The sequence below is a fragment of the Williamsia sp. D3 genome, assembly GCF_000506245.1.
Taxonomy (GTDB): domain Bacteria; phylum Actinomycetota; class Actinomycetes; order Mycobacteriales; family Mycobacteriaceae; genus Williamsia; species Williamsia muralis.
Map to the genome: position 1 here is coordinate 171,423 of NZ_AYTE01000014.1, position 81,423 is coordinate 252,845.

The 81,423-nt window shown below is 62.8% G+C and carries 75 protein-coding genes and 2 pseudogenes (1 of these 77 cut by a window edge); 33 read left to right on the forward strand and 44 right to left on the reverse strand.

Annotated features, from left to right (window positions below; translation table 11 throughout):
* The 9 genes from W823_RS39725 to W823_RS39765 form a co-directional block, all read left to right on the forward strand.
* On the forward strand, positions 1-623 hold the 3' portion of the coding sequence (locus W823_RS39725; protein WP_023956919.1) for a creatininase family protein. Its footprint begins 235 nt before the window's first position; the window shows 623 of its 858 coding nt (coding positions 236-858); the start codon falls outside the window, past its left edge; its stop codon occupies positions 621-623.
* A gap of 230 nt (positions 624-853) precedes the next feature.
* Positions 854-1,474 carry a helix-turn-helix domain-containing protein gene (locus W823_RS39730; protein ID WP_023956922.1) on the forward strand — a complete coding sequence of 207 codons (621 nt, stop codon included), beginning with the start codon at positions 854-856 and terminating at the stop codon, positions 1,472-1,474.
* A 41-nt stretch (positions 1,475-1,515) separates the two neighbouring features.
* Complete coding sequence (locus tag W823_RS39735; protein ID WP_023956924.1) at positions 1,516-2,346, forward strand: mycofactocin-coupled SDR family oxidoreductase; 831 nt, start codon at positions 1,516-1,518, stop codon at positions 2,344-2,346.
* A 323-nt stretch (positions 2,347-2,669) separates the two neighbouring features.
* On the forward strand, positions 2,670-3,335 hold the full coding sequence (locus tag W823_RS39740; RefSeq protein WP_031331910.1) for a hypothetical protein: 666 nt from the start codon (positions 2,670-2,672) through the stop codon (positions 3,333-3,335).
* Between the two features lie 123 nt (positions 3,336-3,458).
* On the forward strand, positions 3,459-3,749 hold the full coding sequence (locus W823_RS39745; protein ID WP_023956928.1) for a Dabb family protein: 291 nt from the start codon (positions 3,459-3,461) through the stop codon (positions 3,747-3,749).
* 214 nt (positions 3,750-3,963) lie between these two features.
* A complete protein-coding gene (locus tag W823_RS39750) occupies positions 3,964-4,350 on the forward strand; it encodes a RidA family protein (RefSeq protein ID WP_023956932.1) in 387 nt (128 codons plus the stop codon).
* A 208-nt stretch (positions 4,351-4,558) separates the two neighbouring features.
* On the forward strand, positions 4,559-6,028 hold the full coding sequence (locus W823_RS39755) for a wax ester/triacylglycerol synthase domain-containing protein (RefSeq protein ID WP_023956934.1): 1,470 nt from the start codon (positions 4,559-4,561) through the stop codon (positions 6,026-6,028).
* A gap of 191 nt (positions 6,029-6,219) precedes the next feature.
* A complete protein-coding gene (locus tag W823_RS39760; protein ID WP_023956936.1) occupies positions 6,220-7,419 on the forward strand; it encodes a CoA transferase in 1,200 nt (399 codons plus the stop codon).
* Entirely contained in the window at positions 7,413-8,750 is a 1,338-nt protein-coding gene (locus W823_RS39765) for an amidohydrolase family protein (RefSeq protein WP_023956938.1), read from the forward strand. Before W823_RS39760 ends, W823_RS39765 begins: the two co-directional genes overlap by 7 nt.
* A gap of 18 nt (positions 8,751-8,768) precedes the next feature.
* Here the strand turns inward: W823_RS39765 and W823_RS39770 are convergent, their stop codons facing one another.
* On the reverse strand, positions 8,769-9,719 hold the full coding sequence (locus tag W823_RS39770; RefSeq protein ID WP_023956940.1) for an enoyl-CoA hydratase/isomerase family protein: 951 nt from the start codon (positions 9,717-9,719) through the stop codon (positions 8,769-8,771).
* A 198-nt stretch (positions 9,720-9,917) separates the two neighbouring features.
* Here W823_RS39770 and W823_RS39775 point away from each other — a divergent pair, with 198 nt between their 5' ends.
* The 3 genes from W823_RS39775 to W823_RS39785 all read left to right on the forward strand — a co-directional run bounded on the left by W823_RS39775 (position 9,918) and on the right by W823_RS39785 (position 12,824).
* Positions 9,918-10,424, forward strand: coding sequence for a DoxX family protein (locus W823_RS39775; RefSeq protein ID WP_031331915.1), 507 nt, complete (start codon positions 9,918-9,920; stop codon positions 10,422-10,424).
* Positions 10,425-10,631: 207 nt separating this feature from the next.
* Positions 10,632-11,792, forward strand: a complete 1,161-nt coding sequence (gene ribB, locus W823_RS39780) for a 3,4-dihydroxy-2-butanone-4-phosphate synthase (RefSeq protein WP_152538030.1) — start codon at positions 10,632-10,634, stop codon at positions 11,790-11,792.
* A gap of 33 nt (positions 11,793-11,825) precedes the next feature.
* Positions 11,826-12,824 (forward strand): D-glycerate dehydrogenase, encoded by a 999-nt coding sequence (locus W823_RS39785; protein ID WP_023956947.1) that lies wholly within the window; start codon positions 11,826-11,828, stop codon positions 12,822-12,824.
* A gap of 18 nt (positions 12,825-12,842) precedes the next feature.
* Here W823_RS39785 and W823_RS59555 read toward each other — a convergent pair whose 3' ends face one another.
* The 5 genes from W823_RS59555 to W823_RS39805 form a co-directional block, all read right to left on the reverse strand.
* Entirely contained in the window at positions 12,843-13,391 is a 549-nt protein-coding gene (locus tag W823_RS59555; protein ID WP_369792598.1) for an MFS transporter, read from the reverse strand.
* Positions 13,391-14,317, reverse strand: coding sequence for an MFS transporter (locus W823_RS59560; protein ID WP_369792599.1), 927 nt, complete (start codon positions 14,315-14,317; stop codon positions 13,391-13,393). The genes W823_RS59555 and W823_RS59560 overlap by 1 nt, the downstream gene beginning before the upstream one ends.
* Before the next feature lie 190 nt (positions 14,318-14,507).
* Positions 14,508-15,839, reverse strand: a complete 1,332-nt coding sequence (locus W823_RS39795) for an NtaA/DmoA family FMN-dependent monooxygenase (RefSeq protein WP_023956949.1) — start codon at positions 15,837-15,839, stop codon at positions 14,508-14,510.
* 131 nt (positions 15,840-15,970) lie between these two features.
* Complete coding sequence (locus W823_RS39800) at positions 15,971-17,308, reverse strand: NtaA/DmoA family FMN-dependent monooxygenase (protein ID WP_023956951.1); 1,338 nt, start codon at positions 17,306-17,308, stop codon at positions 15,971-15,973.
* A gap of 23 nt (positions 17,309-17,331) precedes the next feature.
* Positions 17,332-17,829, reverse strand: a complete 498-nt coding sequence (locus tag W823_RS39805; protein WP_023956953.1) for a flavin reductase family protein — start codon at positions 17,827-17,829, stop codon at positions 17,332-17,334.
* A 52-nt stretch (positions 17,830-17,881) separates the two neighbouring features.
* Between W823_RS39805 and W823_RS39810 the strand changes: the two genes are divergently transcribed.
* A complete protein-coding gene (locus W823_RS39810; RefSeq protein ID WP_023956955.1) occupies positions 17,882-18,256 on the forward strand; it encodes a MerR family transcriptional regulator in 375 nt (124 codons plus the stop codon).
* Positions 18,257-18,282: 26 nt separating this feature from the next.
* Here W823_RS39810 and W823_RS39815 read toward each other — a convergent pair whose 3' ends face one another.
* From W823_RS39815 to W823_RS39850, 8 genes are all read right to left on the reverse strand, one after another.
* The gene (locus W823_RS39815; protein ID WP_023956957.1) at positions 18,283-19,749 is read right to left on the reverse strand and encodes a DHA2 family efflux MFS transporter permease subunit; all 1,467 of its coding nucleotides are present in this window, start codon (positions 19,747-19,749) and stop codon (positions 18,283-18,285) included.
* Positions 19,750-19,944: 195 nt separating this feature from the next.
* Complete coding sequence (locus W823_RS39820) at positions 19,945-20,706, reverse strand: SDR family NAD(P)-dependent oxidoreductase (RefSeq protein ID WP_023956958.1); 762 nt, start codon at positions 20,704-20,706, stop codon at positions 19,945-19,947.
* 99 nt (positions 20,707-20,805) lie between these two features.
* Positions 20,806-24,189 carry a pyruvate carboxylase gene (locus W823_RS39825; protein WP_023956960.1) on the reverse strand — a complete coding sequence of 1,128 codons (3,384 nt, stop codon included), beginning with the start codon at positions 24,187-24,189 and terminating at the stop codon, positions 20,806-20,808.
* 288 nt (positions 24,190-24,477) lie between these two features.
* A complete protein-coding gene (locus W823_RS39830) occupies positions 24,478-25,257 on the reverse strand; it encodes an SDR family NAD(P)-dependent oxidoreductase (RefSeq protein WP_023956962.1) in 780 nt (259 codons plus the stop codon).
* Between the two features lie 147 nt (positions 25,258-25,404).
* A complete protein-coding gene (locus tag W823_RS39835; protein ID WP_023956964.1) occupies positions 25,405-26,184 on the reverse strand; it encodes an SDR family NAD(P)-dependent oxidoreductase in 780 nt (259 codons plus the stop codon).
* A 160-nt stretch (positions 26,185-26,344) separates the two neighbouring features.
* A complete protein-coding gene (locus W823_RS39840; protein ID WP_023956966.1) occupies positions 26,345-27,199 on the reverse strand; it encodes an oxaloacetate decarboxylase in 855 nt (284 codons plus the stop codon).
* Positions 27,200-27,663: 464 nt separating this feature from the next.
* Entirely contained in the window at positions 27,664-28,635 is a 972-nt protein-coding gene (locus W823_RS39845; protein ID WP_023956968.1) for an amidohydrolase, read from the reverse strand.
* 156 nt (positions 28,636-28,791) lie between these two features.
* Positions 28,792-29,646: a mycofactocin-coupled SDR family oxidoreductase gene (locus W823_RS39850; RefSeq protein WP_023956970.1), complete on the reverse strand. Its 855-nt coding sequence runs from the start codon at positions 29,644-29,646 to the stop codon at positions 28,792-28,794.
* Between the two features lie 336 nt (positions 29,647-29,982).
* Between W823_RS39850 and W823_RS39855 the strand changes: the two genes are divergently transcribed.
* From W823_RS39855 to W823_RS39860, 3 genes are all read left to right on the forward strand, one after another.
* The gene (locus W823_RS39855; protein WP_023956972.1) at positions 29,983-30,759 is read left to right on the forward strand and encodes an SDR family NAD(P)-dependent oxidoreductase; all 777 of its coding nucleotides are present in this window, start codon (positions 29,983-29,985) and stop codon (positions 30,757-30,759) included.
* A gap of 131 nt (positions 30,760-30,890) precedes the next feature.
* A complete protein-coding gene (locus W823_RS56465; RefSeq protein ID WP_023956974.1) occupies positions 30,891-32,093 on the forward strand; it encodes a flavin reductase family protein in 1,203 nt (400 codons plus the stop codon).
* A gap of 125 nt (positions 32,094-32,218) precedes the next feature.
* Positions 32,219-32,818 (forward strand): TetR/AcrR family transcriptional regulator, encoded by a 600-nt coding sequence (locus W823_RS39860; protein WP_023956976.1) that lies wholly within the window; start codon positions 32,219-32,221, stop codon positions 32,816-32,818.
* Here W823_RS39860 and W823_RS39865 read toward each other — a convergent pair.
* The 15 genes from W823_RS39865 to W823_RS39925 all read right to left on the reverse strand — a co-directional run bounded on the left by W823_RS39865 (position 32,809) and on the right by W823_RS39925 (position 47,719).
* Positions 32,809-33,687, reverse strand: coding sequence for an LLM class F420-dependent oxidoreductase (locus W823_RS39865; RefSeq protein ID WP_023956978.1), 879 nt, complete (start codon positions 33,685-33,687; stop codon positions 32,809-32,811). The genes W823_RS39860 and W823_RS39865 overlap by 10 nt on opposite strands.
* 219 nt (positions 33,688-33,906) lie before the next feature.
* Positions 33,907-34,167, reverse strand: a complete 261-nt coding sequence (locus W823_RS58380) for a hypothetical protein (protein WP_200866363.1) — start codon at positions 34,165-34,167, stop codon at positions 33,907-33,909.
* Positions 34,149-34,826, reverse strand: a complete 678-nt coding sequence (locus W823_RS39870) for an NAD(P)-dependent oxidoreductase (RefSeq protein WP_200866364.1) — start codon at positions 34,824-34,826, stop codon at positions 34,149-34,151. Before W823_RS39870 ends, W823_RS58380 begins: the two co-directional genes overlap by 19 nt.
* Positions 34,827-34,986: 160 nt before the next feature.
* Positions 34,987-35,889: an LLM class F420-dependent oxidoreductase gene (locus W823_RS39875; protein WP_235189487.1), complete on the reverse strand. Its 903-nt coding sequence runs from the start codon at positions 35,887-35,889 to the stop codon at positions 34,987-34,989.
* Positions 35,890-36,010: 121 nt separating this feature from the next.
* Positions 36,011-36,520 carry a nuclear transport factor 2 family protein gene (locus W823_RS39880; protein WP_081729699.1) on the reverse strand — a complete coding sequence of 170 codons (510 nt, stop codon included), beginning with the start codon at positions 36,518-36,520 and terminating at the stop codon, positions 36,011-36,013.
* A 91-nt stretch (positions 36,521-36,611) separates the two neighbouring features.
* A complete protein-coding gene (locus W823_RS39885) occupies positions 36,612-37,346 on the reverse strand; it encodes an NADPH-dependent F420 reductase (protein WP_369792602.1) in 735 nt (244 codons plus the stop codon).
* 21 nt (positions 37,347-37,367) lie between these two features.
* On the reverse strand, positions 37,368-38,543 hold the full coding sequence (locus tag W823_RS39890; RefSeq protein WP_023956986.1) for an LLM class flavin-dependent oxidoreductase: 1,176 nt from the start codon (positions 38,541-38,543) through the stop codon (positions 37,368-37,370).
* Positions 38,544-38,901: 358 nt separating this feature from the next.
* Positions 38,902-39,882, reverse strand: a complete 981-nt coding sequence (locus W823_RS39895; RefSeq protein ID WP_161633991.1) for a substrate-binding domain-containing protein — start codon at positions 39,880-39,882, stop codon at positions 38,902-38,904.
* A gap of 355 nt (positions 39,883-40,237) precedes the next feature.
* Positions 40,238-40,789, reverse strand: a complete 552-nt coding sequence (locus W823_RS39900) for a pyridoxamine 5'-phosphate oxidase family protein (protein WP_161633992.1) — start codon at positions 40,787-40,789, stop codon at positions 40,238-40,240.
* Positions 40,790-41,569: 780 nt separating this feature from the next.
* Entirely contained in the window at positions 41,570-43,297 is a 1,728-nt protein-coding gene (locus W823_RS39905; protein WP_051406451.1) for a CocE/NonD family hydrolase, read from the reverse strand.
* 65 nt (positions 43,298-43,362) lie between these two features.
* Positions 43,363-44,856: a class I adenylate-forming enzyme family protein gene (locus W823_RS39910; protein ID WP_023956994.1), complete on the reverse strand. Its 1,494-nt coding sequence runs from the start codon at positions 44,854-44,856 to the stop codon at positions 43,363-43,365.
* 7 nt (positions 44,857-44,863) lie between these two features.
* Positions 44,864-45,154 (reverse strand): hypothetical protein, encoded by a 291-nt coding sequence (locus W823_RS39915; RefSeq protein WP_023956996.1) that lies wholly within the window; start codon positions 45,152-45,154, stop codon positions 44,864-44,866.
* 95 nt (positions 45,155-45,249) lie between these two features.
* Positions 45,250-45,510 carry a hypothetical protein gene (locus W823_RS0128695; protein ID WP_023956998.1) on the reverse strand — a complete coding sequence of 87 codons (261 nt, stop codon included), beginning with the start codon at positions 45,508-45,510 and terminating at the stop codon, positions 45,250-45,252.
* A complete protein-coding gene (locus W823_RS39920) occupies positions 45,507-46,682 on the reverse strand; it encodes an amidohydrolase family protein (protein ID WP_023957000.1) in 1,176 nt (391 codons plus the stop codon). Before W823_RS39920 ends, W823_RS0128695 begins: the two co-directional genes overlap by 4 nt.
* Before the next feature lie 467 nt (positions 46,683-47,149).
* Positions 47,150-47,719 carry a nuclear transport factor 2 family protein gene (locus W823_RS39925; protein ID WP_023957002.1) on the reverse strand — a complete coding sequence of 190 codons (570 nt, stop codon included), beginning with the start codon at positions 47,717-47,719 and terminating at the stop codon, positions 47,150-47,152.
* Between the two features lie 470 nt (positions 47,720-48,189).
* Between W823_RS39925 and W823_RS39930 the strand changes: the two genes are divergently transcribed.
* The 5 genes from W823_RS39930 to fdxA all read left to right on the forward strand — a co-directional run bounded on the left by W823_RS39930 (position 48,190) and on the right by fdxA (position 54,625).
* Entirely contained in the window at positions 48,190-49,653 is a 1,464-nt protein-coding gene (locus W823_RS39930) for an aldehyde dehydrogenase (RefSeq protein WP_031331934.1), read from the forward strand.
* Between the two features lie 190 nt (positions 49,654-49,843).
* Positions 49,844-50,989, forward strand: a complete 1,146-nt coding sequence (locus tag W823_RS39935) for an acyl-CoA dehydrogenase family protein (RefSeq protein ID WP_031331936.1) — start codon at positions 49,844-49,846, stop codon at positions 50,987-50,989.
* Between the two features lie 266 nt (positions 50,990-51,255).
* A complete protein-coding gene (locus tag W823_RS39940) occupies positions 51,256-53,178 on the forward strand; it encodes a 2-oxoacid:acceptor oxidoreductase subunit alpha (RefSeq protein ID WP_023957008.1) in 1,923 nt (640 codons plus the stop codon).
* Positions 53,175-54,260, forward strand: a complete 1,086-nt coding sequence (locus W823_RS39945) for a 2-oxoacid:ferredoxin oxidoreductase subunit beta (RefSeq protein ID WP_023957010.1) — start codon at positions 53,175-53,177, stop codon at positions 54,258-54,260. The genes W823_RS39940 and W823_RS39945 overlap by 4 nt, the downstream gene beginning before the upstream one ends.
* 44 nt (positions 54,261-54,304) lie before the next feature.
* Positions 54,305-54,625, forward strand: a complete 321-nt coding sequence (gene fdxA, locus W823_RS39950; RefSeq protein ID WP_023957012.1) for a ferredoxin — start codon at positions 54,305-54,307, stop codon at positions 54,623-54,625.
* A gap of 454 nt (positions 54,626-55,079) precedes the next feature.
* On the opposite strand, the gene W823_RS39955 is transcribed toward fdxA, so the two are convergent.
* From W823_RS39955 to W823_RS39985, 9 genes and pseudogenes are all read right to left on the reverse strand, one after another.
* Positions 55,080-55,316: a hypothetical protein gene (locus W823_RS39955; RefSeq protein ID WP_023957014.1), complete on the reverse strand. Its 237-nt coding sequence runs from the start codon at positions 55,314-55,316 to the stop codon at positions 55,080-55,082.
* Positions 55,317-55,718: 402 nt separating this feature from the next.
* The gene (locus tag W823_RS39960) at positions 55,719-56,048 is read right to left on the reverse strand and encodes a hypothetical protein (protein WP_161633993.1); all 330 of its coding nucleotides are present in this window, start codon (positions 56,046-56,048) and stop codon (positions 55,719-55,721) included.
* A 523-nt stretch (positions 56,049-56,571) separates the two neighbouring features.
* Positions 56,572-57,141, reverse strand: coding sequence for a hypothetical protein (locus W823_RS39965; protein ID WP_023957018.1), 570 nt, complete (start codon positions 57,139-57,141; stop codon positions 56,572-56,574).
* 70 nt (positions 57,142-57,211) lie between these two features.
* Positions 57,212-57,727: a hypothetical protein gene (locus W823_RS39970; RefSeq protein WP_152538032.1), complete on the reverse strand. Its 516-nt coding sequence runs from the start codon at positions 57,725-57,727 to the stop codon at positions 57,212-57,214.
* Between the two features lie 159 nt (positions 57,728-57,886).
* Entirely contained in the window at positions 57,887-58,930 is a 1,044-nt protein-coding gene (locus W823_RS39975; RefSeq protein ID WP_023957022.1) for an ABC transporter permease, read from the reverse strand.
* Positions 58,923-59,219: a hypothetical protein gene (locus W823_RS58385; RefSeq protein ID WP_200866365.1), complete on the reverse strand. Its 297-nt coding sequence runs from the start codon at positions 59,217-59,219 to the stop codon at positions 58,923-58,925. Before W823_RS58385 ends, W823_RS39975 begins: the two co-directional genes overlap by 8 nt.
* Before the next feature lie 39 nt (positions 59,220-59,258).
* Positions 59,259-59,429 (reverse strand): annotated as a pseudogene (locus W823_RS59565) (sugar ABC transporter ATP-binding protein); the annotation flags it as partial.
* Between the two features lie 551 nt (positions 59,430-59,980).
* A pseudogene (locus W823_RS59570) lies at positions 59,981-60,508 on the reverse strand (ATP-binding cassette domain-containing protein); the annotation flags it as partial.
* An 834-nt stretch (positions 60,509-61,342) separates the two neighbouring features.
* The gene (locus W823_RS39985) at positions 61,343-62,209 is read right to left on the reverse strand and encodes an enoyl-CoA hydratase/isomerase family protein (protein WP_023957032.1); all 867 of its coding nucleotides are present in this window, start codon (positions 62,207-62,209) and stop codon (positions 61,343-61,345) included.
* Positions 62,210-62,410: 201 nt separating this feature from the next.
* Here W823_RS39985 and W823_RS39990 point away from each other — a divergent pair, with 201 nt between their 5' ends.
* The 4 genes from W823_RS39990 (at position 62,411) to W823_RS40005 (ending at position 66,656) form a co-directional block, all read left to right on the forward strand.
* A complete protein-coding gene (locus W823_RS39990; RefSeq protein WP_023957034.1) occupies positions 62,411-63,724 on the forward strand; it encodes a CaiB/BaiF CoA-transferase family protein in 1,314 nt (437 codons plus the stop codon).
* Position 63,725: 1 nt separating this feature from the next.
* Complete coding sequence (locus W823_RS39995) at positions 63,726-64,937, forward strand: CaiB/BaiF CoA-transferase family protein (RefSeq protein ID WP_023957036.1); 1,212 nt, start codon at positions 63,726-63,728, stop codon at positions 64,935-64,937.
* 76 nt (positions 64,938-65,013) lie between these two features.
* Complete coding sequence (locus W823_RS40000; RefSeq protein ID WP_023957038.1) at positions 65,014-65,475, forward strand: Zn-ribbon domain-containing OB-fold protein; 462 nt, start codon at positions 65,014-65,016, stop codon at positions 65,473-65,475.
* Positions 65,475-66,656 (forward strand): DitF protein, encoded by a 1,182-nt coding sequence (locus W823_RS40005; RefSeq protein ID WP_023957040.1) that lies wholly within the window; start codon positions 65,475-65,477, stop codon positions 66,654-66,656. The genes W823_RS40000 and W823_RS40005 overlap by 1 nt, the downstream gene beginning before the upstream one ends.
* 90 nt (positions 66,657-66,746) lie before the next feature.
* Here W823_RS40005 and W823_RS40010 read toward each other — a convergent pair whose 3' ends face one another.
* Positions 66,747-67,544, reverse strand: a complete 798-nt coding sequence (locus W823_RS40010; RefSeq protein WP_023957042.1) for a FadR/GntR family transcriptional regulator — start codon at positions 67,542-67,544, stop codon at positions 66,747-66,749.
* A gap of 367 nt (positions 67,545-67,911) precedes the next feature.
* Entirely contained in the window at positions 67,912-68,106 is a 195-nt protein-coding gene (locus tag W823_RS40015; RefSeq protein ID WP_023957044.1) for a ferredoxin, read from the reverse strand.
* A gap of 287 nt (positions 68,107-68,393) precedes the next feature.
* Between W823_RS40015 and W823_RS40020 the strand changes: the two genes are divergently transcribed.
* Positions 68,394-69,659, forward strand: a complete 1,266-nt coding sequence (locus W823_RS40020; protein WP_023957047.1) for a cytochrome P450 — start codon at positions 68,394-68,396, stop codon at positions 69,657-69,659.
* A gap of 42 nt (positions 69,660-69,701) precedes the next feature.
* Entirely contained in the window at positions 69,702-70,595 is an 894-nt protein-coding gene (locus W823_RS40025) for a 3,4-dihydroxy-2-butanone-4-phosphate synthase (RefSeq protein WP_023957049.1), read from the forward strand.
* Between the two features lie 956 nt (positions 70,596-71,551).
* On the opposite strand, the gene W823_RS58075 is transcribed toward W823_RS40025, so the two are convergent.
* From W823_RS58075 to W823_RS40045, 4 genes are all read right to left on the reverse strand, one after another.
* The gene (locus tag W823_RS58075) at positions 71,552-71,713 is read right to left on the reverse strand and encodes a hypothetical protein (protein WP_161633994.1); all 162 of its coding nucleotides are present in this window, start codon (positions 71,711-71,713) and stop codon (positions 71,552-71,554) included.
* Between the two features lie 90 nt (positions 71,714-71,803).
* Positions 71,804-72,004 carry a hypothetical protein gene (locus tag W823_RS40035; protein WP_023957053.1) on the reverse strand — a complete coding sequence of 67 codons (201 nt, stop codon included), beginning with the start codon at positions 72,002-72,004 and terminating at the stop codon, positions 71,804-71,806.
* Positions 72,001-72,399 carry a hypothetical protein gene (locus W823_RS40040; RefSeq protein ID WP_023957055.1) on the reverse strand — a complete coding sequence of 133 codons (399 nt, stop codon included), beginning with the start codon at positions 72,397-72,399 and terminating at the stop codon, positions 72,001-72,003. Before W823_RS40040 ends, W823_RS40035 begins: the two co-directional genes overlap by 4 nt.
* Positions 72,400-72,412: 13 nt before the next feature.
* Positions 72,413-73,678, reverse strand: coding sequence for a hypothetical protein (locus tag W823_RS40045; protein ID WP_023957057.1), 1,266 nt, complete (start codon positions 73,676-73,678; stop codon positions 72,413-72,415).
* Between the two features lie 324 nt (positions 73,679-74,002).
* Here W823_RS40045 and W823_RS40050 point away from each other — a divergent pair, with 324 nt between their 5' ends.
* The 6 genes from W823_RS40050 to W823_RS40075 form a co-directional block, all read left to right on the forward strand.
* Positions 74,003-75,802: a dynamin family protein gene (locus W823_RS40050; RefSeq protein ID WP_023957059.1), complete on the forward strand. Its 1,800-nt coding sequence runs from the start codon at positions 74,003-74,005 to the stop codon at positions 75,800-75,802.
* A complete protein-coding gene (locus W823_RS40055) occupies positions 75,799-77,214 on the forward strand; it encodes a GTPase (RefSeq protein ID WP_023957061.1) in 1,416 nt (471 codons plus the stop codon). The genes W823_RS40050 and W823_RS40055 overlap by 4 nt, the downstream gene beginning before the upstream one ends.
* A 113-nt stretch (positions 77,215-77,327) precedes the next feature.
* Positions 77,328-79,082 carry an Hsp70 family protein gene (locus tag W823_RS40060; protein ID WP_023957063.1) on the forward strand — a complete coding sequence of 585 codons (1,755 nt, stop codon included), beginning with the start codon at positions 77,328-77,330 and terminating at the stop codon, positions 79,080-79,082.
* A gap of 634 nt (positions 79,083-79,716) precedes the next feature.
* Positions 79,717-80,478 (forward strand): hypothetical protein, encoded by a 762-nt coding sequence (locus W823_RS57725; RefSeq protein ID WP_023957065.1) that lies wholly within the window; start codon positions 79,717-79,719, stop codon positions 80,476-80,478.
* A 131-nt stretch (positions 80,479-80,609) separates the two neighbouring features.
* Positions 80,610-80,984, forward strand: a complete 375-nt coding sequence (locus tag W823_RS40070; protein ID WP_051406454.1) for a hypothetical protein — start codon at positions 80,610-80,612, stop codon at positions 80,982-80,984.
* An 82-nt stretch (positions 80,985-81,066) separates the two neighbouring features.
* Positions 81,067-81,423 (forward strand): RNA polymerase sigma factor (locus W823_RS40075; RefSeq protein ID WP_023957069.1); only part of this gene is annotated, 357 nt, incomplete at its 3' end.

Genomic DNA, 81,423 nt, shown 5'->3' on the forward strand with positions numbered 1-81,423 from the left:
GCGAGCCCGAGAACGGCATGGGAACCATTACCTTCCGCGGCGACACCGTCCGCGCGGTCATCTACGACACCGCACGATCGCTGATCCATCACGGCTTCAACCGGCTGATCTTCGTGAACGGTCACACCTCCAACACCAAGGTCACCGACCAGGTCTTCCGGACCCTGCGCTACGAGACCGGCGCTCTGCTGGGAATGTTCAAGCCATACGGCGAGCGCTATCTCGGGATCATCGAGGACCTCATGGAGAACAGCGAGGAAGAGACGGCCGGCTGGCACGCCAGTGAGCAAGAAACCTCGATCATGATGGCCCTCAAGCCGGAGAACGTGAAGCTCGACCGCGGCCTCGATACACGAGCCCAGGCTCCGGAATGGCTGCCCGAGTCCTTCAAGAAGGTCGACGCCAGCCCCGATGTCGAGTTCCAGGGCTACGAGTACTTCTACTTCCCCATGGAGCACCAAGAGATGGCGCCGCACGGCGTGATCGGCAACCCCTTCCGCGCCACCGCCGAGAAGGGCGAGCAGATCTTCGATCGCTTCTCCAGCCACCTCGCCGATGCCCTCGAGGAACTCAAGAAGGTGAAGGTCGACATCACCTCTCGCGAGTTCGTACTCAAGGCCTGACAGACCGTCGAAAATGCTTGCGGGGCACCGAGGTGGCCGCCTCTCTTACCCTCGGTGCCTCGCATCCCACCAGTCGCTACCAGGAGCGCGCCCACGTCAGAAGTCTTGACTTCTGCACCGAGGCCGGCAGCGGTGCAGACGTCAGTAAGCTCAGCTGTCAGTGGGAATATCTACCACCAGACGGTAGACGGCCTACGCAGGCACAACGACAGTGGGAAGTAGGGGAATCAATGACTCTCGGGCCGAGGACAGACAGCAGCGACACCATCTCGATCGGCGATCGTCTCAAGCAATTGAGAAACGATCACGGATACTCGATCCGCGCCCTGGCGGAACGAGCAGAGATGTCCTCGTCGGTCATCAGTGAGGTGGAGAGAGGCAAGACCGAGCCGTCGATCTCCACGCTCAAGCGGCTGGCGGCAGCGCTGGGCACCAGCATCACGTACTTCTTCACCGAACCGAGTCAGCGCAACGGGCACGTCATCCGCGCAAGCGACCGTCAGATCGTGGGCGAGGATCTGTCCTCACACCCCGGCGCGGATTCTCGTTCATCGATCGCCGCTCAGGGCGTCCATTTTGAGCTCGCATCTCCTGCCGAATCGGAAGTCTTGGAAGCGCTGTATGGGCGCTACGAGGTGGGCGCAAGTACCGGCGACGAGCCTTACACCCATGAGGGCGAGGAGTGGGCGATGGTCCTGAAAGGACGCTTCAAGGTCACGCTCGCCGACGAGGTCTATTTCCTCGACCCGGGAGATTCCATCTGGTTCCACAGCACCATTCCGCACAAGATCGAAAACGTGGCCAAAGAGGTCAGCGAATACATCTGGATCGATACGCCTAAGTCCTTCTAGGCTTGGCGCAGTCGACCCGACACATCGAAAGGTCGATAATTATGGGAAAGTTTGACGGAAAAGTCGCATTCATCACCGGTGCGGCTCGCGGCCAGGGCCGCGCGCACGCCATCAAGTTCGCCAGCGAAGGCGCGAACATCATCGCGGTGGACATCTGTGCACCGGTCGAATCCGCGCCCTATGACATGGGTAGCAAAGCCGAGTTCGACGAGACCGCGGAACTCGTCGAAAAGGCCGGGGGCAAGATCGTCAGCAGAGTCGCCGATGTGCGCGACCTCGAAGCTATGACCGACGTGGTCAACGAGGGCGTCGGACAGTTCGGTCGACTCGACTTCATCATCGGCAACGCCGGAGTCTGCACCTACGGCATGCTGGCCGACATGTCCGAGGCGCAATGGAACGAGATGATGGACATCGACCTCACGGGTGTGTGGAAGACCGTCCGCGCCGGGGTGAAGCACATGATCGACGCCGGAAACGGCGGATCAATCGTACTCACCAGTTCCACTGCAGGACTGCGCAACCTCAATGAAATCGGACACTACGTCGCGGCGAAACACGGGGTCACCGGGTTGGCCAAGGCCCTCGCCAACGAGCTCGCCCCACACAACATCAGGGTCAATTCGATTCATCCGAGCAATTGCAAAACACCGATGATGACCAATTCCGGTGTCATCAAAATGTTCCGGCCCGATCTCGAGCAACCCACCCTGGACGACGCTCTTGAAGGATTCGCGAGCATCCACCTGCTCGACACACCGTGGGTGTTGCCAGAAGACGTGAGTAACACTGTCGCGCACCTGTGTTCCGACGAAGCCCGCTACACAACCGGCGCGGCCATCCCGGTCGACGCCGGAATGCTGGCAAAGTAGCCCCCACCACCGCCTCAGAACCCAACCCACGTCTGGCCAAACGCCACTCCTAGCGCGGACGCTGCCGGACACAGATCACCACACACCACACCACCATCAATCGTCGAAACGTCACACCGTTTCGATCAGGGCTTCGTCTCGGACGAGCCCTTCGTTGGGCTGCCTCGCTGCGGACGAATCGCGTGATTACGCGGTCAACCCGCTGACTCATTCGACTGTAGGCAGCCAACTTTCGAGAAACCGACCTGTGTGATCCACACCAGGCCCTCCATCGTTGCGACGTCCGGATTTCACGGACGTACCCCACAGACAAGGCCCATCAGATGACCGAACTAATCGCAATGCTCACGCACAACGACGAGACCATCTCCAACGCGCGGGAAGTCTTCGCGGAATCGATCGACGCCCCGACGCGGCACTGGGGATTCAAAGACACCGGCCCTTCCACTTCCGAGTTGGCGCTACTGGCGCGGGACATGAAAGACGCCGGGAAAACAGTGCATTTCGAGTCACTCAAAGAGGAAGAGTCGCAATGTCTGGCCGCCGCCCACTTCGCGATCGACAACGGACTGGACTACCTCATCGGTATGGCATTCCACCCGTCGGTCGCAGCTCTGCTCGCAAAGGAGAAAGTGGGCTATCTTCCGACATGCGGAGGGCGCAGCGGCATTCCCCGGATGCTCCACGGATCAGTCGAAGAAATCGTGGCTGATGCCAAACGCATACGCCCCCAAGCAGATGGAGTCGCTCTGTCGCTGTACCGGTGGACCGACGGCGACCCCGGTGTGCTCGGCAAGGGCTTCATCGAGGGCGTGGACGGACCCGTCGTCGTCACCGGTTCTATCAACAGCACTGCCCGGATGGACGAGATCGCCCAGCTGTCCCCATGGGGAATCACCGTTGGCTCAGCACTGTTCGACGATGTGTTCGGCGCCGGCAGCTTCCGCGCAGGCCTCGAATACATGCGCAATTACCTCGACCGCGCTTGACTGTCACTACGGACGAAAAAAGCTGTCCGCCTATGTGATTCATATACATCGTCTCGACGTCGACACTCGCTCGACGCCGTCGCACAGAGCGGATAGATCCTTCTGAGACCGAGGAGTAAGACCGTGTCCTTCACGCATGTCGTTACATTCAAGTGGGATGAGCAAGGGGTGGACGAATCCGCTGTCACGACGACATTGATGACCCTCGTCCGTAGCCTGACGGGCGTCGACTTCTACCAGTGCGGTCCAGACGCGGACCTCGCACAGGGGAACTGGGACTACGCCGTGATCGGAGTATTCGCCACGCGCGACGACTTCATCGCCTATCGTGACCATCCAGAGCATCGGCGGATCCTTGCCGACCTCATCGTCCCGTACCTGGCAGACAAGACCGTCGTGCAGATAGCGACATGAGCGATGAACAATGAAGAGCAGTACCTACTCTCGCACGCGGAGCGGTGGCTGCCATTCGGCGGCCCAGACGAAGAAGAGGCAATGGTCGAGTTCGGCATCACGCGGTCGGCATACCTCCGTCGCGTCTGCGAAGTCTCGCAGCGATCCGACGACATAGCGTGGATGGACGTTCGCAGCCAAATAGTCAGTCTGCACCACGAGGAGAATCGCCCCGATGGACGACCGAATACAGCTGTACACCGACAGTAAATGGGAACCCGTCGTGGGTTACTGCCGGGCGTTGCGCGTGGGTAACCGTGTACTCGTGTCCGGTACAACGGCTTCCACACCTTCAGGGGTGATCGGTGGCGATGACATCGGCGCCCAGACCACCGAGATCCTGCGCCGGATCGATGAGGTGCTCCAGCGCGCCGGCGCACATCTGGAGCACGTCATCAGCACCCGAATCTACGTGACCGACATTTCCCGTTGGGAGGAGGTCGGCCGGGCCCACGGCGATGTTTTCGGACACATCCGACCCACCACGACCATGGTGGAGGTGTCGGGTCTTGTCGATCCCGCACTCCTTGTCGAGATCGAAGCCGAAGCGCTTGTGCCCTAAGAAAGTCGGAAGCGAGCGCGTCCCGACGCCATACCCGGTTCAGCTCGTATGCGCACTTCCGGGGTTGTGATCGTCACGGTCATTTGAATCCATCGCTGTGTCAACCCTTTTCGATTCCGCCATACTTCACAGATGCGGTGGTGGATTGATACAAGAGTCGCGGCGTCAGGGCCGGAACCGTCGAGTCCGTCGACCCGGACGGGTCGTCATGGTTGACAACACGTGGGGTGAACTGTCCGCCCATGACGCCGCGTACATCTATTTCACCGGTGCTGCCACCGAGTCGACAGTGTTGTCGTGCATGGTCATCGCCGCCACCGACGGCCGACCGCTGGCCGTCACTGCCGATGAGGTCCGTGACTACATCACGCCCCGACTGAAGGCATCGGACATGTTCGTTGCCCGGCTGGTCCGGCTGCCCGGCGATATCGGGACGCCCTACTGGACCCGACAAGCCCAACTGAACCTCGACGACCACATCACCGTCCACAACGCTGGGATGACCTGGTCCTCGGCACAGCAGACGCTGTCATCGATAGCCGATGCACCCGTGCTGACCGACCGCCCCCTGTGGTCGCTGGACGTACTTCCCGACGTCGTCGACCATCCCGACAACAGTGGTGTGGTCACCGTCGTTGCCGTGCGTCTGCATCACGCCGCGATCGACGGGATGTCGATGGCGGCCGTGATGTCCGCGATATGCAACGAGAAGATCCCCACCAAGACCATTCACCACCTTTTTCCTGCCCGTGAACGCCCTTGGATCACCCACCTCGTACGTGCCGGTGTGCGTCTACCACTAACTTGGATACGGTTTCTGTTCGCACTCGGCCACACCGTCGTCTCACGTCCACGCGCACACTCGGTAGCCCTCAAACACTGGCCCGCAACGCGTTTCAACACCGGATTCACCGGACCCCGCGCGACCACGATGTACGAGATGAAACTCGACGAAGTTCGCGCCATGAAGCGCCGCGTGCCCGGCGCCACAGTCAACACGGTGCTGCTATCGGTAATCGGTGACGCCGCCACCCGGTACCTCGCCGAGCACGATGAACGCCCCCAGACACTCTCAGCCCTGGCACCGATGTCCACCCGAGCGATCAACAACGGACGCGAGGCACCCACCAGTGGGTCGAATCAGTTCACTCCCCTGGTCATCGACCTGTCCATCAACGAACCAGATCCCGTTCGCCGACTGCGGCTCATCACCGAGTCCAGCAACCAGGAAAAGAACAGGGCCGCTCAACTGACGGCGAGTGACACCGCTCCACTCCTCGAAGTAGCGCCCGCCGCCCTGCTACGAATGCTCGGGTGGCTCACCCGCCGCCAAGCCTCCAGCCACGCCCGCAGGCCCCCACCCACTCGGGCCACCGCCAACATCATCGTGTCCAACGTCTACAACCCGAACCCGTCACAAACCATCTTCGGGCACCCCATCATCAAAGGCTTCGGCATCCAACCACTCACCCCGCTCTCGACCCTGGCCCACGCAGCGTCCAACCGAGACGACACCATCTCGATCTCCATCACCGCAGACCGTTCGGTCATGCCCGACCTCGACCGATACCGACAACTCCTCCACGCCACCTACACCGACCACCGAGCCGCCCTACAAGGCGTGGACGACCACCACACCGCCACGCAACCAGAACCCGCCCACAACACGTCGGCCTGAGCCGACGAACCCGGCATCGTTCAGCCGACTGCGGGTACCGCAAGCCCACGCGCAGGAAGCATCGTCCACTCCCCTTGATGACGGTGCTGCGACAGTGGCAGATTCTCGGGCCGGTTCCACCCGACACGAGGGTTACCCTCCGTCCTGGTCAGGCTACTGTCGGGCGAGACAGTGTCTGAGTTGATCGGGGCATGATGGGCGATGCGATGGATGTGGCCCGGCGTTGGGCCGGCAGTGGAATGGCCTTTCTGACAGGCGATCCCGATATAGCGCCGGATTTCACCCGGGCGCCGGTTCTGGACGCCGCCGCGCAGACGGCGGCACCTTTTGGCGTCGAAGCGGGCGTTCTGATCGCCGGTCGAGCGGGCCTGGCGGGCTATACCCGCGCCGGTCGCACCTCGGCCGGCGGCGGCACCCGAATGATTCGTTGCCGGGACGGCTGGTGTGCGTTCACGCTTGCGCGGCCCACCGACGTCGACATGCTGGGCGCATTGCTCGAGACCGACGAGTCGATCGTCGACCCCTGGCGGATGCTCATCGATGTGGCCGGCGATCGAACTGCGGAGGGCTTGGTGGAACGCGGCCGACTACTGGGGTTGCCGTGTTCCGTACTTGCCTCACATGCCGGAGAAGCGGTTGTCAGACAACAACTGTGGCCCACCTGTGCACCGCGTCCGGTTGGTGCCGATCTGTTGGTGGTCGACCTGTCCGCGATGTGGGCCGGGCCGCTATGCGGGCAGCTTCTGCGTGGTCTCGGCGCCACTGTCATCAAGGTTGAAAGCCCCGACCGCCCCGACGGGGCCCGGTACGGCAACCCCGACTTCTTCAAGTGGATGAACGGCGGCAAACTGTTCTTCTCATCGCCACTGACCGACCAGTCGGCGGCGTTGGCGGGGTTGCTCGACGTCGCCGATGTCGTCATCGAAGCATCCCGCCCGCGCGCGCTCGAACAAGCCGGGCTGAACGCATCCACCAGAGTCCCCCGGCCTGGACGGGTATGGGTGAAAATCACCGGTTACGGCTCTGGCCCGGACACCGGGGGCCGTGTCGCGTTCGGTGACGACGCCGCTGTCGCCGGCGGATTGGTCGGCGCCAGCCCTGGTGGCCCGGTGTTCTGCGCAGACGCCATCGCCGACCCACTGACCGGGCTCGAGGCCGCCCGCGCCGTCCTCGAGGCACTGAGCCGCGGCGGCGGCGAAATACTCGACATCGCCATGGCCGGGGTCGCGGCCCGCTACGCAGCTATACCGCCGCTACCACCTGACACAGACCTCACAGACATTGCAGTTCAACCGCCACCCACACCACAGATCAGCCGGATCGCGCGCGATGTCGTTGACACGCACTGGATCACTCAGCTCATCGACAACCGCCGGGGCAACCCGTGCTGATCATCGGCGCCCACGCGATCACGGGGAAACCACTGACCGTTCGCACCGACGCCGCGCTCATCACCGAGGTCGACGACCACCTCACCCCCCGCCCCGGCGAGGAGGTGATCGATATCGCCGGCGGCACGGTGATTCCGGCGTTACACGATCATCACCTGCACCTGCGGGCGGCGATCGCCGCGGCTACCTCACTTCAGGTCGGTCCGCCGAAGGTCAACGACCGCGACGCGTTGGCTCGCGTACTACGTGCGGCCACCCCCGGTGCCGACGGCTGGATCCGCGCTGTCGGCTACCACGACAGCGTCGCCGGCCACCTCGACCGCTACCAACTCGACGCGCTGCTACCGTCGGTGCCGCTGAGGGTGCAACATCGCAGCGGCGCCCTGTGGATCATCAACTCGGCCGGGCTTGCCGCCCTCAAAAGGCCCGACCATCCGACCGGCCGGTTGTTCAGACAAGACACCGATGTGGCCGCGGCACTAGTCTCCACACCGGTAGATTTTGGTCTCATCAGCGCACAACTGACGTCGTACGGGGTGGCCGGGGTAACCGAAGCGACCCCGGACCTCACGGCCGCCGAGCTCGACGCGTTCGACCAGGCCCGCCGCAGCGGCCGATTGCGCCAACGGGTTCTGGTTCTCTCCGCCGACAGCGGCCACGACACACTGCAATTCGGCCCCCGCAAACGCATTCTCGACGACGACACCCTCGACCTCGACGCCCTCATCCACTGGATCACCGACGTCCACGCCGGCCGAACACCGGTGGCGATGCATTGCGTCACTGTGGCGCAACTGGTGGTTGCTGTCGCGGCGCTTCGCACGGCCGGACCGACCAAAGGCGACCGGATCGAACACGCCGCCATGGTGCCCGACGACATGATCAGTGAGTTGGTCGACCTGGGAGTCACCGTCGTGACTCAGCCGAACTTCATCGCCGAACGCGCAGAACAGTATCTGCAGGACATCCCCGCCGCAGACCTGCCGCAGCTCTGGCGATTGGCCAGTCTGCAAGGCGCCGGAGTAGCAGTGGCCGGCAGCACCGATGCCCCCTTCGGCGACCTCGATCCCTGGGCCTGCATGCGCGCGGCCCGCGACCGCGCCACGATCTCGGGCACCACACTTGGCCCCACCGAACGTGTACCGGCGCGCACTGCACTCGAGTTGTTTCTCGGCGAACCCCACTCCCCCGCCACACTCCGAACGCTGTCCCCGGGCGCCCGTGCCGACATCACCATGTTGTCTGCGTCGCCCGACGTCGTACTCGCCGAACTCACCGCAGAACTCGTCTGTGCCACCATGATCGGCGGAATCGTCTACCAGCGCAGCTGACGCGGGACCCACAGGGGTTCAAGTGATGATGGTGTCGATCACGCCCCAGTCCAATGCCGTGGGCGCGTCAATCTTTCGACCGCTCAGCACCAGAAATGCGGTGCGCCACCGACCGATTCGGCGGGGAAGGCTCACCGTCCCACCGGCGCCCGGGATCAACCCCAGCGTCAACTCCGGCAAACCGAACACGGAATCGGGGTAAGCATCGACTGCACTGCTGAACGCTGCCATCTCCAAACCGCTCCCCAACACGGCCCCTTGCGCACGGACACCGAATCTCGCGCCAAACTTGCCGGCCACCAAGTCCAGGAGCAGCCCGGGGCTGTGACGGGTCCTGGCCAGGTGCGAGTGTGCGGGATCGCCGAACGTCCCAAACTCCGCGAGATCGCCTCCGCTACAGAAGGATCGACCACTACCCGCCAACGTCACCGCGTCAATCGTCGGATCAGCCAACGCGACGGTCAACCCTTTGATCAGGCCTGCTCGCAACGCGTTACTGAACGCGTTGTGGCGAGTCGGGCGGTTGAACGTGATCGTCAGCGACGACCCCTCCCGATCGAGGAGAACCGCATCGTCCTGCGAATGCGTCACGCGCGGACCCTGATCGGCCAACCAACCCCTGAACTCCGGGCCGGCCTGCAACGTTGAATAGGCCAGCGACTCCGTCACCAACCCCGCCACAGTGCTCTCCCGACCTGCCGCAGCCCGCAACACGTCATCGCACACCGCCGCCGCCACCGGATGGCGCGTCACATTCGCCGTGATCTCCGCGAGCACTGAATCGATGGACTCGACCCGCACCAAACGCCGATCGGCGGTCTCATGTTCGGTCAGCGTCACCGTTGCGTGATCGAGCCACCCCTCACTCGCATCAGGCCAGGCTGACGCGCGACACACACCGATGACCACCCCAGGCAACGCACCATGGGGGGCCGACTCGTCGGCACAGAGCACATCGACAACTTCCACACCTACACATGTACCGCTTCAACCGTGGCCGGCGCGAACCCATCAACAGCAGCCGTCAATCACCGACAGCCCTCGACCCCAAGCTCACCCGACGCCCTGGCTACACTGTGAACGTCCACCCTCTGACCGTGGTGACTGCGAATTCCTCTCGGACCGAACATCATTGGTTTCAAGTTCCATCTTGGAAGGCTCAAAGACATGGCACTCATAACTAACTCGCCGAAGGCCGATTGCACTGCAGTGCGGTTGCTGCTGCGCGCTGCAGTTGGCGGAACGATGATCGCCCACGGCCTCAAACACGGCCGCAGCATCGAGGGCACCGCCGGGTGGTTCGGGAGCATCGGATTCAAACAACCCAAGCTTCAAGCTCGCGCAAGTGCCGTGGTCGAGGTGGGTGCGGGTGTCGCCATCGTCGCCGGGGCCGGAACTCCGCTTGCTTCGGCGGCTGTAGTGGGCACGATGGCTGTCGCAGCACGTTCGGTGCACCTGCCGAACGGCTTCTTCATCACCTCCGAGGGCTGGGAATATGTTGCGAACCTCTCGGTGGCCGCCTTGGCCCTCGCCGCACTCGGACCGGGACGCTGGAGCATCGACCGCTCCCTGGGACTGGACACGAAACTCTCCCCGAACCAGGCCGCCGCTCTTGCCGCGGGCGTAGGCCTGGGCGCTGCCGGCGTCCAACTTGCCGCTTTTCACCGCCCGTAGCGGTTTGCCCGCCAGACCTCCGGTAGCGCCCTTTCTCCCCTTGAGAGCTGTTGTACCGAGGTACGCCGCCCTTGCGCTCGTACAGCACGCGACGCCGGCTGCCGAACCGGGCCTTGCCTGCGACGCACATCACCTTTAACCTCATGAGGAATACCCTTCGCCTTAAGAAGGCGTATGTGCGCTCAAGTGCGGGAAGTCGAGACAGCCATGTTCAGATTCGACGAGATCGACAAAGCGATCGCCGATCTAGCGGCGGGACGTCCCGTCATAGTGGTCGACGACGTTGGTCGCAAGAACGAAGGCGATATTGTATTCGCAGCCGAGTCAGCAACGACGCATCTCATGGCCTTCGCGGTTCGGCACTCGAGTGGCGTCATCTGTGTACCCATGGAGGGGCACGATCTGGACCGGCTGCAGATACCAACGATGGTCCACGACAACCGAGACTCCATGGGGACGGCATTCACCGTTTCGGTCGACGCCACAGACGGAGTGACGACGGGCATCTCGGCCGCGGATCGGGCTCGAACCGCGAGAGTCCTTGCGAATCCAGAATCGGTGGCAGCTGATCTGCGACGGCCAGGACATGTCTTCGCGTTGCGAAGTCGTCCTGGCGGCGTACTGACGCGCCGCGGCCATACCGAAGCCACCGTTGATCTCATGAAGTTGGCAGGATTGGCTCCGGTGGGCGTGCTCGTCGAGTTGGTCAACGACGACGGAACGATGAAGCGAGGTGCCGAACTGCGAGTCTTCGCAGACGCACACGGGCTATGCCTTGTTTCCATTGATTCGTTGGTGCGGTACCGGCGCCGTCACGAAACTCTCGTCAAACGCGGCGCGGTCACCCGATTGCCGACGCCACATGGAATATTCACTGCTGTCGGGTTTTTCGACAGTGTCAACAAGACTGATCACATGGCTGTCGTGAGAGGGGATGTGGGGGGCCAGAGCGCAGTTCCGACATGGGTTCACTCCGAATGTGTCATCGGTGACGTGTTCGGTTCGAGCGAGTGTTCCTGCAGGACAGCGTTGACAACCGCCCTCGAAAGACTGGGTGCCGGAGATCTGGGTGTGGTTATCTACGTGCGGCGAAAACCCGACACTCATCCATTGGACGCCGACCGCGAGCCGTCGAGAGCGAGCGGGAACGAAGGGTGCGAACCAAATATCAGCCGAGCTCAGTCAGCGGACGTTGCCGCTCTGATGCTACGGGGGCTCGGCGTGGTGTCAGTGCGGCTTATGACAGACAACAGCGACCTGACTGGGGCTTTGCGCGATGGGGCTGTCGATGTCGTCGACGGTGCGGGCGGCGGTCAACATTTCGCTCAACGAACCCATTCACAAGTCCTTGACACAGTTCCTCTGTGACAAGAGTCGGCCAACAACTACGGAAGTGAGCTTGTGAGTACTCCGCGCTTTCTCGTCACAACCCCGCTACCGGATCCCGCCAAGGACCTACTCGCCGCTGCGGGATCGGTCACGGTATGGGAACACGATCACACCCCGGACGAGCTTGCGGCCGCATGCGAGTCGGGAACGTACTCGGTTTTGCTGTCGCAGCTCACCGATCGCCTCGGCGCCGAGCAGCTCGCACACGCACGAATCGACGGAATCTCAAACTACGCTGTGGGATTCGACAACATCGACATCGCCGCCGCCACCGCTCGGGGAATCATGGTCGGAAACACCCCCGGGGTGCTGACCGCGCCCACGGCGGATATCACGATGCTGCTTATCCTGGCTACCGCTCGACGTTGTGTCGAGGCCGACGGATTCCTCCGCCGAGGGGAATTCTCCGGCTGGTCGCCGAATCTTTTGCTCGGCAACGATGTAACAGGTGCGACACTCGGCCTGATCGGATCAGGTCGCATAGCTGCCGCCACGGCGCGCCGTGCCCGGGGGTTCGACATGACGATCCGGCACTGCTCGGCCAGGGGCCGGCACGACGAGATTCAACCCGGGGTCGACGTGGATCCCGTGCTCGGCCTCCGGATGTCTTTCGATGAGTTGATCGAAACGTCCGACTTCGTGTCTATACACGTCCCGTCGGCGGCGTCGACACACCACCTGATCGATCGAGAAGTGCTGGCGCGAATGAAGCCGAACGCGATTCTGGTGAACACCGCTCGGGGTCCAGTCGTTGACGAGAACGCATTAGTGGGTGCTTTGCGCGACGGTGTTATCTCGGGTGCCGGACTCGACGTTTACGAAGACGAGCCTTCGCTGGCACCGGGGCTCGTCGACCAGGCCAACACGGTTCTGCTTCCGCATCTGGGGAGCGCCACCGTGGCCGTGCGAGCGAAGATGGCCGAACTGTGCGCGCTGAACGCGATCGCGATGGCACGTCGAGATGTTCCGCCGCACCCGGTGAACCCAGAGGCGTGGGTGGAACGACGGTAACCAGGACGGCGGTGGATTTCATTGTGCTTGACCACCCGAGTGGCTGTGTGGGGCGACCACGGGGGGTTCGCGCTTCGGGATGCCCGCAAGGTCGTTCCCACGCGAGGTCGTTTCCCGTTTGACAGCAGGAACGAACAACGCCGCGATCGCGGCCAACACGGCTGCAGCGCCCAGCATGGCGAACCCATAGGTGTACCCCGACTCGACAGGCACAGCCGATGACGACGTTCCGATGGCGACGACACTGGCCATGCAGGCCGCGCCGAACGAGCCCCCGATGGTTCGGATGTTGGCATTCATACCGGCGGCGACGCCAGTCTGCTCTGGCATCACCGAAGCCACCACAACGTTGGCCATCGCGCTGAACACCAACCCGAAGCCGAGTCCTGATACCGCGGTGGCCAAATAGATGTCGATGTCCGACGAATGCAGAAAGGCCATCATGAAGTGACTCGCCGCCGCGGTCAGGGACCCGATCACCAAGAGGTTCTTAGAACCCCATCGCGCGGCAAGGCGGCCGGAAAACACTCCGACAACGAACATCGCCACCGCGTTCGGTAGGAGCATCAGCCTGACTCCGTTACGGTGACGCCGAATCCGTATCCGGAGGCGACCGGTGTCTGCAGAAACTGCGGGATGAACCCGAAGCTCGCAAAAATGCCGAAGCCCATCAAAAGCGCAATGAGGTTGGCCGCCCACACACCACGAATGCGCATCATCTTCATGTCGATCAGGGGATTGGCCGATCGAGCTTCTACGACCATCCACACCCCCGCGACGACCACCGCGACCACCAGCAGGCTGACTACCTTCGCCGAACCCCAGCCCCAGCTAGGGGACTGACTGACCGCAAGCAGCAGCGCAACGAGCCACGACGACAGCAGGAAGGCGTTCAGCCAGTTGATTTTTCCGTACGTTTTTGTCGGAGACTCGGGGATGAGTACGAATGCGGCTACGCCCGCGAGGCTGGTGATGATCAGGGGGATCCAAAACAGCCAGTGATAACCGAGGATCTCGACGATCGGACCGGCCAACACGATGCCGGCTCCGGAGCCGACCGAGAGCAAAGCGGCGGTCAAACCGATTGCGCCAGAGACCTTGGTCTTCGGGAACTCGTCGCGGATTATCCCGAATGTCAGTGGCAGCATCCCGCCGCTGATTCCCTGAACGACCCGAGCGAGGATCATGATCGCCAAGGTCGACGCCAGCGCCGCAAGCAGTGAACCGACAGCAAGCGCGACGAGCGCGACCACCACCATGCGCTTTTTGCCGTACATGTCTCCGAGTCGTCCCACGATCGGCGTGAAGATGGAGGCCGACAGTAGATACGCGGTCAGAACCCACGTCACGTTGGTCTGGTTGGTACTCAGCTCCACCTCAATGGTGGGCAGTACGGGCACCACCATGGACTGCAGCATCGCAAAGGCCGCAACGGCGACCGCGAGAACGAAGAACGTGATCAGGTGGTGCGTCCGGCCGCGCACGGATGACATTGAGGCCCCCTGACTCCAGCCGGAGCGAACACTCCACATCGCGCCACCCTACATGTTTCTCATGAGGATTACCTCCGCGATCACCGATAGATCTTCGGTGACGCAATTGCATGGCGGCGGGCAAACCTCAACCGCGATCACATATCGGCAGAGCCTGCCGTCGTGGTGTTGAACACGCTCTGCGTAGACACTAGTGGTCCTGGATCAATCGCTGGTTGACGCCGTATTGGGCAGGGAGGCCAAGGTTCTCGCGTAGCGTGGTGCCTTCGAAGCCCGTCGGGAACCGTCCCCGCTCTTGCAGGATCGGTACGACCTCGTTCACAAAGGCAGCGATCCCGTCGCGATAGTTGTCGATCAAGATGATGAAGCCATCGACCGCGTCTGCATCAAACCACTCCTCGAGGAAATCGGCGGCTTGCACTGGTGTGCCAACCACGCCAGGCGAGGGGTCCAACACCCCGTGCGCGATGAGGTCGCGCGGAGACCATCCTTGCCTGGCCAATTTGAGGGTGCGAGCTGAACGTGGATCGAGACGATTCGAGCGGGCGGCGCTCAGCTGCTCCTCGGTGAGAGGATCGTCAGATCGCTGGGGATCGAGTCGCATCCCGAGAACGGCGCCGAGGTGCGCCAGCCGCTCACCCTGGTCCACTTTGCCGTCCATTGCGCGCCGCCTGTCGAGGGCATCACGGACTGTCGCGCCCAGGCCGAACATTGCAAAGGGAACGTATTTCACATCGTCAGGGTTGCGCCCGGCGTCCGCAGCAGCCTGCCGAATGGTTTCACGTTGGGCGCGACTGTCTTTGATGGTCATAGGCATCCCTACGACCGCGTCCGCGTACATGCCCGCCGCCTGCAGGCCATACCCCGAGCTGGCAGGCTGGAAGATCACAGGTTGACCCTGTTGTGATGGCGGGATGGGTAGGGGTCCGCGAGCACCGACGTGCCGACCTTGCATGTTGATGGGGCGCACGTGGGCAGGGTTCGCGAACATGCCGGCCTGATCCGGTTCGCCGGCCTCGTGTCCCCAACTGCCCCACAGTGCTTGGACGATCTGAATGACTTCATGGAGGCGTTCGTACTTGTGCTCCCGCGGGGGTAATTGCTTGCCGAAGTTGGCGAATGCTTCTGGTTCGTAGGTCGGAATGGCGTTCCACCCAGCGCGCCCTCTGCTGATGACATCCAGCGCTTTGAGCTGACGGGCCAGGTTATATGGCTCGTTCAATGAAGTGGACGCCGATCCGACGAGCCCGAGCCGCGTGGTCCCGCGGGCCAGGGCTGTCAGCGCGAGGATCGGATCAATGGAAAACCCCGGCGGGCCGGCAGACAAGTCGGACCGTAGGAAGACCCGGTCGGGCAGAAAGGCGAACTGAAAGCCGCCGCCTTCGGCGATCTGGGCGTACTCCACCTGCAAGTCGAAGTTCGTGTGCGCGGTGACGTCGACGCCGGGCATTCGCCACGCCCCAGGATGCACACCATAGCTATCACCCAGCATGACACCGAGCAGCATTTGCTTGTTGTTCACGAAGAATCCTTTGTGAGAATCAGCGGGCGCTTTCGTCCGCTTCGAATGCGGCGCGAAGTAGCGCCTTCAAGAACCTGCCCGTAGTCGGTCTTCGACTGACGTCTCGGTTCAGTGTGAGCGACTTGACGCTGCTAGTTCTCGTCTCGCGCGAGGACCCGAGGGTCGAGACCGTACTGCCCCGGGACGCCGAGATTCTCGCGCAAAGTGTTGCCCTCATAGTCGCGTGGATAAATGCCGCGCTGCTGCAGCAGGGGAACCACCTCATCGACGATGGCGTCCAGGCCATCCTCGAAGATGTCGGGTTGTAGCCAGAAACCATCCGCTGCTCCCGCTTCGAACCACTCCTGCATGTGATCGGCGTGCGAGGTGGCCGGACCCACCGCGGTGGGGTGGAAGTCAATGACTCCATGGGCGAGGATGTCGCGAACGGTCCAGCCCTGACGGGCGACATCCAGAGCGATGCCGGCGCGCGGGTCCTGCGACGGATGAGCTCGGGACAGCTGCTCGGACGTGAGTGGCTGATCGAACCGTCCGCGGTCGATACGAACACCGAGCATGTTCGCCAGATGGGGAACCTGTGCTTCGAGTGCTTCCCCCACGATCGCGATGCGACGGTCGAGACCCTCGCGCACGGTGGGCGCAATGGTGGTCATCAGACCCGCGAAATACTTGATCTCATCGGGATCGCGGCCAGCCTCTTCAGCGGCATCCCTGACCATCTGACGCTGTGCCTGGGCCTGCTCGATAGTCCAGACTTCGGCGATGAACCCGCTGGCGTAGCGACCCGCGAGGGACAGCAGGTGAGGACTAGGCCCCCCCGAGGAGAAGATCACGGGCTGACCCTGCTCGGAGGGAGGGATGGCAAGTGGGCCGCGTGAAGCGACATAGGTGCCTTGCATGTTGATGGGTCGCAGTTTGGAGCCGTCCACGTACTCACCCGACGCCTGATTCTTGATCCAGGCGTCTTTCTCCCAGCTGCCCCAGAGCGCCTGAACGATTTGGATGGACTCGTGCGCACGCTGATAGCGTTCCGAGCGGTCAGCGACCGGCTTTCCATAATTGGCAGCAACGGCCGGGTCGCTCGTGGTGACGGCATTCCAACCCGTGCGGCCATGGCTGAGGACATCCAACGCTTTGAATTGGCGTGCGTGGTTGAACGGCTCCTGGAACGTGGTGGAACCGGTGGCCACGAACCCGATGCGCGACGTGGCCTGCGCTATGGCGGTCAGGGAGATCATCGGGTCGATGATGTTACGCACGCCCGCGTACTCGATGTCCGGCCTGACCGCAGGAAAGTCCGGGATGAAGAGGAAGGCGAACTTACCGCGTTCGGCCGCTTGCGCGTAACGGATGCTTGCTTCGATGTCGGCGTAGTTCCCGGGGGCGACTTGCGGAGCCCGCCAAGCGTTGGCCAACGCCCCGGATCCGTCATGCAGTGCCGTACTGAGGATGAGCTTCTTTTCTGTCATGGTGGTGGTCCTTTCGTCGTGCGTCAGCGGGCGAGGCGGTGCACGCCGCTGCCAAAAAAGATGAGGGGATGCTGCTCGGCGTCGCGATCAAGCTCGAGAACCCGCAACAGCGTCAAGGCGTGGTCGCCCGCGTCGACCTCGGTGTCGAGCTCCACCGTGAGTCGCGCCAGAGCGCCTGCCACGAACGCAGCACCGGACTCGACGTGCATATCGAGCCGGCTGAAGCGTTCCTGGGCCGGCAGGCGTAACTCCTGCAGTACATGTGACTGCTGCTCACCCAGAACGCTCACCCCCCAACGAGGGTTTTCTCGCAACACAGGCCAACTCGTTGACGTGTGCGCGAACGAGATCGACACCAGAGGTGGGTCAAGTGAGACCGAGGTGAAGGAATTGGCGGAGAGTCCAACCACTGCGCCCTCGACCTCGGCCGCAACAACGACGACGCCGGTGGCGAAACCGGCTAGCACGCCACGCATCTCGTGCGCGGTGACAGGCTCGGATGACAAGAAATTGTTGTGCATTGCCCCATCTTGAAACCTTCACATAGTGTCAATGTCAAGCTAGGCTGAGGTCATGAAGATCGGTGAACTCTCGGCAAAGACCGGCGTGGCAACCCGCATGTTGCGCTACTACGAGGAGCAGGGGCTTATCACCCCTCAGCGCTTGGCGAACGGGTATAGGGACTACGACGGTTACCTTGTCGACCGGGTCACGAAAATCAGCGGCCTAGTCGACTCCGGGGTACCCACCCGCATCATCGGTGACATCCTCCCCTGCCTCAACCAGCCGCAGGAAATCATCGTGCGAGATCCCGACCCCCATCTTCGCGAAATGCTGGTCAACCAGCGCGACGCAATGACCGAGCGTGTCGCTCTTCTCGAGCAGAACCGCGACGCCCTCACCCGATACATCGCCGCCATGGACCAAGCGATGCACCCGGCGTCATGACCGGTCGGCCCGCCTGCGGGCAGTGATCACGAGTTGAGGCGGACGGTTCGAGGTTTGCTGACGAAGAGGGTGCCGACAACTGCGCCACAGGCAAGAACCCCGGCCACGGTAAAGGCGGCTTGTCCTGCGCCGGTGCTCTGAGCGGCGTCGAGAACGCCGGCATCCGAGGTGCTCGCTCCAATGGTGAAGGCGGAGATCAGGACTGCGCCACCTGCAGCGCCGGCGAGTTGTTGGACGGTCGAGAACGCGGCGGCTCCGTCGGTGTAGAGTTCGCCCGGGAGTGAGCTCAGGGCGGTGGTGGTCATGGGCCCCCACATCAGGGCCTGCGTGCCGCTCAAGACCAGATATACGGCAAGGACTCGCCACACGCTGGTGTCTTGGTCGACGGTGGTGAGAAGCCAGATGCTGGCCGCCCAGACGATCGAACCAGGAATGGCAAGGGGTTTGGGCCCGATCCTGTCGTAGACGGGCCCGCCCAATGCAGAGACGATTGCGAGCATGGCCCCGCCGGGGACCAGAAACAGACCCATCTGCAAGGTGTCCATTCCAAGAACGGAGGTGAGTACGAGGGGTAGGACGAGCACAATACCGAAACCGTTCATGGCGACAAAAACCATCACGATTGCAGGCAGGCAAAAGGACCGGAACGAAAAAACTCGTATATCGAGAAAAGCGTCCCGATACTTCTGCAACCGAATTTGCCGGTACACAAATGCGCCTACGCCGATCAGTCCGATCAGGATTGGGACATAGGGGACGACGGGTGCGTGTCCCGCGACCGATTCACCGATCGACGCCAGGCCGAAGACAAGACCACCGAAACCGACTGCAGATAGCAAGAGAGACAACACGTCCAGGCTCACGCGCTCCGGCACGGTGAGGTTTCGCAACTTCATTGCACCGAGGGCCAGAACGGCCAGGACGATCGGAAGCATGAGTATGAAGAGCCACCGCCAACTCAACTGTGACAGCACCACGCCGGAAATCGCAGGACCGATGGCTGGCGGTACGGCGGTAACAGCCGTCACGAGAGCCATCAACCGCCCGCGGCGAGACGCCGGAACAAGACGCATGGTCGTCGTGATGAGCAGAGGCACGAAGACAGCGGTACCCACCGCCTGAATGATCCGAGCGGTGAGGAGTACTTCGAAATGCGGAGCAACAGCAGCTACGACCGTACCGAGAAGGAACAGAGACATCGAGGCCAGGAAGATCAACCGTATCGTGAATCTACGCATCACGAACCCGGTCGCGGGAATGAGTACCGCCAGGGTCAACAGGTAACCCGTCGTCAGCCACTGCCCCGCCGTAGGCGTGATACCCAGATCTTCCATCAATGTCGGTAGGGCCACGCCCAGGAGCAATTCGTTGACAAGGACCACAAACGCCGAGACCATCAACAACCCGATGATCATCGCGCCACCAGGCGCCATCTGATCGCCAGTGGCGACCGGACCGTCAGCCATGGCGCCGTCGGCTGTTACTTCATCCACAGGCGCAGCTGACGAGTCGTTCACAACTGTACATAGCCCTACTCACGAACCTTCACATAATGTCGACTTCAACTGAACTCGGCGGGCGCCTCGACTCCCAGGTCGCCAGTCGCGAGGTGCTCCTATGTCAGCACGAGGCACCCAGGTCGCCGAGCGGAAATGCTCGTGAACCCGCATGTCGGCGCCCACAATTTCCTAGGCGACGGTGATGCCGCCGTCGACGACGATGGTCTGTCCGGTGACGTATCCGGCTGCCGGCGATGCCAACCAGATCGCAGTGGCGGCAAGCTCTTCCGGATCGCCGGTACGACCCAGGATGAGCCTGGGACCTATGGCTGGTGGATACCCCTCGGGATACTGTTCCGTCATCTCTGTCGCGAAGTATCCTGGCGCAATTGCGTTGACCCGTATGCCTTTTCGGATGCCCCATTGCTGGGCGAGGTCGCGGGTGAGGCCCCCGATGGCGGCCTTACTGGCGGAATAGGCGGCCTGCGGGAGTCCGGCTGTAGTCATGCCCAAGATGCTCGAGATGTTGATGATCGAGCTGCCCGGTTGCATCACCCGGCCGGCTGCCTGTGCAGCCCAGTATGATCCGTTGAGATTGATGTCGACCACGGACCGAAATTGTTCGGGTGTCTCGCGGATGGAAGGTACCGCAGTGCCGATTCCTGCGTTGTTGATCAGGACGTCGATCTGACCGAACTCGGCAATCGCGGAGTCCACCAAGGCGTTCACCTGGTCTGGGTCGGAGATGTCGGTAACAACACTCAATGCGGTTCCACCGACCGAGTCGATCAAGGCGGCGGTCTCCTCGAGCTTGTCGGCGCGGCGAGCCGCGAGCACCACGCGGGCTCCGGCCTCGGCGAAGCCTTTTGCGAACGCGACGCCGAGCCCTGATGATGCGCCGGCGACGATCACCACCTTGGTGTCAACTGAAAAGCGTTCGAGCACGGTCATATACAGCTCCTCGTCCTGCAGTTTTCTTGTGCAGCGTTGTCGTCGAAGTCTTATCACGTGAAGATTGTTCGCCCGAAAGGACAGGCGGTGCACTCGAAGCTATTCGAGTTCGACGAGGAGGTCTCCGCCTTCAACGCTTGAAACCGTGGCGATGGCAACCCGTTTGACGGTTCCGCCCTGGGGGGTGGTGATGGTCGCTTCCATCTTCATCGCTTCAATCGAGCCGATCGCGGCGCCGGCGGCGAGGGTTTCGCCTGGCTCGACGACGATCGTGACCACGCCACCAAAGGGTGCGGCGATGTGCTTGGGATTGCCCGTCGTTGCCTTTTCGGCGGTGGTTTCGGCGACATCGAGGGAGCGGTCACGGACCTGTACCGGACGGAGCTGCCCGTTGAGAATGCACATCACCGTGCGCATCCCCCGTTTGTCGGGTTCACTGATCGCCTCAAGACCAATCAACAGTTCCACGCCGGGTTCGAGTTCGACACGATGCTCGTCGCCGTAGCGCAAGCCGTAGAGAAACTGGTTCGCCGACAACCGCGAGGTGTCGCCGTAGGCCTTTTGGTGCTCCTCGTAGTCCTTCGTAGGGCCCGGGAACAGCAACCGATTGAGCGTGGCGCGCCGCACCTTGGCCTCGACCGATCCGAGCTGGGCTGTGTCCGCATCAGTGAGCGCAACAACGGGTTTGGGCTCTGCTCTGCCGTGCAGTGCGCGGCCACGTAAGGGTTCGGGCCAGCCACCGGCCGGGTCCCCGAGCTCCCCGCGCAGAAAACCGATCACCGAATCGGGGATGTCGTAGGCCGTTGGGTTCTCGGCGAACTCAGCGGCCGAGATTCCTTGCCCGACCAAGGTCAGTGCCAGGTCACCGACCACCTTCGAGGAGGGGGTGACCTTGATCAGCCGGCCGAGCATGTGGTCGGCGTCGGCATAGGCGCCTTCGACGTCTTCGAACCGGTCCCCCAACCCCAGGCCGATGGCTTGCTGGCGAAGGTTGGACAACTGCCCACCGGGGATCTCGTGGGTGTATACCCGGCCCGTCGGTGCCGGGAGCCCGGACTCGAACGGGGCGTACACCTTTCGCAACGCCTCCCAATAGGGCTCCAGGTCGCACAGAGCCGCCAGGTCCAGGCCGGTGTCGTACTCGGTGTGCGCGGTCGCCGCCACGATCGCCGACAACGCCGGCTGACTGGTGGTACCGGCCATCGCCGCGCTGGCGCCGTCGACCGCATCCGCGCCGGCCTGCCATGCCGCCAGATACGTCGCGAGTTGCCCGCCGGGGGTGTCATGGGTGTGCACATGCACCGGCACATCGAAGTTGCTGCGTAGCGCGCTCACGAGCGTCGCCGCGGCCTGCGGTCGCAACAGTCCGGCCATGTCCTTGATCGCCAGAATGTGCGCACCCGCCTCTACGATGTGCTCGGCCAGGCGCAGGTAGTAATCCAGGGTGTAGAGGTCCTCGGCCGGATCAGACAGATCCCCTGTATACGATAGTGCGACTTCGGCGATCGTGGTGCCGGTCTCGCGGACCGCGTCGATCGCCGGCCGCATCTGATCGACGTTGTTCAGCGCGTCGAAGATCCGGAAGATGTCGATACCGGTCGCGGCCGCCTCGGTGACGAATGCGGTGGTCACGGTCTCCGGGTACGGGGTGTATCCGACGGTGTTGCGGCCCCGCAGCAACATCTGCAGGTTGATGTTCGGCATCGCCTCGCGCAGCTCGGCCAGCCGCTCCCACGGATCTTCCTTCAAAAAGCGCAGCGCCACATCGTAAGTGGCTCCGCCCCAACATTCCACCGACAGCAACTGCGGCGTCAACGCCGCCACATACGGCGCGACAGCGACCAGCCCGCTGGTGCGGACCCGGGTGGCCAGCAGCGACTGATGGGCATCACGGAACGTGGTGTCGGTGACCCCCAACGCCTTGGACGCCCGCAGATCCGCCGCAAACCCGGTCGGGCCCAACTGCAGTAACCGTTGTCGCGACCCGTTCGGTGGTGTCGAGATGTCGACGTCGGGCAGCTTGTCGCGGGGGTACACCGTGGCCGGGCGCTCACCGTGCGGTTTGTTCACCGTCACATCGGCGAGGTACGTGAGAATCCTGGTGCCGCGGTCCGCCGACACCCGGGAGGTCAACAGCTGTGGTCGTTCTTCGATGAACGACGTCGTCACCCGACCGCCGCGGAAGTCCGGGTCATCGAGCACTGCCTGCAGGAACGGGATGTTCGTCGCCACACCACGAATCCGGAACTCGGCCAACGCCCGGCGTGCCCGCGCGACCGCGGTATCGAAGTCGCGGCCCCGGCACGTCAGCTTGACCAGCATCGAATCAAAATGCGCACTGACTTCCGCGCCCAGGGTGGCGCCACCATCGAGGCGCACCCCCGCCCCGCCGGGGGTGCGGTAGGCGGTGATCCGGCCCGTATCGGGACGAAACCCATTGGTGGGGTCTTCGGTGGTGATGCGGCACTGCAGGGCAGCACCCCGGATCTGCACCGTTTCCTGGGACAGGCCCAGATCGGTGAGACTTTCGCCGGATGCGATGCGCATCTGAGATTGCACCAGATCAACGTCAGTGATCTCTTCGGTCACCGTGTGCTCGACCTGGATCCGCGGATTCATCTCGATGAACACATGGTTGCCGTCACGGTCGACCAAGAACTCAACCGTCCCCGCGCAGGTGTAACCGATCTTCGACGCGAACGCCACCGCATCGGCGCAGATCTTCTCCCGCAACCCCTCAGGAAGATTCGGAGCCGGCGCCAACTCAATGACCTTCTGATGACGCCGCTGCACCGAACAATCCCGTTCGAACAAATGCATCACATTGCCGTGCTGATCAGCCAGGATCTGCACCTCGATATGACGAGGTTCGATCACCGCCTGCTCCAAAAACACCGAGGGATCACCGAACGCCGAATCAGCCTCCCGCGCTGCAGCTTCGATCGCCTCCCGCAGACCGTCGATCGTCTCCACCCGCCGCATCCCGCGGCCACCACCACCAGCGATCGCCTTGACAAACACCGGGAACGTCATCGATTCGGCCGCAGCCATCAAGTCATCAACATCCACCGATGCCTCGCTCGAGGCCAGCACCGGCAGCCCCGCCGCTTTCGCCGCAGCGATCGCCCGCGCCTTGTTGCCGGTCAGCTCCAAGATCTCCGCACTCGGGCCCACAAACGTGATCCCCGCGTCGGCACACGCAGCCGCCAGATCCGGATTCTCCGACAAGAACCCGTACCCCGGATAAATCGCGTCCGCACCCGCACGCTGCGCCGCAGCGATGATCTCCTCGACCGACAAGTACGCCCGCACCGGATGCCCGGGCTCACCGATCTGATAGGCCTCATCAGCTTTCAATCGATGAACCGAATTACGGTCCTCATACGGAAACACCGCCACCGTGCCCGCACCCAGCTCATAGGCAGCACGAAACGCACGGATGGCAATCTCACCACGATTGGCCACCAAGAGTTTTGAGAACATTTGGGCTTTCATCCTTTGCGGCTTTGATGGTCGCCAGAACCGAGGAAATAGGGTGTTATCGGAACTTGGAGGTGCGTGTTACTGCAGGTCTACTTCGTTGACAAGAAGCCCTGTCGGACCGGCGCCGACCGACACAAAGGCCTCCGGGTTGAACGAAGCGACGAACAGAACAGCTTCAGTTCACAACCGGAGGCCTTCGCCTGCCGACCGAATTCCCGATCGCGATGTTCCCTTGAGCATGACGCAGCCAGCTGCGCCGACCGGCCGTCGTGGCATGTCATGACAAGGTCAGCGGCTGGGGTTCAGTCCTCCGTCGACTGCGATGATCTGCGAATTGATGAACTTGGAACCGTCCGAAATGAGGAACTCGAGCACCGGAGCAAGGTCGGTCTCGATATCGCCCTTCCTCCCAGACGACATCCGGCCCTCAATCATGCCCCCGTAGATTTTCGCGTCTTCTGGACTCATCTTCGCGCGAATCTCGTCACCCAATGTCGTCGCGACGACCGGGTTCACCGCGTTGCAGCGGATACCATACTTGGCCCACTCCAGACCGATCGTCCTGGTGAAACTGAGAACGGCTCCCTTAGAGGCGGAGTACGAGGAGCTGAGGATCGGTGCGTCCTTGAGTGCACCTCCTGCCGCGATGTTCACGATGGAACCGCCGCGCTCTTTCAGGTGGGGAAATACGGTTTCGCACATGAGGGCAGTGCCCTTCGTGTTGATGCTGAACTGCTTGTCCCACTCATCTTCGGGGGTGATCTCAGCATGCGACATGATCGGCAACCCTGCGGAGTTGACGAGTGCATCCAGGCCCCCGAGTTCCGCGACCGCGAAGTCGACGGTTGCCTTGATCTCGTCGAGATTGGTGACGTCCAGGTGCCGGAAGATCACCTTTCCGGGCCCGGCGTCGGTGGCCTCCTTGGCGAGTTTGGCCCCCTCCTCGTCCCTGATGTCGCAGGCGACCACAAGGGCGCCTTGTCGGGCAAAGTAGCGGGTGGACTCCCCGCCGACGCCACGGGCGCCGCCCGTGACCAGAACTCTCTTGCCTTCAATCGAGAACGGCATATCTTCTGCCTCCTCCCGAGACGAATCGTCTCAGTCGTTTGATGTCGTTGGTTTCGTGTGCGAACCGAACCGAGACGGCTCGGTTCGCCTCTCGAGGTGTTCAGCCAGACCTGTTGCCTTGCAACGCCGCTCTGCCTCGCAAAGGGGTCAGCGACTGGGGACCAGTCCTCCGTCGACTCCGATGATCTGCGAGGTGATGAACTTCGAAGCATCAGAGGCCAGGAACACGAACACCGGAGCGAGGTCGGTGTCGATGTCGCCCAGGCGTCCCAGCGGCACCGACTTCTCGAAAAATCGCTCGTGCGCCACCCGGTCGTCATCACTCATCGCCGCACGGACCTCGTCGAGCAGCGGGGTCTTCACGAGCGGACTGACACAGTTGCAGCGGATGCCGAACTGCGCCCATTCGAGTGCGATAGTTCTGGTGTAGCTGATGATCGATCCCTTGGAAGCCGAGAACGACGCGGAATTGATCGGGCCGGCCGTGAGAGCGACGCCCGCCGAGAGGTTCACGATCGAACCGCCCCGCTCCTTCAGGTGCGGAAACACCGCCTGGCACGTGTAAGCGGTGCCTTTGGCATTTGTGTTGAGCTGCTCGTTCCAGTCGTCCAGGGTCGTGTCCTCGGCGGGCTTCAGGAGCATGACCTCAGCAGCGTTGAAGACGGCGTCCAGGCCACCGAGCTCGTCGACGGCGGCGTCGACACCGGCCCTGATGTCGGCGACCTTGGTGATGTCCATGTGCCGGTAGGTCACCTTGCCCGGGCCGGCTTCCGTCGCCTCCTTGGCGAGCTGCGTTCCCTCCTCGTCCCTGGTGTCGAGAGTCACCACATGAGCGCCTTGACGCGCGAAGTGTCGAGCGGACTCGCCGCCGATGCCACGGGCACCCCCCGTGATCAGAATCTTTTTACCCTCGATCGAGAAAGACATATCTATACCTCCTTACGAGACGATTCGTCTCGGTCAGTCGTGTCGTTGTCTGCGCGTTGCGCTCCGCCGACGCTGTCAGGTGAAGCACGAGTGAGAACCCGCGAAAATGAAGGGACGACGGTGAGCGCCGGGCTCGATGTCGGTTCCGACGCCCCCTGTCTCAGTACTGCAGGAGACCGATCCGCTCAGCCGTAGCGCGATACTCGCTGGTTCCTACGAACTCTTCGAACTGTGCATTGGTCCCGATCGAATCGTCGACGGCCGCCGTGGAACCGTCACGGGCAATGGCTTCGAACGCCCGCCGCATTCCCGATTCGGCAGCAAGGCTGGTCGTCGTGGGATAGAGCACAATGCTCGCGCCCTGCTCACCCAGATCTGCGGCGGTGTATCCCGTATTCGGACCGTTTGTGATGAGGATCGGCACCTTGCTTTCTTCGACCAGCCGCTTGTTGAGCACGTCGCCGGCCCTCAGCGCCCTGGCCATGAACAGGATGTCCGCGCCCGCCTCCTGGTAGGCGAGCAGACGGTCGACCGTCGCCTCCTGCCCTTCGCTGGTCTCCGCGTCCGACCGGCCGATGATCAAGAAGTCCTCGGATGCCCGAGCGTCGACGGCGGCTTTGATCTTGTCGACTGCCTGCTTGACCGGGATGACCTTCGGGGCTCCGAGATGCTTGCCGAACGAGTGGTCCTCGATGTGGGTCGCACTCGCGCCCGCTCTTTCCAGAACCCGGACTGTGCGCGCGACGTGGAGGGCGTTGCCGAATCCACCTTCGCCGTCGACGATGATCGGCACATCGGTGACGGCGGACACGCAGCGCACCGATTCGGCCATGTCGTCGATACTGGCGAAGCCGATGTCCGGCAGACCATGCTTCGCAGCCGTGACAGCGAAACTCCCGATGTACGCCGCGTCGAAGCCCAGTTCGCGAATGAGGAGAGCCGAGATGCCGTCGTAGGCGCCGGGTGCAACCAACGGTGAACGCCGCTCGAGCAAACTCTTAATCGTAGCCGCCATATCCGGCCCTTTCGGTAGAGGCAAACGACCAGGTGAATGTGGCGAGCTGTCAGCTCCGACACTGCATTCGGAATGCCCTGGCCGTGCATCCTGGACGTTATCAATGTCACCCGCGGGAGTCAAGGTTTCCTCATGAGGAATAGCGTTGCCGCGCTGCTGAACAGGCGGCGCGACAACCACCATTGGACGTGGCTGTTCGTGGTGTCCGTTCATCCTCGACGACGGTGAGTACATCGCGGCCGTCACGCGGTAAATCACTGCGCCACAGGATGTTTTGACCGGCAGACTGATTGTCCCGCCTGCTGATGACACACAGCTGCACCCGAAAAGCGCTGGCAGCCGGCCACCGGGAACGTGGTCGCACATCGAGGTCGTACTGCGCTATCCCGGGGGGAACTCGTGTCGATCACGCTTAGCCGCTTCGCATTTCGCCTCAGCCGACAATCCCTGGCCGGACTCGAGCCCTAGGGCCAGCGCAGCAATTCCTGGATCGTGCGACCGAAGATCCACTCCTTCTCCTCGACCGACAACTGATCGCTCTCCTTCAGGTGAAAGAGTGCCTGAGCGTAGTTGTGCGGCACGACAGGACCATCGTCTGGGCGGACCAGCTCCGATGCGATGCCATCAAGATAGGTCGGCTGGTTCTGCCCCGGGCCGGGAGTCGGGAACTTCGAGAACCCGACGCGGGTGTAGAACCTGGAGATATCGGTCCCCCACATGAGCCTGTGTGCCCCGTACGCGTCGACGATGGGTCGCAGGTGAGGCCACAAGTCGTCGAATGGGTAGGGCTGCTGGGACATCGAGTGGGCCCCGGCGAACTTGATGGCCACGTTGGGATACTTCGCCAATTCGAGTAGACCTGGTAGCTCCTTGAAAGGAGGTGAGTCCAACGGGGAAGGCCATTGCGAGAGCCCGAGGTGATCGACGATCAAGGTCAACTCGGGGTACCGCTGAGCGATTGTTTCGATGGCGGTGAAGTCACCACCGAACGCCCGCGGATCACTCGACTTCGACGGCGGGAGTACGACGATCGGCAATCCCTCACGCGCGCAGGCCTTCAACGCTGGCTCGAACAGGTCTGCCGACGGCCGCCCCAGCCGGATACCCAGCACACCGGGCGTGTGGCTCTTCTCGGTGACCCATTCGTCGATCGACGGAATCGGCACCGAGCCGGCGGCCCCCCGCAGCGCCATCGAGCCGTCCTCCGAGGCAACCAGGGCACCCACCACCATCGAAAACCGATCAGGTAGCCGGGCGGCGGCGTACTCTCCCCACCCGAGTTCGCTGATCGGATACAACACCGCGCGATCTACACCGACCGCCCTCATGTGCGCGAGGGTCACCTCGGTCATGAGATCGAACCTGGTCAGTTGGTCCGCACCGGCCCACTCGAGGGACATGGCGGGTTCGTGCAATTGAGCGTCAATCACCAGCACTTCGGATCCTCCTGGCTTCTTCGAACTGTATGCATTCGGAAATGCCCCGGCACAGATCGGGCCCGAGCAGAACTTCCTACCTCTGCGGCCCTGCTCTGCCGCAGTGCCGGGATGGGCCCGCGACCGACGGGCGGGCCCATGCCGGCGAAGTCCGAGTCACCTCAGATGCATGCCGCCGTCGATCACAAGCTTGCTCCCGGTGAAGAAGCGCGAGTCGTCGGAGCACAGCCATGCGACTGCTGCGGCGATCTCCTCGGGCTCCATCTCCTGCTCTGGAAGGGCGTTGTTGAACACCTTCTGGTCTTCCTCGGAGAAGTTGGCGTTGCGGACCGTTTCGTTGTCGGTCATCGGCGTTCTGACCACAGAGGGATGAACGGTGTTCACTCGGATGCGATGCTCGCCCAGCATGCTGGCGTAGTTCTCCATCAGCATGACCACGCCCGCCTTCGCGGCGCAGTAGCCGAGCAGGCCCATGGTCTTGCCACCGAGAGTGCGCACTGACGGCCGTTCGCTCGCGATCGAGCTGGTGATGATGATCGACCCTCCGGAGCCCTGTTCCACCAGTTGCGGTATCGCGACCTCGACGGTGTTCATCGCACCGGTCAGCATCACGTCGATACAGTCCTGCCAGGCCCGCTCGGTTTGGCAGTACTCTCCCCAGTTCGGCGAAATCCCGGCATTCGCGATCACGAAATCGACACGGCCGAACTCAGCGAGAGTATCCGCGTAGGCGGCCTCGAGGGATGCCCGGTCGCGAACGTCTCCGACGCGTCCGATCATGCGCTGTCCGGTCTTCTCGACAAGCCTGACCGTCTCGTCCAGATCGTCCTTGGTCGCCATCGGGTACTCGACCGACTCGATCTGCGAGCAGATGTCGAGTCCGGCGATGTTGGCACCTTCGCTCGCTAGGCGGACGGCGTGGGCCCTGCCCTGACCGCCCGCGGCCCCAGTGATGAAGGCGACCTTTCCCTCGAGTCGTCCTGGCACCGGGGTCTTTTCCTGGTTGTTCACTTCTGTGCTCCTTTCGAGCCCACCCGTGAGGGTGCTCTTTTGCGCTACGTGGATGTAAATCGGCGGGCCGGTCGGTAGGTCGGTCGGGCTGCAAGCCAGCGAGCGCGGCCGCACCGGCTCGCGAAAATTGTGAGCGCGCTAACACTGAAGTCTGTCAATCGATCTCTACTCAGTCAATAGTTCCTCATGACGAATATCGGAGGCGTGCCCGCCCGCGGCGCTTCCGAATGCGTCCCGCCGAGGGGTTGTCTCGCGCCCGCGCCCAGCTGTAGTGTCTGAAACAGTGATCCATTTCTCATGAGGAATAATGTAGCGCGAGATCAAAGGAGATCAGCTATGACGTTTCCCGTTCTACAGGGCAAGGTCGCGATCATCACTGGTGCGGCAGCAGGCATGGGCGAGGTAACAGCGAAGCTGTTCGCCGAGGCCGGTGCAAAGGTCGCCGTCGCGGACGTCGACACCGACAAGGGCGAAGCGGTCGCCGATGCCATCAACTCAACCGGAGGCGAGGCCGTCTTCGTCAAGGTGGACATCTCGCAGTCTGCAGAAGTCGAGGCCATGGTGGCGAACGTCGTTGAGACATGGGGTCGCTTGGATGTCGCTGTCAACAACGCAGCAGTCATCCCGCCTAATGGGTTGATCACCGACTTCGACGAGGCGCAATGGGACCGACTGATGTCGGTCGACCTCAAGGGCACCGCACTGTGCCTGAAGTACGAACTCAGGCAGCTGCAAGCTCAGGGAGGCGCAGGCTCGATCATCAACATCGCCTCGGGCGCCGGATTCCGCCCCCTGGCAGGCCAGGTCGCCTACGTCGTGGCCAAGCACGGCGTCCACGCCCTGACCAAAGTCGCAGCACTGGAGAACGGGGCAGCCGGCATCCGCGTCAACACCGTGGCCCCCGGCGCGGTCGACACCTCGATGCTTCACGAGGCGCTTGCCAAGTTCGACCTGGGCACCGAGGCCGAGTACGCACCAAAGATCACTGTGCTCGGCAGGTTCGGACAGGCCCAGGAAATCGCACAGGCGAGCCTGTGGCTCGCATCTGATCAGTCCTCTTACGTGACCGGCACGGTCATCCACGCCGACGGTGGATACGTCGGCGCGATGTGAGGCGAGGTAGTCGATGAACACGCCCAAGCCACTTACTTCCCGCATGATTCCGCCGCGACTCATCGCTGAAGAGAGTGAGTCCAGGACGTGATTTTACGGGCGTCGAGTTTCAGTCGATATGGAGAGACATCATGGTGAACACAGGTAATCCCGACGACAGTGCCCACGCGCTCGACCGTAGACACTTCCGCGATGTGCTGGGGCAGTACCCAACCGGCGTGACACTGATAACGGCTCGGTCCTCGGACGGCGATCCGGTGGGCATGGTGGTCGGCACGTTCACCTCCGTCTCCCTCGACCCTCCCCTTGTTGGCTTCCTTCCCGACCGGACCTCCACCACGTGGCCGAAGATCGAAGCATCCGGCTCGTTCACCGCCAATGTGTTGACGTCGAGCCAAGAAGACGTTGTTCGTGCATTCACGCAGAAGCACGACGACCGATTCACTCGCTTCGAGTGGGTGCCGACCGCGTCTGGCGGCTTGCGCCTCAAAGGGGCGGCAGCATGGATTGACTGCACCATCGAGGACGTTCGTTCTGCTGGTGACCACTACCTGGTTCTCGGCAATGTCAAGGATCTCGGAGATGGAGATTCAGCTAGCCTGCCTCTGCTGTTCCTCCGGGGTGGCTACGGGTCATTCTCGATGCCCTCCATACAGTCCTCGGACAGCACGCTGCTCAAGCACTTGGAGGCAGTCGATGCCGCGAGGCCCGAGATCGAGGTGCTGGCAGCCGACCTCAAGGTGGAGTGTCTGGTCACGGTGGCTGCCGAAGACCTCGTGGTTGTGGCGAGTGCGGCAGGCGTCGAGTGGTCGCCACGAAAGTTCCGGACGCCGGTTGGTGTGGCTTTCCCGTTGGCTGCACCACTGTCTCCGACGCACGTCGCTTGGAGCGGCGAGGACGCCCAGCGTCGATGGATCGCGGAAGGCCGGCGCCACCTCGGTCTGCTCGACGACTCTCTGGTGAGCAACGACCTGGCGACTGTGCGCGACCAGGGATACGACGTGAGATCGAGCCGAGCCGCTCAGGCTGAATGGGAGCTCTCGGTCAACTCAGCGTCAGGCGCCGGAACAGTCGACCTCGTCGACTCGATGAGGCAGCTGATGCTGGGCATCGAGGCCGGAACCAACCGGGTCATCGCCGACGGCAAGGTGGTCTCCATCTCCGCTCCGGTTTTCGGTCCGGACGGCGAAGTCGCGATCTGTCTGTACCTCAAGTTCGCCGACGAGGAACCGGCAGCACGAGTCCAGCTATGCCTCGAGCGCCTGTTGGCAGCAACCGCTCGACTCACCACCAGGATTGGCGGGACCGTCAGCGGCACTGGACCGATCGATTAACCCGGGCTGAAGCGCGATCGGCGAGTGGTCTTGATCAGGGCACCGCCGCGCCGGGTAGCGCTCGCTCGCCGCCAGATGGGTCTACGCGGGTCATCCTCGAGGCCTTCGTCAGGAGAGTTGTCGACATGTCCGAGACAACGGCGCCACGACGACGGGATCCTTCTCGTGCAGACGCGCAGCGGAACCGGGCACGTATACTCGACGTCGCCGAGAAGCACTTCACCGAGCACAGCGTCAGCGGATCGTTGCAAGCCATCGCCAAACGCGCTGGCGTCGGTGCCGGCACTCTCTACCGGCATTTCCCCAACCGCGACGTGCTGTTGGCGGCGCTGCTGCGGACGCGTGACCAAGATCTAGCAGCCCGACGTGAGATCATCGGACGAGAGGCGGCGAGTTCCGCTGATGCGCTTGCGCTCTGGCTCGAAGCGCTTGCACAGTGGGCAACCGCTTTCTCCGGATTGCCTGAATCATTGCGTGTGGCCCTGACCGAAGGCAGTTCCCCGCTGACGTCCACTTGTCAGCAATACATCACGATCACTAATGACTTCCTCAGCGCAGCCCAGCGCGACGGCAGCGCTCGCGCTGGGGTACGCGGCCGGGAACTATTTCTTGCTGTACTTGCGATCAGTTGGGTGCACTCTGCTGATTCGGCCGACGAGGCCTCGCGCAGCGGGATCAGCCGATTGGTGCAGAGTGGCTGGGAACGGCGTGGGGCCTACCGATGACACAGTGACGCTGCAACTATTTCTAGGTGCTGCAGATGGGCGCTTACGGTCGACAGACCCATGCCCATCGTCTTGACGCACGCGTGCGTTCCCCCGTTCGCCTCCCAGGTCTCGAGTTCGCTGAGGAGATCAGATGTTCTAAGCCCTCCGAAATCGGCTCGCGTGGCGTAGTATTCGGCGCGAAAGCCTTCGACGTCGCGATCGGCTCTCTTCATCGATTCGCGTAATTCGCGCCACGCGGGAAGGGTGATCGCGTGCAGAGCACCCATGAAGATGAACCCGTCAGCGTGCTTCGCCGCCCGCCGATATGCCGCAGCCGACATGCCTCCGCAGAGGATCGGAATTCCGCTGGCCGGCGCGGGCACGAGCGCGGCGTGGTCCACGCGGTGATGCATCCCCTGAAAGTCGACCACCTCTCCTGACCACAGACGGCGAAGCAGATCGATCTGCTCGGTAAGTCGATCCCCGCGGGTCCCGAAATCCGTTCCGAGCGCCTCGTACTCGACAGGGTTCCAGCCCACGCCCACTCCGAGCGAGAAGCGGCCACCGGACAGCAGGTCGAGGTCAGCAGTCTGTCGCGCCACCAAGACCGTCTGCCGCTGAGGCAGGATCATCACACCGGTACAGAACTCCAATGTTGTTGTGAGCGCCGACAAGTGAGCGAAGGCGACCAGCGGGTCGTGGAACGGATCCGTCTCCCGGTACGGACCCGTCAACGGCGGATCCCGATCCTCACCTACCGCGCCCACCACATGGTCGTTCAGGACGAGGTAGTCAAAACCCAACTCTTCGACGGAACAGGCGAAGTCGACCAACGCCTGTGGGTCACGTGGCAGCTCTCTCTGGGGGTATAGCACGCCGATGCGCATATTCTAGACGTTCCTTTCGGTGCTGAGATGCCAGGTGAGGCGCGCTCTACGGCACAGCGCCGGATTCCTCGAACACCATCAACTGCGATGCGGATCGGTCGAAGAACATCTCCTCGTCCGCGACGAAGGGGCCGGAGAAGTCAGTCCGGGTTGCGCTTGAAGTGGCGCGTAAACTTGGTCGGTTTCGTACTTTTCGATTGCCCACATGGCAAGCGCTGGTCAACCTGCCTCGCCACGGGTTGTTCTGAAGGCAGCTACGGCCTCCGCGACGCCGTTCGAAACATCGTTACGTGTGTATCCGAGTAGAGCCGCCTCTTCGGCATCGGGCTCGTAGCGGATCCAGTTTCCGCGTCCCTGGACCATCATCTCGTCAGGGAAGATCGGGTGTGCCTCGTCGCGCGCCTCTAGTCTGATTGGATTTCCAACCGCCTCGAAGAACAAATTGAGGTAGTCGGCAAAGCTCAGGGTTTCATCCCCCACCAGATAGGCCTTGCCAGGTTCGCCGCGAAGCAGAGCACCTTGATCGCTTGGCTCAGCGACCGGTAGCTCATGAAATTACTGCCGCCAGTGGGGGCAAAAAACGGCGCGTCGATCATACCCATCGCCCACTCGCTGTAGGGGTCGAGCATGTAACTGGGCATTGCAGGAAGGCCTCCGACCATGAACGAGGGGTTCAGGCTGATCACATCGAAGTCTGCACATCCTTCTGCCCGCGCTCCTTCGCAGGCGAGCATGCGTGAGCGTAGGTAGACGCTGCCCTCCACCAACTCCGGCGTGGATTGTGGGTAGGCGGAGCCAATCTGCACCAGTCGGTTTACACCCGCCTCGCGGGCGGCACGCGCAAAGCTGGGAACACCCTCAGCGTTGGCTCGGAGCAGGAGCTCCTCAGCGTTTTTGGAGAAGGAGATGTGGCGCATGTCGTTGCCTGCAGCGAAGACGATTGCCTCGAAGCCTCGAAGCCGATCAGGGGTGAAGTCACCCCGGACGTAATCGCCCTGTAGGAACGGAAAGGACGTCAGGCGCGTCTTCTCGGGCGGGGCATTGCGGGAAGCGATCGTGATTTCATGCCCCGTGTCGTCAAGGTGGCAAGCGGCATGCGCTCCCAACGCGCCTGTACCCCCTACGACCAGAATTTTCATTTCGTTCTCCACTCTCCGTTCAAGCGATCTCGCAGATCGCGCCCAGCACGGACCGACATGGACGGCAGCAGATGAGAAAACCTGCCACGACTTGCCGGGGCCTGACGGCCCAGGCCCCACGGCGCACGATGCACGCGCGGCGCCTGCATTTTGGATCTGCTCAACGCAAACCCAGCGCGTCAGCGACCTTCACAAGATGTTCAAGATGCTCATCGACGGTGGTGTAGCCCATGCCCATGGTCTTCACGGCCGCGTGGGTTCCGCCGGTCGTCTCCCAGGTCTCGAGTGTCTCGAGAAGATCAGGCACACTCAAACCTTCGAAGTCGCCGTGTCGCGCGGCCGGCCGGCCCACCACATCGAGATCGGCGCGAAAACCTTCTTTGCCGCGTTCATTTTCTTCTAGTAGCTGGTGCAACTTACGCAACCCGGGGACGGCGACCTCGTCGAAGGGGCCTGTGAAGATGAAGCCGTCAGCGTGTTTTGCCGCTCGCCGGTATGCCGGCGCCGACAGGCCTCCGCAGATGATCGGAATACTGTTCGCCGGTGCCGGCACGAGGGCGGCGCGGTCGACTCGGTGGTGCTTTCCCTGGAAGTCGACCACCTCCCCTGACCAGAGGCGGCGAAGGAGTTCTATCTGTTCGGTGAGCCGCTCTCCCCGGCTCTTGAAATCGATCCCGAGCGCCTCATACTCGACGGGGTTCCAACCGACGCCGATGCCCAGGGAGAATCGACCACCCGACAGTAGGTCGAGGTCGGCGGCCTGCCGGGCCACCAGGACCGTCTGCCGCTGAGGCAAGATCATCACTCCGGGGCAGAACTCCAATGTCGACGTGAGCGCCGCCAGATGCGCGTAGGCGATCAGTGGGTCGTGGAACGGATCCGTCTCCCGATATGGACCCGTCAGCGGCGGATCCCGGTGCTCGCCCACTGCACCCACCACATGGTCGTACATGACCAGATGGTTGAAGCCCATTGCCTCCACGGAACGGGCGAAGTCACGTAGGGCTTGCGGATCACCCTTCAACTCGATCTGGGGGTAAACGACGCCGACCTTCAGGTTCAAGATGTTCCTTCCGTGGAGCTCCGACAGCGTCTGATGCGGCGTCGCACCCGATGTGGGGGCCACACACCGTCAATCAGAAGGAGCAAGAGCGGCAATATGAGCTAGGTCAGCGACGCGCTCATCACCATGGAATGAAGTCCATTCTGGTGCGGACCATTCGCATCGACTTGATTCGCCAGTCTTCCCCGACGCGCTCGTAGGTCTCGTGGTAGTAGCCGTAACCGATGAACTCTTTGAATGGCGCGCCGGCGTCGTAGAGGAGACGATCGACCTGCGGCCAGATCCCGCTACCGGTTGTCGGACTGGTGATCTCGATCTCGGGAGAACTCACATGGTGGACCGAGACCACACCTTCGAGCGAGCTGACGGCAGCCGCAATGGCTTTGTCAGCGCCTTGGAACACCTCATCCGTCTGGGGAGCGGAGTTCGCACCACTGACGGGATCTGTCATTACTCCGCGGCAATCGACAAGAACGTCCTCCGCGAAAACGCGACGGAGCAAGTCGACATCTGTGGTGTCGACTCCCCTTTGGTGCCTTGCCTTCGCAAGCTTGATGCCTTCGATCGCGTCCAATCTGACGATCAGGTCCATTCCATTTCCTTCGCATTTGTGAGCGCGTGCGGTAGGCATATCTCCGAGGATGGCGGTGTCGCGTGCCCTGTCGAAAGCTGCCGCAGGTGTGCGTCCGACTCAAACCGGTCTCACATGAAGAGCGCGCGATTCACGCGGGCAGAAGTCTCGACGTCCGGGGTGGCCATGATGTCGTCGTACCGCTCAGCGAAGACTGCGACGGATACTCCCGCCGCTTCGGCGATCGAGCGGCGTCCGCAGTAGCCAGCGCATGCTGTACCTCGTCCTCTGTCACATCAGTGCAATAGCACGGCGTGCCTGGTTGTTGCCGCCAAGATTCCGCGAGGACACCCGCATCGAAAGCGGTGAACCCGGTTTCTTCCACCAGCGCCATCGCCGCTTGTCGATCCTTCGGGTCGTCAGCGGCGACCGGAATCGCAATGCGATTCGGAGTTCCTGACGGCGTGCCGTTGACCGCGAACGAGTTGGCGCCAATACTGTTCCACGCCTTCACGACTGGACGACCGAGTTGCTCGGCGACCCACACGCTCTCGACCTGACCCTGCTCGATGGGCTCGATTTCGTTGTCCCGCATCGGATAGTAGTTCGACGTGTCGATGACCAGCGTGTGTCGAGGCACAGCCGACATCACCGGCACGACGTCGGGGATTCGGTTGAGCGGGACCGAAATGATCACCACATCGACGTCACGCACGGCCTCCGAGGCCGAGGTGGCGGTGGCACCATTTTTCAAGACATCAGCTTCGATGGTCTCCGGACCGCGCGAGTTGGCCACCTTGACGTCATGTCCACCGGCGCTGAACTTTTGCGCCAAGGTCTTGCCGATGTGGCCGACCCCGAGAATACCGATCTTCATGTGCAGCAGCTCCGTTCTAGTGTTTCGATGTCAGCTGTCGAGCGGCTTGTCGCTACGCAGCCCGGCTTCGCGCATCACAGGGAGCACATCGGAAACGAACTGATTCAAGCCCTGCGGGTACTCGTGCCACGTCATTGTGGTGCCATCCATCCCGAGGTCCGAGAGCTGCTGGAACTTCTCGACGACCATTTCTGGCGTGCCGATCACGAATGCGTTGGCGCCCGTCAGAGCCATCGACTTCCAGATGTCCGGGTTCTGCATGAGAGTTTTGTGCGTACCCGCGTCGCCTCCCGCCATCAAACTGATGAACTTGTCGACCGCCTCGGTGTCGACTGCCTCCATCCACGCATCGGCTAGGTCGCGGGCCTCCTGCTCGGTGTTCTTGCAGATGATGTCCATGTTGGCCCAGATGGAAACCTGCTTGCCTGCGGCCTGCGCGTCGGTCCGGACCTTTGCGATGTTCTTCGTGAGCACCTCTTCGTTGGTGGTGTTCACGAAGATCATGTCCGCATTCCGGGTCGCGAACCCCAGACCCTCTTCGCTCTGGCCTGCGTTCATCACCAGCGGCCGCGGCGACTGCACCGGCTTGGGTGCCGACACAGCGCCCTTGAACTTGTAGAACTCACCCTCGAAGTCGAACGGCTCCGACTCTGTCCACAGCCGGTCGACCAAGGTGAACCACTCCTGCGCAAGTCTGTAGCGCGCCTTGCGATCGCCCATCTCCATGCCGAACTGTTCGAACTCTGAGCCGAACCAGCCCGGAACGATGTTGACACCCCACCGACCACCGGAGATGTGGTCCAGGGTCGCGCCCATCTTGGCGGCCATGACCGGGTGATACAGCGGCACCGCGCACGTGGTGAAGACCTGGATGCGTTCGGTGATCGCAGCCATGGCGCCACCCCACGTCCACGTGTCATAGGTGCGATCCCAATATCCGCTCGGTGCACCGAAACCTTTCCATCTCGATGCCGGCACGAGAGCCTCGATCCCCGCACGATCCGCCGTGACGGCAAGCTCGGACTGCTGAGACCAGTTCGCGACGGTCATCGAGCCCTTCAACGTGCTCATCCCGGATGCCGTACCCGACAGGTTGGTCGCGAAGACCCCCAGCTTCATCTTGTTCGGGCTGGTGAAGACCGGCGAGTCAGAACGCTGAACAGTTCCGTCAGCGAACAGGGCAGATTCGGAGGATGCTTGAGACACTAGACATTCCTTCTTCACGGGATCGTCCGTCGGTGGTGCCAACGGTGGCAATTGATCATGAGGATTAAGTGTGACGAACACTACTTCCCCGGAAGGCAGCCCGTCAACCAGCAAACTCCACCTCCAGAGTTGGACGAGGAATGCCGGTGTCGAAACTGCACCCGCCGGCAAGGAGTCCAAGGACATGCGGCAGGACGCTAACCGAAGTCCTGCACCCGCACTCAGCCTCTACCTAGGCCGTTCGGTGAACGTACTTCTGGCCGAGGAACGGAAATGAGCTTCTTTCAGCGATTGTCTCGCTCGAAAGAAGCTCATTGCCAAGTCGAGCACCCGGACACGGGCGCCTCTTTACTGCCCGCTACGAGATCTGCCACAACTCCTTGTACTGTTCCTGATAGTTGGGCGGGTCCCAACTGGTCATGCCGTCCGGCACGGTTTCGGTCGTCCACAATTGCAGACCTGTCGAGTCGTGTTCCGCTTGCAAAGTGTCCATTCCGACGCTGAACCGAGCGATCTGATCGAACAGCAGCCACGGGTAGTCATTGATCGGGTACAGGTTCCCAGCGGGGTAGGTGCCGTCCTTGACCAACTCCACCTCAGGCTCTGTCAGGCCCGATAGATAGGGCTGCACATCATTGAGACCTGCGGCACCGAGTGCCGGGGCCAGGCCGACTGCCAAGTCGGTGAAGGTTGTGATCACATACTGGGTCTCCGGACTCTGGCGGATCTTCGCGACGACCTTTGAAGCGATGTCCCCACCGAGATCCGCAGCTGCGATATCCAAGGTGTCGAGGGAACACTTGGGGCAGTTCTCGGCAACGTATTGCTTTGCTGAGTCATCGATGGGTGCCAAAACTTGGCTGCTATCAGGCGCATTCACCAACAGTGCGCTGCCGGCGCCCCCACTATCGACAATCATCTGGTCGAGCATGGCAAGGACCGCAAGGTTCGTCGTGGTACGCAGGGTGTTGCCATAGAGACCGTTTGCCTCACCCTGCGGCTCATCGAGCCCGGCGCCGAAAAAGACAGGAACTCCCGCCTTCTTGGCCGCGTCCATGCCGGCTCCCGCTGCCTGAATCGAAGAGGCGGTCACTACGATGTAATCGACCTTCTGACTGACCGCACGGATCATCTCGTTGGGAATCGCCTGCGGGTCCGTTGCGTCGACGGGTGAGATGTTGACGTTCCAGCCCAAGGCCGCGCCCGCATCCTTCATCGGCTGATCGAATTCTCCCGATGCCGCGTTGTTGTACCGGATGACGCGGACGTTCTTGCCGGCTGGCGGCCGCGCAGTCAGCGGTGTGTCAACTTCGATCTTGGTCTCGGCAACGGGAATCACAAACGGCGCAAGACGTTCCTGCGCAGCGGTGACGGCCGCGTCATCGGTCTCGCCCGACGATCCGGACTCGGTGGTGCCGCTACTGCACGCAGCGACAAATAGCAGAAAGAACGCGGCGAGGAGAGCAATTACTCCTCGCCGTCGACCGTGAGATGAACACTCACGAATCAATGAGCCGGACATGCAAGACCTCCGTGAAAGAATGGACGTGTGAATGGGAAATAAGAGTGGAATGAAGAATGATCCAGTCCGCCAATACTGTTGCGTAGCAGGCAAATTGACTTTCGGACTGTCACGTGATTCCGGCTGGAGCCGATACCTGTAGGTGCCCCGGACCGACCAGCCAGAGAGCAGGCTATCTACTCATCGGTAGGTTCTCGCTATTTGCCGGAGCTGAGCCGTCCCAGTTCTGGAGATACTTCCGGGCCATGGGTACGGGCCGGTCCCGTTCCTCACCTTCGATGTTGAGTCGCCAGGTCTTGACGCGCGTGGTCGGGTCGTCCAGGTCAACTTGCAGCCATGGCCGCCTGAGGCCCGCTTCAGCTGAGCCCTTGATGTAATCGTCGACGAACTCCGGCGTCGCCGTCTTGAGGAGCATCTGGCGGTACACATCCAACCACTGGTCCTCCGATCCGGGCTCGTAGACTATCTGGGCAATACCCTGAATGTTCACGCGTCGCTGCGGGTCCGTGGGTTCGTCGATCGAGAGCGCGACTTTCGGATCACGCCTGACGTTTTCCAACGGCGCGCCGACCGGCCTGAGCGTGAACTTGATCTTCCGCTCGTGGTGGAAGAAGATAATCGGGATCACCCGCGGGAAGCCATCTACGTCCACGGTGGCGAACCTTGCGTACAAACCGGGTGTAGCAAGGAATTCGTCGAATTCCTGATCAGTCAACTTCGGCATCAATCTCCCTTTCATTGCCGCCGGCGAGCCTCGGTAACTCGCTCGTGATCGCGGCACCACGTATCTGAATAGATCCCTTGCACCGTCTGCTGAGCCCGAATACACGAAGCCATCGGGACATAGATAGTGCTCAGCCTGGAACGCGTGTTGCCCCGTTCAATGCGCAGACGTAGCCCTCATCGTGTTCGCTCGACAGCCGTCTGGCGAGTCGCCACACGGCATTGTTCGTCGCCGTCAAACAGCAACTCACACAGCGCTTTCGACCCGAGACGTATGACTTTCACGTCTTCGCCCGTCTTCGCTGACGATGAATATTGGTCATGAGGATTAAGCTGTGACGAAGCTTACGTCTTATTACGTGAAGTGACAAGCCCCACACGGGGGTGGTCCACCCGATGTACGGGAACTTATCTGATTCTCACCGACGAGTTGACCGGGTGCTGTTGTCGCTCAACAACTTATCAACACTGCATCCAGGTGGCCATCCAGCCATGGTCACAAGAAAAGCTCCGGGCGGCCGGGCAGCCCGTTCACGACGGGCACCGCCACACTTACTTCCCCGTGAACGCCTGATGTTGAAGACAAGTCCAAGAAAGCGCTGCAGTACGCGGAGTGGTTGCCCTTCTGAGTGGGCGACAAACCGATCACGCGTCAGACGGATCGGCCAGCCATTCCCCGTCGCCGTCGTGACGGCCGACGTCCGCGACTCAGCTCGTGGACTGCGCCAGCACAGCCACGAACTTCATTTCAGGATCTGGCCTTCGCCGTAATCCGGTCGTTTCAGTAAGGGATGATCGGCAGGACAATCCGGCTTCCGTCCGGGCCACCGAAGTGCACCTGTTGGTGGGCCGTTACGGTTTCGTCGGTATCCCATGCTCGCGCACCGGTGTTCGGGTTCACGTCGAACCGAGGGCTGTTGCTACTCGACACCTGTATACGAAGCCGATGCCCCTTCAGGAACACGTGGGACGTCGCGCCGAGTCCTACCTGAACGTTGAACGCGTCTCCTGCCTCGCAACGAACTCGTCGGATGCCGTCACAGACACTCACCGACTTGCCGTCGGGGTGGACATCGCACAGCCGAACCGTGAAGTCGGTAGAGACCGCACTGGACGACACCCGCAGATCCGCGTTCACCCATCCCGTCACCTCGACGTCGGCCGATACCGGGTCCGTCGTGAATGTCAGGACATCGTCTCGTTCCTCGATGGCATTCTGGACCACCGGCCCCTGGATCACAGCCGAGTCCAGCACAAGGTGGGCGCCGCCGTGTGTGGGCACCGGGTTCATCGGGTCGTACTCGTATGATGTCGCGTGGTGCTGATCCACTTGGTCCCACAGCAATTCACCGGAGTCGCCGGTCGCGCCGAGGTACAGAGGCGTTTCAACAGCACGGGCCAGCGGCCACTCGTCCTCGTCGCGCCAGACGTTGCGCCCCATCACGAACAACTTGACCCTTTTGCGCTGCCGAAAAGCGCCGGCTTCGCCCTTGAGTCGCTGGCGGAACCAGCCGAGCTGCACGCCGTCCATGTTGAGCTTGGCGGCTCGGCCGAAGTCCACGTCTCCCACACGGATGCTCCCCTGGCCGCCGGTCCTTGGCGGATAGTGGTTCCACGGGCCGACGATGAGGTACTGATCGCCCCTGGCCCTGTCGGTGGCGGCACCCGCACGGATTCCCTCGTAGTTTCTGAGGGTGCCGACATGAAACTGGTCGAACCAGCTGGAGACATGAAGAGACGGCACGTCCATGTCGTGGTGACGTCTTTCGAGCGAGATCGATTCCCAGTAGGGGTCGTCGGGCGACGTCTTCTCGACCCAGTCCATGAACCACGGGGTCAGAACGCTGAGCGCGCCCTCGGGCCTGCCGAACCGCTCGCTCAACGGGAGCTCCAGCACCACCTGCGGCAGCGCCGCGAGAACCTCGCCGATCTCGCCCCGCAGTCGACGGAGCTCTGCTTTGTCCAGGTCGGCGAACCTGAACGAGCCGTAAGCCGTCGTTCCCAACGAGATCGTGAGTAGAGCGCCCAGTTCGAAAGCACCACCGAAGTACGAACGTCCCTCGTAGTAGTCCGAACTCGCCTGGATCGGGCTGATGGCGCGCAGGTGCGGAGGTCGTGTGGAAGCAGCTGCCATCTGCGTAGCGCCGTGATAGGAACTGCCGTACATTCCGACGTTGCCGTCGCACCATTGCTGGACGGCACACCACTCGACGGTGTCGTAACCATCGTCACGTTCGTCGAACGGCTGGTGACGCCCGTCCGAGCTCGCCCTGCCACGAACGTCCTGGATCACCACGGCAAAACCTTCGAGTACCGCCGTCATCGGGTCGAGATCAACCAGTGTTCCGAAAGGCAGGTTCTTGTCGTAGGGCGTGCGTTTGAGCAACACCGGCCAATGACCGTCAGCCGGCCGGTACACATCCGCCCTGAGGATGACGCCATCTCGCATCGGGACCTCGACGTCTCGTTCGATCACCACTTGCGAAAACGCGTCGTCACTCTGGCTCACTGTGAGCTCTCTCCCTGTCTCATTGATCTCAACAAACACTACGCAGCAGCGTCTCGCGTCGGGGCCTAGCGCGGCGCTTTCTGAGCGAGCTCGGTTGCGCGCTCGGCCTTGAGCTGCCGGCGTAGCAACTTGCCGGTTTCGTTGTACGGGAGCTCGTCCCGACGATGGATCGCCGCGGGGACGCGTGTGGATCGAAGACCCGCCCGGACCCACTCCTGGAGTTCGCTCTCGTCAAGTGCCGCAACGTCACTCGGTACGACGAAGGCCTCGATGCGCTCGCCCCACTCCGTGTCTGGCACGCCGACCACTGCGACCTCTGCGACCGCGGGGTGGGCCAGCAACCGTTCCTCGACCTCCGCCGGTGCGATGTTCTCACCGCCCCTGACGATCACATCGTCCGCACGTCCGTGGAGAAAGAGGAATCCGCCCTCGTCGAGGTGTCCGTGGTCGCGAGTGGGGTACCAGCCGCCGGACTCGGTCGCAGTGTGCGACAGGTACTCCCCCGACACCTGGTCGCCACGGACCCAGACCTCTCCGGCCTGGCCTGGCGGAACGGAACGGCCTTGGTCATCGCGGATCTCGATCTCGACGGTGGGCAGCGCCCTGCCGACCGAGCCCAACCGCGCTCGGATCGCCGGGTCAGCACTCGCGACTGCATCGCGGTGGTCTTGTGGGCTCAAAAGCGTGATGGTCGAACTGGTTTCGGTGAGTCCGTACGCGTTGACCAGGTCGAGTCCTGGCAGCAACGTGATGGCTCGCTCGATTGTCGGTACCGGCATGCGTCCTCCCCCGTAGGACAGGTGCTTCAGGGTTGGCAGCCCCTTGCCGTCCCGCTCGGCGACATCCAGGATGCGATTGAGCATCGTGGGCACGACCATCGCTTGGCTGACCGATTCTCGCCGGGCAACTGCGACCCACTCGTCGGGATCGAACGCCGGCATCAGCACCATGCGTCGGCCGGCGTAGATAGAGGTGAGAACGGAGCTCACGGCGGCGATGTGGTATGGCGGTACGGAGACCAAGATCGCTTCCTCTGACCCAGCGTTCAGGAAGTCAACCGTCGACAACACGTAGGGAACCAGATTCCGGTTGCGCAGCACCACTGCTTTGGGAGTGCCGCTCGTCCCGCTGGTGAACAGCATCACCGCTGGGGAATCCCCGTCCGACCCGGCGTACTCAGTCGGGTCTGCGTCGTCAGGATCGCTCAGTGGGAGGACTCCCTCGAGCCCGGTGACGCGGGCTGCCGACCGCTCATCGGTGACGATGCCGACGGGCGCGATCCGCGAAAGTGCCTCGGCGAGTTGGCTATCGGTCCACCGGTAGTTCACAGGGACGTAGCTGGACCCCGCGATCGAGCAGCCGAAGAAGAGCGCGACGGCCTCAGGTGAGTTCTCGCCTACGAACGCAACCGACGACATGCCCTCCTTACGGATCATCGTGGCGTATCGGGCCGCCCTCGTCTGCAATTCCGAGTAGGTGAGGTGCTGGTCGCCGCAGGAGACGGCAACCCGGTCGCCAGCCGCCTGACTGGCCATGTTGAGCAGCATCGCAACGTCCATGGCGCGCTCAGTCCGAAGAAGGCAACTGCTTGGCAGCGACCTCGGTCAGAGGTTCGCCGTCCACGCTCAGCGTGCCGGCACCTGCCTTCACACACAACACTTCGAGACCGGACGAGGCATGCACGTAGCGCTTGCCCAGCAGCGTTCCGTTGTCCAGCCCCGCCTCCGGCGAGCCGGTCCGCCCGTCGCGCGCGGTCACCATCGGCGCACCGCCGCAGAACAGGTCGACGTCAGCGGCGCGGATCACCATCACCTCGGTATCGCAGACCGCGCTCAGGGCCCGTGTTCCACTCTTCATTATCTAGCTCCTCGAAATCTCCCACGGCATGGGGATGGTTGTCTGGATGGATCGGTGCGGCGTAAAACCGTGGCTTCAGCCTCGTTGTGCATCATCTAATCGCCGGAGCGGTCAGCTTTCGGCTCGATGCTCGCCAGTGGTGATGGACCCTGCTTCAGCGACTCGAGCACACTCTCCATCGCACGCAGCCTGGCGGTCAGCTTGTCGTGCTCCACACCAGCCGGCTGCGATTGCAGCGACTCACGCAACGTCGAGATCTCCCCAACGAGTCGTTCGCTCGCCTCGTCGATCGTCAGCAGATCTTGGTCGTCCCAATCGGACTCGCCCAATGGCTGGGCCTGCTCCCCGGTGCTCATGCGCGCGGGAAACGGAACAGGTTGCGGGCATTGGTCTCCACGATCTTTTCCACCTCATCAGAGGGGATGTCGCGGAACATGTTGCTGGCCACCGTCCGACTGTTCGGCCAGAACGAATCCGAGTGCGGGTAGTCGCACTCCCAGGTAAGCCGATCGATTCCGATACGGTGCCGGTTGTCGACTCCATACTGATCAGCGATGAAGCAACCCCAGATGTTGCGCTCGAAAATTTCTGACGGGCGCATCTCCTGGTTGATGTTCTGGTAGAAGCGATGCCGCTCCCACACCTGATCAGCACGCTCGAGCAACCACGGGATCCACCCGACGCCACCCTCGGACAGAGAGACCTTGAGCTTCGGAAAGTTGTGGAAAACGGGGGAGAACATGAGGTCGGACATCGCCGCCATCGAGTTGGTCCCCATCAGCGAACTCATCACTGCCATCGGCGCATCGTCTGCGGTCAGCGTGACCTGGCCCGACGTACCGAAATGGAGGCAGACCACGATTTCACGCTCCTGCAGCACCGCCCACAGCGGATCCCAATGATCACTGTGGAAGGACGGATGGCCGAGCTTGGCAGGGTTCTCCGGAAAGGACACCGCCCGAATGTCGTGGCGCGCAAGGCGATCGAGCTCGGCGATCGACTCCTGCACGTTCCAGTGCGGAAGAATGATCATCGAGACAAAGCGGTCAGGATACGGGGTGACCCACTCGTCAATCACATAGTCATTCCAGGCCTGCGTGCATGCCAGTGCCAGACCGCGGTCCTCGAGCGTGCCGAACAAGGTTCCTGCGAAACGCGGGAAAGAGGGAAACAAGATCGCCGCCTGCACACCATCGAGCTCCATGTCCGCGGCGCGCGCCTTCGGGTCATAACAACCCGGAATCATCTCATCAAAACGAACCGGGTCAGTGCCGATCTCTTCGCGGGGCTTACCCGCTACCGCGTTCAGTCCGAGCTGGGCATACACCTTGCCCTCAAGCGTCCACACCTGACTCCCGGCAGAAACCTTCTGCCCAAATCCATACTGGTCAGTCTCAGAACCGGTGGCTTCGATGATGCGGGGACCGGCCTCCAGATACTTCCGGGGCAAACGGTCTTGCCACACATTCGGGTGCTCGATCAGATGGTCGTCCACCGACACCAACTGCATGTGTTCTTCGAGAGGCATCGAGAAACTCCTCAGCTCTGGATTGTCCTGACGGGAAAGGTTGGCGCACAGCTTGAACCAGACGCGCCCGATGCTCGGTATTCCTCATGATGAATATGATCTTTCGCCAGCCTACAGCCCGCTTCGTCAGGCCGTCAAGAGGCTGGCCCATGTTCGCCACGAGAGTCGTGGAGGCCAGGAGGGAGTAGCAGGGCCAACTTGCGACCAGGTGGTCGAGGTGATCGGTTGGTCGCGTCGCCCTCTCGATCCGAAACAACGTCCAGACGCCCCAGTTTTCCAGTGCCGAGATCGTCGATCCACTGAAAGCTTCTATGCACAAGTTGCTTTGAACTTCCGCAATGCGTTGTGCATGTCGACCGGAACAGTGATCGAATCGAGCTGTCTTGCCCACGTCGCCCGGGGCTGGGAGCAGCGCGTCGATGCATCCCGCAACACCCCGTCTTTGTCGCCCGGACTCGGGTCCTCGATCAGCGGGCTTGCTGATCGCGCTTCATCGAGATGGGGTGATAAGAGTAGTCGTTGGGTGCGCTATCGCCGGCGGTGAACTCCTGAACTCCCGGATAGCGGTCGACGTCGTGAAGGCTGGCACTCCAGTCGACCACCACGTCTCGGTGCGCGATCTTCCAGATGCCGTCTCGCTTTTCGAGGATGTCGACGTATCGGCCACCCAGCGTCCGAAGATCGTCTGTGGGGGTGTCTCGGGAAGAGCTCTCGCACACCAAGAAATAGGTTTCGCATTTGGCCGCGTCTCCCTCGATCTCGATGAAGGACTGACCGAGGAGGTGCTGCAGTCCGGCCAACTGCCCCCCGAGACCCAGGGCCCACGTGACGAACTCTTGGGCATTTCCTCGGTAGAGCCCGTGATTGTCATAGCCATCGGGCCAGTAGGCGCCGCGCTCGAGTTCTTCATCGAGGCGGTCTGCGCCGCGGACGTAGCGAATGACAACTTGACGGACCGCATCGCGCTCGAGAAGGTCCTTGATTCGTGTGTACTCTTCCGGCGTCAGGGTGATTCCATCTGATTCTCGCTCGGCCATGGCTGTGGGTCCTCTCGTGGGAACGCGTTCGGTTGACGTCCATTTGATGCACGCCGCGGCGGCGCGATCAGCGCAATTGGTGGGGTCTCTGCCAGCCATCCAGGCCAGCGACGGCGGTCAAGGATGCGAGCCCCTGAGAAAGTCTGAAGACGTGCCGTGCGATACATCATCGGGGTCGCCCATGTGGCTGTCAACTAACATCATGAGGATAAATTCGGCGACTTCCTGAGGATTTCGCCACAACCCGGCACCTCAATATTCATCATGAGGAACCTTGACTCTGTGGTAGTTGTGTTGTTAGCGTCACACCAGGGAGCTGGCCCCGGGGCAGAGTCAAATCGGCACCCCACAGTGCACCCATCGCGACGTCCGTGCGACGACGCGACGGGATGGGTGTCTGTACCGGGTGCCGGCCCACTGGAGGATCGCGAGACCGGTCCCTCAACCTCATTCGAGTGGAAAGATTGATGATGACTTCTGACCGAACGTCCTTGCTGCCCAGCACCCTCCTCATCGGCGATCAGCGAATCGGCACGGCGAGCGGTGGCGTGCTCGAGCACATCCACCCCGCCTCGGGCAAGGTCCAGGCCTCCCTTCCGCTCGCCGGTGCCGCGGAGATCGATCAGGCCGTGGCGGCGGCTCAGGCGGCGTTGCCGATCTGGCGGAGCTGGGATCCGAGCGAGCGTCGGCGTGCGCTCATCCGGCTCGCAGATCTGTTCCGTAAACACGCAGAAGAGATCTCGACGATCCACAGCCTCGAGACCGGGATGCCGTTCACGCAGGCAGACTGGCCCACCAAATGGGGTATCGACTGGCTGGAAGACGCCGCCGGGTGGGCCGACAAGCTCTACGGCGACACCGTCCCGATCAGCTCTCAGGGCCTCTTCAACTACACGTCGATCGAGCCGTTCGGTGTCGTCGCCACCATCCTCACCTGGAACGGTTCCGTCGGCGCCTTCGGCATGGCGGCCGGCCCGGCGCTCGCCGCCGGCTGCACCGTCGTCGTGAAGCCGTCCGAGTTGTCCCCGTTCGGCCCGATCCGCGCCGCCGAACTGGCGCTGGAAGCCGGCTTCCCCCCCGGCGTGGTCAACGTCGTGGCCGGCGGCCCAGAAGCCGGTGAGGCACTGGTATCACATCCCGGCATCAGCAAGATCGCTTTCACCGGCGGCGGCCCGACCGCAAAGCGGATCGCGGTGTCCGCGGCCCAGAACCTCACGCCGAGCATCTTTGAGCTCGGCGGCAAGTCCGCCAGCATCACCTTTGGCGACGCGGATCTGTCAGCCGCCGTTGCGCACGCCACGTTCGTGAGCGTCCACGCGGGCCAGCAGTGCACGTTGGGCTCTCGTATGTTCGTTCACACAAGTGTGTTCGAGGAATTCAACGATCGGCTGGCGTCCGCGTTGGAGGCGATGAAGGTCGGTCTTCCGTTCGACGAGGGATCGCAGATGGGTCCTCTCATCAATCAGGCAGCCATGGACCGAGTGCACGGCTTGGTCGACAGGGCCCGTGCCTACGGTGAGGTTCGCGCCGGCGGTACCCGCCTGGGCGGCCAACTGAGCGACGGGTACTTCTTCCCACCGACGCTCGTCTCCGGAGTCACGAACGATTCCGAGCTTGCCCGCACCGAAGTATTCGGTCCGGTGCTGGCCACCATCCCGTTCGAGGACGAGGACGAGGCGATCGCGATGGCCAACGACAGCGAGTTCGGTTTGTCCGGCTACATCTTCAGCAGTGACATCTCGCGGGTGCACCGCGTGGTGCCCAAGCTGGACACCGGCAACGTCGGCGTCAACGGAGCATTCGTGACGGCCGGACCGACCCTGCCCTTCGGTGGCCGCAAACAGAGCGGCTACGGCAAGCAGGGTGGCCTGGCCGGGGTCATGGAGTTCATCAACACGAAGACCGTGACGGTCAAGCTGGGCGACCCGAGCTGACCGGACCCGATGGAGGGACGAGGTCTTGTCCTCGCCCTCCATCGTCGGGCATTCGCGATCCTGCCCGAGATGCTCGCGTCGCCGGACGCACTGCGTCCGTGTCAATCGGCCAACAAACCAACGAGCCAACAAGCCAGCCCCCCGCGGACAGCTCTTGGCGTTCTACCGCTCGACCATGCCAGGAGGCGACATGCAGCGAACCATCTTCAATGAGGACCACGAAGCGTTCCGAGAGACGGTGCGCGCGTTCATTGATCGGCACGTTCGGCCGCGCTCGGCGGAAATGCAAGGCGCGCATGCAATCCCGCGTGACATCTGGCTGGCCGCCGGTGACCTCGGCCTACTCGGCCTCCAGGTGCCAGAGGAGCACGGGGGCTCCGGGTCGAGTGACTATCGGTACACGGCGATCGTCGCCGAGGAACTTGCCCGCGAGGCGGCAGCTCTGGCCTCGTGCTTCACCATCCACCTTGATGTGAATGCGCCATATCTCACGGAGCTGACCACACCTGAGCAACGGGAGCGCTGGCTGCCGGGCTTCTGTTCGGGCGAGATCGTCACGTCCATCGCCATGACCGAGCCCGGCGGCGGATCGGACCTCGCCGCGCTCAAGACCACGGCAATCGCCGACGGCAGCGGTTGGGTCCTGAACGGTTCGAAGATCTTCATCACCAATGGCTTCTCGAGCGACCTGGTCATCGTCGCTGCGCGCACCACCCCAGGACGCGGTGCCCGTGGCATCAGCCTCTTCGGGGTCGAGACCGGCACAGCCGGCTTCAGCCGTGGCCAAAAACTCGACAAGGTCGGCCAAGACGAGTCCGACACTGCTGAGCTGTTCTTCCAAGACGTTCATCTCGACAAGGGTTCCCTCATCGGCAACCTTGACGAGGGGTTCATCCACATGATGCAGCGACTTCCGCAGGAACGCCTCAGCTGCGCCATTGCCAACATCGCACATGCCGACCAAATCCTCCGCGAGACACTGGATTACGCGCGGCAACGGAAGGCTTTCGGACAGGTGATCGGATCCTTCCAGCACAACAAGTTCCTTCTTGCCGAACTCGTCACGAAGGTAGAGGCAACGCAGATCTATGTCGACCACGCGATCGCACGCCACGTGGATGGCGAGCTGACGGCAACGGAGGCCGCAAAGATCAAGTGGTGGTCGGCTGAGGTCCAGAACGAGGTCCTCGACGATTGCGTCCAACTGTGGGGCGGCTACGGCTACATGAACGAGTACCGCGTGGCGCGAGCATGGCGCGACGCGCGCGTGACCAAGATCTGGGCCGGGTCCAACGAGATCATGAAGGAGCTCATCGGTCGCGAACTCGGGCTCTGATCGGCCAAACCCATTGCCGTGTAAGCAAGTTGGAGTCGACCTCCGAAGTCGGCGATTCGCTTACTGGCGCGATCCGGGACGATTGATGCGTTAGCTCACAACTGCCCAACACGTGTGTTGCATCTCATACGTGCTATGGGTACGCTTAATCCTCATGAGGATTAGCGGTTCGGTTCCGTCGGCCGCTCTCCCCAGTCGGTCGCGGTCGATTCGTCGTGAGGGCAACTGCGACCCAACTTCCAAGTCATCTACCTCCTGGGAGCGCCATGAGTAGCAATGCAAAGCCGGTCGAGAAGATCGACCGAGTCGTCATCCGGTTCGCGGGGGACTCCGGTGACGGTATGCAGCTGACCGGCGACCGTTTCACGCAGGAGACGGCAGCTTTCGGCAATGACCTGTCGACGATGCCAAACTTTCCTGCGGAGATCCGGGCGCCGGCAGGGACCATCCCCGGGGTCTCGTCGTTCCAGTTGCACTTCGCCAACCGCGACATCCTCACCCCTGGTGACCACCCGCATGTGCTGGTGGCAATGAACCCGGCCGCACTCAAAGCGAACATCGCCGACCTGCGTCCTGGGGCAACGGTGATCGTCGACACTCACGACTTCACCAAACGCAACCTCGCCAAGGCTGGGTATGCGGCCGACCCACTCGACGACGGTTCGCTGGCGAGCTTCAACCTGCATGCGATCGACCTGACCGGACTCACCGTGGCTTCGGTCAAAGACTTTGGGCTCTCCCGTAAGGATGCCGCCCGTTCGAAGAACATGTTCGCACTCGGATTGCTGTCATGGATGTATGGCCGTCCCGTGGAAGGGACGCTTGCTTACATCGCCTCGAAATTCGCCAAGGCACCGGCAATCCGGGACGCGAACATCGCGGCGTTCAAGGCCGGGTGGAACTTCGGCGAGACGACCGAGGCCTTCGCGGTTTCCTATGAGATCGAGCCGGCTGAGGTTGCAGCGGGTCGCTACCGCAACATCACCGGCAACACCGCGCTGTCCTACGGGTTGATCGCCGCAGGACATCTTTCCGGTCTGCCGGTGTTTCTCGGGGCCTACCCAATCACCCCGGCCTCTGACATCCTGCACGAACTCAGTAAGCACAAGCGGTTCGGAGTCACAACCTTCCAGGCCGAGGACGAAATCGCCGGGATCGGTGCGGCCTTGGGTGCTTCCTTCGGCGGGCACCTCGGCGTCACAAGCACCTCGGGACCGGGCGTCGCCCTGAAGGCTGAGGCCATGGGTCTCGCCGTGATGCTGGAGTTGCCTCTGGTGGTGGTCGACGTCCAGCGCGGAGGACCCTCCACAGGATTGCCGACCAAGACCGAGCAGGCCGACCTCTTGCTGGCGATGTTCGGCCGGAACGGCGAGGCCCCGCTGCCTGTCATCGCCCCCCAGTCGCCGACGGATTGCTTCGACGCAGCGGTCGACGCAGCCCGGATAGCCATCACCTACCGCACGCCGGTGATGTTGCTCTCGGACGGCTACCTCGCCAACGGCTCCGAGCCCTGGCGGCTGCCCGACGTCGATGGCCTGCCCCGGATCGACCCCGGCTTCGCGACGGGGGCCAACGACGAGTCCACCGACGGCGCAACGTTTCTGCCCTACAAGCGGGACCCACAGACCCTTGCGCGACCGTGGGCGCCACCGGGAGTCGCTGGACTCGAACACCGCATCGGTGGCATCGAAAAGGCCGACCTGACCGGCGAGATCTCCTATGACCCGGCCAATCACGACTTCATGGTCCGCACCCGGCAAGCCAAAGTCGACGCCGTTGCCGATTCGATTCCCGATCTCATCGTCGACGACCCCTCCGGTAAAGCGCAGATGCTGGTGGTCGGCTGGGGCTCCACCTATGGACCGATCGCCGCCGGCGTACGGCGAGTACGCGCCCACGGGCTCGACATCGCACAGGTCCATGTGCGCCATCTCAACCCCTTCCCAAACAATCTCGGCACGATTCTCGCCTCCTACGACAAGGTCCTCGTCCCCGAGATGAACCTCGGGCAACTGAGCCTGTTACTCAGAGCTAAGTACCTCGTGAACGCCGAGGGGTACAACACTGTCTCCGGCATGCCGTTCGGGGCAGAAGAGCTCGAGCGCGTCTTCCTCGACGCGCTGCACGAGCTCACCCCCGATGACGTCCCGGCCGAGATACCGACAACCCTGCAGGAGTCCCTTTCATGACCACCTTCGATCTGACGTCGCCCACCCGCCGGGGCACTGATCTGGTGCCGGGAACCGAAGCGCCGCAGAGCCGCAAGGACTTCGCTTCCGACCAAGAAGTGCGCTGGTGTCCCGGTTGCGGTGACTACGCCGTGCTCGCGGCGGTCCAAGGGTTCCTGCCCGAGCTGGGCCTGCGCCGAGAGAACATCGTTTTCGTGTCCGGGATCGGCTGCTCCAGCCGGTTCCCCTACTACCTCGACACCTACGGCTTGCATTCCATTCACGGACGCGCGCCTGCGATCGCCACCGGGCTGGCCACAGCCCGCGAAGACCTGTCGGTATGGGTCGTCACCGGGGACGGAGACGCGCTGTCCATCGGCGGCAATCATCTAATCCACGCTCTGCGTCGCAATGTCAACATGACGATCCTGCTTTTCAACAACCGGATCTACGGTCTCACGAAGGGGCAGTACTCCCCCACCTCTGAGGTCGGCAAAATCACCAAGTCCACCCCTGTCGGATCTGTGGACCACCCGTTCAACCCTGTTTCCCTTGCACTCGGCGCTGAGGCAACATTCGTGGCCCGCACCGTCGATTCTGACCGAAAGCATCTGACCGAGGTGCTGCGCGCCGCGGCGGCTCACCGCGGCACCTCGCTCGTCGAGATCTACCAGAACTGCCCAATTTTCAATGATGACGTGTTCGCTTCGATGAAGGACCCGGAGACGGCCCCGAACGTGATCATCCCGCTCGCACATGGCCAACCAATCCGCTTCGGCAAACCCGACGCCAACGGCGACAGCCCCCAGGGCCTCTTCAAGGACCCGGTCACCGGCACTGTGGAGGTGCGCCCCGTGACCGTCGCAAACGAGTCCGACGTGCTCGTCCACGACATATTCGCCGACGACCCGTCGGTCGCGTTCGCGATCTCGCGATTGACATCCTTCGGGGAGATGACCCGCGCCCCCATCGGCATCTTTCGTCAGGTCAATCGCCCGACCTACGACGATCAGACGCGGGACCAGGTCGCGCACGAGACCGAACACGGGATCGGCGACCTCCAGGAACTGCTCGACGGAAACGATCACTGGACCGTGGGCTGACGCCGAATCGGCCCAGCACCGGCAAATATCTCGAAGGAACACGAGTGACTTACATCATCACCCTGCCCTGCGTCGACCTCAAAGACCGTGCCTGCGTGGAAGAGTGCCCTGTCGACTGCATCTACGAGGGTGAGCGCATGCTGTACATCCACCCGGACGAGTGCGTCGACTGCGGCGCCTGTGAGCCCGTGTGCCCCGTCGAAGCGATCTTCTACGAGGACGACGCGCCCGAGGAGTGGCAGCCATACCAGAAGGCCAACGCAGAGTTCTTCGACGACCTCGGCTCGCCCGGCGGTGCCGGCAAACTCGGCGCAGTCGCCAAGGATCATCCCCTCGTCGCTGCCCTCCCACCTCAGGCCGAATAGCTCTCGCGCTTGCGCGCCGTCCGAAGTCCAGCTGGAGCACGCATTCCATCGAACAGGTCGCGGCAGCCTCGTCGTCGTATAACTGCGCCACACCACGCGCCAGATAGACGCGCCGATGTGACCCCACCGCCCACATCTTCCCGGACTCGCTAGCTGTTTCTGCAGCGATGATCGACCATGCCGCGCGGATCATGTCAGTCAGTCAGCAGCACGTTCATGGCACCCGTTGAACAACACAACATCTGGATGCTTTGTGGAGGAAGCCAGAAGCCGAAGACGTATGCCGATCGGCCTCTGGGCTGCAGATGACGAGGGCCGCGGCCTTGGGAATGCCGACTCATCCCGGTGACTGACGGCATCAACCGAAATGCCAATGGCATCAGCGGGGATGGCGTGCCGCAGTCTCCATCCCCGCTGGTGGTGACCTTCAGGTCGCCTTGGTCAACTGCGCCAGCTAGGAGACCTGCCACAGCGTTTTGTACTGCTCTTGGTAGTTGGGCGGGTCCCAACTGGTCATGCCGTCCGGCACGGTTTCGGTCGTCCACAATTGCAGACCTGTCGAGTCGTGTTCCGCTTGCAAAGTGTCCATTCCGACGCTGAACCGTGCGATCTGGTCGAACAGCAGCCACGGGTAGTCGTTGACCGGGTACAGGTCCCCTGCCGGATAGGTCCCATTCCTGACCAGTTCCACCTCGCCTCGTTCAGGCCGGTGAGGTAAGCATCAACGTCGGTGAGACCGGCACCTTTGAGGGCCGGAGCCAAGCCGGTCGCCAGACTGGAGAACGTGGTGATCACGTACTTGACGTCCGGATTCTGTCGGACTTTCGCAGCGATCGTGGAGGCCACGTCCCCGCCGAGATCCGCGGCCGGAATTCCCAGGAGCTCAAGAGTGCATTCACTGCAATTGTCGGCGACGTACTGCTTCGCTCGGTCGTCGATGGGTGCCAAGTTCGGGAAATCAGGCGCGCTCACGAGCAGTGCACTGCCGGTACCCCCGCTCTCGACGATCATCTTGTCCAGCAGGCCAAGGACTGCGAGCTCCGTCGCGGTCCGCAGGGTGTTGCCGTAAAGACCGTTCGCCTCACCCTGCGGCTCATCGAGCCCGGCGCCGAAAAAGACAGGAACTCCGGCCTTTTTTGGCCGCGTCCATGCCGGCTCCCGTTGCCTGGACGGAGGATGAGGTCACCACGATGTAATCGACCTTCTGACTGACCGCGCGGATCATCGCGTTGGGAATCGACTGCGGGTCGGTCGCGTCGATCGCCGAGACGTTGACATCCCAACCCAACGCCGCGCCCGCATCCTTCATCGGCTGGTCGTAGACAGCCGCCGCGGAGTTGTTGTAGCGGATGACCTCAACCCTCTTGCCGGTCGGCGGCCGCTCGGTCAGCGGCGTGTCCACCTGAATCTTGGTCTCGCCCAACGGTATCAGGAGCGGGGCGAGGCGCTCCTGCGCGGCCGCAACGGCCGCGTCGTCAGTCTTCCCCGATGAGCCGCCTTCGGTACCGGCACTGCTGCACGCGGCAACCAGGAACAGCAAGCATGCCGCGGCGAGCGCGATTACTCGCCTCTGGCCGCGAGGTAAACGCCTGCGAATTGTTGAGAACACACGACCTCCGAAAAAAGGGGGATGACACGAGATGGCAATGGGTACAAGCACTATGAGAAGGCGGCGAGCGTGATTGCGGCCTGTTTGCAGCGATGTGAGTTGCGCCAGAATGGAGTTTGTCAGCCAGTTTGAGCACAGTCAATAGTTCCTCATGAGAAATAGGGGAATCTGGACGGTTCGGGCTGCTCGGGCTATTAGAAGGCGGGGTACTTCGACTTCGACACCTGCGGACGACACTTACTGATGAGATCGAGGTCCGTTAAATCATCGACGTCAAAGGAGAGGCCCCCGTGTCGTCCGGTGGACGACGCAGGGGCCTCAAGGTGGCACGCAGCAACTAGGTGATCAGCCACAACTTCTTGTACTGCTCTTGGTAGTTGGGCGGGTCCCAACTGGTCATGCCGTCCGGTACGGTCTCGGTCGTCCAGAGTTGCAGACCCGTCGAATCGTGCTGCGCCTGCAAAGTGTCCGCTCCGACGCTGAACCGTGCGATCTGGTCGAACAGCAGCCACGGGTAGTCGTTGACCGGGTACAGGTCCCCTGCCGGATAGGTCCCATTCCTGACCAGTTCCACCTCGGCCTCGCTAAGGCCAGACAAATACGGCTTTACGTCGGTGAGACCGGCACTTTTGAGGGCGGGCGCCAGTCCGGTCGCCACGCTGGAGAACGTGGTGATCACGTACTTGATGTCCGGATTCTGGCGGACTTTCGCAGCGATCGTGGAGGCCACGTCCCCGCCGAGATCCGCGGCCGGAATTCCCAGGAACTCAAGGGAACATTCACTGCAGTTGTCGGCGACGTACTGCTGTGCTGAATCGTTGATCGGAGCCAGGTTGGGGAAATCGGGCGCGTTCACGAGCAGTGCGCTGCCAGTGCCCCCACTGTCGACGATCATCTTGTCCAGCATCGCGAGGACCGCGAGGTTCGTCGTGGTCCGCAGGGTGTTGCCGTAAAGGCCGTTCGCCTCACCCTGCGGCTCATCGAGCCCGGCGCCGAAAAAGACAGGAACTCCGGCCTTTTTTGGCCGCGTCCATGCCGGCTCCCGTTGCCTGGATGGAGGAAGCGGTCACCACGATGTAGTCGACCTTCTGGCTGACCGCGCGGATCATCGCGTTGGGAATCGACTGCGGGTCGGTTGCGTCGATCGCCGAGATGTTGACATTCCAACCCAGGGCAGAGCCTGCATCCTTCATCGGCTGGTCGTAGACAGCCGAGGCCGAGTTGTTGTAGCGGATGACCTCAACCCTTTTGCCGGTCGGCGGCCGCTCGGTCAGCGGCGTGTCCACCTGAATCTTGGTCTCGTTCACTGGGATCACCAGCGGAGCAAGGCGCTCCTGCGCGGCCGCAACGGCCGCGTCGTCAGTCTCGCCTGATGAGCCGCCTTCGGTACCGGCACTGCTGCACGCGGCAACCAGGAATAGCAACAGTGCGACGAATACGGCGACTACCCGCGTTTGACCGCGAGGTGAACACCTGCGGATTGTTGAGAACACTCTGCCTCCGAACAAGATTGGATGTACTGGGGTGGGAATAGGAGCACCGGACGATCTGCATTTCGTGCGGCGGGGTGCTGCTGAGAACAGCTGGGCACGCGGCGCTTTCTACAACGCGGGCCGGGATGGCCCGAGCGGCCGAGGTACCTCTCGTAGTTGCTAAGACGCCACGTGGGCGCCTTGCGGGACCGACGGCTCCGGATCGTTGGACTCGGTGTCGGTGGGTTCGACCGCCGTCGCCTTGCGAACCGCCTGCCTGCGAGTGAACATCACGGCAGCGATGAGAGCGAGGCCGTTGAACATCGGCGTGATCCAGAATCCGGACTCCGACAGCCACAACTGCAGACCCTGAACGCCCAGAGCCAGGGTGAAGATCGCCAGTAGGGTGCCCCAGACGTTCGGTCGCTGGTTGAACTGCGTAGCGCCGAGGAAGACCGCGGCGAACGCAGGAAAGAGGAACGGCATACCGATCGAGTTCGAGAAGGTCCCCACCTGGGCTATGAACACCACTCCGGCGAGTCCCGCGATAGCTCCCGATGCGATGAACGAGCCGACCACGACACGCTCTGAGCGAACACCAGAAAGGCGCGCGGCCTCTCGATTGAATCCCGACGCGAAGACATGCCGACCGGCCTTGGTGTACTGCAGGATGTACCAGACCAGCAGAGCCACGGCCAAGGTCACGAACAGACCGTTGGGGACCCCCAAGCTCAGTCCCTGCCCCCAGTCCATGAAGCCCTTGGAGAGGGAAGCCACCACCATCTCGTTGTTGGACAGTTTGAGCGCGATCGCCACCAGGACCTGACTGGTCGCCAACGTCGCGATGAACGAGTTGAGACCGAGCTTGCCGACCAAGATCCCGTTGACCAGGCCCACGAGCGCACAGGCCGCGATGGCAATCAGAATCATCCCCACCAATCCGAGACCGGGGTACTCGTTGCTCATCCACGCCATGAGGGCTACCGACAACGCAAGATTGGCGCCCACACTGATGTCGAACTCGCCCGCGATGAAGGGCACAAGCACGGCCAGCGCCAAGATGCCGACGACCGCTTGACTGCGGGCGACGCCCTGGAACGTGACGTCCGTCAGGAACAGTCCAGGAATCGTGATGCCGAATATCGCGATGACCAGGACGAGCAGGTAGATCACACTGATCCGCTTGGGGCTGAGCAGGCTCAGCACAGCCGACTTATCACGCATGGGTAATGCCCTTCTGGAACGCCGCTTCGGCGGTTTCGTTGATTGGTCGTACGTCAGCTGCGAGCAGCTGTTCTTCTTCGATTCGCTCGACGTTCAGGTCCTGGCCGGTCAGCTCAGCACCGGGAAGCCCGCGGCGGAAAACCAAGACACGCGTGGCCACCTGCACCAGTTCCTCGACGTCGGTGGAGCAGATGATGACACCCGCACCCGCAGACGCAGCGTCGACGATCAACCGGTGGATCGTGTCCTTCGCGCCGACGTCCACGCCCTGGGTGGGCTCGTCCAGCACCAGCACTTTCGGTTCGGTCCGCAGCAGCCGACCCAGGACGACTTTCTGCTGGTTTCCGCCGGAGAACTGGTCGATGACGCGGTCCTGCATCGGAGGTCGCACGTCAAGCGTCTCCATCCACTTCTCCGCATCTCTACGCTCGAGACGCGGACTGAGACGACCCCGCCGTGAGATTGACTTGAGATTGGCAATGGTGAGGTTTTCCCGCAGGTCGCCGTGCTGAGGAGAGCATCACGGCGGCGTTCGGCAGGCGCAAACGCCAGGCCGTGTGCCAGAGAGTCGGCTGGATCCGCCTGTCGAACGGGTTGCCCGTCGACCGTGACCGTGCCCCAGCGGAACGTCTGCCCGGCAATCGCGCCGGCAATGTTTTCGCGTCCCGACCCCGTCAGGCCCGCGATTCCCAGCACCTCACCCGGAAAGACATCGAGACTCACCCCGCGGAGCCCGTCTCCACTTACGTCACGGACAGCGAGTCTTGGAACCCGGTCAGAGTCGGCCTCCGCCGCGGCGGCCTCGTACTGAGCGCGTGGTGTCAGTACGCGGCCCAACATCAACTCGACAAGACGATCGTGAGACAGATCGTCGATCGAGGTCGTCGTGATGCGTCGACCGTCCCGCAGGACCGTCACGGTGTCGGCCAACCCGAGTACCTCGTCGAGATGGTGACTGATGAATAGGACCGAGCCGCCCGCTTGGGTAAGCCGCCGCAGCGCGGTGAAGAGCAACTGAGCATCGGGCCCGGGCAGAGACGCAGTGGGCTCATCGAGGACGAGCAAAGCAGGTGGCGTCTCCCCACGAAGTGCCCGCACGATGGCGACTGCAGTGCGCTCGGCCGCCGACAACTCCCCGACGAGCGCACGCGGGTCGATGTCGTAGCCGAAATCGTTGATGGCCAGGGCAGTCCGGGACCGTTCGTCCTTCTTCGTGATCGGACTCACCCAGCCGCGGTCGGACTCGATGAAGAAGTTCTCGGCAACACTCAGATCGTCGATGAGACCCAGATCCTGGTGGACGAAGCGCAGACCCGCATCTTTCGCAGCCGTCACCGACCCCAGTTCGAACGAGCCTCCCGCAACTGTGGCAACACTGCCGGCATCAGGGCTGTGGTAGCCGGCGAGGAGTTTCACCAGCGTCGACTTCCCGCAACCATTCTGACCGACGACGGCATGGATCTCGCCGCTACGGATGTCCAGGTCTATCGAGTCGAGAGCGAGTTGCGCTCCGAACGACTTGGTCACGCTTCGTAGCGACAGAACCGTCTCGCTACTCGACGGCGCGGTGACAGTCATAGGAGTTCTCTGTTCTCTCTCTCAAACTGGATGGATTCCGGGGGCACGGACCCCTGTGCCGCACAGACGTTTTGCGGCCGGTGTGAGTGCGCTCACAGTGAAGTGTGTCAGTGGATTCACTCACAGTCAAGAGTTCCTCATGACGAATTTGGAGTGCCAGATCTTCTGGATTTGCAATCCGAACGACGGGATCGCGGCGCGATCGATCAGCGCGGCCACCACGCGATGCATCGGGGACCGCCTCGACTATTACGTTGTCAGCCAACGGGATCGTCTACGAGCTGCTCGCAAGTTGAATCATGTGCGAACGTCACCGCCAAACCAGTCAGCCATCCGGACGCACCCAATTGTTGTTCGCCGGCCTCAGGTGGACCGATGGTGCCGACAGGTCGGTCTTCTGCACGAGCGCGCAGAGCTGCAAGTTCGCGTACGACCCGAGATCCCGTGACTCAGCCCGTGAACGCTGGATAAGACATTGTGCGACAACACTTGTAGCAGTATCCGGGATCTGTACCGATCTGATCCAAGCGACATATTTCGTGGGCGGTCGGGGTTCAGTAGGAGCCTTTCGAGAAGGCCATATCAAAGCGGCACGAGGGTGACGAAATAGTCTCCCCGTAGCAACAAATTCGCAAAAGACACAACAGAACTAAGCCGCAATGACCGACGACCCCGACCCAGAGTCCACGGACTCATCGACGCCGCCGGTGCGCGCCCCATCAAGACGTGAGCGACCCCGCAGGCGCCTCAGTGGCCGATACTTGTACTGTCGCCGACAACCGGCCGGGGTCGTGAGGTCAGGCCGACGGCGCCGTCCTCAGCTCTTGATGTCGGTCAGGGCGTGACCGGAGGGTTGTCGATATACGCGAGACCCTCGATCGCGAGACCGTGCCCGATATCAGCGCGTACCCGGCGCCGCAGCTCGAAAGTGAGAGCACGGCGAGTGGCGCGAAGCGTGACATCACCGATCTCGGCGAACTGGTTCGCGAACTCGAGAGCTCGTGGCAGCAGGTTCTCGAGCGGCAGCACCTCGCTGACCAAACCGAGTGACAATGCCTCCTGGGCCGAGATCCTCTGGCCGGTCAGCAAGAAGTACCGGGACCGGTTGAGCCCCATCAACATCTCCCAGACGATGTTGTTGCCATCGCCGGGGACACGGCCCGCCGCGAAGTGGGTGCTGTCCTGGATGACCGTGTCCTCAGAGCACAGCATCACGTCTCCGACGAAGGGCCAGCAGGGGTGAATCGTGAGCGGACCGTTGATGGCGGTGATCACAGGAACGTCGATATCCATGATGCCCGTGAGAATTCGCTCTGCGCTCCACTGGACGTGGTCCCACCCGCGTGGCGTCGTCTTGTCGCCAGAAAGGCCCGCGGAGTCGAGGATGTCACTGAAGGACGAGCCCGTGCCCGTGAGAACCACGACTCTGTTATCCCGGTCGGCCGCGATGTCATAGAAGACTTGCGAGAGCTCGTTGTGTGCCGGGCGAGTCATCACGAACGGGCCGCCGTCAGTGTGAAGGCGAACGAGCAGAACGCCGTTCGGCGACCTCTCCAGGGAGATGGACTCATAGCGGCTCTGGTAGTCGTCGAGGGTCAGCACGGTGTCTCCACTGTAGGTAGGTTGATTAAAGGTGGCCAGAACGGCGTCGCCGATCTGGCGGCGGGGCTTGGTCGACAGCTGATTGTCGCAGTTGATCATCCGTTAAGTCAAGGATTCATCATGATGAATCCTTGACTACCATCACGCCGGGGTTCTCGGCGTCGAAGGCAGCCGGTGGTCGTCGCACCCGTTGGTTGAAATCCCTTGTCTTAATCGTCATGAGGAATTAGGGTACGTTTTGTCAGTTGCTGCGCTCGTCGCTCTGCGCTGAGACACAGCCACGAACTCCTGAGGACTGCCATGACATCCACTTCCGACGTCCCGCCGAACGAAACCATTTCGCGTCAACCGGTGCCCCGCAAGGGCCCGTTGGCGGGCATTCGCGTTGCCGACTTCTGCTGGATGGGCGTTGGCTCGGTGGCGACCCGCCTTCTCGCAGACTTCGGCGCGGAGGTCATCAAGATCGAGAATCGTCGTCGCATCGACCGCCCGAGGATGCTGCCGATCTACAAGGGCGAGGTACGCAACTACGGCGAAGAGGTTGCCGGTGCCGACCCGAACCGCGGCGGCCTGCACAATAACTACAGTCGCAACAAGCTCGGGATCACCGTGGACATGAAGACGCCCCGCGGCCGGGAATTGGTGGACCAGCTGATCACCGCCAGTAGCGTGGTGACCGAGAACTTCGCACCCGGGGTCATGGAGCGTTGGGGGCTCACGTACGAGCGCCTCGAGGAGCTTTCGCCGGGGGTGGTCTATGGCCGCGGGAGCGGGTTCGGCCATACGGGTCCACACGCCGAGTGGAAGTCCTACGGGCCGGTCGTCCAGGCCATGAGTGGCCTGTCTTTCATCAGCGGGCTCCCGGGCCGCGAGCCCTCGGGTTGGGGCCTGTCGTACATGGACAACCAAGCTGCCTACTACAACTCTGCGGCGCTGCTCATGGCGATCCTCAGGCGAAACGCGACGGGTAAGGGCGCCGAGGTGGACGTCTCGGCGGTAGAGGTCGGAATCTCGATGATCGGCCCCGACATGCTCGACGTCTCGGTCAACAACTCGGTCACCCGCCGCCCGGACTTTCCCCGCGGCAACCGTCTGTCCGACCCCAAAGCGGCGCCGCACGGCGTTTATCCGTCCCAAGGCAAGGACCGATGGGTCGCACTCGCGGTCTTCGGCGACGACGACTGGGGTCGTTTCCTCGGAGCCCTCGGCGACCCCGACTGGGCCACGGATCCGCGATTCGCGACACAACAATTGCGACACCAGCACCAAGACGAGCTCGACGAACACGTCAGTGCCTGGACACGCAGTCGGACGCCGCGGGAGGCCATGGAGCTCCTCCAACAGGCCGGTGTCGCAGCCGGCGCCGTGCAGAACGCCGAAGACATCAACGAGCACGATCCGCAGTTGGCGCATCGAGGAACTTTCTTCGAGCTGGACCATCCCGTGATCGGGGAAGCTCGCTTTGAAGGCACACCCATCACGTTCTCTCGCACGGTCCAGCACACGTGGCGGTCGGCCCCGTTGTTGGGAGAGGACAACCATTACGTCTTCGGCGAAGTTCTTGGTCTATCCGCCGACGAAATCATCGATCTCGAGGAAGAGGGCGTGATCTGACATGTGGAACGGACCCACCGAAGAACTCACCTACAGCGGTCTGCGCGTTATCGAGCTGGCACAAGACCCACAAGGCGAAATAGTCGGGAAACTTCTCGCCGACCAGGGTGCCGACGTGGTGAAGGTCGAGCCGCCCGGCGGGGCCGCTGGAAGGCACATCGGACCGTTCCGCCACGGAAGCGAAGGGGATCCCGATGCGAGCCTGCACTTTTGGAGCTATAACACCGGCAAACAGAGCGTCACACTCGACACCACCACCGAGCAGGGCCGCGCTCAGCGCGAGGAACTGATCGCGGACGCCGATGTCCTGATCACCAGCGACGGGCCGAGTCGGCTCGCCGCCGACGGCATCGACCTCCAGGCCCTGACGGCGGCACAGCCCGAATTGATCGCGGTGTCCGTTTCGCCCTACGGCCTCACCGGCCCCTGGGCCGACTGGCGTTCCAGCGACCTGGTTGCATTGGCCGCCGGTGGGATCCTCACCAGCTGCGGCTACGACGACCACTCGATTCCGCCGATCCGTCCCGGGGGCAATCAGGCCTTCCAGCTCGCGGCGAGCTTCGGGCACAGCGGCCTTCTGCTGGCCCTGCTCGAGCGGCAGGCCACCGGCTCGGGCCAGATCGTCGATGTCTCGATGCACGAGGCAGTCGCAGTGAGCGGCGAACTCGCGAATCCGTACTGGTTCTACCCCCGGGTCCTCCTCGAGCGACAGACCTGTCGGCATGCACAGCCCTCCCCCACACAGCCTGCGTTGTTCGAGTGCGCGGACGGTGTCCAGGTCTACTTCGCACTCATCCTCAGCGACGCTCGGACCTGGTCGGTCCTTGTTGATTGGCTTGCCACACTCGGCATGGATCTGGACCTCGGCGAAGAGAAATATCAGTCGCTTGCCTACCGGCAGGAGTGCTTTTCCTACATCCAGACGATCATGGAGTCGTTCTTCCTCATCCAGGACTCCGCCACCGTCTGCCGTGAAGCCCAGGCGCGAGGTTTGCCGCTCGGACCGGTCCTGGCACCCGAACAGCTGCTCGAGGACGAGCATCTCGTGGAGCGAGAATTCTTCGTCCCTGTCGCACTGCCGACCGGCGGAAAGGCACTATTTCCCGGCTCGCCCTACCGCTTCTCCTACGCAACCGGAACCCCCGGGTCCCCGCCCCGCCTGGGCGTCCAGGCCGGCAGTGAGATCACCGGTGCGGAAGAGGTTGTTGCGTGACGTCTTTCGACTGGGTGCGCACCAATGAACAACGCAGAGTGCGTAATACACCGAGTCAGTCAGGGCTTGGTGCGCAATGACGACCATCGAGTCCCTGTCGGACACATACATTGCTGGTCCCAGTTCAGGCGCCTGGACGGGTCCCGTCCCGGTGCCGGACCGTGATTCGGCCTTCTACTGGTCGGGTCTGCAGGAGCAGCGGTTGCTGGTGTCGGCCTGTAACCGGTGTTCGTATCTGATCTACCCCCCGGTTGCCGGTTGCCCCAGGTGTTCGGGTATCGACCTGGGTCAGCGTGAGCTCGCGGGAACTGGAACCATCTACTCCTTCACAGTGGTGAATCGCGAGTTCGCACCCGGGATCAAACCTCCGTTCATCGTCGCCATCGTCCAATTGGACGAGCAGCCAGATCTGAGGATGATGACCAACTTGGTCGAGGTCAGAATCGGCGACGTTCGCATAGGCCAGCGCGTACACGTTGTCTTTCAACAAGTCATGCCGGACGTCACCCTCGCTTTCTTCACGCCCGAGGCGTCCTGATGCCTTCGAGGGTCAATCCGATGGACGGCAAGGTTGCCATCGCCGGCGTCGGCTACAGCCAGATCGCGCGCAGTACGGGGCGGAGTGAAGGGTCTCTGGCCGTCGAGGCGTGCACGAATGCGTTGGCGGATGCGGGCCTCACGATCGACGACGTCGACGGCATTGCCGTGTGGCCGGACCGCGTATCCAGTGTTTTCGAAGGGCCCTCCATCAGCTATATGCACCGGGCGCTCGGCATGAAGACCACCAACTTTTGGCAGGCGTACGGCTCCGGACCCGGACAACTGTCGTCCATTGTCGGTGCCGCGCATGCCATCACCGCCGGCGCAGCAAAGACCGTGGTGTGCTTCCGTGCGCATCTCCGGCAGGAGCAACGGTTCTATGTTCCTGGGGGAACGGGCGCGGAGGGAAGTCCGGCGGTGGGCGACCAGGCCTTCAAGGCGCCCTATGGAGTGCCGGCCGGTACACCCCGTTTCGCACTCTGGGCTCAGCGCCAGGCGCACGAGTACGGCGTGACGGATGAAGACCGCGGTGAGTTCGTGCTGCTCACCCGTGAGCATGCGCAGTTGAATCCGCGTGCCGTATGGCACGGGAAACCTCTCACGATGGACGATTACCTTTCATCGGATCTCATCTCGAGCCCCTTACGGATCCTCGATTGCGACATGCCCGTTGACGGTGCCGTCGCTGTCGTGCTCACCCAAGCTGAGCGAGCGCCGGACCTGCGTTCTGCGCCCGCCATCATCCGCAGCGTGGGTCAGGCCTCAGGCCCGACCCTCGACTTCGATCTCTGGCCGGACATGACTCACATGGGGTCTCGCTACGCCGCTGAGCAGCTCTGGTCCGGGACCGACCTGAAGGCGGCCGACGTGGATGTCGCGCAGATCTACGACGGCTTTTCAACCCTTGCCCTGGCGTGGTTGCAGGACATGGGTTTTGTGGACCAGCGCGAGGCCGGGGACTGGCTGCGAGCCGGGAACGGGAGGCTGGGAAGCGCGATGCCGATCTGTACTGACGGTGGGCAGCTCGGAGGTGGGCGCCTGCACGCCTTCGGAAAAGTCGCCGAGGCAGTGCTGCAATTGCGGGGAGAGTGTGGCCCGCGACAGGTGGCAGGCGCAGAGGTGAGTCTGGTGTGCGCGGGCGGTGGTCCGGCGGCCACCACATTCCTCCTGACGAAGTAGCGCGAATGCCCTCCCGCCAAAAGGACCCGACCTGCCGGAATTCCTCCTCGGATGGAACTCGGCGCGTGATTCAGTCAGGGCCAGGGGTGTTCAGAGCCAACCGACGGGTCCGTCGAGGAGCGAGCCGAGCTCGCGCCTGGTGATCGTGATGACCTCGGAGAGGTGGTCGTGCATCAGTGTCGCGGCAGCCTCCCCGTCGCCGTCGATGATGGCCTGTGCCAGTTTGAGATGGTCCTCGGCCAGCTTCTTGTGGAGCTTGCGGACGTCCCCCACGGTGGAGAGGTGGTGGGCGACAACCTGCCCGTAGGCGCGGAACGTGAGCTGGAAGACCCGGTTGCCGGTCAGCCCGGATACCGCTCCGTGGAAGCCCTCGTGGCCCTCCAGATAGACCTCGAGGTCGACGTGCTCGGCGTCCTCGACGTCACCGGACAGGTATGGCTCCATGACCTGTTCGCGCAGTGCCGCGTCGGGGTTTGTCGCGGCCAGTCGGGCGAGCGTTGATTCCGCGAACAACCACGCCTCGAAGAGTTCGTCGTACGTCGCTCCGGCAAGGTGATAGAAGAGGGCCTCCATCCTGCCGAGGTTTGCGGAATCGACGGTCCCGACGATCGGGCCACCACCCGGACCACGACGGATGCTGATCATCCCCTGGACCTCCAAGAGCCGCAGCCCCTCACGAAGTGACTCGCGACTGACGCCGTACGTCTGCAGCATCTGAGCTTCCGAGGGCAAGGAATCCCCTGGCTGGAGTCCTTCAGCGGTGATGCCGCGCACGACCTCACGGGCCACCACCTCCGCCGCCTTGAGTGGACGGAGCACGGAACCACCGGCAGCGATCGGGATGCCCTTCACAGGAATCGTCGCCCCGGCCTGCTTCTTCCTCGCCATGTGTGCCCCTCTTTGTCTGCTACCACCTCGACAGATCCACATCGCTCGCGGCGAGCCGTCATCTGCTGATTCGGCGCAGCGGAGCGGTCATAGCGCAACCACATAATTCGTGGGGAGGTTTGCGGTCTTGCGCGTCGGAAACGAACTCTACCCCCTCGCCTATTCGCCTGAAGCCGCCAAGCCGGGCGTTTCGCCCGCGGTGGGTGGGCCGCGCGTCGCCGCCGCGAAGTCGACTTCAGACGTTCCCACTCGCGCGAGCGGTTTCCGACGCTCTGGCGGCATCCGCTTCGGGGGCAATGGTGCGGATGGTGAGTCTCCTACCGCGGTGAGCGACCACCACGGCCGGGGTCGCGCCCGACGTGCGGGGTCATTCCTGAAGCTTGATGGCCTGCGCCGGACAGGCTCGCGCCGCGTCCTTCAGCACCGACTGCTCGTCTTCGCCCTCGGCGCTCTCTTTGCTGGTCACGACCCCGTCGTCATCCACCTCGAAAAGGCTGGGTGCGATCTCCCAGCAGTTACCTGTCTGGACGCAACGGTCGGCGAGGATCTCGTAGTTGGTCATGTCATCTCCGTCTCTGGGCCTGTTGGAAATCTTCATTCGCACTCGCGGGGACGCGAGGATTCGGTCACGTAGCAACCGGTCGCTCGTAATGCCGTCTATCGCCCGCGTCGTGAGCGGGTCGTCGAGATGAGGGGTGGCGAACTAACCTCATGAGGAATAGAGTACTCATGAGACGTACGACACACAACATCAAACCGGCCCGCCTTCGACGCCGGCTCCGAGGTCCCCGGGTCCTCGTGAGCTGACTGAAGGCCATGGTCGTCACGAGATAGGGAGCTGGAGCCACTATGACCACCAATGACGTGAAGAAGTCGGTCGCTGATTTCAAGATGTATGACGCGGAGACGCTGGTGGATCCCCAAGAATTTTGGGGACTGCTGCGTGACACGGCGCCCGTGCATCGGGTCGCCGAGGGTCTGGGTTATACGTTGATCTCGCGGTATGCCGACGTCCAGCAGGTGCTGCTCGACCCAGATACCTTCCGTAACAAGATCAGTGCGCACTTCGCGTCTCAGACCTCGCCGCACCCGGAGTCCCCGGCCGTGGCCGAGGTCATGAAGGGCGCGTGCCCGTACCGTGACGTGCTCGGATTCGGCGACGGAGAGGCCCACGCGACGCACCGGCGGATGGTGCGTAGTGGTTTCACCACCAGGCGGGTGCGCCAGCTCGAGGATTTCGTTGCCACCACGGTCGATGGGTTGCTCGACGAAATGGTGACCGGTGAGCCGGTGGATTTCATGAAGGGGTTCTGCAAGCGTCTGCCGATCCTGATGATCGGGGAGATCATGGGCGTGGACAAAGAGCGTGAAGTTGATGTCTATCGCTGGGCCACCTCATTGATGGCCCGGGCTGCTCAACCACGGGAGACCGAGGAAGAGAACCTGCAGATTGCGCGCGATGTCGTGGAGTTTCACCAGTACGTCTACCAGGCGGTGGCCGATCGTCGCGAGCATCCGCGCGATGACTTCCTGTCCGAACTGGTCGCCAACTCAGACGGGGTCGACGAACACGAACTCGTCCAGATCTGCTCGCAGCTCATCCTGGCCGGAGCCGACACCACCATCGGCTGGTTGGGCACCATCTTCAACCTGCTGCTCGAACACCCCGATCAGATGGCACAGCTACGCGAGGACCCATCTCTGATCCCCAACGCGATCGAAGAGGCGCTGCGGCTCGAATCCGTGATCAAGACCATCTACCGGGTCACAAGCCGCGAAGTCGAGGTCGGTGGCACCACCATCCCCGCTGACACCCTGTGCATCCCGCTACTGCCTTCGGCCGACCGAGACGAATCAGTCTTCCCCGACGCGGCAACATTCGACATCCACCGGCAAGGGGCCCGTCGACACATGGCATTCGGGTTCGGCACCCACCTGTGCGCCGGTATCGAATTGGCACGCGCCGAAGCGCGGATCGCACTGACCAAAGTCCTCGAACGCACGAGCTCCATCACCCGGGTCGAAGGCGAACCCCTGCCGAAATACACCCCCGACTTCACCGTCAGAGTCATCGACCGGCTCCCCATCATCCTCCAACCCGCAGAACAAGGGTGATCCGTCGATCCCCATCGACGTAGCGCAGGGCTCTCCGCCCCGATGACAGCCGGGCGAGCCGACGAACTCGACCTGCCCGCGATGGTGTACGACAACAAGAATCCACGAGAGGCGGCATTCGCCGTCGCGGTCGACGTCGCCAACGGCATCACCACCGGAATCAGTGCCAGCGACCGGGCACGTACATTGCGGGTTCTTGCGGAGTCTGACAGCCGGCCGGGCGATCTCACCCGCCCCGGGCACGTGATCCCCTTGAGGGCACGGCCCGGCGGAGTGGTCGAACGTCAAGGCCACACCGAGGCCGCTGTCGACCTCTGCAAGATCGCCGGTGTACCGGCGGTCGCTGCCATAGCCGCGATTGTCGCAGGCGGGAACAAGTCCTCATTCAGCATGGCCGGCCGCCAGGAGATCGCCTGCCTCGGCGGTCAATTCGATCTACCCGTTCTCGAAGTCGCAGATCTCATCACCCATCGTCTCCACCATGGCGACGGACTACATCCGCGCGTCTCGCGCCACACTGACACTCGTCTGACCACGGCCTACGGAGACGTGATCGCGGTCAACTTTCTCGATAACCAGACCGGCGTTGAACACACGGCCTTGGTCGGGACCCCGTCACCTTCGCCAGCGCCCTTGGTCTCTATTCACGGCCAGTGTTCGGCGGCCGACCTGGTGCACTTAGGCACATGCGCCTGTCACACCGAATTCGATCATGGGCTTCGCCGAGTTGCTACAGAAGGCGGGGTGGCGATTCGGCTCGGGCGGAAGAACTCCCCTGCTATCGGTGCGCATAGCTGGAGCAGAGCGGACGAGGCCGCGGGTGGAGCGATCCTTGCCGAACTCGGCTTCACATCGATCCGTCTGCTCCCCGGCCCCTCCAGCCCCTCCGTACTTGCCTACAACGGTATCAACGCAATTCGCGACGGCGAATCGTAGTCGAGGCATTGACGCAGTCGCCCTCATAGCGCGTTGCGCGCTGTGATCTATCGACCATGCAGCAGATCATCTCGCGGGTCGGCGTGAAAACAAGTCGGCGGACCGTCGAGGGAGTGGCCAATCCCCCTAGGTTCTCTGAAGCAACGCGGCCTGACGGTCGTCGAAGTGGAAAGATTGGCCAGTACGCGTCAGGTTCGCAGTCATACACCCCGGCTGGTCAATAGGGCGGGGCGGGGGGCTCGGCCCAGAGCTAGTCGAATTTGCCGGTCAACCAGATCACGACCCCGCTGAGGCCACAGCTCATTTCGCTCGCGAACATCGATCCCATATCGGTGTTCGACCGTCATGGCCACCCAACCCAATAACCATCACTGCAGTAAGTGGGCGGCAAAGATATTGAGGCAGGTGACGCGCCCGTCGTCCCCTGCGCTAATTGGATTTAGCGCAGGACAGAGCCCAATCATCCACCACCACCGAACAACCCAACACAGAAAACGGCCTACACCTCGCGTAAGCAAGGTGCAGGCCGTATCGACGTGCGCCCGAAGGGATTCGAACCCCTAACCTCTTGATCTCGCTTCGTACATCGTTACTTGTCTACTGCAGTCCACGCCTGTACTGCTGAGCAGCAAGGATGCGGTTGCAGTGTCCAGAGCCAACCAAGTCCGTCTCTGGGAATCCAGCTCAAAGTGATGGGTAAGTGATGGGTGAATTGGTTTGGTACCGCGCCAGAGCAATCCTCGGATCCACCGCACCGGACCGGACCGGACCGTGGATGCTCATCGCACAAACGTTCGGGAGTTTCCTCTGCCGACGACTCACCGGTGGATGTCGCTGTCGACCGGAAGCCGTCGCCGTTTGTGAAGCCGGTGCGACCTCGCCAACACCTCGACGTGATTGGGGCCAGAATCGGCCACTGTGGCCGTCTGTCAATCGCGAGCGGACTGCCGGTCCAGTCAGTGAAATTCCTCGGGCGTTCCGCCGTCGGCGGTAAGGACGTCGCCGCGGGCGACGAGTTCGTCGCGGGTTGCTCTGTTCGCCGCGCGTGCTGGTGCGTTCTCCAAGAACTCGTCGGGTTCGTTGTCGAACCGGCAACCGGCTGCGGCTAGGCCGACCACTGCTTCCGGTCGTTGTCGTATTTTCGGCCAGAGATGGATCCACGGCGACGGATCGGACTCAATTCAGGTCGCGGTCAACTTCTGGCACACCTAGCCGAGGTGTTCAATCAGCGTGACGAGGCCGATCGCCAGGCCTGCAATGGCGGTGAGTGCCAATAACACAACCAGGTCTCCCCCGACGATACGGAGGCGTGCCGGGTGGCGTTGGTGGCCGATGCGCGTCGGCTCGATTTGGCCTGGGTCGACGGAATGGGCGGGCTCGGCGGCGGGCGGATCCTTCTCGGTCGTCACTGGCTGGCCGACGACGTCGGCGGAGCGGTTTCGTACCTTCCGGGTCTATTGGTGACGGGTATGTCATGCCGGTAGGTGAAGTAGGCGGCGTCGGCAAGGATCGGCCACAGTTCACCCACTGATGCTTGCCAATTCGCCCAGCGGGTAGGGTCGGCCGGCCGCGCAGACGCCCGGATCCGGTCGTTGGCCAGGTGGCAGGCGGCATCGTTAACGACCGCCACCAACAGTGCAATCTGGGCCGTATCGCCAGTAAGAGCGGTGCCGGCCTCGGCGATGGCGTCGGTGCTGGCCGGTTCGAGGGCGTAAATGTCGGCTGCTTTCCAGGCCACCGCGAGGGTGGTGTGCTGAAGCTCGGCGCTGACCTGCGATGGCCGGTAGTGCAGTGCGCTCGCCATACTCCCGGCCACTCTATTCGGCGTCTTGGTCGGCGTGATCGAGGGTCAGGTATTGCGCTGAGATGAGTCGGTCGACATCGGTTTTGTTGTCTATGCCAGATGCTTCGCCGACGTAGCGGCCGTTGACGACCATGCAGTAGTCCTTTGTGCCGTCAGCGGTGTCTTTGGTGGCGCAGCTGGCGTTGGGCAGCCCAGGCGGGGACGGTGCGGGGGTGAAGCCGTCGGAGCTGATCAGGTCCCCGATGAACACATCCACGATCTTTTGGGCGTCGACGGTGGTGGCGGCCCGGTAGACGGTGGTTTTGTAGCTGGCGTTGTGCAGGGCACCGGCATCGGTGAGCGTTTTGTAGGTCAACGGCGGGTTGGTGGAGCGGTGGGTCATCCCGCGGGGACCGTAGACGGCCATGTCGCTGCCACCCTGGGCGTCGGGGTCTTCCTCGGGGATGGCGTAGATCAGAATGCTGTCTTGATCGACCTGCGGTAGCGGCGCCGCCGTACCGCCGTTTTGCTCCCTGGTTGGGGTGGCCGGGAACTTGTCGATCAACGGCTCCTGCAACTTGAGGGCAGTGGCGACAGACTGTGCGGTCCAGCCCCTGCCGGCGGCCGGCGCTGATGCCCAGGTGTAGAGGACGTAGTCGCCGTGTGCAGTGAACGCGTTGACCGACACCCCACCCTCAGCGGTGTCGCCGGTTGAGACCAGGGTCTTGGGTAGGACGTCGATCCTTTCAGCCTTTTCTTTCAGTGCCGGATCGGGTTCGTCGATCAGCGAATCGTGCATCTGCTGCGCGGCTGCAGTGGCTTGGCCGGAGTCCTTGTACCGCAACACCATCTGCACCAGCGAGCGGCCTACTTCTTTGGCTGTGGCGGTCGCGGTGGCGGCGGTGGAGACGAAACCGTAGAGCATCTCTTTGTTTGCCGGCACATTGATCTGTCCCTCCCCCAGGGTCATCGACAGATTTTTGTAGGTGCGTAGCACCTGGGTGGGCATTTTCACCTCGGTCAGCTCTGGGTCGACCTCGAACGGAACGACCACAAACTCAGCGAGGCGCTGACCCTCGATCTCGAGGATGGTATCGGTGGTGGCTGTCCCGTAAGGGGCGGCCGGCGTCGTGGGATAAGTCCCGGGGTTCAGCGCCGCCTTGTCCACCTGCGGTGCGGCGGGCGTGCTGCTTGCCGCTGCCACCGAAGTCCCGGAGGTTTCGGTGCTGCACGCACCCAGGAGCAGGCCAGCGGCCAAGACTGCGGCCGCCATCGGCAGCACCCGTTGTGTCGTCGCCATGAGGTGGTGGTTCCTTTCGGGGTCATGCAAAGCCCGGTCATGCCAGGGCGTCGAGGTATCTGATGCACCGACGTGGCCGAAAGGTTCCCCACCTTGCGGTGAGCCACGTCACCGACGACCGGGTCGGGCTGTGACTTTCTGCCCTCTAAGGCGGGACCACTGCGCTGGCGGGGACCACCGTCGGGCTGCGTTAGGGTTCCACCGTTGCCGCCGCGGGGCCGGCGACGTTCTGGTGGGGACCCGAACGGGAAGCATGGGGGACGCTTATGAGTAGGGCAGCAACGCCGTCTGAGGCACCGACCCACCGCCCCCCTGCCGAGTTCATTGCCGCGGCAGCCAAAGGTGCTGCGCGCCTACAAACTGGATGCGATCGCTGAGCTGGCCGAACGAAAACTGTCCGACGATCGGCAGGTGCGGTCGGTGGTGGTGGTCGGTGAGGTCAAACGCGGCAAGAGTTCGCTGGTCAACGCGTTGGTGGGGCGCCGGGATTTAACGCCAGTGGGCGTTGATGTCACCTCCACCATCCCCGTCGCCGTGACTCCGTCAACCGCTGAGAATCCACCAGGGCAGGTGCACCTGTTGTTTGCCGACCACACCCGCCAGGTGAATGCGGCAGAGCTAGTCGACTGGGCCACGGTCGATGGCCGGCACGTGGTCGATCCGCAGGTCGAGTCGTTGCCGACGCGGGCGGTTCTGCCGATCACCGGCAGCGCCTTGGGCGAGGTCACCGTCGTTGACACCCCCGGTGTCGGGGGGTTGGATCCGGCGTCGGCGCAGCTGGCGGTGTCCTCCGCCCGGCAGGCGTGCGTGGTAGTGATGGTGTGCGATGCTTCCACTCCGTTGACGGCTCCGGAGATGGCATTCATCAAAGACGCGGGGTCGTCGGTCGACGCCCTGATCGTGGCAGTGACCAAGACCGACAAGAACATTCGCCGGTGGAAGGCCGTCGTCGCCGATAACCAGCGGCTGCTGCGTGAACATTTGCACCGCGAGGTCACGGTGCTGGGGGTCTCCAGTGTGCGGGCGGTCATCGCCGCCGAGATGCCGCCCGGCCCACAGCGTGAGCACACCGAACATTTGTGCGGCATTACCGCCTTGCGTACCGAGATAAGAGCACGGCTCCACGTGGCCGCGCATCTCCCGGCCCGCGATGCGCTGCGCACCACCGTCGAAGGTTTGCGCACCGTCCACGCTCAGATCACCGCCGAGCTCGCTGTCGTCGAAGGGCGGGGGGCGAGTGTTCCGGACCTGACCGCTGAACTCGACCGGTTGGGTGAGCTCAAAGACCATCAGCGCCAGTGGGAGCAGTATCTGACGCGGGATCTGACGATGATACGCGGCCGCGCCATAGAAGACTTGGACCGGCGGCTCGATGAGATCCGCGACCGCTGGACCACCCGCATCAATAAGCAGGGCATGGAGGTGCTGCGGCGGCATCCGCAAAAATTCGCCGCCGACATGCTCACCGACCTTCAACTGGCCATGGCCGACACCCTGGCCGGGTACCTCACCGCTCTCCACGACGAGGTGGTCGCACCCCGGCTGGACTCGCCCATCGTGTGGGGCGAGATCCGCGATCAAATCCTCGACGCGTTATCGGATCGGCGAATCGAGGCCCATCAGGTCGCATCGAAACGCCAAGGGCTGTTTGATCCGTCGATGCTGACCATGGGCGTAATGGGGTCGTCGGTGATCGGAGGGATGATTGGCTTGTCCACGGTGATCGGGGTCGGGGCGGTCGTGGGCACCGTGTGGGTGGGCGTCAACCTGGGGTTTCGGGCGATGCGGTCGGGGAAGACGAACCTTTTGATTTGGCTGCGGGAAACGTTGGGCACCACCAAGATCGCCACCACCCGATTGCTTGATCAGGCGATGGCCCAGGCCCGCCCCGAGATCGTGCTGCGCTACCGCGAACACCTACGTGTCAGCATCGAGCAGCTACAGCAGCAGATCACCACCACCCAACACGCCGCGACCGCCGACGCGGCCACCCGTGAGAAGAACGTTCAACGCCTCACCCAGAACGCGGCGATCGTCGACAAACGCATCGCCGAAGCCGACACCCTCCTGGCCTGCCTCACCGGCCCATCCACACCGGCTGGTTTTGGTGGTGAACCCGCATGAGTGCTCCTGGGGGTCCGGATCCGATTGTTGCGGTCCTCGATCAGGGTTTGCATGCCCTGGCCGGGTTGGGCGGAAACCTTGTTGCCGAAGCCAATCGGATCGGCAGCATCTTGTGGTCCCCGCCCCGGGTGGTCATCGTCGGCCGCCTCAAAGCCGGTAAATCCACTCTGGTCAACGCTCTGATCGGGGCGCCGGTCGCCGAAACCGCCGCTTTGGAAGCCACTCGAGTGGTCGCGGTCTACCAAGACGGTGCACCCTCACGCGCCGAGGTCGTCGACCTGGACGGGCACCGCCACCCCGTCGCGGTTGGTCGCGGTCAGGTCAGCGACCTGCCGGTGCCGGCCGAGCAGATAGCTTATTTGCACCGGTGGCTGCCCTCGGCCGCAATTCGGGATCTCACTTTGATTGACACCCCCGGCCTGGCCACGCTGACCACCCAAAACGAGGCCGCGACCCGGCGGGTGTTGATCGATGGGTTCGAGCAAACCCGCACCGCCTCCGTCGATGCCGATGCGGCGGTGTTCTTGTTCGACTCCACCCCGAGAGTCGATGAGGTGTCCTTCCTCAAACAACTTGGCTTCACCCCCCTCAACACCCTCGGGGTGTTGTCACGGGCCGATGGGTTCGGGGAAGGGGCGTTGGGTCGGCGTGATCCGCTCGCCCACGCCGCCGACCATGCCGCCGTCCTGGCCCGTCAGCTCGCCGACACCGTGACCACCGTCATCCCGATCTCCGGGCTGATGGCCCAGACCAGCCGCACCGGGTCACTCACCGAAACCGACGCCCAATCGATCGCCGCCCTGACCAGGTTCGGGCCGTTGGAGCTGATCGAACTCCTCGAAGCCGACCACCCCGCACCGCTGACCCCACCGGTGCGCGATCGGCTGCTAGATCTGGTGGGCGAGTACGGACTGAGCAACGGCCGCACCCTCGCCGCACAGGGCGCCGCCCCACTGAACCACTGGCTCACCAAACGCTCCGGCATCGCGGCACTGTCCCAGGTGCTGCACAACTCATTGGCGCAATTCGCCGGCCTGCAACGAGCCGCCCGGATCCTCGGGCAGTTCGATCAACTCGCCTACACCCACCCCGCCCGCGACCATATCCGGGCAATCGCCCACCAGGCCCGCACCCACCCCGCCTTGCGCCCGGTCGCCTTGTTCGGCGACCTGCACCGAATGCTCGAGGCCGACCCCACCTCCCCGCTCGTCGGTGAGCTCCGCCGACTCCTACAGGGCACCACCCCGGCGGCCCGCCTGGGTATGCCGCCGAACGCCTCTGCCGAGCAAGTCCGGGCTGTTGCCCGGAGCAAGCTCGCCGACGCCCACGCCCAAGCGCTCTCGACGATGACCTCGGCCGAAGACGCCGCCCTGATCACGTTGATCGCCACCTACACCGACCTGGCGCAGTGAGCACCCAGCGCCGTGAGGTTCACCCGTGGCGGGAACTTCTTACTGGGGTGGCGCATCCAAGACTGCGGCCCGCCCCCTCGGTGGGGTTCTTGTGAGCGGAGAAGGACACCCGGATGACTGACTGGCTGCTCGGTATCGATTTCGGCACCTCCAACACTGCGGCGGCGCACTCGGGTGCCACCAGTGGTGCGGTGGAGACGTTGGCACTCTCACATACGAGCAACGTGATGTCCTCGGCAGTGTTCGTCGACACCCCCGACCGGATCGCGGTCGGTGATGTGGCGATCAACAGTGCAGAGCGCAACCCGGCCTCGTTCGTGCCGTCCCCGAAACGGTTGATCGGTGGCCCGTCGATGATCGAGGTCAACGCCTACAGCCTGCCTGCCTATGCCCTGGTCGGGGCGGTACTGCGTAGTGTCCTGGCCCGCGCCGGGGCTGCACACGCCGGCCAGCCCCCGGCCCATCTTGTGCTGACCCACCCCGAAGCGTGGTCCCCCACCCAAATCCAGGTGCTGCGTGATGGCGCGGTGTACGCCGGCGCCGACCCCGCACGGATCAGCACAATCTCCGAACCCCGCGCCGCGGCCCAGCATTACAGCCGCAGCCACGCGGTCGATCCTGGTGCGAAGATCGCGGTGTTTGACTTCGGTGGCGGCACCCTCGACATCGCCGTGTTGGCCGCGACCGGTAACGGGACCTTCGATGTTTTGGCCGCCCGCGGCGATAACGGTTTGGGTGGCAAGAACTTCGACGCCATGATCCGTCGTTGGGTCGAAAATCAACTTCAATCGAGCAACCCCGCGCTGCTGGCGTATCTGCGCCAGGCACCGGTCGGGGTGCGCCAGAACCTTGACGACTCGATCCGCAAAGCTAAGGAGCTGTTGTCCGAAGCCCCCTCGGCCAACATCACCGTGGCTGGCGGCGGGTTTCACGACACTCTGCAGATCACCCGCGACGAGTTTGACGAAATGATCGACCGTGGCCTGGATCGGGCGGTGGAGCTCACCCGCGCGACCCTGGCCGACGCAGGGCTAGCTCCCGGACAACTATCGGCCCTGTATCTGACTGGCGGCACCTCACGTATCCCGTTGGTGCATCACAAACTCGCCCAACTCGGTCCGATCGCTACCCTGGATGACCCGAAAACCGTGGTTGCACAGGGCGCGTTGACAGCGTTTTCTGCCACCGCGCAGTACGCTGACACCCAAATGCAGTCGGTGATCCCCACCGCCACCGACCTTCTGCCTCCCCAGGCAACCGCATCCGCCGAGCCCACTCGACCTGGCAGGCGGAGAGCTGTCCGTGCGGCGATGGGCACGGCCGCAGCCCTGCTGCTCGCCGCGGTCTTGACCGTCGTCCTTACGACCCGAAATGGCAACTCCCCCACCGACACCGCGAACCCTGAGCCCTCCGGTCCTGGTCAAACACCGGCCACGACGATCACGGTGGCCACCACCCGGGAACAAGTCTTCGCCGGACTTCCCGCCGCGATCGCCGACGACTTGGAACGATGCCGCTCGAACGGAACGACCAAGAATAACGGTCTCGAGCTGCAATGCACCTTCAAAGATGGCAGCCCAGCCATCGCCGGGGTCGCGACCGACCCTGGCATCTTCGTCAGCATCGATAAGAACGAGGCCGCACAGGACGTCCTGGGCCTCCGCGACGGTTTCGGGAGCGACGACAAAGGCGAATTGGTCGAGAACACGAATCGTACTGCCGCCGCGTCAATTACAGCACCCCAGACAAGCGGAAGGTCACACCTAACTTACGCCAACAACACCACCGGGGTTCGAGTGTCGATGACGTCACTGCTGGGCATCGACGGCGGCAAGACCTTCCTCACCCGCACCGGACTCATCAACTAACCCTCACCGATTTCGCCGAACACCTGACGCAGTGGCTGCATCGAGCACTGTTGCGCCCCAAATCGATTTCGGGAAACTATTTCTGTGGAAAGTGTTTACCGCACAGAAGAGAATTGATGAAACGAATTGTCGCCAGTTGTGTTCGCTGTCGGCGCGGCCGTCGCAATCTCGATGGTAGGGGCCGGTGCTGCCTCCGCCTCAGCCGAAACTTTCACCTACGGATCCCAACTCGACGGTCAAACCACCCCAATTGATCTACCAAGAGCAGTGGGCCCGCAAACAGTTCGAAGCCGAGCAGCACGTCAAAGAACTCAACGCTTGCGGCGAGCTGGCACCCTACCCGGCACCGGCCCCTACCACTCGGAGTGCACCAACGTCGGGGCACGTAGCAGTACTCCGAGAGCTTTCCTCGCTCTCCCGGCGGGGACTCTGGTGCTCGCTGGCGAGGGGTGAGCCGGGCACCACCATCACCATCCCATAGGGCCGCACCCACACCCATGGGGGTAGAGGCCTGACTGCATTTCTCGAACGCAATTGTCTGTTCGCACTGCGCCGGAACATTTGTTGCCGGCCAGTGCATCAAAGACTCCAGCAACCCCGAGAGCCGCTCGGCCATCTGATGAAAGGGCCCACCATGTCGAACTCCAGCCAGCCAACTGTGACCGGCGACCCCGCAACTGCCACGTACGTGCCGGCCAGCGCTCCGGGTACCGAACCCACCGCCCCGACACCGACTCCCGCGCCCACCCCCACCGACACCCCGGCCAACGGGGCTGTTCCGCCGGCCGACGTCGCGACCGAGCCGGTACCCGGTCAGGCCGGATATTTTTCGCCCCGCGATGTCGATGGTGATGGCCTGGTCGATGTCATCCACGCTGTCAGCGAGGAAGGTATCTCCCAGATCGCTCACGTCGACACCGACGGCAACGTCACCCTGCTCGAGGAGGACCGCGACGGCAACGACACCTACGAGACGGCCTTGCGCCCGGATGCGGACGGATCGGTGCGCGTGGCTACGGACACCGACGACGACGGCTACGTCAACCAAGCGGCCTACCTGAACGCCGACGGGGATCTAACCCGCACCGAGGTCATCGAAGACGGTGCGGTGGTCGAAGCCCTCATCGACACCGACGGAGACGGTAGCCCGGACGTAGCAATGTACGACACCGACCAAAACGGACAAGCTGACACCGTGGTCCGCGACACCGACGGCGACAGTGTCACCAACGACATGCTCGTCGACACCGACGGTGATGGACAGCTCGACGTCTCCGCCTCCGATGAGGACCTCGACGGTGTCGCGGATACCGTGACCAGCGACACCGACCTGGGCGACATCGCCGACTACGCCGCCCCCGCACCCGACACCGCCGCTGACGACATCAACAGCTAACCGCGGGCACGGCCAGGGCCCAGCAGTCCGGATGACAAACTCTTACAGTGGCGGGAACATTTCCGGCGCAGTCAGCATCTAACGCCCTGCCGCACACCCACCGCACGGCATGCATAGATGAGGAGCACGTGATGGCCGAGGACGAGTCGATCCTGGCGTCGCTGGGCCTAAGCCCCGATGACAAACTCCTCGACGCTCCCGACGCCGTCTGGGACGCTGCGATTACGGCAGCACTCGACCCAGCAACCCGGTCCTCCGGTGCCGATACTGTCCCGATCATGGACGATCAACCCGTGGTGCCCGACGACGAAGAGGCTTTCGCCGTCGAGGTCGTTGCCGAGGACCAGCCCGGTAGCAACCCAAACACCGACCAATCCCATGACACTGACCTCGACAGTGCGGCTGAGAGTGACGACGCCGATCTACCCGTGCTAGACCACAATTCGCTCGGAGACGCCGGACAACACCACCACAACGCGGCGGACACCGACGCGATCGATCTGTAGAAACACGCACCCACACCGCGGCGCGCAGGGGGGTGTCGCTACCATCGCCGCAGTTGATCGGGTGGGAAGTCGGGGGACTCAAGTGGATGAATCAGTGCTGCTTATGCAGGCGCGCGGGGGTGACGAGCACGCATTCGCCGAGCTAGTCGGGCTCTACCGCCGACGAATCTGGGGAGTGTGTCTGCACATCGTCGGCGATCACCAAGAAGCCGAAGACGCCCTCCAAGACACCCTGGTCTCGGCGTGGCAAAACCTCGACCGCTTCCGTGGCGAAGCCCGCTTCGGCACCTGGATCCACCGCATCGCCGCCAACAGTTCACTGATGATCGTGCGCCGACGCAAAGCGCAAACCCAGCTCGTCGACTTCAACGACCCCGACCAACCCACCCTCATCGACGACACCGGAGCCCCGCGGTTCGATGACAACATCGCATCACCG

Bases quoted from the DNA above. Each gene is read 5' to 3' on its own strand.
- W823_RS39820 (WP_023956958.1), bottom strand. From the start codon at position 20,706: ATGACCGTGCTCGAACGCTTTTCAGTTGACACCAAGGTGGTGATCGTC.
- W823_RS39870 (WP_200866364.1), bottom strand. From the start codon at position 34,826: ATGAAAATTCTGGTCGTAGGGGGTACAGGCGCGTTGGGAGCGCATGCC.
- W823_RS39990 (WP_023957034.1), top strand. From the start codon at position 62,411: ATGACATCCACTTCCGACGTCCCGCCGAACGAAACCATTTCGCGTCAA.
- W823_RS39835 (WP_023956964.1), bottom strand. From the start codon at position 26,184: ATGTCTTTCTCGATCGAGGGTAAAAAGATTCTGATCACGGGGGGTGCC.
- W823_RS39735 (WP_023956924.1), top strand. From the start codon at position 1,516: ATGGGAAAGTTTGACGGAAAAGTCGCATTCATCACCGGTGCGGCTCGC.
- W823_RS40005 (WP_023957040.1), top strand. From the start codon at position 65,475: ATGCCTTCGAGGGTCAATCCGATGGACGGCAAGGTTGCCATCGCCGGC.
- W823_RS39985 (WP_023957032.1), bottom strand. From the start codon at position 62,209: ATGATCAACTGCGACAATCAGCTGTCGACCAAGCCCCGCCGCCAGATC.
- W823_RS39730 (WP_023956922.1), top strand. From the start codon at position 854: ATGACTCTCGGGCCGAGGACAGACAGCAGCGACACCATCTCGATCGGC.
- W823_RS39840 (WP_023956966.1), bottom strand. From the start codon at position 27,199: ATGGCGGCTACGATTAAGAGTTTGCTCGAGCGGCGTTCACCGTTGGTT.
- W823_RS40025 (WP_023957049.1), top strand. From the start codon at position 69,702: ATGACAGCCGGGCGAGCCGACGAACTCGACCTGCCCGCGATGGTGTAC.
- W823_RS40070 (WP_051406454.1), top strand. From the start codon at position 80,610: ATGGCCGAGGACGAGTCGATCCTGGCGTCGCTGGGCCTAAGCCCCGAT.
- W823_RS59555 (WP_369792598.1), bottom strand. From the start codon at position 13,391: ATGCTCCTACCGAACGCGGTGGCGATGTTCGTTGTCGGAGTGTTTTCC.
- W823_RS40060 (WP_023957063.1), top strand. From the start codon at position 77,328: ATGACTGACTGGCTGCTCGGTATCGATTTCGGCACCTCCAACACTGCG.
- W823_RS0128695 (WP_023956998.1), bottom strand. From the start codon at position 45,510: ATGAGCACCGGGGAGCAGGCCCAGCCATTGGGCGAGTCCGATTGGGAC.
- W823_RS59560 (WP_369792599.1), bottom strand. From the start codon at position 14,317: ATGTCATCCGTGCGCGGCCGGACGCACCACCTGATCACGTTCTTCGTT.
- W823_RS39930 (WP_031331934.1), top strand. From the start codon at position 48,190: ATGACTTCTGACCGAACGTCCTTGCTGCCCAGCACCCTCCTCATCGGC.
- W823_RS39825 (WP_023956960.1), bottom strand. From the start codon at position 24,189: ATGTTCTCAAAACTCTTGGTGGCCAATCGTGGTGAGATTGCCATCCGT.
- W823_RS39740 (WP_031331910.1), top strand. From the start codon at position 2,670: ATGACCGAACTAATCGCAATGCTCACGCACAACGACGAGACCATCTCC.
- W823_RS57725 (WP_023957065.1), top strand. From the start codon at position 79,717: ATGTCGAACTCCAGCCAGCCAACTGTGACCGGCGACCCCGCAACTGCC.
- ribB (WP_152538030.1), top strand. From the start codon at position 10,632: ATGTTCAGATTCGACGAGATCGACAAAGCGATCGCCGATCTAGCGGCG.
- W823_RS39755 (WP_023956934.1), top strand. From the start codon at position 4,559: ATGGTTGACAACACGTGGGGTGAACTGTCCGCCCATGACGCCGCGTAC.
- W823_RS39965 (WP_023957018.1), bottom strand. From the start codon at position 57,141: ATGCTGGACAAGATGATCGTCGACAGTGGGGGCACTGGCAGCGCACTG.
- W823_RS39760 (WP_023956936.1), top strand. From the start codon at position 6,220: ATGATGGGCGATGCGATGGATGTGGCCCGGCGTTGGGCCGGCAGTGGA.
- W823_RS39920 (WP_023957000.1), bottom strand. From the start codon at position 46,682: ATGCCTCTCGAAGAACACATGCAGTTGGTGTCGGTGGACGACCATCTG.
- W823_RS39935 (WP_031331936.1), top strand. From the start codon at position 49,844: ATGCAGCGAACCATCTTCAATGAGGACCACGAAGCGTTCCGAGAGACG.
- W823_RS39810 (WP_023956955.1), top strand. From the start codon at position 17,882: ATGAAGATCGGTGAACTCTCGGCAAAGACCGGCGTGGCAACCCGCATG.
- W823_RS40015 (WP_023957044.1), bottom strand. From the start codon at position 68,106: ATGACCAACTACGAGATCCTCGCCGACCGTTGCGTCCAGACAGGTAAC.
- W823_RS39945 (WP_023957010.1), top strand. From the start codon at position 53,175: ATGACCACCTTCGATCTGACGTCGCCCACCCGCCGGGGCACTGATCTG.
- W823_RS39750 (WP_023956932.1), top strand. From the start codon at position 3,964: ATGGACGACCGAATACAGCTGTACACCGACAGTAAATGGGAACCCGTC.
- W823_RS39940 (WP_023957008.1), top strand. From the start codon at position 51,256: ATGAGTAGCAATGCAAAGCCGGTCGAGAAGATCGACCGAGTCGTCATC.
- W823_RS39805 (WP_023956953.1), bottom strand. From the start codon at position 17,829: ATGCACAACAATTTCTTGTCATCCGAGCCTGTCACCGCGCACGAGATG.
- W823_RS39860 (WP_023956976.1), top strand. From the start codon at position 32,219: ATGTCCGAGACAACGGCGCCACGACGACGGGATCCTTCTCGTGCAGAC.
- W823_RS40000 (WP_023957038.1), top strand. From the start codon at position 65,014: ATGACGACCATCGAGTCCCTGTCGGACACATACATTGCTGGTCCCAGT.
- W823_RS40010 (WP_023957042.1), bottom strand. From the start codon at position 67,544: ATGGCGAGGAAGAAGCAGGCCGGGGCGACGATTCCTGTGAAGGGCATC.
- W823_RS39800 (WP_023956951.1), bottom strand. From the start codon at position 17,308: ATGACAGAAAAGAAGCTCATCCTCAGTACGGCACTGCATGACGGATCC.
- W823_RS39880 (WP_081729699.1), bottom strand. From the start codon at position 36,520: ATGCCTACCGCACGCGCTCACAAATGCGAAGGAAATGGAATGGACCTG.
- W823_RS39855 (WP_023956972.1), top strand. From the start codon at position 29,983: ATGACGTTTCCCGTTCTACAGGGCAAGGTCGCGATCATCACTGGTGCG.
- W823_RS39915 (WP_023956996.1), bottom strand. From the start codon at position 45,154: ATGAAGAGTGGAACACGGGCCCTGAGCGCGGTCTGCGATACCGAGGTG.
- W823_RS39925 (WP_023957002.1), bottom strand. From the start codon at position 47,719: ATGGCCGAGCGAGAATCAGATGGAATCACCCTGACGCCGGAAGAGTAC.
- W823_RS40045 (WP_023957057.1), bottom strand. From the start codon at position 73,678: ATGGCGACGACACAACGGGTGCTGCCGATGGCGGCCGCAGTCTTGGCC.
- W823_RS39830 (WP_023956962.1), bottom strand. From the start codon at position 25,257: ATGCCGTTCTCGATTGAAGGCAAGAGAGTTCTGGTCACGGGCGGCGCC.
- W823_RS40020 (WP_023957047.1), top strand. From the start codon at position 68,394: ATGACCACCAATGACGTGAAGAAGTCGGTCGCTGATTTCAAGATGTAT.
- W823_RS40055 (WP_023957061.1), top strand. From the start codon at position 75,799: ATGAGTGCTCCTGGGGGTCCGGATCCGATTGTTGCGGTCCTCGATCAG.
- W823_RS39995 (WP_023957036.1), top strand. From the start codon at position 63,726: ATGTGGAACGGACCCACCGAAGAACTCACCTACAGCGGTCTGCGCGTT.
- W823_RS39775 (WP_031331915.1), top strand. From the start codon at position 9,918: ATGGCACTCATAACTAACTCGCCGAAGGCCGATTGCACTGCAGTGCGG.
- W823_RS39865 (WP_023956978.1), bottom strand. From the start codon at position 33,687: ATGCGCATCGGCGTGCTATACCCCCAGAGAGAGCTGCCACGTGACCCA.
- W823_RS40040 (WP_023957055.1), bottom strand. From the start codon at position 72,399: ATGGCGAGCGCACTGCACTACCGGCCATCGCAGGTCAGCGCCGAGCTT.
- W823_RS39975 (WP_023957022.1), bottom strand. From the start codon at position 58,930: ATGCGTGATAAGTCGGCTGTGCTGAGCCTGCTCAGCCCCAAGCGGATC.
- W823_RS39900 (WP_161633992.1), bottom strand. From the start codon at position 40,789: ATGCCGAAGTTGACTGATCAGGAATTCGACGAATTCCTTGCTACACCC.
- W823_RS56465 (WP_023956974.1), top strand. From the start codon at position 30,891: ATGGTGAACACAGGTAATCCCGACGACAGTGCCCACGCGCTCGACCGT.
- W823_RS39910 (WP_023956994.1), bottom strand. From the start codon at position 44,856: ATGGACGTTGCGATGCTGCTCAACATGGCCAGTCAGGCGGCTGGCGAC.